At 69.9% G+C, this 115,343-nt stretch carries 85 protein-coding genes (1 of these 85 running past the window's edge); 39 read left to right on the top strand and 46 right to left on the bottom strand.

The features are described from left to right. Positions 1-795, bottom strand: the 5' portion of a protein-coding gene (locus ACIQCZ_RS34520) for a GNAT family N-acetyltransferase (RefSeq protein ID WP_402288556.1). 42 nt of this gene lie to the left of the window's left edge; 795 of the gene's 837 nt are visible here — the first part of the coding sequence; the start codon lies at positions 793-795; its stop codon lies off the left edge, out of view. A 48-nt stretch (positions 796-843) separates the two neighbouring features. After that, complete coding sequence (locus ACIQCZ_RS34515; RefSeq protein ID WP_402288553.1) at positions 844-2,445, bottom strand: AMP-binding protein; 1,602 nt, start codon at positions 2,443-2,445, stop codon at positions 844-846. Positions 2,446-2,733: 288 nt separating this feature from the next. Here ACIQCZ_RS34515 and ACIQCZ_RS34510 point away from each other — a divergent pair, with 288 nt between their 5' ends. Then, positions 2,734-3,861, top strand: coding sequence for an acyl-CoA dehydrogenase family protein (locus tag ACIQCZ_RS34510; RefSeq protein WP_402288551.1), 1,128 nt, complete (start codon positions 2,734-2,736; stop codon positions 3,859-3,861). After that, positions 3,858-4,259, top strand: coding sequence for a RidA family protein (locus ACIQCZ_RS34505; RefSeq protein ID WP_402288549.1), 402 nt, complete (start codon positions 3,858-3,860; stop codon positions 4,257-4,259). Before ACIQCZ_RS34510 ends, ACIQCZ_RS34505 begins: the two co-directional genes overlap by 4 nt. Before the next feature lie 57 nt (positions 4,260-4,316). Here ACIQCZ_RS34505 and ACIQCZ_RS34500 read toward each other — a convergent pair whose 3' ends face one another. Genes ACIQCZ_RS34500 through ACIQCZ_RS34480 form a run of 5 tightly spaced genes read right to left on the bottom strand, consistent with a single transcriptional unit; the run spans position 4,317 to position 9,768 of the window. Next, complete coding sequence (locus ACIQCZ_RS34500; RefSeq protein WP_402288546.1) at positions 4,317-5,450, bottom strand: FAD-dependent monooxygenase; 1,134 nt, start codon at positions 5,448-5,450, stop codon at positions 4,317-4,319. A gap of 42 nt (positions 5,451-5,492) precedes the next feature. Then, on the bottom strand, positions 5,493-6,062 hold the full coding sequence (locus ACIQCZ_RS34495) for a GTP-binding protein (RefSeq protein WP_402288542.1): 570 nt from the start codon (positions 6,060-6,062) through the stop codon (positions 5,493-5,495). Between the two features lie 6 nt (positions 6,063-6,068). Then, a complete protein-coding gene (locus ACIQCZ_RS34490; protein ID WP_402288540.1) occupies positions 6,069-6,473 on the bottom strand; it encodes a DUF742 domain-containing protein in 405 nt (134 codons plus the stop codon). Then, positions 6,470-6,907, bottom strand: coding sequence for a roadblock/LC7 domain-containing protein (locus ACIQCZ_RS34485; protein ID WP_402288537.1), 438 nt, complete (start codon positions 6,905-6,907; stop codon positions 6,470-6,472). Before ACIQCZ_RS34485 ends, ACIQCZ_RS34490 begins: the two co-directional genes overlap by 4 nt. Then, positions 6,904-9,768, bottom strand: coding sequence for a nitrate- and nitrite sensing domain-containing protein (locus ACIQCZ_RS34480; protein WP_402288535.1), 2,865 nt, complete (start codon positions 9,766-9,768; stop codon positions 6,904-6,906). Before ACIQCZ_RS34480 ends, ACIQCZ_RS34485 begins: the two co-directional genes overlap by 4 nt. Positions 9,769-10,176: 408 nt before the next feature. Between ACIQCZ_RS34480 and ACIQCZ_RS34475 the strand changes: the two genes are divergently transcribed. The 6 genes from ACIQCZ_RS34475 to mnhG are packed head-to-tail and all read left to right on the top strand — an operon-like array spanning position 10,177 to position 16,678. Beyond that, the gene (locus ACIQCZ_RS34475; protein ID WP_402288532.1) at positions 10,177-13,104 is read left to right on the top strand and encodes a Na+/H+ antiporter subunit A; all 2,928 of its coding nucleotides are present in this window, start codon (positions 10,177-10,179) and stop codon (positions 13,102-13,104) included. Then, entirely contained in the window at positions 13,101-13,703 is a 603-nt protein-coding gene (locus ACIQCZ_RS34470) for a Na(+)/H(+) antiporter subunit C (RefSeq protein ID WP_402288530.1), read from the top strand. Before ACIQCZ_RS34475 ends, ACIQCZ_RS34470 begins: the two co-directional genes overlap by 4 nt. Further along, a complete protein-coding gene (locus ACIQCZ_RS34465) occupies positions 13,700-15,355 on the top strand; it encodes a Na+/H+ antiporter subunit D (protein ID WP_402288527.1) in 1,656 nt (551 codons plus the stop codon). Before ACIQCZ_RS34470 ends, ACIQCZ_RS34465 begins: the two co-directional genes overlap by 4 nt. Beyond that, a complete protein-coding gene (locus ACIQCZ_RS34460; RefSeq protein WP_376460727.1) occupies positions 15,352-15,978 on the top strand; it encodes a Na+/H+ antiporter subunit E in 627 nt (208 codons plus the stop codon). Before ACIQCZ_RS34465 ends, ACIQCZ_RS34460 begins: the two co-directional genes overlap by 4 nt. Then, positions 15,975-16,328 carry an MrpF/PhaF family protein gene (locus tag ACIQCZ_RS34455; protein ID WP_351075009.1) on the top strand — a complete coding sequence of 118 codons (354 nt, stop codon included), beginning with the start codon at positions 15,975-15,977 and terminating at the stop codon, positions 16,326-16,328. Before ACIQCZ_RS34460 ends, ACIQCZ_RS34455 begins: the two co-directional genes overlap by 4 nt. Then, positions 16,325-16,678 (top strand): monovalent cation/H(+) antiporter subunit G, encoded by a 354-nt coding sequence (gene mnhG, locus ACIQCZ_RS34450; protein WP_376460724.1) that lies wholly within the window; start codon positions 16,325-16,327, stop codon positions 16,676-16,678. The genes ACIQCZ_RS34455 and mnhG overlap by 4 nt, the downstream gene beginning before the upstream one ends. A 100-nt stretch (positions 16,679-16,778) precedes the next feature. Here the strand turns inward: mnhG and ACIQCZ_RS34445 are convergent, their stop codons facing one another. Next, on the bottom strand, positions 16,779-17,105 hold the full coding sequence (locus ACIQCZ_RS34445; RefSeq protein ID WP_402288524.1) for a hypothetical protein: 327 nt from the start codon (positions 17,103-17,105) through the stop codon (positions 16,779-16,781). A gap of 152 nt (positions 17,106-17,257) precedes the next feature. After that, positions 17,258-18,085 carry an NAD(+) diphosphatase gene (nudC, locus tag ACIQCZ_RS34440; protein WP_402288522.1) on the bottom strand — a complete coding sequence of 276 codons (828 nt, stop codon included), beginning with the start codon at positions 18,083-18,085 and terminating at the stop codon, positions 17,258-17,260. Positions 18,086-18,290: 205 nt separating this feature from the next. On the opposite strand from nudC, the gene ACIQCZ_RS34435 reads away from it, so the two are divergent. Next, positions 18,291-18,599, top strand: a complete 309-nt coding sequence (locus ACIQCZ_RS34435; RefSeq protein ID WP_402288519.1) for a hypothetical protein — start codon at positions 18,291-18,293, stop codon at positions 18,597-18,599. A 15-nt stretch (positions 18,600-18,614) separates the two neighbouring features. Here the strand turns inward: ACIQCZ_RS34435 and ACIQCZ_RS34430 are convergent, their stop codons facing one another. Then, positions 18,615-19,442, bottom strand: a complete 828-nt coding sequence (locus ACIQCZ_RS34430; protein ID WP_402288516.1) for an IS5 family transposase — start codon at positions 19,440-19,442, stop codon at positions 18,615-18,617. Between the two features lie 260 nt (positions 19,443-19,702). On the opposite strand from ACIQCZ_RS34430, the gene ACIQCZ_RS34425 reads away from it, so the two are divergent. Together ACIQCZ_RS34425 and ACIQCZ_RS34420 are read left to right on the top strand one after the other, a co-directional pair. Then, positions 19,703-20,272: a TIGR03086 family metal-binding protein gene (locus ACIQCZ_RS34425; protein ID WP_402288513.1), complete on the top strand. Its 570-nt coding sequence runs from the start codon at positions 19,703-19,705 to the stop codon at positions 20,270-20,272. 154 nt (positions 20,273-20,426) lie between these two features. Further along, positions 20,427-21,248, top strand: coding sequence for a hypothetical protein (locus ACIQCZ_RS34420; protein WP_402288511.1), 822 nt, complete (start codon positions 20,427-20,429; stop codon positions 21,246-21,248). A 236-nt stretch (positions 21,249-21,484) separates the two neighbouring features. Here ACIQCZ_RS34420 and ACIQCZ_RS34415 read toward each other — a convergent pair whose 3' ends face one another. After that, positions 21,485-23,188, bottom strand: coding sequence for a TIGR04141 family sporadically distributed protein (locus ACIQCZ_RS34415; protein ID WP_402288509.1), 1,704 nt, complete (start codon positions 23,186-23,188; stop codon positions 21,485-21,487). Between the two features lie 278 nt (positions 23,189-23,466). Here ACIQCZ_RS34415 and ACIQCZ_RS34410 point away from each other — a divergent pair, with 278 nt between their 5' ends. Then, a complete protein-coding gene (locus tag ACIQCZ_RS34410) occupies positions 23,467-25,122 on the top strand; it encodes a class I SAM-dependent DNA methyltransferase (RefSeq protein ID WP_402288507.1) in 1,656 nt (551 codons plus the stop codon). Between the two features lie 57 nt (positions 25,123-25,179). Here ACIQCZ_RS34410 and ACIQCZ_RS34405 read toward each other — a convergent pair whose 3' ends face one another. Genes ACIQCZ_RS34405 through ACIQCZ_RS34395 form a run of 3 tightly spaced genes read right to left on the bottom strand, consistent with a single transcriptional unit; the run spans position 25,180 to position 30,407 of the window. Continuing rightward, positions 25,180-27,315, bottom strand: a complete 2,136-nt coding sequence (locus ACIQCZ_RS34405; RefSeq protein ID WP_402288505.1) for a UvrD-helicase domain-containing protein — start codon at positions 27,313-27,315, stop codon at positions 25,180-25,182. Between the two features lie 12 nt (positions 27,316-27,327). Then, positions 27,328-28,623, bottom strand: coding sequence for an McrC family protein (locus ACIQCZ_RS34400; protein ID WP_402288503.1), 1,296 nt, complete (start codon positions 28,621-28,623; stop codon positions 27,328-27,330). Next, complete coding sequence (locus tag ACIQCZ_RS34395; RefSeq protein ID WP_402288500.1) at positions 28,620-30,407, bottom strand: AAA family ATPase; 1,788 nt, start codon at positions 30,405-30,407, stop codon at positions 28,620-28,622. The genes ACIQCZ_RS34400 and ACIQCZ_RS34395 overlap by 4 nt, the downstream gene beginning before the upstream one ends. 138 nt (positions 30,408-30,545) lie before the next feature. On the opposite strand from ACIQCZ_RS34395, the gene ACIQCZ_RS34390 reads away from it, so the two are divergent. Further along, positions 30,546-31,856, top strand: coding sequence for a hypothetical protein (locus tag ACIQCZ_RS34390; protein ID WP_402288497.1), 1,311 nt, complete (start codon positions 30,546-30,548; stop codon positions 31,854-31,856). A gap of 213 nt (positions 31,857-32,069) precedes the next feature. Here ACIQCZ_RS34390 and ACIQCZ_RS34385 read toward each other — a convergent pair whose 3' ends face one another. Beyond that, positions 32,070-34,181: a reverse transcriptase domain-containing protein gene (locus ACIQCZ_RS34385; RefSeq protein WP_402288495.1), complete on the bottom strand. Its 2,112-nt coding sequence runs from the start codon at positions 34,179-34,181 to the stop codon at positions 32,070-32,072. A 396-nt stretch (positions 34,182-34,577) separates the two neighbouring features. Next, positions 34,578-35,018: an ATP-binding protein gene (locus ACIQCZ_RS34380; protein ID WP_402288492.1), complete on the bottom strand. Its 441-nt coding sequence runs from the start codon at positions 35,016-35,018 to the stop codon at positions 34,578-34,580. A 173-nt stretch (positions 35,019-35,191) separates the two neighbouring features. Between ACIQCZ_RS34380 and ACIQCZ_RS34375 the strand changes: the two genes are divergently transcribed. Next, the gene (locus ACIQCZ_RS34375; RefSeq protein WP_402288491.1) at positions 35,192-36,073 is read left to right on the top strand and encodes a Scr1 family TA system antitoxin-like transcriptional regulator; all 882 of its coding nucleotides are present in this window, start codon (positions 35,192-35,194) and stop codon (positions 36,071-36,073) included. Beyond that, positions 36,070-36,270, top strand: coding sequence for a DUF397 domain-containing protein (locus ACIQCZ_RS34370; protein ID WP_402288488.1), 201 nt, complete (start codon positions 36,070-36,072; stop codon positions 36,268-36,270). Before ACIQCZ_RS34375 ends, ACIQCZ_RS34370 begins: the two co-directional genes overlap by 4 nt. A gap of 173 nt (positions 36,271-36,443) precedes the next feature. Here ACIQCZ_RS34370 and ACIQCZ_RS34365 read toward each other — a convergent pair whose 3' ends face one another. Genes ACIQCZ_RS34365 through ACIQCZ_RS34350 form a run of 4 tightly spaced genes read right to left on the bottom strand, consistent with a single transcriptional unit; the run spans position 36,444 to position 50,250 of the window. Then, the gene (locus tag ACIQCZ_RS34365; protein ID WP_402288485.1) at positions 36,444-36,752 is read right to left on the bottom strand and encodes a hypothetical protein; all 309 of its coding nucleotides are present in this window, start codon (positions 36,750-36,752) and stop codon (positions 36,444-36,446) included. 25 nt (positions 36,753-36,777) lie between these two features. Next, positions 36,778-40,869, bottom strand: a complete 4,092-nt coding sequence (locus ACIQCZ_RS34360) for an Eco57I restriction-modification methylase domain-containing protein (protein ID WP_402288482.1) — start codon at positions 40,867-40,869, stop codon at positions 36,778-36,780. Then, positions 40,869-43,844, bottom strand: coding sequence for a DEAD/DEAH box helicase (locus ACIQCZ_RS34355; RefSeq protein WP_402288479.1), 2,976 nt, complete (start codon positions 43,842-43,844; stop codon positions 40,869-40,871). The genes ACIQCZ_RS34360 and ACIQCZ_RS34355 overlap by 1 nt, the downstream gene beginning before the upstream one ends. Before the next feature lie 43 nt (positions 43,845-43,887). After that, positions 43,888-50,250, bottom strand: coding sequence for a protein kinase (locus ACIQCZ_RS34350; protein WP_402288476.1), 6,363 nt, complete (start codon positions 50,248-50,250; stop codon positions 43,888-43,890). Positions 50,251-50,522: 272 nt separating this feature from the next. Here ACIQCZ_RS34350 and ACIQCZ_RS34345 point away from each other — a divergent pair, with 272 nt between their 5' ends. From ACIQCZ_RS34345 to ACIQCZ_RS34335, 3 genes are read left to right on the top strand one after another with little or no spacing between them, the layout of a single operon-like run. Then, positions 50,523-51,689, top strand: a complete 1,167-nt coding sequence (locus ACIQCZ_RS34345; RefSeq protein WP_402288473.1) for a DUF262 domain-containing protein — start codon at positions 50,523-50,525, stop codon at positions 51,687-51,689. Beyond that, on the top strand, positions 51,690-52,802 hold the full coding sequence (locus ACIQCZ_RS34340; RefSeq protein WP_402288470.1) for a DUF3696 domain-containing protein: 1,113 nt from the start codon (positions 51,690-51,692) through the stop codon (positions 52,800-52,802). Beyond that, the gene (locus ACIQCZ_RS34335) at positions 52,780-53,757 is read left to right on the top strand and encodes a hypothetical protein (RefSeq protein ID WP_402288467.1); all 978 of its coding nucleotides are present in this window, start codon (positions 52,780-52,782) and stop codon (positions 53,755-53,757) included. Before ACIQCZ_RS34340 ends, ACIQCZ_RS34335 begins: the two co-directional genes overlap by 23 nt. Positions 53,758-53,953: 196 nt before the next feature. Here ACIQCZ_RS34335 and ACIQCZ_RS34330 read toward each other — a convergent pair whose 3' ends face one another. Next, a complete protein-coding gene (locus tag ACIQCZ_RS34330; protein WP_376274064.1) occupies positions 53,954-55,483 on the bottom strand; it encodes a helix-turn-helix domain-containing protein in 1,530 nt (509 codons plus the stop codon). Between the two features lie 316 nt (positions 55,484-55,799). After that, the gene (locus ACIQCZ_RS34325) at positions 55,800-56,435 is read right to left on the bottom strand and encodes an RraA family protein (RefSeq protein WP_402288464.1); all 636 of its coding nucleotides are present in this window, start codon (positions 56,433-56,435) and stop codon (positions 55,800-55,802) included. 631 nt (positions 56,436-57,066) lie between these two features. On the opposite strand from ACIQCZ_RS34325, the gene ACIQCZ_RS34320 reads away from it, so the two are divergent. After that, positions 57,067-58,041, top strand: a complete 975-nt coding sequence (locus ACIQCZ_RS34320) for a phosphotransferase family protein (RefSeq protein WP_402288573.1) — start codon at positions 57,067-57,069, stop codon at positions 58,039-58,041. A 339-nt stretch (positions 58,042-58,380) separates the two neighbouring features. Here the strand turns inward: ACIQCZ_RS34320 and ACIQCZ_RS34315 are convergent, their stop codons facing one another. Continuing rightward, the gene (locus ACIQCZ_RS34315; protein ID WP_402288570.1) at positions 58,381-59,847 is read right to left on the bottom strand and encodes an IPT/TIG domain-containing protein; all 1,467 of its coding nucleotides are present in this window, start codon (positions 59,845-59,847) and stop codon (positions 58,381-58,383) included. A 747-nt stretch (positions 59,848-60,594) separates the two neighbouring features. Between ACIQCZ_RS34315 and acnA the strand changes: the two genes are divergently transcribed. The 3 genes from acnA to ACIQCZ_RS34300 all read left to right on the top strand — a co-directional run bounded on the left by acnA (position 60,595) and on the right by ACIQCZ_RS34300 (position 64,621). Beyond that, positions 60,595-63,309, top strand: a complete 2,715-nt coding sequence (acnA, locus tag ACIQCZ_RS34310; protein ID WP_402288461.1) for an aconitate hydratase AcnA — start codon at positions 60,595-60,597, stop codon at positions 63,307-63,309. Between the two features lie 155 nt (positions 63,310-63,464). Then, positions 63,465-63,845, top strand: a complete 381-nt coding sequence (locus tag ACIQCZ_RS34305) for a tetratricopeptide repeat protein (protein WP_402288568.1) — start codon at positions 63,465-63,467, stop codon at positions 63,843-63,845. 131 nt (positions 63,846-63,976) lie between these two features. Continuing rightward, the gene (locus tag ACIQCZ_RS34300) at positions 63,977-64,621 is read left to right on the top strand and encodes a histidine phosphatase family protein (protein ID WP_402288459.1); all 645 of its coding nucleotides are present in this window, start codon (positions 63,977-63,979) and stop codon (positions 64,619-64,621) included. Positions 64,622-64,730: 109 nt separating this feature from the next. On the opposite strand, the gene ACIQCZ_RS34295 is transcribed toward ACIQCZ_RS34300, so the two are convergent. Continuing rightward, positions 64,731-68,576 carry a GH92 family glycosyl hydrolase gene (locus tag ACIQCZ_RS34295; RefSeq protein ID WP_402288457.1) on the bottom strand — a complete coding sequence of 1,282 codons (3,846 nt, stop codon included), beginning with the start codon at positions 68,574-68,576 and terminating at the stop codon, positions 64,731-64,733. Between the two features lie 498 nt (positions 68,577-69,074). On the opposite strand from ACIQCZ_RS34295, the gene ngcE reads away from it, so the two are divergent. The 9 genes from ngcE (at position 69,075) to ACIQCZ_RS34250 (ending at position 81,349) form a co-directional block, all read left to right on the top strand. After that, a complete protein-coding gene (gene ngcE / locus ACIQCZ_RS34290) occupies positions 69,075-70,523 on the top strand; it encodes an N-acetylglucosamine/diacetylchitobiose ABC transporter substrate-binding protein (protein ID WP_351074965.1) in 1,449 nt (482 codons plus the stop codon). Between the two features lie 50 nt (positions 70,524-70,573). Further along, positions 70,574-71,497, top strand: coding sequence for a sugar ABC transporter permease (locus tag ACIQCZ_RS34285; RefSeq protein ID WP_351074964.1), 924 nt, complete (start codon positions 70,574-70,576; stop codon positions 71,495-71,497). Positions 71,498-71,588: 91 nt separating this feature from the next. Continuing rightward, entirely contained in the window at positions 71,589-72,506 is a 918-nt protein-coding gene (locus tag ACIQCZ_RS34280) for a carbohydrate ABC transporter permease (RefSeq protein WP_402288453.1), read from the top strand. Between the two features lie 198 nt (positions 72,507-72,704). Next, positions 72,705-73,904 carry an ROK family protein gene (locus ACIQCZ_RS34275; RefSeq protein WP_402288450.1) on the top strand — a complete coding sequence of 400 codons (1,200 nt, stop codon included), beginning with the start codon at positions 72,705-72,707 and terminating at the stop codon, positions 73,902-73,904. Positions 73,905-74,025: 121 nt separating this feature from the next. After that, positions 74,026-75,123, top strand: coding sequence for a substrate-binding domain-containing protein (locus ACIQCZ_RS34270; RefSeq protein WP_402288447.1), 1,098 nt, complete (start codon positions 74,026-74,028; stop codon positions 75,121-75,123). Between the two features lie 304 nt (positions 75,124-75,427). Further along, positions 75,428-76,222 carry an ATP-binding cassette domain-containing protein gene (locus tag ACIQCZ_RS34265; protein WP_329819577.1) on the top strand — a complete coding sequence of 265 codons (795 nt, stop codon included), beginning with the start codon at positions 75,428-75,430 and terminating at the stop codon, positions 76,220-76,222. After that, positions 76,219-77,529 (top strand): sugar ABC transporter permease, encoded by a 1,311-nt coding sequence (locus ACIQCZ_RS34260; protein ID WP_402288444.1) that lies wholly within the window; start codon positions 76,219-76,221, stop codon positions 77,527-77,529. The genes ACIQCZ_RS34265 and ACIQCZ_RS34260 overlap by 4 nt, the downstream gene beginning before the upstream one ends. Positions 77,530-77,703: 174 nt before the next feature. Continuing rightward, positions 77,704-79,632 (top strand): 1-deoxy-D-xylulose-5-phosphate synthase, encoded by a 1,929-nt coding sequence (gene dxs / locus ACIQCZ_RS34255; RefSeq protein ID WP_402288443.1) that lies wholly within the window; start codon positions 77,704-77,706, stop codon positions 79,630-79,632. A 172-nt stretch (positions 79,633-79,804) separates the two neighbouring features. Further along, the gene (locus tag ACIQCZ_RS34250; RefSeq protein WP_402288441.1) at positions 79,805-81,349 is read left to right on the top strand and encodes an amino acid permease; all 1,545 of its coding nucleotides are present in this window, start codon (positions 79,805-79,807) and stop codon (positions 81,347-81,349) included. Between the two features lie 15 nt (positions 81,350-81,364). Here the strand turns inward: ACIQCZ_RS34250 and ACIQCZ_RS34245 are convergent, their stop codons facing one another. Both ACIQCZ_RS34245 and ACIQCZ_RS34240 read right to left on the bottom strand, forming a co-directional pair. After that, positions 81,365-81,754, bottom strand: coding sequence for an NTP pyrophosphohydrolase (locus ACIQCZ_RS34245; protein WP_402288439.1), 390 nt, complete (start codon positions 81,752-81,754; stop codon positions 81,365-81,367). Positions 81,755-81,791: 37 nt separating this feature from the next. Beyond that, a complete protein-coding gene (locus ACIQCZ_RS34240; protein WP_402288437.1) occupies positions 81,792-82,904 on the bottom strand; it encodes an LCP family protein in 1,113 nt (370 codons plus the stop codon). Between the two features lie 336 nt (positions 82,905-83,240). Between ACIQCZ_RS34240 and ACIQCZ_RS34235 the strand changes: the two genes are divergently transcribed. Beyond that, positions 83,241-84,362 (top strand): hypothetical protein, encoded by a 1,122-nt coding sequence (locus ACIQCZ_RS34235; protein ID WP_402288436.1) that lies wholly within the window; start codon positions 83,241-83,243, stop codon positions 84,360-84,362. Between the two features lie 75 nt (positions 84,363-84,437). On the opposite strand, the gene ACIQCZ_RS34230 is transcribed toward ACIQCZ_RS34235, so the two are convergent. From ACIQCZ_RS34230 to ACIQCZ_RS34190, 9 genes are all read right to left on the bottom strand, one after another. Continuing rightward, positions 84,438-86,444, bottom strand: a complete 2,007-nt coding sequence (locus ACIQCZ_RS34230) for a glycosyltransferase (protein WP_402288434.1) — start codon at positions 86,442-86,444, stop codon at positions 84,438-84,440. Positions 86,445-86,518: 74 nt separating this feature from the next. Next, the gene (locus ACIQCZ_RS34225) at positions 86,519-87,997 is read right to left on the bottom strand and encodes an SDR family NAD(P)-dependent oxidoreductase (RefSeq protein WP_402288432.1); all 1,479 of its coding nucleotides are present in this window, start codon (positions 87,995-87,997) and stop codon (positions 86,519-86,521) included. Between the two features lie 58 nt (positions 87,998-88,055). Next, complete coding sequence (locus ACIQCZ_RS34220; RefSeq protein ID WP_402288429.1) at positions 88,056-90,071, bottom strand: hypothetical protein; 2,016 nt, start codon at positions 90,069-90,071, stop codon at positions 88,056-88,058. A 311-nt stretch (positions 90,072-90,382) separates the two neighbouring features. Continuing rightward, positions 90,383-91,420 carry a signaling protein gene (locus ACIQCZ_RS34215; protein ID WP_402288427.1) on the bottom strand — a complete coding sequence of 346 codons (1,038 nt, stop codon included), beginning with the start codon at positions 91,418-91,420 and terminating at the stop codon, positions 90,383-90,385. A 165-nt stretch (positions 91,421-91,585) separates the two neighbouring features. After that, positions 91,586-93,715, bottom strand: a complete 2,130-nt coding sequence (locus ACIQCZ_RS34210) for a 3-hydroxyacyl-CoA dehydrogenase NAD-binding domain-containing protein (RefSeq protein ID WP_402288424.1) — start codon at positions 93,713-93,715, stop codon at positions 91,586-91,588. Beyond that, on the bottom strand, positions 93,712-94,941 hold the full coding sequence (locus tag ACIQCZ_RS34205; protein ID WP_402288421.1) for a thiolase family protein: 1,230 nt from the start codon (positions 94,939-94,941) through the stop codon (positions 93,712-93,714). Before ACIQCZ_RS34205 ends, ACIQCZ_RS34210 begins: the two co-directional genes overlap by 4 nt. A gap of 460 nt (positions 94,942-95,401) precedes the next feature. After that, positions 95,402-96,676, bottom strand: a complete 1,275-nt coding sequence (locus tag ACIQCZ_RS34200) for an HRDC domain-containing protein (protein ID WP_402288419.1) — start codon at positions 96,674-96,676, stop codon at positions 95,402-95,404. 117 nt (positions 96,677-96,793) lie between these two features. Beyond that, a complete protein-coding gene (locus ACIQCZ_RS34195; RefSeq protein ID WP_024488613.1) occupies positions 96,794-97,456 on the bottom strand; it encodes a response regulator transcription factor in 663 nt (220 codons plus the stop codon). Positions 97,457-97,688: 232 nt separating this feature from the next. Continuing rightward, on the bottom strand, positions 97,689-98,348 hold the full coding sequence (locus tag ACIQCZ_RS34190; RefSeq protein ID WP_402288416.1) for a DUF3000 domain-containing protein: 660 nt from the start codon (positions 98,346-98,348) through the stop codon (positions 97,689-97,691). Between the two features lie 91 nt (positions 98,349-98,439). On the opposite strand from ACIQCZ_RS34190, the gene hemE reads away from it, so the two are divergent. After that, on the top strand, positions 98,440-99,513 hold the full coding sequence (gene hemE / locus ACIQCZ_RS34185; protein ID WP_402288414.1) for a uroporphyrinogen decarboxylase: 1,074 nt from the start codon (positions 98,440-98,442) through the stop codon (positions 99,511-99,513). 72 nt (positions 99,514-99,585) lie between these two features. Here the strand turns inward: hemE and ACIQCZ_RS34180 are convergent, their stop codons facing one another. Beyond that, the gene (locus ACIQCZ_RS34180) at positions 99,586-100,971 is read right to left on the bottom strand and encodes an FAD-dependent oxidoreductase (RefSeq protein WP_402288412.1); all 1,386 of its coding nucleotides are present in this window, start codon (positions 100,969-100,971) and stop codon (positions 99,586-99,588) included. A gap of 37 nt (positions 100,972-101,008) precedes the next feature. Continuing rightward, positions 101,009-101,989 (bottom strand): DUF4349 domain-containing protein, encoded by a 981-nt coding sequence (locus tag ACIQCZ_RS34175; protein ID WP_402288410.1) that lies wholly within the window; start codon positions 101,987-101,989, stop codon positions 101,009-101,011. A 127-nt stretch (positions 101,990-102,116) separates the two neighbouring features. Here ACIQCZ_RS34175 and hemG point away from each other — a divergent pair, with 127 nt between their 5' ends. Both hemG and hemQ read left to right on the top strand, forming a co-directional pair. Further along, complete coding sequence (hemG, locus tag ACIQCZ_RS34170) at positions 102,117-103,604, top strand: protoporphyrinogen oxidase (RefSeq protein ID WP_402288408.1); 1,488 nt, start codon at positions 102,117-102,119, stop codon at positions 103,602-103,604. A 4-nt stretch (positions 103,605-103,608) separates the two neighbouring features. Further along, complete coding sequence (hemQ, locus tag ACIQCZ_RS34165) at positions 103,609-104,322, top strand: hydrogen peroxide-dependent heme synthase (RefSeq protein WP_376212256.1); 714 nt, start codon at positions 103,609-103,611, stop codon at positions 104,320-104,322. Between the two features lie 32 nt (positions 104,323-104,354). On the opposite strand, the gene ACIQCZ_RS34160 is transcribed toward hemQ, so the two are convergent. The 4 genes from ACIQCZ_RS34160 to ACIQCZ_RS34145 all read right to left on the bottom strand — a co-directional run bounded on the left by ACIQCZ_RS34160 (position 104,355) and on the right by ACIQCZ_RS34145 (position 108,258). After that, positions 104,355-104,984 carry a hypothetical protein gene (locus ACIQCZ_RS34160; RefSeq protein ID WP_402288406.1) on the bottom strand — a complete coding sequence of 210 codons (630 nt, stop codon included), beginning with the start codon at positions 104,982-104,984 and terminating at the stop codon, positions 104,355-104,357. A gap of 4 nt (positions 104,985-104,988) precedes the next feature. After that, positions 104,989-106,053: a TIGR04222 domain-containing membrane protein gene (locus ACIQCZ_RS34155; protein WP_402288404.1), complete on the bottom strand. Its 1,065-nt coding sequence runs from the start codon at positions 106,051-106,053 to the stop codon at positions 104,989-104,991. 7 nt (positions 106,054-106,060) lie between these two features. After that, the gene (locus tag ACIQCZ_RS34150; protein ID WP_402288401.1) at positions 106,061-107,371 is read right to left on the bottom strand and encodes a DUF692 family multinuclear iron-containing protein; all 1,311 of its coding nucleotides are present in this window, start codon (positions 107,369-107,371) and stop codon (positions 106,061-106,063) included. Positions 107,372-107,538: 167 nt separating this feature from the next. Beyond that, positions 107,539-108,258: a peptidyl-tRNA hydrolase gene (locus tag ACIQCZ_RS34145; protein ID WP_402288565.1), complete on the bottom strand. Its 720-nt coding sequence runs from the start codon at positions 108,256-108,258 to the stop codon at positions 107,539-107,541. 123 nt (positions 108,259-108,381) lie between these two features. Here ACIQCZ_RS34145 and ACIQCZ_RS34140 point away from each other — a divergent pair, with 123 nt between their 5' ends. From ACIQCZ_RS34140 to ACIQCZ_RS34125, 4 genes are read left to right on the top strand one after another with little or no spacing between them, the layout of a single operon-like run. After that, entirely contained in the window at positions 108,382-109,059 is a 678-nt protein-coding gene (locus tag ACIQCZ_RS34140; RefSeq protein ID WP_402288399.1) for an AIM24 family protein, read from the top strand. A 44-nt stretch (positions 109,060-109,103) separates the two neighbouring features. Continuing rightward, on the top strand, positions 109,104-109,943 hold the full coding sequence (locus ACIQCZ_RS34135) for an ATP-binding cassette domain-containing protein (RefSeq protein ID WP_402288398.1): 840 nt from the start codon (positions 109,104-109,106) through the stop codon (positions 109,941-109,943). Next, the gene (locus tag ACIQCZ_RS34130) at positions 109,940-110,608 is read left to right on the top strand and encodes an ABC transporter (protein ID WP_402288396.1); all 669 of its coding nucleotides are present in this window, start codon (positions 109,940-109,942) and stop codon (positions 110,606-110,608) included. The genes ACIQCZ_RS34135 and ACIQCZ_RS34130 overlap by 4 nt, the downstream gene beginning before the upstream one ends. 14 nt (positions 110,609-110,622) lie before the next feature. Then, positions 110,623-110,826 carry a hypothetical protein gene (locus ACIQCZ_RS34125; RefSeq protein ID WP_402288394.1) on the top strand — a complete coding sequence of 68 codons (204 nt, stop codon included), beginning with the start codon at positions 110,623-110,625 and terminating at the stop codon, positions 110,824-110,826. A 10-nt stretch (positions 110,827-110,836) separates the two neighbouring features. On the opposite strand, the gene ACIQCZ_RS34120 is transcribed toward ACIQCZ_RS34125, so the two are convergent. From ACIQCZ_RS34120 to zapE, 5 genes are all read right to left on the bottom strand, one after another. Next, positions 110,837-111,724, bottom strand: coding sequence for a polysaccharide deacetylase family protein (locus ACIQCZ_RS34120; protein ID WP_402288392.1), 888 nt, complete (start codon positions 111,722-111,724; stop codon positions 110,837-110,839). A 17-nt stretch (positions 111,725-111,741) separates the two neighbouring features. Beyond that, positions 111,742-111,864, bottom strand: a complete 123-nt coding sequence (locus tag ACIQCZ_RS34115) for a hypothetical protein (protein WP_402288389.1) — start codon at positions 111,862-111,864, stop codon at positions 111,742-111,744. A 198-nt stretch (positions 111,865-112,062) separates the two neighbouring features. Continuing rightward, complete coding sequence (locus tag ACIQCZ_RS34110) at positions 112,063-113,442, bottom strand: alkaline phosphatase PhoX (protein ID WP_402288386.1); 1,380 nt, start codon at positions 113,440-113,442, stop codon at positions 112,063-112,065. A gap of 125 nt (positions 113,443-113,567) precedes the next feature. After that, the gene (locus tag ACIQCZ_RS34105) at positions 113,568-113,993 is read right to left on the bottom strand and encodes an OsmC family protein (protein WP_402288384.1); all 426 of its coding nucleotides are present in this window, start codon (positions 113,991-113,993) and stop codon (positions 113,568-113,570) included. A gap of 102 nt (positions 113,994-114,095) precedes the next feature. Further along, positions 114,096-115,235, bottom strand: coding sequence for a cell division protein ZapE (zapE, locus tag ACIQCZ_RS34100; protein ID WP_402288381.1), 1,140 nt, complete (start codon positions 115,233-115,235; stop codon positions 114,096-114,098). Positions 115,236-115,343: the final 108 nt, after the last annotated feature.

The raw sequence follows: 115,343 nt of genomic DNA, 5'->3' as shown, positions 1-115,343 counted from the left end.
CCGGTCCGCGACCGCGCGGAAGCCGATGCGCCGATACACGCCGTTGCTCGTCGGGTTGGCGAGGTCGGTGAAGAGCAGCACCTCCCGCACGCCCGCCTCCCGCGCCGCCCGGCCGACCTCCGCCGTCACGGCGGCCGCGTAACCCCGGCCACGGTGCCCGGCCGGCGTGTAGACCGGCGCGATCCGCACCGTGCCCGCGATGCGCGAGGAGACGCCCGCCATCGACACCGGGACGCCGCCGTCCTCCCAGAGCGTCAGCCCGCCGGACGCCGTCCGCTCGTCCACCAGCCGTTCGGCATGGGGGGCGGGCTGCCCGACCTCATCGGCGAATGCCCGGTGCCAGCGCACCAGCAAGGCCCGGTCGGCGGCGGTGGCGGCCCTGGGCCTCCCCGAGGGCGCGGGGGAGGGCGGGACCAGCGTCCCCAGCCGGTAGAGCCGCTGCTCCTGGTCGACCCGGTGGCCCGGCCAGGTGGCGGCCAGGGCCTCGGCGGCGGCCCGGTCGGCGTTGATCCTGGTCAGGGGGAGCGAGGCGGCAAGTGGGGCGACGGCCTCCGGGGCGACGGCTCCCAGCAGCGGCGGATACGGCGGGGTCTGCACCAGAGTGCCGGCGACCTCGCCGTCCGCACCGCGCCACCAGCCCAGCAGCGGCGCGCGGTCACCGTAGGCGTGCGGGCCGTTGCGCCGCAGGGTCGCGGTGGCGGTCAGCACCAGGGTGTTCTCGGCGGGCCGGGCGGCCGGCGAGGCGCCGGCCGCGTCGAGAAAGACGTCGACGTCATCGGTGAAGGTCCAGGTCATGCCTCATCCTGCCGGGTGCACGGGGAGCGCGGCACGCGCATTTCCGGTTCAGCCGTCCCGCAGCCGGAAACGCTGCAGCTTCCCGGTGGCGGTGCGGGGCAGTGCGGGCAGGAACTCGACGACGCGCGGGCACTTGTGCGGGGCCAGTTCGCTCTTCATGTACACACGCAGCTCGTCGGCCGACAGCTCCGCGCCCTCGCGCAGCACCACGTACGCCACCACGATCCGGCCGCGCAGCTCGTCGGCCCGCCCCACCACCGCGGCCTCGGCCACCGCGGGGTGCCGCAGCAGGGCGTCCTCGACCTCGGGACCCGCGATGTTGTAGCCGGAGGAGATGATCATGTCGTCGGCGCGGGCGACGTAACGGAAGTAGCCGTCCGGGTCGCGAACATACGTGTCACCGGTGATGTTCCAGCCGTGCGCCACGTAGTCCCGCTGGCGTTCGTCGGCGAGATAGCGGCAGCCGACCGGGCCGCGTACGGCGAGGAGCCCGGGCTCTCCGTCCGGCACCTGCCGGCCTTCGCCGTCCACCACCCGTGCCTGCCAGCCGGGCACGGGAACTCCGGTGGTGCCGGGGCGGATCGCGTCGTCGGCGGCGGAGATGAAGATGTGCAGCAGCTCGGTGGCACCGATGCCGTTGATGATGCGCAGACCTGTCCGCTCGTACCAGGACCGCCAGGTGGCGACCGGGAGGTTCTCGCCGGCCGAGACACAGCGCCGCAGCGCGGTCAGATCGTGCTCGTCGACGTGGTCGAGCATCACCCGGTACGCGGTCGGCGCGGTGAACAGCACCGACACCCGGTGGGCGGCGAGCGCGGGCAACAACTGCACCGGGCCGGACTGTTCGAGCAGCAGGGAACTGGCACCGGCCCGCAGCGGGAAGACCACCAGACCGCCGAGCCCGAAGGTGAAGCCGAGCGGCGGACTGCCCGCGAACACGTCGTCGGGCGTCGGGCGCAGGACATGGCGCGAGAAGGTGTCGGCGATGGCGAGCACGTCCCGGTGGAAGTGCATACAGCCCTTGGGCCGCCCGGTGGTGCCCGAGGTGAACGCGATCAGCGCGACATCATCCGCCGCCGTGTCCACCGGACGGTACGGCCCCCGCTCGGCCTCGGCCAGCCGCAGCAGATCGTCCGGGGCGTCACCCCCGTACGCCGTGATCCGCAGCCCCGGCACCTGGGCCTTCACCAGGTCGTCGATCGCCCGGATGTCGCACAGCGCGTGGCTCACCCGGGCGATCGAGCAGATGGTGGTGAGCTCGGCGGACCGCTGCCGGTCCAGCACCGTGACGGCGATCGCGCCCGCCTTCAGCACCGCGAGCCAGCAGGCGGCCAGGTGGGGTGTGGTGGGGCCGCGCAACAGGACGCGGTTGCCGGGGACGACCCCCAGGTCCGACGTGAGGACGTGGGCGATCCGGTCCACCCGGTCCCGCAGCTCCCCGTAGCTCCAGACTCCGCCGTCGGGAGTACGGAAGGCCGGGCGGTCGGGGCCGAGGCGGTCGACCGTACGGTCCAGCAGCTCGACCGCGCAGTTGAGGCGGGCCGGGTAGTTCAGTTCGGGCAGGTCGAAGAGCAGTTCTGGCCACTGGTCCGGAGGTGGCAGGTGCTCCCTGGCGAAGCTGTCGAGGTGCGCTGAGGTCTTCGGTTCCATGAGGATCGCCCCCTTGTCGCCTCCGGAGCGTATCGTTTGGGTGACGGTAGTCAACGGTTCGCGATAAGACCGACCGGCACATGGGGGGTGGAAGAAGGAGCGGGGCTGGGTGCGTGCGGCTGCAAGGCGGAGGAGGGAGGCAACGCGGAGCGTTGTTGACCGACGACAACGCCGCAGATGCGCGTGCCCGGCCCCGTGACGCCGCCCCCCATGTGCCGGTCGGTCCAAGACGAGAAAGACGAGATGCGCCCGCCGGGCGCCTCGGACACCGACAAGAGAGGCGCCGGTATGACGGCATTCTCGCTCGATCCGGCACAAACCGCCTGGTGCGAGGAGCTGAGAGTCCTTGCCGAGCAGCAATTGCGCCCCCTCGCCGAAAAAGGCGACCCCGGCCACGTCAACCGCCCCCTGATCACCGCACTCGGCGAATCGGGCCTCCTCGACCGGATGCTGAACTCCGGCGCCCTCGGCCTCTGTCTGCTCCGCGAGTCCCTGGCCCGCGGCTGCACGGAGGCCGAGACCGCGCTCGCCCTCCAGGGACTCGGCACCCACCCTGTGGTCCGCGCGGGTACCCCGGCCCATCGCGAACGCTGGCTCCCCGAGGTGCGGGCCGGCCGCGCCGTCGCCGCCTTCGCGCTCAGCGAACCGGGCGCGGGCTCCGACGCGGCGGCCCTCGCCCTGAACGCCGAACCCTCCCCTGACGGATGGCGGCTGACCGGCCAGAAATGCTGGATCTCCAACGCGCCGGAGGCCGACTTCTACACCGTCTTCGCCCGTACGACCCGGGGCGCCGGCTCCCGCGGCGTCACCGCGTTCCTGGTCCCCGCCGACCGCCCCGGGCTGACCGGCACCGCCATCGACATGCTCTCGCCGCACCCCATCGGGGCCCTGGAGTTCGACGGTGTCCCGGTCACGCCCGACGATGTGCTCGGCGAACCGGACCGGGGCTTCCGGGTCGCCATGGACACCCTCAATCTCTTCCGTCCCAGCGTCGGCGCCTTCGCCGTCGGCATGGCCCGCGCCGCCCTCGACGCCACCGTGGCGCACACCGCCGGACGCACCGCGTTCGGCGGCCCGCTGAAGGACCTTCAGGCCGTCTCCCACCAGGTCGCCGAGATGGCCACCCGCACCGAGGCCGCCCGGCTGCTGGTGTACGCGTCCGCCGCGGCCTACGACGCGGGCGAGTCCGGCGTACCGTGCCGCGCGGCCATGGCGAAGCTGTACGCCACCGAGACCGCGCAGTACGTCGTCGACACCGCCGTCCAACTGCACGGCGCCCGTGCCCTGCGCCGCGGCCACCTCCTGGAGCACCTCTACCGGGAGGTCCGCGCCCCACGGATCTACGAGGGCGCCAGCGAGGTCCAGCGCACGATCATCGCCAAGGAGCTGTACGCGAACCGGGAGGCGTCCGCATGAGTCCGGTCCACCGGATCAACCCCGCCGAACTCTCACCGCCCACGGGCTTCTCGCACGCCGTCACGGCCACCGGCGGCCAACTGGTCTTCCTGGCCGGGCAGACCGCCCTCGACGCGGACGGCAAGGTCGTCGGCGACGGACTGCCCGAGCAGTTCGCGACGGCGCTCACCAATCTGTTCACCGCCCTGCGCGCGGCGGGCGGCGCCCCGGCGGACCTGGTCCGCGTCACCGTGTACGCCACCGATGTGGCCGACTACCGGGCCCGGGCCGGTGAACTGGGCCGGATCTGGCGGCGGCTGGCGGGCCGCGACTATCCGGCGATGGCGGTCATCGGGGTGGTGAGGCTCTGGGACGAGCAGGCACTGGTCGAGATCGACGGGGTGGCGGTACTGCCGTGAACGCGCCAGACGTGCCGGGCGGGCACACCGTGCCCGGCACGTCCGGCTCCGCGCGGATCAGTACGGCTTCACCAGCACATGCGCCGCGCCCGGAATACCGACCTTCAGCAGTTCGTCCTCCTCGGGCGTGGTTTCGATGCCCGTCTCCTGCTTGAGCACCGCACGCGACATGGCCTGTACCCACATGGCACGGGGGCGGCGGCGGGCCTCCCACGCCTCGAGGGCCTCGGCCACGTCCGCCTCGGCGTCGAGCGACTCGGCGAGCACCAGCGCGTCCTCGACGGCCATCGCCGCCCCCTGCGCGATGTGCGGCGTGGAGGCGTGCGCGGCGTCACCGGCCAGCACGACCCGGCCCACGTGCCACGGCTCCTCGACCGTCACCTGGGAGATCCGCGAGTAGACCACCGCGGCCGGGTCGGTGACGGTGGCGAGTGCCTCGGCGACCGGCCCGGAGAACATCGCCAGCCGCTCCGTGAGCTGCTCGTGGGCCCGCTCCGGGTCCGGCCGGAAGTCCTCCCGCTCCGCGAACACCGCGCCCAGGTACATCAGTTCCTCGGTGATCGGGGTGAGCAACGCCTTGGCTTCCTTGCCCGCCGTGCCCATCACGACTCCCCGCACCCGGGACTGCCGGGGCACCGTCACCCGCCAGTTGGCGAAGCCGGTGTACTCGGGCGTGTAGCGGTCCCCGTACAGGCGGGTGCGCAGCGGCGAACCGATGCCGTCGAAGCCGACCACCAGGTCCCAGCGGCCGGTGGAGCCGTCGGAGAGAGTGACGTCCACCCCCGAGCCGTCGTCGGCCAGCTCGGTGATGGTGGTCCCGAAGCGGATCACGGCCCCGGCGGCGACGGCGGCGTCGTTCAGCAGCCGGGCCAGGGCGGGGCGCGGGATGCCGTTGTTGGAGGGGGCGTCGCCCATGCGGGGCTGCGGTATCTCGGCGAGTGTGGCGCCGGCCGGGTCGGCGATGGTCAGGATCTCCCACTCGAAGCCCGCCTTGAGGCAGTCGTCGAGGACCCCGATCTCCCGCATGACATGGAGGGCGTTGGACGGCTGGATGATGCCGACGCCCAGCGCCTCCAGCTCGTCGCGGAGCTCGGCGACCTCGACGGTGTGGCCGCGCCGGGCCAGCGCGGTGGCGAGCGTGAGCCCGCCGATGCCGCCGCCGTGAACCAGGACGCGCAGAGGTGATGCCATCTCAGATCTCTCCAGAGCGAGAAAGGTAAGGGGTACGAGGGGTCAGCCGGCCGCTACGGGCAGGCTCATCAGATGGTCCACCAGGGCCAGCAGCACGTCCCGGCCGAACGGCCGCTCGCGGACGTCGCCGATCAGCAGCGGCACATGGGGATCGAGGTCGAGAGCGGCCCTGATCTCGTCCGGCGTACGGGTGTTGTGGCCGTGGAAGCAGTTGATCGCGACCACGAACGGGATGTCCCGGCTCTCGTAGAAGTCGATCGAGGCGAAGCTCGTCTCCAGCCTGCGCGTGTCGGCGATCACGACACCGCCGAGCGCCCCGTGGACGAGGTCGTTCCACATGAACCAGAAGCGTTCCTGGCCGGGGGTGCCGAAGAGGTAGACCACCAGCTCGGGACTGACCGTGATCCGGCCGAAGTCCAGCGCTACGGTCGTGGTGTCCTTGCCGCCGACACCGGCCAGGTCGTCGACACCGATGCTGGCCTTGGTCAGGTACTCCTCGGTACGCAGCGGGGCGACCTCGCTGACCGCGCCCACCATGGTGGTCTTGCCGACGCCGAAACCTCCGGCGACGAGGATCTTGACGGCGGCGGGGGCCGCCTGACTGCTTGTCATCTTGGTTCAGAGTCTCCGGAGTCCGTCACGAACGGTGGCCAGCAGGCCCATGTCGACCCCGCCGGCCACCCGCGCCACCGAGAGCGGGGCACGGGCCAGCAGCAGGCCCTGGGCGACGAGGTCGGCCAGCAGGATCTTGGTCACCGACACCGGGAGGCCGAGGCCGCTCGATACCTCGGCGACCGCGGACGGGCGGCGGCAGCGCTCAAGGATCAGCCGGTGCTCGGGCTGGAGCTTCCCCGGCAGGACCGGCGCACCCTGCTCGTCCCGTGGGTCCTGTGTGGTGGTGAGCACGGTGATGAGGGTGAAGTCGTCCCGCTCGGGAGCGGTCCGGCCGCGGGTGATGGTGTACGGGCGCACCATGGTGCCCGCCCCGTCCTCCTCGGCCTCGTCCTCCCAGTACGGGGTCATGCGCGCTGCCCGTCTCCGGGGCCGAAGGCGTCGAACTCGGTGCGGGCCGGGGTGCCGAGCTTCTGGCCGACCTGCTGGACGAGGTTGTGCATGGCGAGCGACATGACCTCGGCGTCCACCTCCTGGGAGGCGACGACGGCCAGGTGGGTACCCTGGCCGGCCGAGATGATGAAGAGCCAGAGGTCCGCCAGCTCGACGATCACCTGGTGTACGCCGCCGCCGTCGAAGAGCTGTCCGACGCCGCGGGCCAGGCTCTGCTGGCCGGTGCAGATGGCGGCCAGCCGCTCGGCGTCCGCACGCTCGATGGTGCGCGAATGGCTCACCACCAGACCGTCGTCGGAGAGCAGGACGGCGTTGCGGGTCTCGGCCACCGAGTCCACCAGGCCGTCGAGCAGCCAGTCGAGATCCTGATGGGTTGCAGTTGTGCGTGTCATGACCGTTCTTCTCTCGTGGGAAGGGGGGTGGCTGGCGGTGCGGGCTGTGTCGGCGCCTCGTCGGTCGCACGGGCTGCGCGGGACCGACGCTGGAACGCCCCGATCGCGGCTCCGGCCCGTCGCGGGGCCGGTCGCAGCAGCGGGTTCTCGTACCGGCTCGGCGGCTTGGGCTCGGCGGACCGGGCGGCCGGGTCGCGCCGCAGTTCGTCTGCCAGGTTGGCCTGCCGTACCCGGCGCGGCAGCGGGGGTTCCGTGCCGGGCGCGGCGGGGGCGGGCCGGTCGGACCGGTTCTGCGTGCGGACGGCGTCCGGCTCCGGCGGGGCCGAGTGGTCGGGTACGGACACCGTCAGCTGCGCGGGGCGGGCGGTGTCCGGTACGGAGTGCCGGGGCCCGGGGTGGTCCGCCTCGACGCCGGAGGGGTACGGCTGCTGCGTGGCCGGATACGGCTCATCGGTCGCCGCGTACGGCGGCTGGTCCACGGGGTACTGGCCGGCGGCCGTCATGTACGGCTGCTCGGTCGGGCCGTACGGGGCCTCGTGCGCGGCGTACGGGCTCGCAGGCGCCCCGTAGGGCTCGTCCCACACCCCCGTCGTGTTCTCCGGTGCCGCGTAGGGCTGTTCCTGGCTGCCCGGGAGCGCGTCCTCGGACTGGCACTCCTGGTGCGCCTGGTACCGCTCTTCCCGCTCCGGCGCCGAGTACGGCTGCTCCGGGGCGGAGTCGGGCGCGCCTGCCGTGTTCAGCGCGGTGACTCCGGCCAGTGCCTGCCCCTGGACGCGGGTGGGCAGTGCACCGTCGTCGTCGGAGGCGGCGGCGGGCGTGGGGGTCGCGGGGGCGGCGGGCACGGCGGGGGCCGGCACACCGACCGGGCCGGTCCCCGGTGCGGAGACGGTGAGCTCGTCGGGGACGAGCACGACCACCCGGGTACCGCCGTACACCGAGGAGCGGAACTCCACCCGCAGGCCGTGCTGGACCGCGAGCCGTGCGATCACATAGAGACCGAGACGGATGTCGTCGGAGTGGGCGAGGATGTCCATCCGGGGCGGCCGGACCATCAGCTCGTTGGCAGCGGCCAGCTGATCCTCCTCCATCCCGAGGCCACGGTCCTCGACCTCGATGATCAGACCGCGGCTCACCCTGGCGGCCCTGACCTCCACCGGGCTCGGTGGCCGGGAGAAGCTCAGCCCGTTCTCGATGAGCTCGGCGAGCACGTGGGAGAGCGGGCCCACGGCACGCTCCGCCAGCCAGGGGTTGCCGTCGAGGTCCAGCGCCACACGCCGGTAGTCCTGTACTTCACCCTGGGCGGAGCGCATCACGTCCAGCAGCGGAACCGGCCTGCGCCAGCGCCGGTGCGGGGAACCGCCCGCGAGAATCACCAGGTTCTCCTCGTACCGCCGCAGTCGGGCGGTGAGGTGGTCGAGGTCGAAGAGGCCGTCCAGCACCTCGGGGTCCTCGTGCTTGCGCTCCAGCTCGTCCAGCTTCTTGAGCTGCTGACCGATCAACTGCTGGGTGCGGCGCGCGATGCGCTGGAGCAGCCGCTCGAAGCCGCGGTGCTGGTCGGCCTGTTTGACGGCCGCCGCCAGTGCACTGGTACGCGCCAGATTCAGCGCGTTGCCGAGCCGGCCCAGCTCGTCGTTCCTGTTGCCCTTGCTGTCGTGCTCGATGGCGCGGGCCTCGGCCTCGACATCGATGCGCTCTCCCCGGCCGAGGCGCTCGACGACATCGGGAAGGGCCTTCTCCAGCTCCTCTGCCCGTTCCTGCAGGCTGCCGATCCGGCGGCGGAGGCTACGGGTGAGGCGCCAGGTGGTCCAGATGACCACGATCACGGCGACCAGGCTGATCACCGTGGTCAGCACCATCTTGAGCAGCAGCGAGTTCACATTGCTCTCGCCCTCCTCGACCACGAGAGCGGTGGTGTGCTCCATGAGCTTTTCCATCTGCGGACCGACCTCGTCCATCGCGCCGCGCCAGGTCTTCTCGTCGGCGTCGACGGCGACGAACCCGCCCTCGGCGTCGGCCGGGTGCAGCACCTCGTTCTCCACCCGCGTCTTGGTCTTCCAGGCCGGACTGCGGGTGATCTTCTCCCACATGGCCTTCTCGCCCGGCGGCAGGAAGGGGACGACCTTGGTGGAGTACTGGAGCGACTGGCCGGAAACAGCCTCTCGAACCTGCTTCAGGTCCTCGGTGCTCAGTTTCCCCTTCGACCAGCCGCGCGCCAGCAGAGCATCCGAACGGGAGATCATCTCCTTGGTCCAGAACAGGTCGGCCAGCGGCTGTGCCAGCGAGGTGACCTCGCCGTCGTAGCCATGGCTGAGCGCCGTGAAGAGCTGGAGGTCGACCGCGATCAGGTCCGTGTAGTAGCGATAAACGACCTGTTGCTGGTCGTTGCCGCCCTCGTTGACGAGGGCGCGCTGGGCGGGCAGCTGATTGATCTCCTTGCGGGCCTCGGCGACTGCGTCACGGACCTCGGCGGGGGCGGCGTCGGCCGCCACGTCGGAGAGCGACTGGAAACTCTCGATCGCCTTGTCGGTCACCCTGCGCTGCTTCTTCAGCGCGTCGGTGGCGCCCTCGTGCCGGGCAAGCGCTTCGGCGCTGAGCCGACGTTCCTCCTGCAGGTTGTAATACACGATGTTGGAGGGCTGACCCGCTTTCCGGCCCAACTCTCCCTGGGCCGCCTGACGCTGGAAGTCCAGCAGGGTCTGACCACTGACGTCGGCCCAGAAGGCGGTCAGTGTGACGCCGGGAACGATGGCCAGTACGAGCAGGGCTGTCCGCAGCGACATGGTGGTCGACTTGGTCCGCCGTGAGGCGCGCGTGCGCAGTGCGTGCTCCTTCAGGATGGTGCCAGCCTCACGACTGGTCAAATCAGGTGAGAACTTTGGCACATTGATATTAGGTGCACTGCAAGAATGGCAAGAAAGTGGGCTCACAAGCGCAGCACCGATCAACTGCATCTCCGCCGCCGAGCACCGGAGGTGACCGGTTCGGGATGGTTCGGGCCGGTTCGAGTAGCAGACCGGTGATCGCGCGGGATGCTTGAGTCGTTCGCAAGGAGCCGCGAACCAGCCGAGAAAGGTCGCCGGCGGGTACCGGCCCGCCCCCGCGCCCTGCGGCGAGCACAAGTGATCCCATCGCCCCGGGCGGAGCGCGGCGTGCCGTAAGGGTGAAGCGCGATCGGGGATATATCTGTATTTAGTGCCCTTTGCCCGTGATGCATCGCCCAGGCCCCGGACGCCCGTCCCGGGCGGGCGCGAGGTCCCCCCCGGGCCCGTATGACCGCGCTCATCGTCTGCCATTTCGTCCTGGCCGCCTGTGCGCGCCCGCTGGTACGGGCTCTGGGCAGGCGCGCCTTCGTCGTGCTCGCGCTGCCACCGGCCGCCGCCACCGCGTGGGCGGCCACCCAGTGGAACACCGCCGCGTCCGGCGGCTCGGTCACCTGGTCGTGGCAGTGGATGCCGGCGTACGACGTCACCGTCGATCTGCGGCTCGACGCGCTCGCCGAGCTGATGGTGCTGCTCGCGGCCGGAATCGGCACGCTGGTCCTGCTCTACTGCGCCTCGTACTTCACCGACCGGACCCCGCAACTGGCCGGCTTCGCCGGGAACCTCCTCGCGTTCGCGGGCGCCATGCTCGCCCTGGTCCTCGCCGACGACCTGATCTCGCTCTATGTGTTCTGGGAGCTGACCACGGTCTTCTCGTACCTGCTGATCGGGTACGACAGCGAGCGGAAGCACAGCCGCCGCTCCGCGCTCCAGGCCCTCACGGTGACCACCCTCGGCGGTCTGGCGATGTTCGTCGGCTTTCTGATCATCGGTCGGTCGGCGGGCACCTACCGGATCTCCGCCATCCTCGCCGACCCGCCCGCGGCGAGCCTCGCCGTCTCCGTCGCGGTGGTGCTGATCCTGTGCGGCGCCCTGTCGAAGTCGGCGATCTGGCCGTTCAGCCTCTGGCTGCCGAACGCCATGGCCGCGCCCACGCCCGTCAGCGCCTATCTGCACGCCGCCGCGATGGTCAAGGCCGGTGTCTATCTGGTCGCCCGGCTCGCCCCGGCCTTCGCCGACGTGCCGGTCTGGCGACCCGTCGTGATCGTCCTCGGCGCCGCCACCATGCTGCTCGGCGGCTGGCGCGCGTTGCGCCTCAACGACCTCAAGCTGGTCCTCGCCTACGGAACCGTCAGTCAGCTCGGCTTCCTCACCCTGCTCGCAGGGGTCGGCAACCGGGACACGGCACTGGCCGCCGCGGTCATGATCCTCTCTCACGCCCTGTTCAAGGCACCGTTGTTCCTCGTCACCGGCATCGTCGACCACGCGGCCGGCACCCGGGACCTGCGCAGACTCTCCGGCGTCGGCCGGGCACTGCCGTACGTCTGCGCGGTCGCGGTGCTCGCCGCGGCGTCCATGGCCGCCCTGCCCCCGCTGCTCGGATTCGCCGCCAAGGAGTCCGCGTTCGAGGCGCTGCTGCAGGGCGACACCGCGGACCGCTGGGCACTGGGCGTCACGGTCGCCGGGTCCGCGCTGACCGTCGCGTACACCGTACGGTTCGTCTGGGGCGCCTTCGCCCGCAAACCCGGGGTCGAGGACACCCCCGTGCACCGGGTCGGCGCGGCGTTCCTCGCGCCGCCCGCCGTGCTCGCGGTCTGCGGGCTGGTGCTCGGACCGGGCGTCGGACGGGTCGACCGGCTGCTCAGCGCGTACGCCGACACGTTTCCCCCGTCCGCGCATCCGTACCACCTGTCGCTCTGGCACGGATTCGGTACCGCCCTGCTGCTCTCGGCCGTCGCCCTGGCGGGTGGTGCGGTGCTCTTCGCCGGGCGCGCCACCGTGACCCGGCTCTCCCGGCGGATCGCGTGGCCGACCGCCGACAGCGTCTTCGGACACCTGCTGCTCGGCCTTGAACGGCTCTCCCTCCAGCTCACCGGGTTCGTCCAGCGCGGCTCGCTCTCCGTCTACCTCGCCACCACCCTCCTCGTCATGCTCGTCGGTCAGCTGACCGTCCTGGGGGTGGACCAGCCCTGGCGCGCCGCCGTCGTCCCGCGAGCCTGGGACGTCCCGCTCCAGGGCGCCGTCGCCGTGCTGACCTGCACGGCCGCCCTGCTCTGTCTCACTGTCAGCCGCCGTATGAAAGCCGTGGTCCTGGCGGGACTGACCGGATACGGGGCCGCGCTGCTCTTCGTCGTCCAGGGCGGCCCGGACCTGGCGCTCACCCAGTTCTGTGTCGAGACCGTGTCGATGATCGTGTTCGTGCTGGTGCTGCGGCGGATGCCGGTGCGCTTCCAGGAGTCGGTCAGCACCCGGCGGCGTGCCCTGCGCATCCCGGTGGCGCTGGCCGCGGCGGCGACGCTCGGCGTGGTGGTGTGGGTCGCGGCGGCCGCCCGTACGGCACCGCCGGCCGGCGCGGCCATGGTCGAGGAGGTCTCCCACCACGGCCTCAAGGACGTGGTGGCGACCATCCTGGTCGATCTGCGCGCCTGGGACACGATGGGGGAGTCCGCCGTGCTCGCCGCCGCCGCGATCGGCGTGACGAGTCTGATCTATCTGCACCGCCGCACCGAGGGGGAGTCGCTGCGGGAGGAGGTCCGGGGACGTACCGCGTGGTCGTTGGCGGGGCCCGAGATGACGGGGCTGCCGCACGGTGACGAAGGGGCGCCGGAGCGCGGCTGGCTCGCGGCAGGCTCCACGCTCGCGCCCGAGCACCGCTCGATCGTCTTCGAGGTCGTGGCCCGGCTGCTGTTCCACCCGGTCCTGGTCCTCTCCGTCTATCTGCTGTTCTGCGCCGAGAACATGCCGGGCGGCGGCTTCGTCGGCGGGCTCGTCGCCGGGCTGGCCCTGATCACCCGCTACCTGGCGGGCGGCCGATTCGAACTCGCCGAGGCCGCACCCCTGCAGCCCGGACTCTTCACCGGACTCGGGCTGTTCATCTCCACCGGCGTCGCCCTGCTCGGCCTCTCCGAGGGAACGGTCCTGCACGCCTGGACCCACCACGGCCGACTGCCGCTGATCGGTGAATACCACCTGGGCACCCCGATCCTCTTCGACTTCGGGGTCTATCTCCTGGTCCTGGGCGTGGTGCTGGACATCGTGCGCGCGCTCGGTGCCAAGATCGACCGGCAGATCGAGCGGGCGGCGTTCGAAAGGGCCGCCGCGACGAGCCCCCGCACCCCACCCGGAGCGGAACCCGGGACGGGAGGCACCCCCGGATGACGGTCAGCGCCTCGCTCCTGGCAACCGCCGCGGTACTGTGCGCGGTCGGCGGCATCCTCATGCTCACCCGGCCCCTCACCCGCATCCTGCTCGGCGCCGTGATCGCGAGCAACGGCATCAACCTGCTCGTCCTCGCCGCGACCGGGTCGGCCGGCCGGGAACCGCTGCTCTACGGCGTTCCGTTGCACCGGGTCACCGACCCCCTGCCCCAGGCCATCGCGCTCACCGCGATCGTCATCACCCTCGCCACCACGGCGTTCCTCCTCGCCATGGCCTACCGCAGTCACCAGCTCACCGGCACCGACGAGGTCCACGACGACGACGAGGACCGCCGCATCGCACTGCGCTCCGAGGTGCTGGGGGAGCGGGACGAACTGCGCGAGCGCTACCGCGCCGCCCCCGACGTCACGGAGGAGGACCGTGCCCGCTACCGCGAGGAGCGCCGCCGCCTGCGGGCCAGGCTGCGCGCCGACCGCGCCCTCCAGGCCCGCGGCAGGTACGCCACCGGGGACCTCTGGCACGACGTACTGGGCGCGGACCTCGAGGACTACGCACAGAAGCAGGCCCATGCCGACGCCGACCCGGGAGCCGCCGGATGAACGCACTCGTCCCCCTGCCGGTACTGCTGCCGCTCTGCGCCACCGGCCTGAGCCTCGCCGTCGGTACCCGGCTCAAGCAGGTCCAGCGCTTCGTCAGCGTCGCCGTGCTCACGGCCGTGCTCGGGCTCTCCCTCACGCTGATGGTCGTCGCCGACACCCGCGGCCCGCTCACCGTCCACCTCGGCGACTTCGCCCCACCGCTCGGCATCACGCTGGTCGCCGACCGGCTGTCCGGGCTGATGCTGTCGGTCTCCTCGGCCGTCACGCTCTGCGTGCTGATCTACTCCCTCGGCCAGGGCATGGCGGACCGGGACGAGGAGACACCCGTGGCGGTCTTCCACCCCGCGTACCTGATCCTGGTCGCCGGGGTCTCCTGCACCTTCCTCTCCGGTGACCTCGTCAACCTCTACGTCGGCTTCGAGATCATGCTGGTCGCCAGCTTCGTCCTGCTCACCCTCGGCGGCACCGGACCCCGCGTCCGCGCGGGCTCCACCTACGTGATCATCTCGTTGTTCTCGTCCATGCTGTTCCTCACCGCCATCGCCATGACGTACGCGGCCACGGGCACCGCCAACTTCGCCCAGCTGGCCGGCCGGCTCGCCGAACTCCCGCTCGGGGTACAGACCCTGATCCAGGCGATACTGCTCACCGTCTTCGCCATCAAGGCCGCCGTCTTCCCGCTCGCCGCCTGGCTCCCCGACTCCTATCCGACCGCGCCCGCCCCCGTCACCGCGGTCTTCGCCGGTCTGCTCACCAAAGTCGGTGTCTACTGCATGCTGCGCACGGAGACCCTGCTCTTCCCGGGAAACCGGCTCGGCGACCTGCTGATGGCCGCCGCGCTCGCCTCGATGGTGATCGGCATCCTCGGAGCCGTCGCCCAGACCGACCTGAAGCGACTGCTCTCCTTCACCCTCATCAGCCACATCGGCTTCATGGTCTTCGGCATCGGCCTCGCCACCCGGGACGCGTACGGGGGCGCGATCGTGTACGTCGCCCACCACATCACCGTCCAGACCACGCTCTTCCTGGTGGCCGGGCTGATCGAGCGCCGGGGCGGCACCACCGAACTCACCCGGATCGGCGGACTGGCCAAGGCCGCCCCGCTGCTCGCCACCCTCTTCTTCGTGCCCGCCATGAATCTGGCCGGTATCCCGCCACTGTCCGGATTCATCGGCAAGCTCGCACTGATGCGGGCCGGTGTCGCCGACGGCGGTGTCTGGGCATGGATCCTCGTCGTCGGATCGGCCGTGACCAGCCTCCTCACCCTGTACGTGACGGCCAAGGTCTGGAACCTGGCGTTCTGGCGGGCCGCGCCCCCTGGGCAGGTCGCGTACGGCACCGTCCTGGAGTCGGACTCCGAGGAGGAGGACAACGATGCCGACGAGGGCCCCGACCACATCCGCGGAAGCGGCGACGAACCGGTCCGCCCCCGCCATCAGCCCGCCGGGCGCGCGGTGGCGGCCACCCTGCACGGGCACGCCGTCACCACCACGACGCAGCTCCCGCGGCTGATGACCGCGGCCACCGCGGCGACCGTCGTGCTCGGACTCGCCTTCACCGTCCTCGGCGGACCGCTGACGTCCTACACCGACCGGGCGGCCGCCGAACTCATCGCACGTACCCCCTATGTCGAGGCGGTGCTCGGCCGGTGAAACGCCGCATCAGACTGTCCTTCCGGAACAAGGACCTGCCGCCCTTCAGCTGTGAGTTCGGCGGTCGGCGGCGACGCGTCCTGGACCTCCCGCTGATCGCCTGGCTCACGTTCATCTGGGTACTGCTCTGGTCCGGCCTCCACTGGGCCAACGTACTGACCGGCGCGGTCGTCGCGGTGGCCGTCTGCCTGGCCTTCCCGCTGCCCCGGGTCGACCTCGGGCTCCGTCTGCACCCCTGGGGCATCCTGCTGCTCGCCGGCTATCTGCTCTACGACATGTACACCTCGGGCGTACGGGTCACGCGGCAGATCTTCGTCGACCATCCGCACCGGGCCGCGGTCATCGCCGTACCGTTGCGCTGCCGTTCCGACCTGATGCTCGCGGCCACCGCCGTCGCCGTGTCGAACGTCCCCGGCGGATCGATCGTCGAGGTGCGCCGCTACACGGCCACCCTCTTCCTGCACGTCCTCGACGCGGACAGACCCGCCGCGCTCGACGCGGCGCGGCGCTCCGTCTGGCGGCTCGAACGGCTGATCGTCCGAGCCTTCGGCACCCCGGACGAGATCGCCCGCGTCGCCGAACCACCTCCACCGGTCGGGCACGAGAGAGGAGAGCGGGCATGAGCGGGCCGGAAACCATCGACCGGGTGCTGCTCACCGCGGCCGTCGTGGTGATCGTCGTCGCCGGAGCGGGGCTTCTCGCCCGGATCTGGTGGGGCCCCTCCATGCTGGACCGGGCCATCTCACTGGACGTGTGCGCCGCCCTCATCATCGCGGGCCTCGGCGCCAAGTCCGCCTTCGCGCGTGACCCGTTCTATTTTCCGATCATGCTGGTGCTGGCCTTCCTCGGGTTCACGGGGTCGGTGGGCATCGCCCGATTCATCGCTGTGCGCGACCGGCCGGCATCGCGGCACGGTACGGAGGCGATCGGGAGGGACGACGGACGCGCCGGCACCGGGGGAGAGGGGCGGTGAAGCTCTGGCTCCAGATCCTCGACACGGCCGGTGCGGTACTGGTCCTCATCGGCGCGGCCATCTGTCTGCTCGGGGTGATCGGGATGCTGAGGCTGCCGGACGTGCTGTCCCGCAGCCATGCCGCCACCAAGCCGCAGACCCTCGGCATGCTCCTCGTGCTCGGCGGGGTGGCCCTGCGGCTGCGCAGCGGCATGGATCTCGCCACCCTCGCGCTGATCGGCTTCTTCCAGATGATGACCGGTCCGGTCGCCGCCCACCTGGTGGCGCGATCCGCCTACCGGACCGGGCAGATCGACCACGGCGAACTGCTCTTCGACGAACTGGACGAGCAACTGACCGAGGAGAACTGAGACCTTTCGCGGCGCCCTGAGACCTTTCGCGCCCTGAGAGGGCGTTGAGTGAGGCTATGCCCGTTTCGTCGTTGTGACGGTGTGTGGGCAGGTCACGCGATCAATCGGCTGTTCTGGGTGTGGGGATTGCGAACAGTCCGGGCTCGGTCTCGACGACGAGGCCGGCGCTGGTCAGACGCTTGAGCTTGTTGCGCATGCCGGAGATGTGCGTGGGCTCGGTGCCGGTGGCCAGGGTGCGGCACAGGTCGCGGCAGCGTTGCGGGGCTGCGGCGTCGATGAGCGCGGCGAGGATGTGCTGGTAGATCGGGTTGTCGGGCAGGCCCGGCATCCGGTCGCCGGTGGGCTCGTCGTCGCCGAGGGACCTCGAACGCCGCGCGGGAGCGGGCGTCGACCAGGACAAAACCGCCCGCGTCTGCACCAATGTCATGATGAACGTCGAACGGGTCGGTCTCGCAGGCCAATCGCAAATTGTGGAAGTATTCCGCCGCCGCCCGTGGATCCGCGGCCCCAACCGCAAACACGCGAGAATCGGTCGTCATTGTTTTGGTCACATTCCCCCCAACAGTGTGGCAAGCTGACTCACTCCACGTCGGCCAGCCACTGGTCGATGAGCACCTTGCCGATCGAGTCGACCCGGTAGGGCCCGCCGACAGCGGAGTCCGTAATTCGCGACCGAAGTTCGGCCGCCGTGAACCAACGTGCCTCCACCACCTCCACGTTGTCCACGTCGATCCGGTCGGAAACGGCCTCGGCGCGGAACCCGATCATCATCCCGGATGGGAACGGCCACGACTGGGATCCCTGATAGGTGATCGTCCCCACCGCGACACCGGCCTCTTCGGCGACCTCGCGGCGCACCGTGTCCTCGAGGCTCTCCCCGATCTCGGCGAACCCAGCCAGCGTGCTGAAGCGGTCCGGACCGGATCCCGCGTGCCGGCCGAGCAGGCAGCGCCGAGGCGTGCCGGGTAGTTCGACCAGCACAATCACGGCCGGTTCGATCCGCGGGAAGAGCAGCTTTCCGCAGTCCTGACAGGTCCGCAGGTGGCCACCGTTGCTGGGGACGGCCGGACCGCCGCACGCGCCGCAGAACCGCTGATTTCGGTTCCAGTGCAGGATTCCACGGGCATACGCGAGCAGGCCCGCCTCGTCCGGCGTGATGGTGGGAACCATGGCTCGCACCTCCAGCACCGTGTCCGCGGTGGCCAGTTCGACGGCGTTGGACCGGTCGACGCGGGACACGTCGGCCGCGAACACCGCGGCCTCTCCGTCCAGGCCGAGCAACACCTGGTCGTCGGCGGCGTCGAGGATGCCCCGCGCCTCGGCCAGCGGCAGCCGGATGGGCCTGTCGTCGCGGACCAGACAGTGGTCCCGCCACAAGGGAATCACCTGGGTACTGGGGCTCGTCAACAGCCCGGCGACCCACTCCGAGTCGGTACGCCGGCCGCCAACCCGGTCGAGCCCCAAGCCGCTGTAATACAAGGTTCCCCCTAGCCCGTCCTGTCCTGCGCAGATTCCACGATAGTAGGCGTCCACCAACTGGGGTATCGAGCTCGGTCTCGACGACGAGGCCGGCGCTGGTCAGACGCTTGAGCTTGTTGCGCATGCCGGAGATGTGCGTGGGCTCGGTGCCGGTGGCCAGGGTGCGGCACGGGTCGCGGCAGCGTTGCGGGGCTGCGGCGTCGATGAGCGCGGTGAGGATGTGCTGGTAGATCGGGTTGTCGGGCAGGCCCGGCATCCGGTCGCCGGTGGGCTCGTCGTCGCCGAGGGACAGGATGACTTTGCGGGCGACCGCCAGGTCGGCGCGTTCCGCGTCGAGTTCGGCCAGGCGGGCGGTGAGCTGGCTGACCTCGGCGGACAGCTGCTCGGTGATGTCGCCGATCGCCTGTTCCCGGTCGGAGATCCTCTCCAGTGCGGTGCGTGACATCGGCGGGTCCTCCTACGCTCCGCGCCAGGTCGGCGTCGACTCCTTGGTCAGCCTGCGGGACATGTTCGTCGTTATCGCCCAGTACACGCGGGACTCGGCGTTGGCCGGCAGTGCCTCGTAGTCGCGGACCAGGCGACGGTGCAACATCAGGATGCCGTTGACCTGCTCGGATACCCAGCGTTTAGCCTGCGGGACGAACCCGACGTCGTCGGGGCTGCGTTTGACGATCTCCACCTTGATGCCCAGGTCGGCGCCGTGATCGACCACGCTGGACTTGAAGCCCTGGTCGACCAGGGCGGTCTGCACGGTCCCGGCCTGCGCGACCTTGTCCAGCAGCTGCTTGCCGATGGCGTTGTCGTGGACGCAGGCCGCCACCACGACGACCGCGATGATCAGCCCTATGACATCCACGGCCAGGCCACGCTTCCGACCTGAAACCTTCTTATTCGCATCCTTGCCTGTCGTGGCGGCCGGGACGTGCACCGCCGCGTGGTTGCTCTGGGTGTCCATCGACACCAGCGACGGATCCTCGGCGCGGCCCGCCGCGGCCCGGACCTGGGCACGCAGGATGTCATGGATCGCCTGGTCGGTGCCGTCCTTGCGCCAGGTCTGGAAGTAGTAGTACGTCGCAGAGCTCGGCGGCAGGTCGTGAGGCAGATAGGCCCACTGACACCCGGTCCGGTTCTGGTAGAAGATCGCGTTCACGATCTCCCGGTACTCGTAGCTGCCGGAATGCCCCGAGCTCGACGGATGCGCGGCCTTCCAGGCCAGCAGGATCGGCTCGATCAGCGACCACTGCGCGTCGGACACGTCACTCGGATACGCCTTGCGCTCACTCACCGCGCCAGCGCACCACCGAGGACGCCTCAACCGCCACCGGTTCCCGAAGACCCCACACGAACGTGCAACGACGAAACGGACATAGCCTCACTCAACGCCCTCTGAGACCTTTCGTGGCCGGCCGCCAAGGCCTTTCGTTCGGAGCAGGCCTGATCACCGCTCCTGGTCAAGGATCTTCCGGCCGACGGAACCACGACGACGAGGCCGTGGTGTCGCGTTTCTTCAAGACCGCATCCCTGAGCGGCGTCCAGACTCCGTCCATGAGTGAAGTCGACCTTCTTTCGGGTGTGCTGTCCAGGACCGGAGACATCATCGAGGGAGTCGGGGCGGACCAGCTGAGCCTTCCGACGCCGTGCGACGACTACGACGTCGAGGCGCTGATCCAACACATCGTCGGATGGCTGCTCGTGTTCGAGGCCGGCGCCCAGGGCCGGTCCCACGACGCCGACGCGGCGAACCACCGATGCGGCGCCGACCCCGCCCGCGAGTTCCGTACCGCAGCGGCCGGTGTCGTCGCCGGATGGGAGACGTACGGCTTCGACCGCCGGGTCACGGCCTTGGGCGGCAGCATGCCGGGCGAAACCGTGTTCAACATGACCGTCATGGAGTACCTGACCCACGGCTGGGACCTGGCGGTCGCCACCGGGCAGCCGATCCCCTACACCGATCAGGAAGCGGCAGAAGTCCTGGCCCGCGCGGAGGCCACACTGCAGCCGCAGTACCGGGGCGAGAACATGCCGTTCGGCCCGGCCCATCCCGTCGGCGAGGACGCCTCGGCCGTCGACCGGCTCGTGGCATTCCTCGGACGCCGGCCGTTCCCGGCGCCGTAGCCACTGCCCCGCCGGGACGTGCCGGTGACACCGCGCGCCGAAGCGGCACAAGCCCGCCGCCCCCGCCCCGTCCCGCTGCTCGGTGTTCCGCGACACCACCGCCCCGCCCGGTTTCTCCCACGTGTCGGTGGCACCCCGGACTAGCCTCCGCATCATGCTCCGTATCACCGACACCCGCACCGGCCACCTCGTGGAGATCCCCGCGGCACCGCGCCGCCTCCTGCGCAGCTGCGTCCATCTGCCGGCCGCCGTCGGTACCGGGATCGGCCCGGTGCACCTGCGGGTCCCGCTGATCGGTGACGTACTGGCGCGCACCGCGGAGCTGAACGGTCTGCAGGTCGTCACGGTCCTCACCACACCGGAACTGACGCATGATCAGAAACTGGCGCTCGAACGTGTGATGACGGTGCTCGGCATCCATCCGCCGGTGGTCGTCGGAGCCCATCGTCCCGACGCGGCACTCGGCGGCCCCGCCGACGTGCACGTGGCAGCCCGGGGCGCAGACACCGGCGACGCCACGGGCGGGGTCCGGATGGAGGTGGGGGAGGTCGGCACGGCCCTCCCGGAGGAGGGCGCCCCCGACCCCGGCCACCTCCTCGCCCCGGACCTCCCGGACGCGTCCGCGCCGGAGGCCGCCGATCCACTGGCGGTACGTCTGCTGTTGCTCGGCCGCCCCTACGACGCCCCGCTGACGGTCACCGGCGAAGCGCTGGCCGACGCCCGGCAGACCCTGCGACGGTGGCGCCGACAGGTGGCGGACTGGGCACAGGAGCCGTCCAGGCCGATCCCCGCCGAACTGCTGCGGGAGTCGCACGCGGCGCTCGCCGACGACCTCGGTGTCGCCGCCGTCCTGGATCTGCTGGCCGATGTGGCGGAACGGTCCGAGGTGCCGGCCGGCGCCAGGTTCGAGACCTTCGCCCATCTCGACCGCGTCCTCGGCCTGGACCTCGCCCGCGACGTCGGCCACCAGCGTTGACCGGAACACCCCACACCGCGGTGAACGGACGCGACTCCCGCCCGCGTGTGCGCGCTGCCCGGCAACGGGGACGGCGTGCAGAAGCCCTACCCGGGTGAGGATCAGCCGGGGAGGCCGACCGGGCTTGCGGGCCAGCAGGTTGGCCGCGGCCTCGAGGACGACTGAGGGCGGCGAACGTGCCGCCGGTCTCTCCGGACGCCACGGCTGTCATCTCGACGAACCGACGCCTGGGACGCTCAGCAGGGGATCCCCGCACCGATCCCCACATGACACGAAGACAGGGGAAGCGCGTCAGCGTCGCGTTCCGGGATTCCGATGACCTCGACAGCCACCCCTCGTGCTGCCAGGGCCTTCGCGGTCTGGGCCAGAGTGATCTGGGAGAAGCCGAAGACGGACTCCGGGGTCAGACTCTCGCGGTTCTTGAGCAGCATGGCAAGGACGATCCGCCTGGGCGTGAAATCGTCGGGAAGCGCGTACGTGCCTCCGCTGAGCCGGGTGACCTTCGCAGTGAAGTCCGCTCGGACCCGGGCGGACTCCTGGAGGAGTTCCACCGCCACCCTGGCCTGGCTGAACAGGTGGCTCAGCGGACCGGAACCGCCAGCGCGTTTGACGAGGACCAGGGTGCCGTCGGGCATGAGCAGGTCGCAGATCTCGACCTGATCCCTGGGCCGGAGGGGATTGGTGACGTTCTTGGTGTCGAGACAGAGCCAGCCCGGCCGCTCATCGGCCACCCTGTTGTTGTACGCGTTCTCGGACTCACCGTCGAGCCAGGCGGGCAGCGAGACGGAGGGAGTGGGAGGGAACAGGGCCGCCACCGTGGCCCGGCTCTCCGCCACATATACGGCCCCGCCTTCGTACCACTCGCCCTCCAGGAGGAAGAACCGCCTGGAGCCCAGCGAGGAGCCGACCTCCAGCCAGGCCAGTGCGCTGGTGATGGCGAGTGTGTCGACGGTGGCTGCCCGGCGGTCCCTGGCAAGGGTCACCGTCCCCTCGCGCAGCACCTTGAGGCGTCGTCCGGGCGGCGCGAGCCGGGCCCGCATGAGTACGTAGCCGAGGTCGAAGTCGTCGGAGCGCCGGGCGTCGGTGCTGTTGATCCGGGTCATGTACGCGGTGGCCTCCGTGTACGCCGCATGGTGATCGGAGGGGACGATGGAGGAGATCCGTCCGTCGGCGGGCCGGCCGAGACGGTCGTCCAGCTCCCGCTCAAGGGCGTCGAGGACCGTCGGATCTGTGACCGGGACGATGTGGTCGACGAACTCCAGTTCCTGGTGCGGGATGTCCTCGCGGCAGATCCTGGCGATGGTCCGTAAGTCGGAGAGCAGAGCCTCCGGTTCGATCCCCAGCGCGATCCTCAGTCCGCATCCGCCCTGGGCGCTGACCGCCCTTCCACGCGTGTACCGCGAGCGGGTGAGCGGCAGGTCGTCGAGGTATCCGCCCAGGCTGCGAACGACACGCGAGTGGTCACGGATGCCGAGCATCGGGACCGGGGCACCACTCGGAACCAGGGAGATGTCGGTGCGTGCCTGTCCGAGGGACCTTGAGACCGCCCCGCGGATCATGTTCGGATCCATCTGCCGGATGGCGAAGGAGAGGCCGAAGCGCTTGTCCTTGAGGTGGTCGGGGATCAGCCGGTACCCCTGGTCGCAGCCTATGGCGTACACCGTGCCATCGACAGCGAGCAGAAGGACGGCGGCGGTGCGGCGGACGCTCTCGGTAACCGTGACACCGGTGGTGCGTGCCATGGGGTCGCACCACGGGGCCTCGGTGAGTTCCATTCCGCAGGTGATGTACACGGCCGGAACTCCGAGTGCTTCGGGGAAGTGCAGATTGGCGCCGAGCCTGTCCAGAAGCTCCGGGTCAAGGACGTCCAACATGACCTCAGGGGTGGGTGCGACACCAGTCAGCCGGTAGACGGTGCGTACCGCGGTGTTCGATGCCAAGGCGAGCCTCCGGGGAACAGCGAGGGAGAAGTCTGGAGCGAGGGCGGGATGCACCGGAGTGCTTCGCCTCGTGGCCGGACGGGACGAGGGCAGGTGCAGCAGGCAGGTTCAGGTAGTCCCACGTCGCGGGACACGACACGACGAGAGCGGCTGCGCCGAGGGCGCCCCACACCTGCCAGAACGGATCAGGTACACGGAAGATATTGACACTGGTCTGTGCGCACTGTCAACAGAGTTCATTCTAGATAGGGTCGTGATGATCCGTGTACGCTGGACGCATGACGGATAACGCGGCTTCACCGGCCGGCCCCCTTGTCACTGGCGCCGAGATCGCTCGGCTGGCCGGCGTCACCCGGGCTGCTGTCTCCAACTGGCGTCGGCGCTATGACGACTTCCCGGCGCCGGCGGGAGGTGCCGCGAACAGTCCGCTCTTCGCGCTCGCCGAGGTTCAGGGTTGGCTGGACAAGCAGCGCAAGGGTCAGGAAATGTCACCTGAGGTCGAGTTGTGGCAGGCCCTGCGAGCCGCTTACGGGGAGCAGATGGTTGCGGGCCTGGCCGAGGTGGCGGCGGCGCTGGCCGGAAAGCCTGCGCCGGAGCTGCCGGACGACATCGCTCCTCGAGTACGGAAGCTCGCTCGTACTGCAACACCCGCCGACCTCGTGCACGGGCTGACCGAACGGTTCATGGACTCCGCTCGGCGGGCGGGATCGGATCAGGTGACTCCCGAGCGCGTGGTGCGTGCCGTGTGCCACTTCGCTCCCGAACTTCCTTCAGGGGCCACGGTCTTCGACCCCGCCTGTGGGATCGGGGTGCTGCTCCTGTCCGTCGCCTCCCAGCCGGGCATGCGTTGTCGCGGTCAGGAGGTGGACGCCGACAGCGCCCGTTTCGCACAGCTCCGTGCCGACCTCCTGGGGCGATCAGGAGTCCGCATCGTGGCGGGGGATTCCCTGCGCGCGGACGAATGGGCGGATCTCAAGGCGGACCTCGTCGTCTGCGACCCGCCGGCCGGTGTGACCGAGTGGGGGCGGGAGGAGCTGCTGCTCGACTCGCGCTGGGAGCTCGGTACCCCGTCAAAGGCCGAGGGCGAGCTTGCCTGGCTCCAGCACGCGTATGCGCACGCCGAGCCCGGCGGCCAGGTCCTCATGGTCATGCCTGCCTCGGTCGCCTACCGCAAGGCGGGCCGCCGTATCCGGGCAGAACTCGTACGCCGGGGCATCCTGCGTCAAGTGGTCGCCCTGCCGCCGGGGACGGCGACATCTCACTCCCTGCCCGTCCACCTGTGGTGTCTGCAGCGCCCGGAGAACCCAGGGAGCGCGGACGCGAACCGTACCGTGCGCATGGTCGACCTGACCGGCAACAGCCCCGACGACGGTCTGGACCCACGCTCCGACCAGGTCGCCGACGTGCCGCTGATCAAACTCCTCGACGACACCGTCGATCTGACCCCCGGCAGTCACCTCCGCTCCCGGCACCGCGACTATCGCGGTGAGTACACGGCCCTGCGCCAGGAGATGGAGGACCGGATCCGCCGACTCGCCGCCCTTCTGCCCGAGCTGACGGCCGGGGGCGGACCGGGCTCACTGGACGGCGCGACGACCAGCGTCGCGGATCTCGCCCGCGCCGGACTCGTCGCGTACGAGGACTCGGAGCCGGTCTCGGCCAGCGAGCAACTCGACACCGACTATCTCCAGGGTTTCCTGCGGAGCTCCGTCAACACCCGGCGGTCCACGAGCGCCAGCGGGACCTACCGCCTCGACACCCGGGGGTCACGCATCCCCCGCATGGGCATCGACGAGCAGCGTCGCTACGGATCCGCCTTCCGGGCCCTGTCCGAGTTCGAGGAGGGCATGCGCAGGATCGACGAGCTGAGCAGGCAGCTTGCCGAAGTCGCCCGTGACGGCCTTGCCACGGGCGCCCTGACACCGGAGGAATGAGTTCGGTGCGGGAAACCCCGCCGAGGGGTAGCCCGCACCGGTCCGCGCCCGGGCCGGTCAGGCCGGGCGCGGCAGGAACGGGCTAGGGGTTCCGCTCCATGTCACGCTCAGTGACTCGCGCGCACGAGTACAGGCGACGAAGAGCAGGCAGCGTTCCCGGAGCAGGTCGGCGTCGTGCTGGAGAGGGTCCGCCTCACGTGGGGTGACCTCGCGGGCGAACGGTACGGCGCCTTCATTGACGCCGAGGACGGACACCGCGCGGAACTCCAGCCCCTTCATCGCGTGCATGGTCGCCAGCCGTACGCCCGGCGACCCCGGTGCGGACTGCTTCTTGACCCGCAGAACCGGGATACCGGAGGCCTTGAGCTTGTCCTCGGCCGCGTCCAGGGCGAGATTGAAGCGTGCGCACACACCGATCTCGTGCGGCGCAAGACCATCGGCGAGCAGCGCCTGAACGCGCTCCACCAGGGCATCGGTCTCCTCCTGCCGGGTTCCGTACCCCTGGATGTGGGGGCGGCGTCCATGGAGCAGGGAACGGTAGCCGGCCAACGAGTCCGTTCCCTCGCCCTCCAGCGCGTCGACGGTGACAGGCGCGAGGAGCCGCGCCGACCAGGTGAGAATCTCCTCGGTGGACCGGTAGTTGACGCGCAGCCGGAAGCTGCGGCCGGCTGTGGCAATACCAAGAGAGCCGAGCGACACCCGGGAGTCGTAGATCCGCTGGTGCGGGTCGCCGGTGATGAACAGGTCATCAGGCCCGGGAGCCACGGCGGCACGCAGCACACGCCACTGCGCGGGGTGCAGGTCCTGTGCCTCGTCGACGACGACATGAGCGTATGGAGCCGGCTCGCCGATCAGGAATTCCGCCGCTCGGATGCAGACCCGCAGGTGTGTGGTCTCGCCCCGTTCACGGAGGAACTGCTCGAACCGTTCGACGCCGCTCCACACTTCTCGGCGGCGCGCGGGACCCATGCCGGTGCCGCGGCCGCGGCGGCTCGCGGCGAGGTAGGAGTCGAGATCGCGTAGGTCCTGACCGAGTACGACATGCCGGTACTCCTGGGCCAGGAACTGGGCGGTGAACGGCAGATCAAGCTGTTTGACGGTCTTCTCCCACAACTGCCGCTGCTCTCTGTCCCCGATCGGCTGCGGCATCGCCCCGGACTTCGCGCGCACGACTCCGTTGGCGTAGGCGTCGACAGTCGTCACATCGACCCGGGCCAACAGCCCCTCGTCCTCGTCGAGGAGAAGGCCGAGCATCTCGCGCAGCCCGGCGGCGAGCGCGTTCGTGTACGTGGTCAGCAGGACCCGGCCGTCCTCGCTGCGCCCCAGCAGATGCTTGACCCGGTGCAGGGCGGCGACCGTCTTGCCCGTGCCCGGCCCGCCCGTGACCTGGACCGGACCCCCGTACGAGGTGCGGTAGGCGGCGCGTCGCTGGGAGGGGTGGAGAAAGACCCGCCAGGCTGCGAACGGCTTCTGCAACACCTCCTCCAGCTCCTGGGGCCCGGTGACCAGCCGGATGCGCGTCGCGGTGTTGGCGATCACCGTGGCGAGGTCCTCGACCGGCTCGGCGGGTGCGTCGGCGGGCCGGCGGACGGCGACGACGTCGCGGTAGACGTCTTCCGGGCTGAAGTCCTCGGCAAGGTACTGCAGCACCTCCAGCTGGTCCTCCGGCAGAAGCGTGGAGAACGCTTCCAGCTGGGCCTTGTCGACCATGGAACGCGCGGCGCGCAGCACCTGGTCGTCGAGGCCGAGTTCGCGCAGAGCGCCGTCGGAAACCTCTGCGAACAGCAGCCTGGGGGCGTCCGCCGCAGCCGTCTCGTACAGCGGCGTCAGCTCGTCCAGGGCGACGGCGTCGCGCACTTCCAGGGCCCTGGTCGCCGTGTTCGCGCTGTACAGACGCTTCGCGGCCCACGTATAGGCGTCGTCGTGCGGCAGGACGTTGACCAGCAGGAACACATCACTGCCGTCGTCGGGCGCGAGAACGACGCCCCGCCAGAAGTCGGTGATGCGGATGGTTCGCATCCTCGGGTCACGGGCGTTGTTCACCGACTCCAGATGCAGGCCCTTGTCCGCGTTGAGTTCGGCGGCGGTGAGGGCATGGAATTTGCCCATGGCCTTGCGTACACCGGCTCGCACCGGCTTCTCCAGCATGTCGTAGCCGTCCCAGAAGCTCTGGGCGAAGGCAAGCCGGGGCATGATGTCCCTTTCCTACAGCGTGACGGTGTCCGAGGATTGAGGAAGTGGTGCTGCCGAGGCCGAGGCCAGCTTTCCGGCAAGCTCCCGGATCCTCGACAGGAGTTGTTCCGGCGTACGGGAGAGGTCGAGGGTGTGCTGGTACAGACGCACTCCTCGACGCTCCGGTCCGGCAGCCGTTCCGTGCACCTCGTGGAAGCGCTCGGGTTGCCGTCCGGCCGCGTACACGAGGTGAGCCTCACGCAGACCGAGCACCGTGGCGTACGCGAGCGCCTGGTACAGGTCGGCGTTGAGGAGCCCGTCGGCCTTCTCGATCTTGTACTTGGCGTCGACCACGGCGACCGGAGTGCGACCGTCCCCGGTGCGGACGACGAGGTCGGGACGCATCCGCACCAGACCGGCGGTGTCGAGGTGGTGGGGGTCCTGGAGCCGCGCGGTCAGGCCGTGCTCACGAAGAGCCTCGCGCAGCGCGACCGTGACGAAGTCCTCGAACAGCTTGTTCATGTCGAACAGGAAGCCGTCCACGGCAAGAGGTTCGGCCTGGGCCGGCCGGTGCTCCGGCGAGGCACCGCGCAGGACGGCCTCGGCGAGTCGCAGCGCGGGCTGATAGCGGGAGTTGAGACGCGACGGCTGCCAGCGCGGCAGTTCCTGCCCTCGTATCAGAGGCTGGGCATCGGCGAGACGCAGGCGCTGATGAGTGAGGCGCCGACGAACCGGCCCGGGAACTCCGGGCAGCCGCAACAGCCGCTCGACGGCGGCGCGCAGTATCCGGTTCTCGGCGGTGTCGGCCGTGAACGCGTCGTACACGATCTCCACGGGCGGCGTCCGGCCGAAGTGCCGCCTGATCTGCTCGGCCTCGCGCAGCCGCCCGCGCACGACCAGCGCAGACTCCTCGACCTCGCGGTAGCCCTGGAGAACCCCCTTTCGCAGAGCCGCGTCGACCTGTCGTTCCACGGCGTGCGCGAGCGCGGGGACGATGTCGTCGTGAGCGCCGGTATCGACGGTGCCCTCCCGGCTGTCGCGCCAGGCACGCGCCGGGTCGAGGCTGAAGCCGAGGAGGAAGAACAGCCGGCTCACAGGGGTCTTGGGCATGATCCGGACGACAGGACCGCCGGGAGTGCGCACGGCGCCGACCCGGCTGCCAGCCCGCAGCAGCCAGTGCCCCTCCCGGCGGGGATCCGGGGTCGCGCTCTGCAGGATCCCGGAGGTCATGAGGGCGCGGCCAGCCTCGGCGGCGAGCGGGACGGAGAGCGCGGGCCCGTACTCGCGCAACGTCACATCCGGCACGGACGCGGACGCGGACGCGGTCACGGGTGCTGCTCGCGCAGCGAGTCCAGGCCGTAGCGGGCGGCGACGTCGAGCCCCTCGCCGTAGTGGTGTTCCTCCAGCAGCGGGAGGATCTTCGTGCGCCAGGTGCGGTCGAGCCCGCCCTTGCGGTACACGCCCGGTTTCATCAAGTACGAGGGCCCTATGGCGAAGTCCGGGTCGTCGATACGGGCATTGAGCGTGTCGAGAAGACGAGCGGGTTCCCCGTCCTTGCCCTCGCTCTCCAGCCACCGCGCGAGCAGTCCGGCAGTCGGCTCGGTACGGGGGGACAGCTCCACGAACGCGAAGCGACGCCGCATCGCCGCGTCCACCAAGGCGATCGAGCGGTCGGCGGTGTTCATGGTGCCGATCACGAACAGGTTGGGAGGCAGCGCGAAATCGTCCCCGGAGTAGGTGAGACGGACGGACCGCTGCCGGTACTCCAGCAGGAAGTACAGCTCACCGAAGACCTTCGCGAGATTGGCCCGGTTGATCTCGTCGATGATGAGGAAGTGCGGGACGTTGCGATTTCCCTCGCGGGAGGCGAGATCGGCGAGTTCCCGGAGTGGCCCGGCCGTCAGCCGGAAGGCGACCTCCCGGGTCTCGTCGTCCTCCACGGGCCGGAACCCCTCGAAGAAGTCCTCGTAGGCGTACGACGGGTGGAACTGCACGATCTTGACCTGCTCGGGACCGCCGCCGAAGTGCTCGGCCAGCTTCATCGCCAGATAGGTCTTGCCCGTGCCGGGCGGACCGTAGAAGACCAACTGCCGCTCGTCGATGAGCAGTTCACGTACATCATCGAGCCATTCCTTCTCGTGGACGAGGAGGTCGGCGGCGAGCGCGTCGGTGATGTCCGGCAGGAAGTCGGACGCGGCGGGGTCGGTGGGTGCGACAGGACCGGCCGGTGCGGCGAGCCCGTCCAGTGCCTCCAGGACACCGGTCAGGTCGACTACGTCATGCTGCACGGACAGCTTCTGCTGCACCTCCTCCGGCAGTTCCTCGTAGGGGTGGCTACCGGGCTGCCAGGAGACGGACCGCCGCAGATTGGACAGGCCGCCGGGGGACGCGGTCTGCGCGGCCTCCCCGGTGATCCGGCCGAGGTGAAGCCGGCCGTCGCCTATGGTGACCACCGTGTCGCCGACGCGCATCTGCGTCAGGAATCCGTGCAACTCGTCGACGAGACCGCGCTTCTGGTTGTACGAGGCCGCTCCTTCGTACCCGCCCTCGACGAAGCGGCGAAGCGCGCTCTTGGTCGGATCGGCCTCCTCCAGGGGCGGCAGATGCGCACCGGCGAGCGAGACGAACCCCTCCTTCAGCCACAACTGCCGCACCAGGTTGTGCCCCGAGACGTTGTTGCCGCGCACCAGCCACGCCTTGCGCGGAGCGCGCCAGGCGGTGGACAGGTAGTCGGCGAGCGGGTGGCCCTCGGCGGTCCGCCAGGACTCCGGCCCGGAAGCGTCGTAGCCGTACACCAGCGCGGCGGCAGCGGAGGAGGAGTTGCACGGGATGTCACGCGTGGCCACCCAGCGCGGCAGCGTCCCGGACCGGTCGGGGTCCGCCAGGACGTCGACCAACGAGCCGCTCACCCGCAGCTCCGCACGGACCCGGCGTCCGTGGTTGTTGAGACTCGGCGATGCTTCCGCCGCCACGAACGATCCCTCGTGCAGGAGGAACCTGTGGGTGCCGTTCCCGCCGAACTCGGTGAGCAGATGCCCGTGCGCCTCTCCACCGTCCTGGGGGAGCTTGATGCGGAAGTCGGGCGCGCCGGGGAGACGGTCGGGCTGAGGCATGGGTGACCTTCCGTGGGGCGCGAGCCTGGGCGAACGCCGAGCAGCCTACCTGTTGACGCTGTCAATTGATTCAAATTCTTCAGGTAAATGGATCATTCCAGTCAGCCGTAGGCTGCTGTGGGAAGCAAGGGGGAGACGATGATTGACTACCGCAAGGCGACCGTTCCGGTGTGGACGCTTGTGACCGGTGACGTCCGGGTGCCTGCATTGGCCGGAGACGGGCCGATGACGGCTGAGCGCCTGGGTGAACTGCGCAGCGTGCTGGCCGTCCTGGCCGACGAGCCGATCGCCACACTTGAGGTGCATCCGCTGCCCGACGAGCTCGACCGTAGCCGAGGCATCCCGCTCGATGCCGTGAGTCCCCTGGCACAGCACTTGTCGCAGCTCGTCACGCAATCAGCGCGGAGTTCCTCCACGACGGCCAGGGCGACCGCCGCCGGCGAAAACCTGTATCGCATGGTCGTTCCGGCGAAGGTCGCCGCCCAGTTCGGTCAGGGCATCGTTCGCCCTATGGCGTCGAAGGCGGTGGCCGGTGGCATCCGCGGCCCACTCGTGAACCCGATGGGCCGCATCGCTGCCGGCGCGACGTTCATGCCGGCCGGAAAGGCGGCAGCAGCAGGCGCAGCCGGTGGGGCCGGTGCAACAGCCGGCGTCGCGGCCACTGGCAGCGCGGCGCTTACCTTGGCCGCGCCGCTCGTGCTCATGGCCGTAGCGGTGGGGGTGAGTGCGCATGCCGACCACAAGCGCCAGCAGGCCATCGAGCACATCACAGAGCTGCTGGAGCAACTGCACGAAGAGAAGCTCGATGATGAGCACAGCGAACTGGACGGCTGCCGCGATGCCATCGACAAAGCCACCGCTATTCTGCTCGACCAGGGCAAGCTCGGTGTCTCGCTGGGACTGGACTCGGCGGTGCATGCCATCAACACGGCGCTGGGCGCCGCTGACCGCCGCCTTGCCCGGTGGCAGAGCGCACTCGACAAGCTGCCCGACGGCCAGGCCGTCGAGATCGGCATGCTGACCAAGCTGTTCCCCGGCGTCGACGACCAAGGCGGCAGGTTCCGCGCCCACCTCGAACTCGCTGCCCTGGCCATTGCGCTGAAGCAGCGGGTCATCGTCCTGCAAGCCGTCGAGCATGCCCAGAGCGACCCTGACAACCTGTTCGGGAGCTTCACCCGCGCACTCAAGCGTGACCACCAGCGCCTCGACGAACTGGAGTCGGGCATCGCTGGTGTCCTGCTACGCCTGTCGGCGCTGGAGCTGGCACGCCCGAACGGTTTGCGGCCCGTCTTCACGCCTGGTGAAGTCGATCGCCTGATGCGCGCGACACACCGGATTCACCAGCTGGGTGACGGCGTCATGGTCAACAGACGCACTGCAGACGTGGCGATTGAGATCGCCCGCAACAGGGATGGCTCGGTGGTCGTGTTCCCCGCGCTGCCCGCTTAGGGGGCAGGTGGGCAGCTTCCGCCCCTGCATCCCGATGATCAGGTCGCGTTGCTTGTCGCGGCTGACCGGGGCACACCGGCTGACGAGCCGCTCCTCTCCACGCTGGTCGACAACTCCGTAGCCGCCTTGCACCGGCTCTGTCGCCAGGTGCGCCTCGGCCTCGGCACAAACCGGTGCTGCGAGGACCGGTCGAGTCCAGGACTGGCACCCTGATCACTTTTTGGGCTTCTGGAGCTTGGTAGCAGGGAGGCGCTTTTTGCCCATCTCGATGATCAGGCCCGCTGCCTTGAACGTGAGGTTGAGGGCGACGCTCTCGGGAACCTGCTGGTTGAGGCCGAGGTGTCCGGTTATGTAGTCACCCATCTGGACATCTGGGTCCAGCCGCTTGAGGACCATGTAGGCGATGGACTCGGCCTCGACCTCGTTGCGGGCATGAGCTGTGACGCGTTCCTTGTCCGAGAGGGGCCGCAACTGCCGGTCTGGCCAGGTTTCCCCGGGGCCTGCGCCGAGGTGCCCGCAGAACAAGTGGCCGAGCTCGTGGGCAAGCGTGGCGTACTGGTCCAACAGAGGCAGGTTCCGGTTGACCTCGATCTCGAACAACGTCAGGTATGTCTCCGGCCGGTCCCCGGGCCTGCTGCCAGAACGCTCGACGGAAGCGCCGGACCTGTTGGGGTACGTACGCCCGTAGGAAGAGGCCCCGTCATTGACCAGGGTGAGCCGGATTCCCAGGGGTGCGAGGTTCGTCGTGGTGTGGTGCCAGACCTCGACGAGTTCCTTCTCGCCGGCTCGGGAGGACACCGACGCAGGGGCGGTGATTGCCTTGGGCAAAGGCCGAGCCCCGGGCAGGGCTTCGGTGTCCCCGACGTCGTACACGAGCATGTAGGGCCCACGCGGCTGAAAGATCAGCAGCGGCTGGGCACCGGGCTTGAGCACGCGCCGGTACTTCGACATCCACTCCGAGGAGGAAAGCACGTAGCGAGCGCCGGGCTTCTGGATGTGGACCACCATCGCGTTGAACGGGGCATACCGCTTGAAACGGCCTACGAACTCGAGCATCTGCAAGTAGTCCGAGGACGAGCGATAGCGCTGGGCGCCGCGTACGAGGTCGTCGATCGAGGCCTTGGCCAGGTCTGCCTGCGAGACCTCGACCTCCTCGTTCCAGAACAGATCGAGTCCGTGCTCCGCGATCACCGGTTCTTCGTACTCAAGGGGAATCTCGCGCAGCCGCTTCCAGTCTGCGAGTTGCTTCCCGGCCCAGCCGGGGTCGACCATGTGCGCGAACGACAGCAGCCCGGTCACGTGGGCGTCCAGCTCGGCCAGACCCTTGAACTCCTGGTGACGGCGGTGCTGCTCGATACCGAACGACGCAGCACCTCGCACATGCTTGGTGATGCGGCGCTTGTACTCGCGCGTCAGGCGAGGGGTGGGGCCGTCGACGAGGATGCCCAGCACGCTGCGGCGTGCACCGGGACGCGCCACGTAGGTCTTCTTCGTGTTGAGTTTCATGCCCAGCGGGGCCAATGCCTTCTTCACACCGACCACGAGACGGTCGACCTTCTCGTGGCGAACGAGTCGACGACTGGAGAAGTACATGTCGTCGCTGTAGCGCGTGTAGCGCAAACCCAAGGACTCTGCCAGGTGGGTGACCACAGCGTCGACGTCGCGCATGACGAGGTTCGACAGGTATCCGCTTGTAGGAGCGCCCTGTGGCAGGAACCCCTCGCGGGTGTGCTTGTAGAGCAAGTCGGGCCGGCTGACGGAGAAGGTCTGTCCGGTGGCCTCCAGGTACACGCTGCGACGCCCGGAGCCGCGGTTCGGCCAGGTCTGGTTCGGCCCGGGCGGAGACACGGTGACCAGCCGGGCGGTGGTGTACGTGCTCAGCGTGCGGCCGATACGACGCAGGCCGATCTCCCGGCGACCGTTGACGTCTTCTACAAGATCGATCCGGTACTCGCGCTCCGTCGGGTGAGCCCAGGCGTCCTTCAGCGCGGCGTGGACGTGCCGTTCCCGGATGCTCCCGAAGAAGTCGGCGATGTCCAGGCGGATCACGGTGTGGGCTCGTAGATGGATGGCGGCGCAGTCCACGACCGAGCGGCCACCTCGGTAGGCGAACGCTGCCGGGTGGGGCTGGAATCTGACTGGAAGAGTCTCCAGACGGGCCAGGATTCCCTGCTGTATCTCGGACAACCGCGGGACCGGGGCATGCAAGGTCCGCAACCCGTCGCTGTGTTTGGGGATCCGGTGCTCGGTGTACGGGAAGATCGAGCCGCTGACCACCGCCTCGAGGAACTGCGCAGGGGTGAGGTCTACGAAGTTGTCTGCCATCGTCACCGAACCGCCTCGTTCCTCACCTGTGAGACGCAGCCGGCGAGCCTCACCTTGAGTGGTTCCACCGCCCCGCCACGGGCGGGCCGCTGTATCCCTCCGCCACCCTGTGCAAGCACAGGGCCCGATCCCCAGCACCCGATGTGATCAGCACCGAGGTGCCCCGGACCGGAGGGCCCATCGCAAGGGATGGGTTCCTGAGACCCGCCGACTGCGTTGAGTCGGATCGTAGCCTCCCTGTGAGTCGAACTCACCATGCGGGGGCACCTGATGACACACCGAAGCACGGTGCTCCTCACAGCGTCCGGCAGCACGATGACAGCCGCAGCGTTGACCTGCTCGTGACTGTCCTGAACGTCGAGGGGGGCGGCGTGTACGGTGACGAACACCTGCTGGTCAAGGAGTCGACAGCTCGGCCCGGACGGTCTTGCCGCCGGGTGGGTGGGGGACGCAGTTCCAGTGGTCGGCGAGGGCGGCGACGAGTAGCAGGCCGCGGCCGCTGGAGTGCAGCGCCTCGGGTTCGGTGTCCGCCGGAGGGCGCTGCGGGTACACCTCCCCACGGGCGTCGGTGACTTCGACGCGAAGGCGGCCGGCCGCCGGGTCGAAGACGAGCGTGAGCCGGAAACAGCGACCGGGCACGAGGCCGTGGAGTACGGCGTTGGCGGCAAGCTCCGCGACCACGAGTTCGGCACGCTCCGTGAGGTCCTGCGGGGCGCCCCAGGTCCGCAGCTCGGTCACGGCGAGCAGCCTGGCCAGCCGGGCGCCGCGCCGCGTGGACGACAGAAGCTGCGTGAAGGTGTGCTGCGATGCGACCAGTTGGGGAGTGGATTGGTTCATGGCGCCATCGTGGCGACTGGATATGGCCGGATGCGAGCGCCGCACCCCGTACGGAGAGTCAGCGTGCGGGCACACGGAGTGGACAGTACGCGAGGTTGGCCGTCACGCTGAGTGGTGAACGCGGGCGGCGGTGAGGAGCCGCCGCGGGTGCGGTACGGAGAAAGGAGCGGCGGATGGACATCGTCGAAGGGAAGGCGGCCGGGGGCGCCGAAGCCCGGACGGCCCAGGCGGGGGAGGGGGAACGGGAACCCCATCCGTCGGACAGTCTGCGCACGTTCGGCGCGGTCGTCCAGGCCCTGCGCGAACACGCCGGGCTCAGCCGGGCCGAGCTCGGCGACCTCGTCCAGTACTCCAAACACACCGTGGAGTCCGTCGAGTTGGGCCGCCGCATGCCGGACGAGGAGTTCGTCGAGCGCGCGGGGGGGGCGCTCGGCAACACGGGTGCCCTGCGGAAAGCGGCCTGCCACCTCAGCCGCGGCGAGGTCGGCCTTGCGGCATGGTTCAGGCGTTGGGCGCGGCTGGAGCGGAAGGCGGTGAGCCTGTGCACATACGAGTGCCGGCTGGTGCCGGGGCTGTTGCAGTCGGAGGCGTATGCGCGGGCGGTGTTCGATGGCACTATCCCGCTGCGGACCGACGACGAACTGGAGGACCAGCTCACCGCGCGAATGGAACGGCAGCGGATGATGCGGGAGCGGCCCACGGTGCCGTTCAGCTTCATCGTAGAAGAGCACGTGTTCCGGCGGCGGTTCGGGGATGCGGAGGCGATGCGCGGGCTGGTGGATCACGTGTTGGAGCGGAGCGCTCCGCGCAATGTGACGCTTCAGGTGGTGCCATTGGAGGCGGGGTTGCATACGTGCCTCGACGGGCCGGTGCGACTCCTGGAGACCCCTGCGGGTCAGCGGCTCGGCTATTCGGAGGGCCAGCAGAACGGTCGGCTGATCTCGGACCGGAAAGAGGTGAGCCTGCTCTGCCAACGCTATGAAACACTGCGCTCGCAGGCCCTGAGTCCAAAGGAATCCCGGGACCTGCTGGAGCGACTGCGAGGAGAGCTATGAGTAGCGGTACGACGGAACTCGCCTGGTTCAAGTCCAGCTACAGCGGCAGCCAGGGCGACGACTGCGTGGAGATCGCAGTCGCCGAAACGGCTGTTTACGTACGGGACTCCAAGGACCTGGCCCGCCCGGCCTTCGCCGTGGGGCGCGCGGAGTGGGCGCCCTTCGTGAGGTTCGTGTCGGGCGCTTCGGAGGTGTAGCCGAGAGCGGCACGATTGATGAAGCGGTCGCCGAGGTCGGGTTCCGGCCTCGGCGCCGTCTTCTTGGGTATGGCCTTCTTGGTTGCGGCTTTCTTGGACGTGGCCTTCTTCGGAGTGGGTTTCGCAACCGCCTTCTTCTTCGCGGTGTTCTTGGCAGCCGTCGTGTCGCGTGCCTAGAACTTCGCCCGCAGCAAGGCCAGTTGCTCGCGCTCCTGAACGGTCTGGTCGGCGGGCAGGGCGTTGACGAGAGCCCTGGCCCGGTCGAGCTCGTAACGTGCCAGGGCCCAACGCTTGGCGTTGATCGCCATTCGAGTCACCCCGAGGCACTGCTGCAATGCCTTGACCTTCCCCGCCTGCCGCCGAGGCATCGAGGACTCGGCCCCGCTGCTCCGGCGCTGCCCGGCGGCACGCGTCCCCCAGTCCGCGCCCGAGGTCAGGACGACGGACGTGCGCGGGTTGCTGGTCTGGCTTCGGCGTACCACGGGGTGCTCGGCTCCTTGAGTGTGATCAGGTGTGGCGGGGGCCGTGGCCGGGGGGCGGGGTGAGGGTGGAACGGTAGGTGCTGGACTCGCCCTCGGTGAGCGGGGTTTCCAGGGTGAGGCCGGCGGCGGCCATGCGGTCGTACTCAGCGAGGATCAAGTTCTTGGTGCGGTACTCGCCGTGCGCCTTGATGTCGTTGTCGCGGGTGACGTTGAAGGTGTCCAGGATGTACGCGGTGTCGTCGCGGGTGATGCCGTAGAGGTGGAAGAAGAGGGCGTCCAGCTCGGCGCGGATGACGGCGCGGCGGTCGGTGTCCCAGAGGAAGGGGGCGCCGGTGTCGCCGAGGTCGCGGGCGAAGGGGGTCATGTCGTACGAGGTGTACGTGAGTTCGAGGAGGCGGGGGGCGATGAAGAGGGCGTGGGGGGCGAGCGTGCCGGGGGTCGGGACTGGCAGCTGGTGCACGTAGCCGAAGGTCAGATGGGTGCCGCCGATCTTCTGGCGGACGGCGTAGTCGCAGGCCATGGAGGAGAACACTGCGCTGAGGAGTGGCGCGTGCGCGATGGCGGCGGGGAATGCCAGAGGGAAGGGGTGCCCGAAGCCGTGGGCGGGGGCGATGGAACAGATCATTGTGCGCTCGTCGCTGGCGCGGCAGATGTCGCGCCAGCCCATCACCCACTCCCGGTCCCACCCCTTCGCCGCCAAGCGGCTGCGGACACCCGGTGCCTTGATCTCCCGGCCGGACTTGTCGAACTCGCCAGTGGGGGTGTCCTGTTCGGAGACCCAGTAGCGGGGCAGCGGGACGGCCGCTGGGTCCTGGTGTTGCTCCACGGTGAAGCGCGGGAGGGTGCCGACGGCAAGCTGCTTCTCGGTTGCGTTCTCGTACGTTGAGAAGCGGTGGTCGTAGTGGTGAAGCATCTTTGCCTCGTACAGCGGGAGCATGTGCGATCCAGCCTTGATGAAGGTGCTGCCTTCTAGGCGCCAGCCGTCGGCGATGAGGTCTTCGAGGGTGCGGAACTTGTCCGAGTCCGTGTTCATCATGATCATCAGCTGGAACTTCACGTCCCACGGATTGCCGTCCGTCGCGCCTTCCTTGAGTAGTACCGGGACGCGTCGGTAGATGCCAAGTGTGATCTCCATGTCGCGGCGGGAGCGGAAGACCGGGCAGGTTCCGGTGTTCGGGTTGAGGACCTGGATGTCGCGGCCGGTCAGGGTATAGGCGCGGTCCGCGATGTGCTCGACCTGGCGGACCCGGAATGCGATAGAGATCGGGGCTTCGGCGGAGCCGGAGCCAGCCATGCAGAGCAGTGCGAAGTTCACGCTGTGATGGACACCGGGGAAAACCTTCTCCTCGTTCTCGAAGCCATACAGCGCGACCAGATGGCCCTTGGTGACCAGGTCCTTGAAGAAGTACTGGTTGAACGAGTCCGTGGCGATGCCCGAGGGCACAATCTGACCGCTACGCCCTTGAGCGGCCATGACGGTGCGAGCGTGTTCCGTGAAGAGTGAGTACGTGTTGAGTCGTCCAAAGGCTGTCAGCCGGAACCGCCCAGAGGCGTGCGCGAAGTGCTTGAACCCGTCGTTCTTGCGCTGTTCCTCCTTGAAACGCGCGTACAACTCGGGGTCTTCTGTGGCCAACAGGTTGATCTTCTTGTTGCGGGCTGTCATGTTCGCTGCTTCAGCGATGTCCACTCGCTTTGCGGCGAAGAACTCGCGTGCGTCTACCTGAACTTGATCCCACGGCGGGTTCCCCACCACCGCGTCGAACCCGCCAACCCACCCCGTCCCCGCCTGCACGCCCGCCCCCGACTCCGGGACGGCGAACACCTCCGGGAACTCCAGGTGCCAGTGGAAGAACCGGTACTGGTCCCGCAGCCGCAGGATCTCCTCGTGCGTCGCGTCCGGCACCGACGACTGGTCCCGGCCGCGCAGAGCCCGGAACACCTGGTCGGTCGGGGCCTCCGGCGCCCCCGCGTGCTTGGGCCAGACGAACGCGGCGCACCAGGCATCGGCGGCGTGGAGGTCCTGGACGTACGCCGACGACTCCACGTACACCCGGTACGCGGCCTCCTGGGCGTGCACGTCCTCCAGCGAATCGGTGGGGGCGGTGGTGATCCGGGAGAGTTCGACGGCGTACCGCTCGTTGCCCGGCAGGGGCTCCGTGTCGAACAGAAGCTCGTCCTGGCCGCCGCGCTGGGCCTTGTTGCGCTTGACCAGGCCGGACGCGTGCTTCTTGTCGTCGCCCTCGATCGGCTTGAAGGCGTCGTCGGGGACGCCGTCCCCCAGCAGCTTCGGCGTCGCGCCGATCAGCCCGTTGCCGTGCTTGATGTGGGCGTCGAGGAAGCCGAGCGCCTTGCCCGGTTCCATGGCCTCCAGCCACAGGGAGACCTTCGCCAGCTCCACGGCCATCGGATTGAGGTCGACACCGTAGACGCAGCGCGCGACGACCTCGTGCAGGGCGTGGCGCATGGCGTCGACCGTCGGCTCCGGGTTGCGCTCACGCACGGACGCCACGCGCTTGGCGATGCGGCGGGCCGAGGCGACGAGGAAGTGGCCGGAGCCGCAGGCCGGGTCGCAGACCGACAGGGACAAGAGCTCGGCGACGATGTCGTCGGCCGGTTCGGGACGGCCGGCCTCGGAGGCCCGCTGCTCGCCCCGCTTGACGGCGTCGTCAAGCACCGGGTCGAGCGTCGTGTCGAGCAGGCACTCGATGAGCGAGGACGGAGTGTAGTAACTGCCGGTCGTCTTACGGCTGTTGCCCGCCACTTCCACCAGCTCGAAGGAGCGGTCCGTCGCGGAGTGCTTCGGCTCCAGTTCCAGCAGGGACTCGTAGACCGAACCGAGTTCCTCGGCGTCCAGGTGGCGGTAGTCGACGGAGCGCCAGCGGCGCGCGCCCGGGTCGCGGACCTGGGCGAGGTGGCGGACGGCGGCGAGCAGGGACTCGTTGGACAGCTTCAGGCCGTCCAGCGGCGCGTCGGCCTCGATGGAGGAGAACAGGCCGCCGAGGCCGGGCAGGGCCAGTTCGGGCCGGCCGCCCTCCGTGCCAAGAGCGGCGAGGACGATGCGCAGGGCCTCGTACTGATCACCGTGGGCGGTGCCCTGACGGCGGCGGGCGCGTTCACGCAGCCGGGCGGAGGAGAAGTACCGTTCGTACGCCTCCCGTTGACGCTTGTCGGCGTCCGGGTCGAGCAGGGCGTCGCGGTCCTCGGCGACGAAGACGAACAGCAGGCGGTAGACCAGGCGCAGCAGGGCGTCCCGGAGGGCCTTCGGGTCGGTGTTCTCCCGGAGCTTTCCATTGTCAGGGTGGCGCAGGAAGCCGGTGCCGAGGGCGGTGAGGGCGTTCTGCACGCCCAGGCGCAGCTGGTCCAGGGCGCGGGCGCCGGAGGTGACGGCCTCGGCGCGCCACGTCTCCAGCCAGCACCCCGAAGCCGCGGCCCCCTCCGCCACCGCGAGCCGCGACGCGTGCAGCAGGCTGTACAGCAGCATGAACTCGCTGAACAGCTCGCCGTCGAAGAGAGCTTCCAGGTCGAAATCGACGTAGGCCGCGGTCGAGAAGGACGACGAGTCGCGCAGCAGACGCAGCCGGCGGCCGTTGGTGAGGACGGCCCACTGGTGGGCCTCGGTGCGGTTGAGGCAGTCCTGGAGCATCGACTGGGGCGGGACCAGGCCGGGGGCCGGGCGCTTGTCGAGGTCCTGGTTCCAGGGGACCTGGTGGATGAGGGCCGGGCCGTGGCGGTGGGAGACCGGGAAGCGCTTCTCCGGGTCGGAATCCGCCGGAATCCCCGCCGCGCCGACCTCCGTCAGCGCGCCGAAGTCCAGCTTGCGGAAGAGCTGGGCGAGCCAGTCCGTGCCCGCGCGGCCCGTCGGGTCGGCGGCGGGTGCGCCGGTCGTCGGGTCCGAGGGGAGCGCGGTGCGCAGGTCGCGCCAGAGAGGCTTGAGGTACTCCCAGGCGCGCTCGGCCTCGTCGCGTACGGGCACCGAGGCGGGCAGCCCGTAGTCGGCGGGCTTGGTGCCCGGCAGGTTCCGGGCCTCGGCGATGCGCAGCAGCATGTCGGTGGGGAGCAGGCCGCCGACCGTGGTGACGGCGGTGAAGGCCAGGGCGGTGCGGGTGGCGGCGGACATCAGGCTTCGGCTCCGGACACGGTAGAGACGGGCGCGGCGGGGACGGTGGCGGGCTGCTGCGGCAGGTAGACGTAGACACCGAGGACGTCGGCGGGCTCCTGCGGGACGACCTTCAGGCCGCGGACGATCTCCTCGTTCGCCTTGCGGACCCGGCGGTGCGAGGCGTCGAGCTCGGCGGCCAGACGGGTGCCGTACTCGGTGAGGTGCGCGGCCAGGTCCGGCAGACCGTTCAGGTCCTTCGCGATCTGGTTGCGGACCAACTGCTCGTGGGTGTTGGCGGTGGCGCGGGCCGCGAGGAGGGCGGCGGTCGCGTCGTCGTCCAGCCAGCGGGCGCGCGACGGCATTCCCTCGTACGCGAGCAGCCGGGCGTCCTCGGCGACCAGCTGCCGCTCGCCGGTCCGGGACGGCAGCGTGAGGTGGAAGCGGTAACGGACCAGCAGGAGCGTGGTCCGGATGGTCACCGCGTCCGTGGTGACCACACCGCAGCGGCGGGCCGGGCGGGGGCCGGGGGTGTTCGCGTCGAGCGCCGAGTCCAGGACGTACGAGGCGATGGCGCCGATCGCCGGGTCGGTGCGGACCAGGGCGGCCTCGCCGCGACCGATCGCGGGCGTGGTGCGGAAGGGGATCTGGCGGTCCTCCTCGACGAGCCGTCCGCCGAGCGTGGCGGCGAGCGCGTCGCGCAGGCCGGCCGGGGCGCCGCCGGGCTGGGCCGTGAAGTCGCCGGTACCGTCACGCGGGTCACGGACCAGCAGGTCCAGGTCGCGCAGCGCCTCCAGGGCGAAACCGCGGACCTCCTCGGCGCCGCCGAGCGCGGCCCGTACGGCGGCGACCTCGCGCGCCACCTCCTCCGGGTGGATCGCACGCTGGGCGTACTTGGAGCGGGACGTCTTCTCGCGTTCGGCGGCCGAGTTCCACTCGCGCTCGATGCGGTCGAACGACTCCTGGTGGGTGTCCAGCTCGAACAGGCTCTCCTGACTGCCCTGCCGCCCGTGCAGCAGCAGCCACTCCACCACCGCGTCGGTGACGCCGGAGGCGGTCTCGTCGGGGACAGAGACGGAGATGCCCAGGTCCTTCATGATCTGCCGGTGCTTCATGAACAGCACCTCCAGGACCTTGCCGTCGATGCCGTTGTCCTCGCCGAACATGGTGATGACACGGACCTGGTCGCGCTTCTGCCCGTAGCGGTCGACACGGCCCTCGCGCTGGTCGTGGCGGGTGGGGTTCCAGGCCAGGTCGTAGTGGACGACGGCGTCGAAGTGGTGCTGGAGGTTGACGCCTTCGGAGAGGCAGTCGGTGGCGATCAGGACGCGGCGGACCGCCGGGTCCCCGGCTTCCCCGGACGCCTCGGCGGTCTCGGTGGCGAGCTGTTCGATGCGCTCCAGGCGCTGCTGCGGGGAGAGGGTGCCGGTCACCGCGGCGATCCTCGTCTTCTTGCCGAGCTTGCCCTCCAGCTGGGTGGCGAGGTACTCGGCGGTGGGGATGTAGCGGCAGAAGACGATCGGGTGGTAGCCGTCGGCGATCAGACCCTTGAGGTGCCGGGTGAGCGTCTTCAGCTTCGCGTCCTCGGCCGGGCCGACGAGCGCGGCGGCCCGCTGGGAGAGTTCGAGCAGCCGGGCACCCGCCTCCTCCGACTCGGCGGCGCCGGGCGCGACGTCCATGCCTTCGAGCCGGTCGTTGTCGGCGGAATCGGCGGCGACCGGGGAACCCAGGGCGTCCGCCTCCTGCGCGGTGCGGGCGGTGGCCGACTCGGAGCGGGTTTTCAGGGTCTGCGCGGCGGCCGCGGGCGAGGACACCATCGAGCGCAGCAACGCGATCACCGACCACCAGGCGATCCGCGCCTCACGACGGCCCTGCTCCCCGGCGGCCGCGACGCGGTCGCGTGCGTACGCGATGGCGTCGTCGAGCAGCGCCCGGTAGGCGGGTGTGAGCTTGTACGGCTCGTCCTTCGTCCAACGATCGGACGGGAAGGCGGTCCGTTCGGCCAGGGAGTCGTCGGCGAGACCGTCCTCCTTGGTGAGGTAGTCGCGGACATCGGCGCGCTTGCGGGCCACGAAATGCTCGGCGAGCCTCGCTCGTCCCGCGGGCGACTCCAGGTCCAGCGTGGCGAGTTCGGGCCGCACCAGGCCGAGCAGATTGCGGAACGCGGACTCCTTGCCGGAGTGCGGAGTCGCGGTCAGCAGCAGCAGATGCCGGTCCGCGTCGGCGGAGACCTTGCGCAGCAGCTCGTAGCGGAGTTGGTTCGAATTGGATGCGGCGCCCTGCGTCGCGTCGTCGGCGGCCACGCAGGAGTGGGCCTCGTCGACGATCACCAGATCGGGGCAGTGCCGTACGAAGTCCTGACGGTGCCGGGTCGACTTGATGAAGTCCGTCGAGATGATCGTGTACGGGTGCTTGTCGAACAGGGACTGGCCAAGCTCCAGGCCGCGCTCCAGGCGTGACACCGTGGAAGCCAGGACCAGTTCGGCGTCGATGGCGAACTTCTCCCGCAGCTCGGACTGCCACTGCTCGGCCAGCGCCGGGGAGCACAACACCGTCAGCCGGGTCGCCTCGCCCTGCGCGAGCAGCTCCTTGGCGATCAGACCGGCCTCGACCGTCTTGCCGATGCCGACGTCGTCCGAGATCAGCAGCCGCACGGTGCGCTGCCGCAGTGCCATCAGCAGCGGGACCAGCTGGTAGGCCCTGGGCTCCACGGCGATCGAAGCCAGCGAACGGAACGGGCCCGCGCCCGAACGGAAGCCGATGCGCAGCGCCGTCCGCAGCAGACTGGCGGACCGCTGGTCACCCAGGTCGGCCGGGCTCGGTGGAGCGAATTCGGCGGGACGCACTTCTTCGAAGGTGGGGAAAACGGCCGCGATGTCGTCCTCGCTCCCACCCAGGGGGCGCAGCACCAGCATGTCGGGGGCGCTCTCGGGCAGCACCACCCATTCCCGGCCACGGGCGGCGACCAGGGAGCCGGCTGTGTACGTGAGGCTCATGAGGTTTCTCAGTTCCTTGGATCGAGAAGAGGCGGGGCGGCGGTCAACGCAGGTGGAGGTATGAGGCGTTGCGCTCGGTGATGGCGTCCCAGTCCGCGTCCGTCGGGAAGCGCACGACGTCCCAGCCGGCTTCCTCCAGGCGGTAGCCGGCCTCGATGTCACGGGTCGAGTCTGCCGCCTGGCCGGGGGCGTCGACGAACACGGCGAGGTTGGCACCGTCCAGGCGGAAGACGAGGTCGGGACAGGCCGCCGCCTCCGGGACGAGGACCTTGACCTCGTCCGGCAGCCGGAAGCCCTTCGCCTTGAGCCAGCCGAGCAGGTCGCCGCTCGCGACGAGGGCCCCCAGATCCGTCTCCAGCGGGGTCGGTGCGGGCGTCGCGGCCCTGTCGGGTGTGTCACCGGTGACATCGACGACCGGGGCCAGCCTGCGGAAGCGTTCGCTGCGGGACTCGCCCCGGTCCTCCCGTTCGGTACGGGAGGCGGCCAGCCGCACGAGCAACGGCCGGGCGCTGTGCCGGCTCAGGTCGCGGTGGTGTGTCTGGTTGCCGTAGGTCAGCAGGCAGGCGTAGCAGCCACGGGCGCACTTCTCGCCCTCCGCCGGACCGCCCTCGTCCTCGCCCGTCTCCGGGTCGAAGTGGCAGATCTCCAGGGCGGTCCGGGCGGCCTTGGCGAGGGCACCCTTGTCGTGCTGGATCCGCCGCAGCACGCCGGCGCCGCCCTCGGCCGCCTCCGTGAACAGGATGTGACGCCGCGGTCCGTCGTCCGGCGGCAGCAGCTCCGCAGTCAGCTCGGAGTCCTCCAGCTCGAACGCGGCCTCGATACCCCGCTCCAGCGCGTACAGGAACGACAGGGCCACCGGTTCGTGCTGCGGCTCGTCCAAGGTCACCACGAGGATGTTGCGACGGTCCTCCACATAGGGCAGGACACGCTTCTTACGGCGCTTCTCGTTGCCGTCCTCGTCGACCACCGGCATACCGGTGCCCTCGATGGCGTCCGCGGCGGCCCGGTCGTTGAGCCAGCGGCCGTCGCCGAGATCGAGCCAGTAGCCGTCCGGCTCGCCCTCCTTGTCGCGGACGCGGCCGAGGTTGGTGATGCGGACGGTCGCCGAGTCGCCGTAGTCCAGGTCGAGGACCGGCGCCCCGTCGCTGTCGGTGACGTGCGAGGTGAGGCGTCCCTTGCGGGCGCCGTGCTCCTGGAACGCGTACGAGGTCTCCAGGCGGAAACCGGCCCGGCGGCGCTCCTCCTCGTCGGAGGAGATCCGCTCGCGCGGGGTGGTGTACACGGTGTGCAGGTGAAGCAGGCCGGTGCGCTTGTTCCGCAGGTCCTCGCCGCACATGTCGCACCGGTCCGTGCCGGGCTTGACGGCGTAGTGGTAACCGCAGCCGTCGCAGCGCCGCGCCTCCGCCGTCGCCAGGTCGCCCGAGGCGTCCGGCGGCAGCTGCACCCGGGTGACCTGGTAGCGGGCGCCCTCGTGGTAGATGAGCGCGCCGGGGCCGAACTCCCGGATCGCGAGGAACCGGGGACGCTGGAGGTAGTCGCCGTCGGCGTTGCGGCGGTTGCCGGAACGCGGGATGTACGCGGCCAGGGGAAGGCGCGGGAAGCTGTAGCCGGGCAGGAACCCCTCGGATGCCAGGTAGCGGTACGGATTGAAGTCGCTCATCACCGACTTGCTGTCGGACGAGCGGTTCAGCAGCAGATTCGTCTGGGTCTCGGCCTCGCGGCGCCGGGTTCGTGCCCGGCCCTGCTCGCCCTGCGAAAGCGTGTGGTCGACGACCCGCTTGTTCTGCTCGTACTGATCGACGACGGAAGCCCGGAACAGATCGCGCCACCGCTCGAAGGACTCGTCGAACCAGTGCGGCGCCCGGTCGATCCGGTCCTCGATCCACTCGTCGTACCACCAGGTGGTGGCCGCGAAGTCGGCGATCAGCGGGGCGAGGACGGTACGGGCGGCGGCGACCGCGCGTCGGCGCGCGCCCTCGTCCAGGGACAGGTCGCGGATGTGGGGGAGGAGCGGCAGCGGCATCCGCGGGTCGGGGCGGTCGCTGGCGTCCGGGTCGTAGGCGACGTCTACGACATCCGGAATCGCGATGCCCAGCTTCATCCCGGTCTCCGCCAGCCAGATGCCCTGGAGGTGGGAACGGACCAGATCCTCGTTGGCGAGGTCCAGGCGAGGCGGCGCCACCTGCCCGGACACCATGTCCTGGGAACGGCGGAAGTAGTACTGGTCGTGGCTGTTGCCCGTGGCACAGTACGTGGTCACCAGCGCGGGCTGACCGGAACGGCCGGCCCGGCCCGAACGCTGCGCGTAGTTCGCCGGGGTCGGCGGCACATTGCGCATCAGCACGGCGTTGAGCGAGGAGATGTCCACGCCCAGTTCCATCGTCGGCGAGCAGTACAACAGGGGCAGTTCGGCCTTACGGAACTGCTCCTCGCGCTCCAGCCGTTCCTCCGGGGTGACCTGCGCGGTGTGCTCCCGGGCGAACATGCCGGCCAGCTCGGCTGCCGCCGTCCGGTACAGGTCGCGGAAGAACGGGTTGACGCGCGGACCCTCACCGCTGCTGTACGTGCGCGCCAGCGGATCGACCGCACCCCGCTCACCGTCCCCGGCCCGCCAGACCAAGGCGGCGGCCGACACCCGGTATCCGGTGCGCTTCTCGGCCGTCCGACGGCGGAAGGCGGGACCGGAGTGCTCGGGGGCCGCCTCCACCTCGCGCACCAGCTCGGCCTCCAGCAGAACCTTCAGCAGGTCCTCGATGACGCGCTGGACATCGTCCAGCGACGCACGCAGCTCGGGCATGTTCCGCCGGAGGTACTTGCCGAACTTGCCGCGGGCCGACAGGAACAGCGCGGAGCGCTCCATGCCAGGCCTCGAACCGTACGGGTAGGCGGTGCCGACGGCGGGCTTGTCGCTCTCGCTCAGGACCCATGGCCCGACGAGGCGTTCCTCGCTCGCCCGCTGCAGGGTGTCGAAGTCGTCGCGGAAGTACTGGACATCGATGGCGAGGGCCCGCCGCATGTGGTCGAGCAGCGTGCCGGCCACCTCCTCGCGCAGGGCTGGGTCGGCATCGCGCAGCGCGGCGTGCGCGGACTGCCAGCGGTCCGGCCGGGCGGCGATCCAGTCCAGGTCCTCGTAGCCGATCCGCAGCAGCCCCGTCTGTTCGAGGTTCGGCATCGTGATGCGCCAGCCGCGCTCCAGGTCCCGGTAGAGCCGGTACCCCACGACGTCGCGGAAGGCCTTCGTCGCACGACGCTCCATCGAGGGAGCAAGCGACGCACCCCCGGCGTACTCACGAGGAGACAACCCCATCACCTCGGTCACCGCCTCGGCGAGGTCGTCGTGGCGCAGCCCCTCCTCGCCGGCCCGCACCGCGGCCTGGTAGAGGGCGCCGCGCAACTGGGTCACCTGCGCGAAGTCGTTGAAGTGGCCGGCCTGGAGCGAGGCGTCCTGCCGGTTGTCGACGAAGGTGAGGAGTTTGCGCGCATCCTTGCCGAGGCTCTCCTCGGGCACCGCTCGCAGGGACTTCACGATCGACGCGGAGATCAGGGAGGTGGCCGAGGAGCGTCCCTCCTGGTCCAGGGTGGCCAGCTTGGCGAAGTCCCGGCCGCGGGTCTGCTCGTAGGAGACCTGACAGTGCACGCAGAACAGGAACGGTGCCGGGACGAACGCCGCCACCAGCCCCTCGCCCGACTCGTCCGCCTCGCGCCCGAAGGCGTCCACGACGACGCGCTTGGGCACCCGGGGCCGGTAGGACTTCTTGACGACGGTCATGCCCTGCGCGTCCGGCTCCAGCCACGACTCCGGCAACCGCCTGTCGTCCACGGCCCTCTGCGGATCGGCCGGCCACTCGTAGTCCTCCCCGGGCATGCCCAGGTACAGGTAGCCCTCGCCGTCGCGGCCCCCGGAGGCGGAAGTGTTCCGACGCGGCTCGTACCGGAACGCGCCGCTCTCCCCGGAACGCCAGACGGTCAGGTACTCCTGGCCGCACTCACGGCAGAACGCCAGCGGGAACAGCGGCTTGCCGTCGCTGTCCGGCTGCTCCAGCTGATAGGTGCGGGTGAGCGGCCGGGTGAGCGGATCTTCCAGTGTCGTGTAGACGGTGTCGCCCTTGGAGAGGAACTGGTGCAGCCGGAAGGCGAACATCGGCCGCTCCGTCACCGGATGCTTCGCCTGCGCACCCGCCTCCAGCGTGGTACGGATCGCCTCGCGCACGCTCTCCTCGGCCACCCCGGACTCCGCGGCCAGCTCGGCCGCCGCATCCTCCACGGTGCCCGGTGCACGGCGGCGGAGCCGCCCCGATCCTTCCTCGCGCTCCAGACCGAATCGGGACTCCACCCAGCGGGCCAGCGAGTCCTTCGTCAGCGCCTCGTACGAGCGGGGTGCCGCAGGCACCCGCAGCCGCTCGGCGGGCACGGCCACCGCGGCCTCCTCGGTCGCCCGGACGAGGGTCTCGCCGATGACCCGCTTCGGCAGCACCGTCGTACCGAACAGCCGGCCGGCGACCTTGGCCACTTCGCGCCGCTGGTCCTCCCAGGAGCCCTCGGTGGACATGGTCGCCGAGGTGCCGATGCACTGCAGGGTCGCCGAGGCCCGGCAGGCCTCACGGACCCGACGGATCAGGAACGCCACGTCCGCGCCCTGCCTGCCCCGGTAGGTGTGCAGCTCGTCGAAGACGAGGAACTGCAGACCGTCGGCCATACGGATCAGGCTGGACCGGTCGTCAGGCCGGGTCAGCATCAGCTCCAGCATCACGTAGTTCGTCAGCAGGATGTCCGGAGGGTTCTTGCGCAGCTCCCGACGCTGTTCCTCGGACTCCTGGCCGGTGTAGCGGGCGAAGGTGACCGGCTCGCGACCTGTGCCAAAACCGTGGCGCAGGTACTTCTCCAGCTCCTTCAGCTGGGAGTTGGCCAGGGCGTTCATCGGGTACACGACGATCGCGCGCACCCGGCCCCCCGCGCCTGCGCCGGCCGCCTCGCGTTCCTTCAGGACGTGGTGCACGATCGGGACGATGTACGACAGGGACTTGCCCGATCCGGTGCCTGTGGTCAGTACATAGGAGTCGCCCGCCTGCGCGGCCTCGATCGCCTGACGCTGGTGGAGATGGAAGGTGAGTGGACGGCCGTCCGGGCGCGGCGAGGTCTCCTTTTTGTCCGCCTGGAAGATCTCCGCGCACCTGGGGTGCAGCACGCCGTCCCGCACGAGGTCGGTGACCTGGCCGCCGTCGGCGAAGAACGGGTTCAGCGAAATCCACGGGTCGGGCCACTGCGACTTCGCCGCCAGGTCGTCCTTGACGAAGCCTTCGATCCGGGCGTCCCGGATCACCGTCGCGCTTCTGGTGAACTCCTCGTACTCGCTGATCAGATCGGCATGGATACCGAAGACGTCCATCGTCTCGGGCAGGCGCGGCTCCCTGCGCGGTACGGGTGCGGGCGCGGCCGGGGTGCGCTGGGGGAGCAGGGTACGCAGCCGCGCCACCGGGTCCATCACCTGCCAGTGCGGAGCAAGCAGGGCGGCGGTGTCGTCCGGTGCGAGCGCGAGCGGGACCAGCGCGTCACGGACCAGGGCGGCGTTCTCGGGCCGAAGCTCTGCGTCCTTCTCCAGGAGACGGTCCACGAGCCGGACCAGCCCGGCGGGCAGGTCCGGGCGTACCAGGGTCAGCAGCGGCGGCCGCTCGTGCTGGTGCTGCTGGGAGAGCTCGAACGGGGTTCTGGCGGAGAACGGCGGCTGCCCGATCAGCAGCTCGTACAGGATGCAGCCGAGCGCGTAGAGGTCGGCGAGGGCGGAGACGCGTTCGGCGCGGAACTGCTCGGGTGCCATGTAGCGGGCCGTGCCGACACTGACGCCCGTGCTGGTCAGCCGTGTCTGGTCGGGATCGTCGACGATCGAGCCCATGCCGAAATCGAGGATCTTGACGGTGCCGTCGCGGGTCAGCATCACGTTGGCGGGCTTCAGGTCGCGGTGGACGACCCCGGCCGTGTGCGCGGCGGCGAGACCGGCGGCGATCTGCGCCCCGACTGCGGCGGCCCAGGAGACCGGGAGCTGAGGCTCTTCGTCGATGAGGTCAGCGAGCGGATGACCGTCCAGCAGTTCCATGGCGAGGTAGGGCAGACCGGTGCCTCCCAGAGTCTCGTCGACGCCGCCGTCGATCAGCCGGGTGAGGTTCGGGTGGCCCTGGGAGAGCATGCGCATGATCCGCACTTCCCGGCGGAAGCGGTCGATCTCCTTGTTGGATCCCGAGGCGTCGACGGCGATCCCGGTCCGGCCGCGCAGCACGGTCTTGATCGCGACCTCCCTGTGCGGGGAGTCCGGGGCGGCCTGAAGGTCCTCGGCCCGGTGTACTTCCCCCATGTTCCCGCGCCCCACGATTCCCGTGATCCGGAATCGTGCGTCGACCGTCCCCAGGCTCATGGCCCTCCCCGTCCCGCCCGTCGCGTACATCCCGCAGGGAGTGTACACCTTCGTCGCATCAAGGGGGTTGCACAGTCGCGTTGACGTTGTTAACTAACTCTGATCATGCGGTTCATGGACACGGCTTCGGCGACATGGCGGGATCAGGCAGGTGGCACTGCAGGAGGTGGTCGGTGAGCGCGAGTGAGACCGACCAGGCGGGCCGTACAACCCAGCCCTCCCTGGGCAGGGAAGGCCCCTGGTAGCGCCGACTGCCCGGCTACGATCGTCCCATGACGACGTCGGACACCCCCCAGCCACCAAAGATCACGGAGGAGCACTTCCTCGACGCGGGCACCGGAGTCGAGGCGGAGACGGAAACCGAGGACACGCCACCGGAGATCGAGCGACCGTGGAATCCGGAGCAGATTCGGGTCAACACGAAGCAGTTCTCGTTGCGCAACGTCTTGGACATGATCGAGGACGAGTCGCTGGAACTGGCTCCGGACTTCCAGCGCGGCCAGGTGTGGAAGCCCGTGCAGAAGTCGAGGCTCATCGAGTCCGTACTCCTGCAGATTCCCCTCCCCGCCTTCTACTTCGCCGAGGACACCGACGGGCTCATGCGCGTGGTCGACGGCCTCCAGCGCCTATCGACCATCCGTGACTTCGTGCGAGGGGGAGAGAAGGGGGGATTCGCGCTGAAGGGCCTGGAGTATCTGAAGGGTGCGGTGGAAGGGAAGCGCTTCGAGGACCTCCCCGCCCCATGGAGGCGGCGCATCTACAACACTCAGATCGTTACCAACGTCATCGACCCGACGACTCCGTCGGATGTCATGTACGACATCTTCAAGCGCATCAACACGGGTGGCACGCCCCTGAACGCACAAGAGATCCGGCACTGCATGAGCAAGGACCGCAGCCGGGACCTCCTGCAGCAGATGACCTCCACGGCAGAGTTCAACGCGGCGACCAACGACATGGGCGGCCACATCCGGATGAACGACCGGGAGATGGCCCTGCGCTTCGCCGCGTTCTGGCTGATGGGCACGGACGGGTACGCGAAGTACGCGGCGATGGACCCGTTCCTCCAGCGCACCACCATCATGCTGGACAACGAGAAGGAGGTGACCAAGGCCAGGAGCGCGGATCTCATGGCCGCTTTCCGTAAGGCCATGGTGAATGCCCGTCTGGTCTTCGGCGACCAGGCGTTCCGTAAGTGGCCGCTGGGCATGTCCGGCCGGAACCCGATCAACCGGGCGCTTTTCGAGACCTGGTCGATCACCCTCGCCGAGTACGAGGCCGCGGACCTTGAACGGCGCCGCGAGGCGATTGTCGCCTCCGCACGCGAGCTGATGACAGCCGACTACCGCTACCTGGAGGCCATCACCTCCTCCACGGGCGACGTCCGCCGGGTGATGTACCGGTTCGAGGCCACTGCCCGGATCGCGGAGGGCCGGTAAATGATCACCAACCTCCGAGTCCGGTATTTCAAACGCTTCGCCGACGAGTCCTTCGGCCTGCGTCCCCTCACCGTACTCACCGGACTCAACGGCACCGGTAAGAGCACCACCATCCAGAGCCTGCTGCTGGCCCGGCAACTCGTGGACGCACCGGCCGGCCAGGTGGTGCAGCTCAATGGCCCCTACGGACTCGCCCTGGGCGAGGCACACGAGGTCCTCCACCCGGACGCCCCCGACTCCACCATCGAGATCGAGATCGCCGACGACGGCGCCGAGGCGCCGAGCGTGCACCGTTTCACGGTCCCTGACGAGCAGGCGCTCTACCTGCGGGTCGCCGACGAGGGCGGACTGCCACCGGCAGGACTGTGCGGCATGGGAAGCGCGTTCACCTATTTGTGCGCCGAGCGTCTCGGGCCCCGTGACCAGCTGGGTGTCTCCGCCGAGCATCCCGATCTCCTCGGTGTTGGCGTGCAAGGGGAATACACCGCGCAAGTGCTCGCCCTGCATGAGACCCGGGCGGTGTCCGAGCCGCTGCTCCACCCGTCGACCTGGAGTACGCACAACGTCACCACCCTGCGCACACAGGTGGAGACCTGGGCCTCCGACATCATCCGCCCCATCAAGATCACCGCACAGTGGCCGCCCGGGATCACGGCAAGCACCATCCGCTTCCAGGAGCCGGGCCTGCTGAGCGAGCCGATCCGACCGGCCAATATGGGCTTCGGCTTCTCCTACGCCCTGCCTGTGATCGTCGCGGGCCTTCTCACCGGTCCCGGGGACCTGTTGATCGTCGAGAACCCGGAGGCGCACCTCCACCCCGGCGGCCAGTCCAAGCTGGGCCGCTTCCTCGCCCGAGTCGCCGGGACCGGTGCTCAGGTGATCGTGGAGACACATAGTGACCACGTCCTCAACGGTGCCCGGCTGGCCGTGGCGGAGGAGGAGAGCCTGCGGCCCGAGGACGCGGTCGTGCACTACTTCGGCGAGGAGGAAGCCGGTTCCGTGCCCATCGAGTTCACCGCCAAGGGCGAACTGAGCGAGTGGCCGCGGGGTTTCTTCGACCAGATCGAGCAGGACCTGGGGAGGTTGGCACGTGCCAGGCGCAGGGGGCGGTGAGCCGTACCGGATCGTCGTGGACGAGTCGTCCTTCGACTTCCGGGGGCTGACGGAGAAGCGGTTGACGGACCTGCTGGACGATTTCAGCGACACGCTGGAGGAGTTGTCCGAAGAGCAGGCGGTTGCCGTCTCGCCGTTCTGGTGGGATGTGGAGTGCGCGGACGACCGGGTGGTCTACGACGTCCTCTACGAGGGGGAGGCGCCGCGGGCAGGGCGGGACGCACGGCTGAGGATGGTCCGCCTCATGGACCGCTGCCCCACCTGGGACACTGACCTCCCCGGCCTGCCCGACGGCGTCGAAGTGGCGGGTACCGGCCGGGACCTCGCCTTGTCCCTCTGTTACGCCTGGTGGCAGACGCGGCAGAAGCGCCATGTCGCATGTTTGGTCTTCCCCACCGAAGACCGTCGCGGCTGGCTTCCGGTCTCCGTCATCGGCGGGGCCACGGATGAGCCGATGGCCGAGGAGGTATTCCATCTCGCCGAAGCCCCCGCGCTCTCCGAGTTCTGGCGTTCCCTCTTCGAGCGGGAGAACATCACGGAGCAGAACTTCTTCGACCACGCCCGCCGGAGCTTTCCGGGGCTGGTCTTCGCCGACTCCCTCTCCTTCCGCAAGTTCGACGGTACCTACGCGGAGATGCGTGACTGGGTCGCACGGCTTCTGAGCGTGGTGCACGACCACTTCGCCGACGCCATGGCCCTGCACTCGGGGCAGCCGCACCAAGTGCAGGCGGAGCTGGGCCGCTTCGGCCTTGACCTGTCGCCCGAGAGCCCCAACACCCGCTCCAAGCCCGCGATCATGAAGCAGCGGGATGTCGACCATGAGGGCGAGACCTACCAATGCGAGTGGCACGGCAAGAAAGAACGGCACCGCAACCGCGTCCACTTCAGTCTGCCTGAGCCCCGCCTAGGCGGTCGCATACTCATCGGTATCTTCGTGGATCACCTGGACACCTGAGTGCGGGTGCGGGAAGTCGTGGATCGACCCGTACCCCGCGTACGGCGACCCGGCTCCTCGTCGAGACGTACTTTCTGTCATTGAACGTGAGCAGGCACAAAGTTCCAGGTGTCCCACGGGTGCCGTCGCACCTCCCTTCCTGCTTGCATTTCAGCAGGTCGAATAAAGGTGCGACGGCACTACAGTGCTGGACCCCTCAGATGTCCCGGAAGATCTCGATCTGCGCGCCCACCGAGTTGAGGCGCTCCGCGAGCTCCTCGTAACCCCGGTTGATGACGTACACGTTGCGCAGTACGGACGTGCCCTCCGCCGCCATCATGGCGAGCAGCACCACCACCGCGGGCCGCAGTGCGGGCGGGCACATCATCTCGGCGGCGCGCCACCGGGTCGGGCCCTCGACCAGCACCCGGTGCGGGTCCAGGAGTTGCAGCCTGCCGCCCAGGCGGTTCAGGTCGGTGAGGTAGATGGCCCGGTTGTCGTAGACCCAGTCGTGGATGAGGGTCTGACCTTGGGCGGAGGCGGCGATGGCCGCGAAGAAGGGCACATTGTCGATGTTGAGCCCGGGGAACGGCATGGGGTGGATCTTGTCGATCGGCGCCTCCAGTTTGGAGGGCCGGACCGTGAGGTCGACCAGCCGGGTACGGCCGTTGTCGGCGGTGTACTCCGTCGTGCGGTCGCAGTCGACGCCCATTTCCTCCAGCACCGCGAGCTCGATCTCCAGGAACTCGATCGGTACCCGGCGGATCGTCAGCTCGGACTCCGTCACCACGGCGGCGGCGAGGAGGCTCATCGCCTCGACCGGGTCCTCGGAGGGGGAGTAGTCGACGTCCACGTCTATGTGCGGGGAGCCGTGCACGGTCAGAGTGGTGGTGCCGATGCCGTCGACGCGTATGCCCAGCGCCTCCAGGAAGAAGCACAGGTCCTGGACCATGTAGTTGGAGGATGCGTTGCGGATGACGGTCGTGCCGTCGTGCCGGGCGGCGGCCAGCAGCGCGTTCTCGGTCACGGTGTCCCCGCGCTCGGTCAGCACGATGGGACGGTCGGGCGTGACCGAGTGGTCTATCCGGGCGTGGTAGAGCCCCTCGGTCGCGGCGATCTCCAGGCCGAACCGGCGCAGCGCGATCATGTGCGGCTCGATGGTCCGCGTACCGAGGTCGCAGCCGCCCGCGTACGGGAGCTTGAACGAGTCCATCCGGTGCAGCAGCGGGCCCAGGAACATGATGATGGAACGGGTCCGGCGGGCGGCGTCCGCGTCGATGGCGGACAGGTCGAGCCGGGCGGGCGGGACGATCTCCAGATCGGTACCGTCGTTGATCCACCGGGTCCGCACGCCGATGGAGTTCAGCACCTCCAGCAGGCGGTAGACCTCCTCGATACGGGCCACCCGACGCAGCACCGTACGGCCCTTGTTGAGCAGTGTGGCGCAGAGCAGGGCCACGCACGCGTTCTTGCTCGTCTTGACGTCGATGGAGCCCGAGAGACGGCGACCGCCGACCACTCGCAGGTGCATGGGCCCGGCGTAACCGAGCGACACGATCTCGCTGTCGAGTGCCTCACCGATGCGCGCGATCATCTCAAGGCTGATGTTCTGGTTACCGCGCTCGATGCGGTTCACGGCGCTCTGGCTGGTGGCGAGCGCCTCGGCGAGCTGACTCTGTGTCCAGCCCCGGTGCTGACGGGCGTCACGTATGAGCTTGCCGATGCGTACGAGGTAATCGTCTGACATGGCGAAAGGCTATCTCAGATATGAGATGAGACCTGTGGTGGGGTGTGGCATTCGGGTGACGGCAGGGCGTGGAGGCGCGGAAGCTGTGCGGCCGGTCGCGTGTGAAGGGTGCCATGAACGGCGCATCGTGCGTTCCATGGTTCACCCGGACCGGCGTGACCGCGAACGGTGTACATCCATCCGGGGAACGGGGAACGGGGAACGGGGAACAGGGAACGGGGAACGGGGGGACTGGGCCGACGCTGCGCTCCGGCCCGATCCACGCTGTTCCCGGCGGCCTTGTCCTGGCCCCAGGTCCGCTGCCCCGGTCCTCGACTCAGTCCTCGACGGCGCCTTCGAATCCGCCTTCCGCCAGGATCCTGTCGATGCGGGCGCGATGCGCCTTCTCCCAGTGGTCGAGGGATTCGCCCGCTTCCTTGGCCAACTTCTGCCGGGCATCGAGGAGTACCTGCGCCCGGCGGGCACGGGGAGTGACCACGATGCCCTCCTCGTCGGCCACCACGATGTCGCCGGCGTGGATGTCCACGCCGCCGCACCGGACCGGACCGTTGAGCGGTCCGACGGCCTTCTTGGCTCCGGGGATGGGGACGACCCCCCTGGCGAAGACGGGAAAGCCCATGCCGCGCACCTCGGCGAGGTCACGGATCACCCCGTCGGTCACGAACGCCACGATTCCCCGCCGTTGCGCGACGGCGCAGACGTTTCCGCCGGCGAGCGCGTAGTCCACGTCGCCCGCTTCGACGACGACGACCGAGCCGGGTTCCGCGCGGTGGATGGCCGCGTGAAGCATCAGGTTGTCGCCCGGGGGGCACCGCACGGTGAACGCCGGGCCGGCGACGCGCGGCATCGAGGGCCACAGGGGGCGGATGCCGAGGTCCATGACCTGTTCCCGCCCGAGGAGATCGGCGAGGGTGGTCGGGGAGATGTCCTTGAACTCGGTGACGTCGTTCATGTTCCTCCTTCGTCCGGGCACCCGTTCCGCCCCGGAGGCCGATACGCCCGTCGGGGCACCAGGCGTGCGGCGTGCGGCGTGCGGCGGCGAGACTACCGAACGGCAGAGCGGGTCCGGGCCGCGGCGGCGAGCACCGGGCGAGGCCGACCGGCTGGCGGGGCATCGGCGGGACGGGCGCCGCGACAGCGGGACGCCGAAGTGCGGGGGCACCCCGGGGAGCGGTCCGGCGACGACCACCTCCGTGGTGCCGACGGCCAAGGTTCCCGGAGCCGGAAGGGCGCGATGCCCGTTCTGCGGGCGCGGGCGCGGGCGCGGGCGGTGGCGGTGGCGGGCGTCGCGGGACCACGAGACGTCGACCGCCACACGTGGCCGGGCACTGTCGTTCCTCGGTGCGGGGAGCTCGCGTATCCATCGGTACGGGGAACTCGCGTATCCCACCGTCGCCGGTTCTCCACAGAGCCCGGTTCGGCGGCCGCCGCCGGTGATCCAGGTCGGCAGCGGGACGTCCCGGGGAACCGGAGTCAGCGGGCGCTCGGATCCGGAACAAACCATTCGCCCTCACGTCGACGCTCCCGTAAGGTGCGCGGGTTGTCCTGGCGGAGAGGCGGTTCGGAACGTGACACCCAGGTCGGTGACGCGGGAGCAGTTGGCGGGTGCGGCGCAGGCCGCGCTGGGCGGCGGGCGGCGGCTGGAGACGGCCGAGCCGGTCGCGGGCGGCAGCAAGAAAGGCGTGTACCGCCTGGTGATGGACGACGCGACGACGGCGATCGCCTACCTGTGGGACGACGCCGAGAATTACTGGCCGGCGGCCGAGGGCGACGACGACCTCACCGACCCGTTCTCGCCCGGCCTCGGGCTCGATCTTTTCCAGGCCGCGCACGCGCGGCTGGACGCGCTGGGCGTCCGCGTCCCGGCGATCCGTCTTGTCGACCGCGACGGCGCCCACTGCCCGGCCGACCTCGCGATCGTCGAGGACCTCCAGGGGGAGAGCCTGGAGGAGTTGCTCGCGCGCGACCGGCGCGCCGCTGCTTCGGTCATGGCCCGGCTCGCGGAGTCGCTGGAGGCGATGCGGGGCCACCGGGCACCGGCGTACGGCAAGGTGGCTGTGGTCGACGGCGGAGGAACGTCGCGCGGTACGTCGTGCGAGGGGGTGGTGCTCGACCGCGCGCTGCGGGACCTCGCCGAGGCGGCCTCGCGCGATCTGCGCATCGCAGACGCCCGCGACCGGCTGGAGGAACGGCTGCTGAGCCTGGCGGCGGCGGTGCGGCCGCGCGCGGAGTACACGGTCGTGCACGGCGAACTCGGGCCCGACCATGTGCTGGTGGACGCGGACGGGAATCCGGTGGTGATCGACATCGAGGGGGGGATGTACTTCGACGTCGAGTGGGAGCACGTGTTTCTGCGGATCCGCCTGCACGATGCCTACCGGCCGCTGGAGGTGGCCGGGTTGGACGAGCACCGGCTCGCGCTCTACATGCTCGCACAGCGACTCTCGCTGACGGCAGGCCCGCTGCGGCTGCTCGACGGGGACTTCCCCGACCGGGCCTTCATGGCGGGGATCGCTGAGTACAACCTGAAGCAGGCGCTGGAACTGGTCCGCGCCTGATCTCCCGGGTGCCTCAACGGGTGCTCGGCCCGACCGAGGCGCATGCCGCGGGCCTGCGCGCCCCGGTGACCCGGTGGAGTGCGGTCGGTCCGGCGGGGATCACCGCGGCCGACCGCAGCGCCGTCCGCGGCGACCCCTACGGCGGACTCCGCCGAGCATCCTGCGGCGGGTTCCGCCGGGCTCGACAGCTGCCCGGCCGTGCCGCACAGCTCCGTGGCCTGCTCGCCGCGGGGCGAACGGTCCTGCGGCGATCCCGCGTCCGGGCACGGTTCGACCCCGTCGGCGGCCAGGGCCCGGGGCTGCTCGAAGGGCCGCCCCGGGAACGGGGACGTGCGGACGCTACCGTCCGGTGTAGGTGAACTCGTCGGCCGGGCTGGTGGGAGAGGTGGCCTTGCCGACCGTCACGGTGACGTTGACCGTCTGACGGTCGTCGAGCTGACCGGGCGCGGTTGCGGTGATCTGGCCGGTGGAGACGAATTTGACGGAATCGGCCGCCTTGTCCTTGAAGTGCACGGTGGCGCCATCGGCGAAGCCCGAGCCGCTGATGGTGACCGGGGTGCCGACCTTTCCGCTGGTCGGGCTGACCGCACTGACCACCACCGGTGCGGGTCCGCCGTAGGCGAACTGCCCCATCGCGACGGCCGGGGAGGTGCCGAGGGTGTTGGTGACGCGGACGTGGACGACGCCGGTTCCGTCGGGGACCTGAGCGGTGATCCTGATGCCGGAGGGGTCGATGTCGCGCTTGGTGCAGGCGAAGTGTCCGAAGTCGACCACGCTGTCCGGACTGAAACCGTTGCCGTTGATGGTCACCGTGGAGCCTGGTGCGCCGAAGGTGGGGCTCACGTCGGTCACCACCGGCCCGGAAGGGACGGCAGGCGCCCCCACCAGGTCCAGGTAGGTGGAGTTGGCGTGCTGGAAGGCGATCTGGCCGAGGAAGTCCTGGGTGGTCTTGTTGACCAGGTTCTTGGCAAAGCTCGTGTATCCGGTGTTCATCAGGCAGAGCGTGCCGGGCTGGACGTAGACGTTGCCCTTGGTGCGCTCGGAGATCGCCCCGATGAGCAGCTTCACTTCTTCGGTCGCCTGCGGTCCCGGGCTCGGGTACCAGTCTGCGGTGGTGTCGAGATCGACCCACGCGTGCGGTACCAGGTCGTAGGCGTTGTTCTGGCGCTCGTCGATGACCCACGGCACGGAGTCGAAGTAGTCGACGAAGCTCTGCACGCCGGCGGTGGGAGCCGCATAGGTGATCACCGCGAACTTCGGCTGTTTCGGCCAGGTCTGTGCCTGCAGGTACGGCGCGAGCATGGTGGCGATGCAACCGCCCAGGCTGTGACCGGTCAGATAGACGGTCGGCTGCGGCGAGGAGGGCGCCGACTTGAGCGCGACGGCGAGCGCCTGAGCGAGCGTGACGTTCGGGGAGGGGGAGGCGATCGAGCGGGCGTTGACAACCCGTTTGAACGCATCCATCGCCCCCTTGGAAACGGCGACGGGCTTCGGTGATCCGCTTTCGGGGAACGGGACGACTGTGCCGACCTCGAGGTCCTCGAGGATGTCGGTCAGATCGGCGTCCGTTCCGCGAGCGACCACGGCGAACTCGTTCGAGTCGTTGGTGCTCTGCGCGATGTAGGCCATATTGGCGTTGGCCTCGCTCAGGGCGAGCCACACCAGCTTCCACGCGCCCTGCGTCGCAAGGCTGGGATCGTTCAGCTGCGCGTCGATGCCGGTGATGATTCGCTCGGTCTGATGCTCCAGGGTTTCCCCGGACGGACGCGGGGTGGCCCCGGTGGCTGCAAGGGCAGCCAGGGTCATGGTCACCTGGGCGATTGTCGGATCGGGCGCCATCGTCGTTCCTGCTCCTCGGATGTTTTGCCGGTGCGGAGGCGGGACGCCTCTCGGCAGCATCAGGGCAGATCTGTGCCGAACCGGCCGTCGGATTGGATCGCACACCATCAGACCTCCCCTCTGCGTCGTCCGGTGCTTTTCCCGCCTTCCGGTCGACCAGGTTCACCTCGTTGGCCGTTCGGCATACCCAGGACTCGAAGCCGACGTGCTGCCCGGTCGTGGCCACCCGGTAGCAACCTGCCAAGTGACGCTCACCACGTGACCACCGAAACGGCCGCACCGGAGCCACGTAAGCGGGCCGTCCCGCAGCGGACGGCGCTGTCACCGGCGTGCGGCCTCCACGTACGACAGCTCCACGTACGGCGCTGCGAGATCCGCCCCGGCGGGAGCAGCCACCCCGCACCCCCAGCACGTTCTGCCCGTGCGGCCGGGTTCACCGGGACAGGAGGCGGAACGACTGGGTTCGCTGAATGAACGCCTTGATCGGATGAGAGCGGTCACCCCGCCCGCACATGACCGTGCGGCGGTGATGTACTAGAGTTATCTCGACATCGAGATATATGCCGAAGGCGCACCGCAGTCCGCCACTCGGTAAGGGTTGCCTAACTAAGCCTTACCTTAGCGGATGGTCGAGGGGCCGTAGGCGGCACCACGCGGCGCCCGCCGTAATGAGGCGCGGCGCGGAGTACGCGCACATTGATGAAGGAGACTGTCGTGTCGGCGAACAGCTTCGACGCCCGCAGCACGCTGCGCGTGGGCGACGAGTCGTACGAGATCTTCAGGCTGGACAAGGTCGAGGGCTCCGCGCGCCTCCCTTACAGCCTGAAGGTGCTGCTGGAGAACCTGCTCCGCACCGAGGACGGCGCGAACATCACCGCCGACCACATCCGGGCGCTCGGCGGCTGGGACTCCCAGGCGCAGCCCAGCCAGGAGATCCAGTTCACCCCGGCCCGTGTGATCATGCAGGACTTCACCGGTGTGCCGTGCGTCGTGGACCTCGCCACCATGCGTGAGGCCGTCAAGGAACTGGGCGGCGACCCGGCCAAGATCAACCCGCTCGCCCCGGCCGAGCTGGTCATCGACCACTCCGTCATCGCCGACAAGTTCGGCACCAACGACGCGTTCGCGCAGAACGTCGAGCTGGAGTACGGCCGCAACAAGGAGCGCTACCAGTTCCTGCGCTGGGGCCAGACCGCCTTCGACGAGTTCAAGGTCGTCCCCCCGGGCACCGGCATCGTCCACCAGGTCAACATCGAGCACCTGGCCCGTACGGTCATGGTCCGGGGTGGCCAGGCGTACCCCGACACCCTCGTCGGCACCGACTCGCACACCACCATGGTCAACGGCCTCGGCGTGCTGGGCTGGGGCGTCGGTGGCATCGAGGCCGAGGCCGCGATGCTCGGCCAGCCGGTCTCCATGCTCATCCCGCGCGTCGTCGGCTTCAAGCTGACCGGTGAGCTTCCGGCCGGCACGACCGCCACCGACCTCGTGCTGACCATCACCGAGATGCTCCGCAAGCACGGTGTCGTCGGCAAGTTCGTCGAGTTCTACGGTGAGGGCGTCGCCGCCACCTCCCTCGCGAACCGCGCCACCATCGGCAACATGTCGCCGGAGTTCGGCTCCACCGCGGCGATCTTCCCGATCGACGGCGAGACCCTGAACTACCTGAAGCTGACCGGCCGCAGCGAGCAGCAGGTCGCGCTCGTCGAGGCGTACGCCAAGGAGCAGGGCCTCTGGCTGGACCCGGCCGCCGAGCCGGACTTCTCCGAGAAGCTGGAGCTGGACCTGTCGACGGTCGTTCCGTCGATCGCCGGCCCGAAGCGCCCGCAGGACCGCATCGTCCTCGCGAACGCCAAGCAGCAGTTCGCCCAGGACGTGCGCAACTACGTCTCCGACGACGAGGAGTCGGGCAAGGAGTCCTTCCCGGCCTCCGACGCCCCCGCCTCCACCAACGGTGTCCCGTCGCGTCCGACCACGGTCACGGCCCCCGACGGCACGTCGTACGAGATCGACCACGGCGCCGTCACCGTCGCCGCGATCACCTCCTGCACCAACACCTCGAACCCGTACGTCATGGTCGCCGCGGCGCTCGTGGCGAAGAAGGCGGTCGAGAAGGGCCTGACCCGCAAGCCGTGGGTCAAGACCACCCTCGCCCCGGGCTCGAAGGTCGTCACCGACTACTTCGACAAGGCGGGCCTGACCCCGTACCTCGACAAGGTCGGCTTCAACCTCGTCGGCTACGGCTGCACCACCTGCATCGGCAACTCCGGCCCGCTGCCGGAGGAGGTCTCCAAGGCGGTCAACGAGCACGACCTGGCCGTGACCTCGGTGCTCTCCGGCAACCGTAACTTCGAGGGCCGGATCAACCCCGACGTCAAGATGAACTACCTGGCGTCCCCGCCGCTGGTCGTCGCGTACGCCATCGCCGGTTCGATGAAGGTGGACATCACCAAGGACGCCCTGGGCATTGACCAGGACGGCAAGCCGGTCTACCTCACCGACATCTGGCCGTCCGAGGCCGAGGTGAACGACGTCGTCGCCAACGCCATCGGCGAGGACATGTTCAACAAGTCCTACCAGGACGTCTTCGCGGGCGACGCCCAGTGGCAGGCCCTGGCCATCCCGACCGGCAACACCTTCGAGTGGGACCCGCAGTCCACCTACGTGCGCAAGCCCCCGTACTTCGAGGGCATGACGATGGAGACGACCCCGGTCGAGGACATCACCGGCGCCCGGGTGCTCGCCAAGCTCGGCGACTCGGTCACCACCGACCACATCTCCCCGGCCGGTGCGATCAAGGCCGACACCCCGGCCGGCAAGTACCTCACGGAGCACGGCGTCGAGCGCCGCGACTTCAACTCCTACGGCTCGCGCCGCGGCAACCACGAGGTCATGATTCGCGGCACCTTCGCGAACATCCGCCTGCGCAACCAGATCGCCCCGGGCACCGAGGGTGGCTTCACCCGCGACTTCACCCAGGACGGCGCGCCGGTGTCGTTCATCTACGACGCCTCGCAGAACTACCAGGCCGCGGGCACCCCGCTGGTCATCCTGGCGGGCAAGGAGTACGGCTCCGGCTCGTCCCGCGACTGGGCCGCCAAGGGCACCGCGCTCCTCGGCGTCAAGGCCGTCATCGCCGAGTCCTACGAGCGCATCCACCGCTCGAACCTCATCGGCATGGGCGTCCTCCCGCTCCAGTTCCCGGAGGGCGCGACCGCCGAGTCCCTCGGCCTGACCGGCGAGGAGACCTTCTCCTTCACCGGCGTGACCGAGCTGAACAACGGCACCACGCCGCGCACGGTCAAGGTCTCCACCGACACCGGTGTGGAGTTCGACGCGGTCGTCCGCATCGACACCCCCGGTGAGGCGGACTACTACCGCAACGGCGGCATCATGCAGTACGTGCTCCGCAACCTGATCCGCAAGTAGGCGATCCGGCAGGGCAGTGGGCCGCACCTCTTCGCAGGACGAAGGGGTGCGGCCCTTTCCCGTGCCGGCTCACCGTTCCGCGGCCACCGTCAGGGCGACTTGAGCTTGACGGGCGAGGTGTAGCCGACGACGTACGACGCCAGGAGGCGCCGGCCATCCAGCGGGAGCCGCGCGACGAGCGAGGCCAGGCCAACACCTGGGACACCCTCGGCTACGCCTACCACCAACTCGGCGAACACGCGAAGGCCATCGACTGCCACCAGCACAGCCTGGACCTCAACCGTGCACTGGAGCAGTGCTACAACGAGGCCTCGACGCCGGTCCACCTGGGCCAGACCTACCGTGCGACGGAATCCGTCGAACCGGCCAGGGGCGCCTTGCGCGAGGCCCTCGGCATCTACCTCGACCTCCGTGTTCTCAATCCGGAAGTGGAGCGGGCCCGTGTACTCCTGCGCGAACTCGACGGTCCCCCGGTTCCTGGTGGCCCGGACACCCCTTGGCCTCGCTGTTCGGTTGCGATGACGCGGTGTCGTTGATCGGGACATCGGCCTGCCGTACCCGGGAAACGAGGCATCGGCCGCCGCGTCCCGGGCGCGTGGAATGCGATCGTGGACCAGGGGGTTTGCCGGTTACGCAGTACGAACAGCACAGAGAGCGGATGGCACCCATGGGCGAGTTGATCCTGATCAGGCACGGCGAGACCGAGTGGTCGCGGTCCGGGCAGCACACGAGCCACACCGATCTGCCCCTCACTCCCCTCGGTGAACGCCAGGCCCGCGCGCTGGCTCCGCTGCTCGCCGACCGGCGGATCGCGCTCACCCTGGTCAGCCCCGCCGCACGCGCCCGGCGCACCGCGGAGCTCGCCGGGCTCGCCGCACCCCGTGTCACCCCCGAACTGCGCGAATGGGACTACGGCGGCTACGAAGGGGTGACCACCGACGAGATCCGCCGCACCCGCCCCGACTGGAATCTGTGGACCGACGGGGTCGCCCCCGGTCCCGAGGCGCACCCCGGGGAGACACCCGCCGAGGTCGGTGCCCGGGCCGACCGGGTGCTGGCCGAAGTCGCCAAGACGCCGGAACGCGCCACGGAGGGGGACATCGCGCTCGTCGCCCACTCCCACTTCCTGCGCGTACTCACCGCCCGTTACCTCGGCCTGACCCCGGCCGAGGGCACGCTCTTCCAGCTCGCCACGGGAGCGGTCTCGCGGCTCGGCACGGAGCACGGCAATCCGGTGATCACGGCGTGGAATGTGACATTGCCCGAGAGTCTGTTCCCCCGGGCCGTTCCGGACAACCCGGGGCGGGACTGACCGAACGGGGGCCCGTCCGCTCCAGACCCCGCCGGCCGCCCGGCATGCGGACGGCCGGCGCCTCGGAGCGAGACACCGGCCGCCCGCGCACCCCCGAGCGGGCGGAGGATCAGGAGAGCAACTCCACCTCCGCCAGGCTCCCTTCACCCGCGAACACCAGGCGGTAGTGCGCGTACGAGCCCGGAGCGCGCACCGAGAACACCCTCGTCTGCCGGTCCCAGGCGAACGACTGGCCCGACCGCTTGTCGAGGTCCTTCCACGTCGTGCCGTCCGACGAGCCCTGCAGGACCCAGCCCGTCGGGGCACGGTCCGCCGCGCTCGATGTCAGCGTGTACTGGGCCGCGTTCGTGGCGGAGGGCACCGGCAGGTCCACCGAGGCGACCGTGGCAGAGGTGGCCGAGGTGTTGTCGAACAGGGCGCCCGCGCCCTTCAGCACGTCCGCCTTCGGCGTCGCCACGCTGTCGTCCGTGGTGATCGAGACCGGCGCGGCGTCCTTGCCGGTGCCCCACGACGAAGGCTTCGCACCCATGTCGAAGTCCAGCACACCGCCCTTGGCCAGCAGCTCGTGCGGCAGCGAAGTCGAGGTCCACTTCTTGCCATTGACCCTCAGGCCCTGCACATAGATGTTCTTCGCGCTGTTCTTCGGCGCCCTGACGACCAGATCGCGGCCGTTCTCCAGATGGACCGTGGCCTTCGTGAACAGCGGCGAGCCGATCGCGTACTCGCCGCTGCCCATCACGAGCGGATAGAAGCCGAGCGAGGAGAAGAGGTACCAGGCCGACTGCTCGCCGTTGTCCTCGTCACCGTGGTAACCCTGCCCGATCTCGCTGCCCGTGTAGAGCCGGCCCAGTACCTCACGGACCTTCTCCTGGGCCTTCCAGGGCTGCGAGGCCGCGTCGTACATGTAGGCGACATGGTGTGCGACCTGGTTGCTGTGGCCGTACTGCCCCATCCGTACGTCACGCGCCTCCGTCATCTCGTGGATGACACCGCCGTACGAGCCGACGAACTCGGGGCCCGCCGTCTCCGGAGTGGCGAAGTAGGTGTCGAGCTTCTTCGCCAGGCCGGCGCGCCCGCCGTAGAGATTCGCCAGGCCCCGGCTGTCCTGCGGGGCCGTGAAGGCGTAGCCCCAGCCGTTCGTCTCCGTGTAGTCGTAGCCCCAGACCCGAGGGTCGTACCGGTCCGCGGGGAGCCGCCAGTCGCCCTTGGCGTCCTTGCCCTGGAAGAAGCCCACCTTGCTGTCGAAGAGACCGACGTAGTTGCGGGCGCGGTTCAGGAAGTACTCGGACTCCTCCTTGTACCGCTCCTTCTTCGTCTTCCTGTAGAGCGCCCGGCCCATCTGCGCGATGCCGTAGTCGTTGAGGTAGCCCTCCAGCGACCAGGACAGGCCCTCGTGCGTGGAGGTGTCGGCGTAACCGACGAACGGGGACTTCTGCATGCCCTTGCGGCCGACGCCCGAGGACGGCGGGACGACGGTGGCGTTCTTCAGCGCCGCGTCGTAGGCCGCCTCGGCGTCGAACTTCACGCCCTTGACGTAGGCGTCCGCGAAGGCGACGTCCGAGGAGGTGCCGGTCATCAGGTCGGAGTAACCGGGGGACGACCAGCGGGAGATCCAGCCGCCGTCCTTGTACTGCTGGACGAAGCCGTCCACCATCTCGCCGGCCCTGTCCGGCGTGAGGAGGGAGTACGCGGGCCACGTCGTGCGGTAGGTGTCCCAGAAACCGTTGTTGACGTACACCTTGCCGTCGACGATCTTCGCGCCCGTGTGGGTCGGGGTGTCGGAGCCGACCTGCGGGGAGAAGGGGCTGGCGTACTTGTCCTTGCCGTCGACCGTCTCGAAGCCCGAGTTCGGGTACAGGTAGAGCCGGTACAGGCTGGAGTAGAGCGTGGTCAGCTGGTCGGTCGTGGCCCCCTCGACCTCCACCTTGCCCAGGATGTCGTCCCAGGCCCGCTGCGCCCGGTCCTCGACCCGTCCGAAGGAGCGGGAGGCGGGGATCTCGGCGGCGAGGTTCCGCTTCGCCTGGTCGACGCTGATCAGCGAGGTCGCCAGGCGCAGCTCGACCGTGCGGTCCTTGCCGGCGTCGAAGCGGAGGTAGCCCGTGACGTCGTCGCCCCCGCCGCCGGACAGCTTGCCGCTCGCGGTGACCGGCGCGTCGAAGACGCCGTAGACGAAGAGCCGGGTGGCGCCGGTCGAGCCGCCGCTCTTCACATCGGAGTAGCCGGTGAAGGAACTGGTCCTCGGGTCCAGGGTGAGCCCGCCGTCGTTGGAGACGTTGTCGAAGACGACGCTCGCGTCGGCACCGGGGTAGGTGAACCGCATCCGGGCCGCGTGGTCGGACGGTGTCATCTCCGCCTTGAGGCCGTTGTCGAATGTCACACCGTAGTAGTGCGGCTTCGCCGTCTCGTTCTCGTGGTGGAACGGCAGGGCACGCGCCTTGCGGGAGGCGTCCGGGGTGCCGGGGGCCACCGACGGCATCAGCTGGAAGGTCTGCCGGTCGCCCATCCAGGGGCTCGGCTCATGGCTGGCGCTGAAGGCCTGGAGGGTGGGCAGGTTGTCGTCGTTGTTGCCGCGCGCGTAGTCGTACAGCCAACTGGTCGATCCCGCGTTGGTGACCGGGGTCCAGAAGTTGAAGCCGTTCGGGAGCGCGGTGGCGGGGAAGTTGTTGCCGCGCGAGAAAGAACCGCTGGAGTTGGTGCCGCGGACCGTCGACGCGTAGTCGGAGAGGTGCGCCCGGCGCTTCTCGGGCGCCTTCGGGGCGATCTTGATGTCGTCGATCCAGCCCTGGAACTTCGACGGGCCCTCGGGGGAGTCGTACGCCACCAGGATCCGGTCCACAGTCCTGCCCGCGGCGACCGTTCCGATCGCCGAGTCGACCTTGTTCCACTGGTTGACGTAGAGCCGCTTGGCATCGGCCTGACCCTGCGGGGTCAGCAGGCCGCCGTTGCTGTCGGTGGCCCGCAGATCGCTCAGGTACGTGCCGTCCGTGAACGCCAGGTCCACCGAGACGTGCGTGGCCGGGTAGGAGAGGTCCGTCTCGCCCATCTGGGGATAGATCAGATAGGAGAGTGAGGTGTCACGGGTGACAGCTGTGTTCACATCGAAGATCTTGTTGTACGAGTAGGCCCGGCCGTCCGCCTTGTGCGTGCCGGCGTACCGCAGGGCCTTCCTGCCGGTGAAGCCCGCACCCGACTTGGCGGTGGGGGAGCCGGACGGGCCGCGGTCGACCTGGCTGCGCATCGATTCCGGCGCCGGGGCCGAGGTGCCGCCGTCGGAGAACTGGACGTCGGCGAGCTGGGTGGCGTCCAAGGCGCCGTTGTTCTTCGTGATCTGCAGCCGGAAGTGCTGGTAGGCGGCGTCCGATGTGAAATCGTACGACTTCGTCTGGAACCGCTCGGTGAAGCTCTGGCCGGTCCGGGAGTCGAGGTCCTTCCAGTCCTTGCCGTCCGTGGAGCCCTGCAGGGTCCAGTCCTTCGGGTCGCGTTCGTCGTGATCGTTGGCCGAGGTCAGCGCGTAGGTCACGACCTTGACCGGTTCGACGAGATCGAACTCGACCCAGCCGGTGGGCGCGAAAGTCAGCCACTTGGTGCCGGACTCCCCGTCGACCAGGTTCTCCTTCACCTCCCCGCCGCCGGTGTTCTCGCCACTGGCACGGACGTCTGTCACCTTGTCGGTGACATTGCCCGGTATTCCAGTGGAGAATCCGCCGTCGACACCCGATGACCGCTTCTTTCCGTCAGGGCCTTCTTCGACGGTGTTGCGCCAGTCCGGTTGCTTTTCGTCCGCTTCGAATGACGAGCTGAATGTCCGTTCACCCGAGGTGCTTTGGCGCTTTTCGCCTGTCCCGGCCGACTGAGCGGCGGCCGCGGTGGGGGCTGTCACGACCAGAACGAGTGAAGCCGCGACCAGTGCGGCCGTACGGCTTTGTCTCCTGCGTGAACCATGTCGGGGCTGCATGCGGAGCCATTCCTCCCGAGGAAGTGCGCTTGGACAACGTTGTCAGGGAGATGCGCAAGGTCCAGTAGGGAGCCAAGTGGCGTGATGTGTCAAGGGTGTTGAGTGCGAACCGCCAGTCGAATCGACCGTAATGCGGAAATCGTTACACCCGGACGGAGGCGCACGGGGTCCAGGTATCCGCGAGGTCTCAACTCGGGAAAGACTGCTGCTCAACCTTGCATTCGATCTTGCTCAGTCGGGCGCAAGTGGACTATACCTGTCGGCGTCTGCACAGCCGTTTCCGGCGCCGCGGACAAGGGGGACACGGGGGAACGGTCGCGGGGCACGACAAGTGCATCCGCTGCCCGATCTCCCGAAACCCCCGCTGCACATGGCTAGCCTGAAATCAGCACCACCCAAGCGCAACTGACCGCGGTGGCGGGGCCCTTCGCCTGAGGCGAATATCGACGGGCGACCGGTACACACCGCCTGAGTCCTGGAGAAGGCGAGGACTTGAGCATGGGATCCACCTCCGCCCACAAGAATGAGGGCCTCGGCCGTCGCGATGTGATCAAGCGATCTGCCGCGCTCGGCCTGCTCACCGTTCCTACGATGGGTTTCCTGTCGTCGTGTGCGAGCAGCGACAGCGGCAGTGACAAGAAGGTCGAGAAGGGCAAGGTCAGCAAGACGAACCCGCTCGGCGTCAACGAGACGGCCCCCCTTGAGGTGGTCATCTTCGACGGCGGCTTCGGCCAGCAGTACGCGATCGACGCGGAGAAGAAGTACAACGCGGCGTTCCCGAAGGCCCCGAAGGTCAAGCACGTCGCGACCCAGAAGATCCAGTCGCAGCTGCAGCCGCGCTTCAACGGCGGCACCCCGCCGGACCTGATCGACAACTCCGGTGCCGAGCAGATGGACATGGGTGTCCTGGTCGGCAAGAAGCAGCTGGCGGACCTGACGCCGCTGATGGACGCCCCGTCCATCGACGACCCGACCAAGAAGGTCCGCGACACACTGCGCCCGGGTGTCCTGGAGATGGGCCAGTTCGACGGCGACCCGGTCTGGATCATGTACTACGCGTACACCGTGTACGGCGTCTGGTACTCGCAGACCGCGCTCGACAACCTCGACGCGCAGTACCCCGAGAACTGGGACGACATGCTCGCCCTCTGCGCGAAGGCGAAGAAGAAGGGCATCGCCGGCTGGACGTACGCCGGTAAGTACCCGTACTACCTGCCGTTCTCGCTCTACCCGTTCATCGCCAAGATCGGTGGCCGGGAGGTTCTCGACAAGATCGACAACCTGGAGCCGAACGCCTGGAAGGACCCCGCGGTCAAGGCGGCGTTCGAGGCGTACTACGAGCTGTACCAGAAGGGGTACATCCTCAAGGGCACCCCCGGCCTGACCCACATCCAGTCGCAGACCGAGTGGACCAAGGGCAAGGCGCTCTTCATCCCGAACGGTTCGTGGGTGGAGAACGAGGCGGCGCCGACCACGCCCAAGGACTTCAAGATGATGGTCGCGCCGCCGTCCAGCCTGGACTCGTCCGACAAGATGCCGTTCGGCACCATCTGGGCCTCCGGCGGCGAGCCCTTCGTCGTCCCGGCCAACGCGAAGAACCCCGAGGGCGGCATGGAGCAGCTGCGCATCATGCTCTCCGAGGAGTCCTCCAAGAACTTCACCAAGCAGGTCAAGTCACTCAGCGCGTTCAACGGCGGCACCGACGGTCTGACCCTGTCGACCGCCATGCAGTCCGGCGTCGACTCGCTGAAGAAGGCCGGCGACAACGTGGTGAACCCGCGTCTGCAGGACTGGTACGTGAAGCTCCAGAAGGAGCAGATCGGTGTCGCCGGTATCGGCGAGATGATGGCCGGCCGCGCGACCCCTGCGGAAGCCATCAAGAAGATCCAGGCCTTCGCCGACGCGGCGGCCAAGGACCAGTCCATCAAGCACTACAAGCACCAGTGAGCAACCGTCACCAGCGGCGGCACCCGCGGAAAGATCGGGGTCGGTAAACGATGCAGCACGGCAAGTACCGTTTCATCGTGGGATTCTTGGTAGTCCCACTGGCGTTGTACGCGGTCTTCGTCATCTGGCCGTTCATCCAGTCCATCTACTACTCGTTCACGGACTGGACCGGCCTGAGCCCGGACTTCAAGATGGTCGGGTTCGACAACTACACGAGGATGCTGAAGGACGACATCTTCTGGAAGTCCTTGCAGCACAGCGTGTTGCTCGTGCTGCTGCTGCCGCTGGTGACGCTGGGCCTGGCGCTGTTCTTCGCCTTCATGCTCAATGTCGGAGGCCGGCGGCGCAAGAACGCCGCGGTCTCCGGTGTGCGCGGGTCGAGTTTCTACAAGATCGCCTACTTCTTTCCGCAGGTGCTGTCGATCGTCATTGTCGCCCTGCTGTTCCAGTTCGGGTTCAACCCCACCAGCGGGGTGCTGAATTCGACTCTGAAGGCGATCGGTCTGGGCTCCATCCAGCCGGACTGGCTGGGCGATCCGAACCTCGCGCTCATCTGCGTCATGTCGGTCCTGGTCTGGTCGACGGTCGGGTTCTTCGTCGTCCTCTTCTCCGCCGGCATGGCGTCCATCCCGAAGGACTTCTACGAGGCGGCGCTCCTCGACGGCGCCAACCGCTTCACCACGTTCTTCCGGATCACCCTCCCGCTGCTCTGGGACACGGTGCAGTCGGGCTGGGTCTACATGGGGATCCTGGCCCTCGGCGTGGAGGCGTTCACCGCCGTACAGGTCATGACCGTGGGCCCCGGCGGCCCCGACTACTCGACCACGGTTCTGCCGCTGTACGTGTACCAGACGGCCTTCCGCGACGGGCAGGCCGGATACGCGACGACGATCGGTGTCGGACTGCTCATCGTCACCATGGCCTTCGCCGCCATCGTGATGCGACTGGGCCGGCGCGAGCGGCTGGAGTTCTGATGCCGCGACCGACGGGAGACGGCGCCCGGACCCCCAGCAGGCACCACAGGTCGGCCTCCGCGTCCGGCTCGACAGTACGAGGTGAGTACACGTGAAGACCACTGACACCGCTCCCCCCGCTCCGGCGGCGGACCCGGCCCCCGTGTCCAAGGCGCCCGCCGCCGTCGGCAAGGAGAAGAGCAGCGAGGGCCAGGTCCTCAATGTCTTCTCGCACGGTGTGCTGATCATCTGGGCGATCCTGGTCGTCATGCCGCTGCTGTGGGCGGTCATGTCGTCGTTCAAGTCCGACGACTCGATCCTGTCGACGCCGTTGGCGCTCCCCGACAAGCTGCACTTCGACAACTGGTCGCGCGCCTGGAGCCAGGCGCACATGAGCGACTACTTCTTCAACACCATCGTGGTGGTGGGCTGTTCGCTCGTCGGGACTCTGCTGCTCGGGTCGATGGCGGCGTACGTACTGGCGCGGTTCGACTTCCCCGGGAACCGCTTCCTCTACTACCTGTTCATCGGTGGGATGAGCTTCCCGATCATCCTGGCGCTGGTCCCGCTGTTCTTCGTCATGAACAACATGGCCCTGCTGAACACGCGACACGGACTGATCATGGTCTACATCGCGTACTCGCTGCCGTTCACCGTCTTCTTCCTCACCTCGTTCTTCCGGACGCTGCCGACCTCGGTGGCGGAGGCGGCGATGCTCGACGGGGCCTCCCACAGCCGGACGTTCTTCCAGGTGATGCTGCCGATGGCGAAGCCCGGCCTGATCAGCGTCGGTATCTTCAACTTCCTCGGGCAGTGGAACCAGTACATGCTGCCGACCGTGCTGAACACCGATCCGGACCACCGGGTGCTCTCCCAGGGGCTGGTCGAACTGGCCAACAGCCAGGGATACAAGGGTGACTGGTCCGGTCTCTTCGCCGGTCTGGTGATGGCGATGCTGCCGGTCCTCGCGGCCTACATCGTCTTCCAGCGGCAGGTCGTGGCGGGCCTCACCGCGGGTGCCGTGAAGTAGCGCCCGTCACCTCCGTAGGCATCCGAACCGCCCGCCGGCCACGCGCCGACGGGCGGTTCGTCATGTGCGGAAGACCGCCCAGGTGAGGGCACGGTGCTCATCCGAGGCTTCGCATGCTCAAGGTCTTGACGGGGAGTACCCCAAAACGGTCAGCTTAGAGTTCACATGTTAGAGAAAACGGTAGGAGTGAGAGCGTCGATGGAGACTCCGGGGTCGCAGACATCTCTGCATCGCGCCAACCTTGAGCGGGTCGTGCGCGCGGTGCGCATGGCCGGTTCGCTCACCCAGGCGGAGATCGCACGGAGCACCGGCCTGTCAGCGGCCACCGTCTCCAACATCGTTCGCGAACTGAAGGACGGCGGCACGGTCGAGGTGACCCCCACCTCGGCCGGCGGCCGCCGGGCCCGCAGCGTCTCGCTCAGCGGCGACGCCGGCATCGTGGTCGGGGTCGACTTCGGTCATACGCATCTGAGGGTGGCGGTCGGCAATCTCGCCCACCAGGTGCTCGCCGAGGAGTCCGAGCCGCTGGATGTCGACGCCTCGTCGGCCGAGGGGTTCGGCCGGGCCGAGCGGCTGGTCAAGCGGCTCATCGAGACGACCGGGATCAGCCCGGAGAAGGTGATCGGGGTGGGCCTCGGCGTTCCCGGCCCGATCGACGTCGAGTCCGGCACGCTGGGCTCCACGTCGATCCTGCCGGGCTGGACGGGCATCAACCCCAGCGAGGAGCTCGCGGGCCGGCTCGGAGTGCCGGTGTACGTCGACAACGACGCCAACCTCGGGGCGCTCGGCGAACTGGTGTGGGGGAGCGGCCGGGGGGTCAGGGACCTCGCCTACATCAAGGTCGCCAGCGGGGTCGGGGCCGGTCTGGTGATCGACGGGCACATCTACCGGGGGCCGGGCGGCACGGCCGGCGAGATCGGGCACATCACGCTCGACGAATCGGGCCCGGTGTGCCGCTGCGGCAACCGGGGATGCCTGGAGACCTTCACGGCCGCGCGCTACGTGCTGCCGCTGCTCCAGCCCAGTCACGGGCCCGGCCTCACCATGGAACGGGTGGTCCAGCTGGCCCGTGAGGGCGATCCGGGCTGCCGTCGGGTGGTCGGGGACGTCGGACGGCACATCGGCAGCGGGGTGGCCAATCTCTGCAATCTGCTCAACCCCAGCCGGGTGGTGCTCGGCGGTTCGCTCGCCGAGGCGGGCGAGTTGGTGCTCGCGCCCATCCGTGACTCGGTCTCCCGCTACGCCATTCCGAGCGCCGCCCGGCAGCTCTCGGTGCTGCCCGGAGCGCTCGGCGGCCGGGCCGAGGTGCTGGGTGCGCTGGCGCTGGTGCTGAGCGAGATGGGGGATTCGACCCTTTTGGAAAGCACCCTGTCGACGGCCACCCCTGCCTTCACTTAGATAACGGATGGCACCGTTGTCATCTCGTTAAGGATTTACTCCTTGACGCTGCCGTCGCAGCCGAGTTGACTTCCAGCCACCTCGGCCGCGACGTCGCGGCCTCGTCAGGGAGGCAACCCGCATGAACGCAACGACGCGACGCATCGTCATAGGCACGGCCGCAGTCTCCATGGCCGTCTCCCTCGCCGCCTGTGGCAAGGCCGGTGACGACAAGGACTCCGGCAGCGGCGGCGACAGCAAGACCATCGGTCTGCTCCTGCCGGAGAACAAGACCACGCGTTACGAGACGTTCGACCGCCCCATCATGGAGGCGAAGATCACGGCGCTGTGCTCCGACTGCAAAGTCAAGTACAACAACGCCGCGCAGGACAGCGAGACCCAGAAGAAGCAGTTCGACGCGCTCGTCACGCAGGGCGTGAAGGTCATCATCCTGGACACCGTCGACTACAAGGCCGCGAAGTCCTGGGTCCAGCAGGCCGCGAAGAAGGGCGTCAAGGTCGTCGCGTACGACCGTCTCGCCGAGGGCCCGATCTCCGCCTATGTGTCGTACGACAACGAGAAGATCGGCCAGCTCCAGGGCGAGGCGCTGGTCAAGGCGATGGGCGCCAAGGCCAAGGACAGCAACGTTGTCATGATCAACGGCTCGCCGACCGACCCGAACGCCCCCTTCTTCAAGAGGGGCGCGCACAGCGTCCTCGACAAGCAGGTCAAGAAGGTCGTCTACGAGCAGGACATCCCGGACTGGTCGGCGGACGAGGCCAACAAGAAGATGGGAGCGGCCATCGACTCCCTGGGCAAGGACGGCTTCCAGGGTGTCTACTCCGCCAACGACGGCATGGCCGGCGGGATCATCACGGCCCTGAAGAAGCAGGGTGTGAAGGTTCCGGTCGGCGGTCAGGACTCCGAGCTCGCCGGTCTGCAGCGCATCCTCACGGGCGAGCAGGCCTTCTCGATCTACAAGCAGATCAAGCCGGAGGCCGAGACCACCGCCGAGATCGCCGTCCGGCTGCTCAAGGGCGAGAAGATCGACGACCTGGCCCCGGTCAAGGTCGACAGCCTCTCGGGCGAGTTCAAGGGCACCCCGTCCAAGCTGTACGACGCCTCGGTCGTGACCAAGGAGAACATCGCCTCCACGATCGTCGCCGACAAGGTCTACAAGATCGAGGAGATCTGCACCGCCCAGTACAAGGCGGCCTGCGACGCTGCCGGCGTCAAGTAGTCACCCGCCGGCAGACGTCACCCCGGTCCGGTCCGGCGCCCGCCCCGTCACATGCCCCGCAGCAGGGGCGGGCGCCGGACTTCCCACCGGTTCCGGTCACCGCACGCGGCTGCCCTCGGGGGCGCCCCGCGAGGCCCCGGCCGGCACGGAACTCCTTACCGGGCGCGGTCTCGGCGCGTGGTCGTCCCCCGGCGACGACGTTCCGAGGCGGCCCCGGAGACGTTCCGTTCTTCCCGGCGGCCCGGTGACCGGCACCGCCCCTGTGCTCAGCAGCACCATCCCCGCCGGTCAGGCGGCGAAGGAGATGATTCACGTGTCCGCTACGCCCGTGCTGGCGTTGCGCGGAATCTCCAAGCGGTTCGGCGCCGTCCAGGCGCTCACCGATGTGGACCTGGAGATTCGCTCCGGCGAAGTGGTCGCCCTGGTCGGCGACAACGGCGCCGGCAAGTCGACCCTCGTCAAGACCATTTCGGGTGTCCACCCGATCGACGAAGGCGCCATCGAGTGGGAGGGCGAACCGGTCCGCATCAACCGGCCGAACGACGCCCAGGAACTCGGAGTCGCCACCGTCTACCAGGACTTGGCGCTCTGCGACAACCTCGATGTGGTCGCCAACCTCTTCCTCGGCAGCGAACTGCGCAAGGCCTCCGTCCTCGACGAGATCGGGATGGAGAAGCGCGCCAAGGAACTGCTCGACACGCTGTCCATCCGGATTCCCAGCGTCCGTATCCCGGTCGCCTCGCTCTCCGGCGGCCAGCGCCAGGTCGTGGCCATCGCCCGCGCCCTGATCGGTGACCCCAAGGTCGTCATCCTCGACGAGCCGACCGCAGCCCTCGGCGTCGAGCAGACCGCCCAGGTCCTCGACCTCGTCGAGCGGCTGCGCGAGCGCGGCCACGGCGTCATCCTCATCAGCCACAACATGGCCGACGTGCGCGCCGTCGCCGACAAGGTGGCGGTGCTGCGGCTGGGCCGCAACAACGGAGTCTTCGACATGGCGACCACGTCCCACGAGGAGATCATCTCCGCGATCACCGGTGCCACGGACAACGCCGTCACGCGCCGCCAGGCCCGCACAGCCACGAAGGAGGACGCGAAGTGAGCGACCTCGCCAAGACCCCCGAAACCGCCGATCACAAGCCCGCGGCGACACCCGCGGCCGAGCCGTCGGCGGCCCCAGCCCCCGCGGTGGACCCGCGCCTGCTCGTCCGCGAGGAGGGCTTCAAGGGCTACTGGTCCGAGTTCACCCGCAAGGTGCGCGGCGGCGAGCTCGGCTCACTGCCGGTCCTGGTCGGCCTGATCGTCATCGCGATCGTCTTCCAGTTCCAGAACAGCAACTTCCTCTCCGCCAGCTCCATCGCCAACGTCGCCGTCTACAGCTCCGGCCTCGGCATCATGGCGGTCGGCATCGTCTTCGTGCTGCTGCTCGGCGAGATCGACCTGTCCGTCGGCTCGGTCGCCGGTGTCGGCGCGGCCGTCTGGGCCGTGCTCAACGTCAACCACGGCTGGAACGACTGGTCGGCGGTGCTCGTCGCGGTGCTCTCCGGGCTGGTGCTCGGCGCACTGCACGGCTTCTTCTTCGCCAAGATCGGGGTGCCGGCCTTCGTCGTCACCCTGGCCGGTTTCCTCGGCTGGAGCGGTCTGCAGGAGTGGATGATGGGCGGTGAGGGCTCGATCAACACACCGTCCGGCAGCATCGTCGAGAACCTCACCAACTACTTCTTCGAGGACAAGGCCGTCGCGTACGGCGTCGCTCTGGTCGCCGTCCTCGCCTACGCCGCCTCGCTCCTGATGGACAGTCGGCGCCGCGGGGCCGCGGGCCTGCCGGCGCGTCCCACCACCGAGGTCCTGCTCCGCACGGGCATCGTCGCGATCCTGTGCTTCGCCGTCGCGTACGTCCTGAACGAGCCCTCCGGCGCCCGCGGCCTGCCGCTGGCCCTGGTGCTCTTCCTCGCCGTGCTGGTCGTGGCGGACTTCGTGGCCCGCCGGACCACCTTCGGCCGCCAGGTCTTCGCGGTGGGCGGCAACCCGGAGGCCGCGCGCCGCGCCGGTATCGATGTGGACCGGATCCGGATCACCGTCTTCGCGCTCTCCGGAATGCTGGGCGCCTTCGGCGGACTCTTCATCGCCAGCCTCTCCGGCGGCGCCACCAAGAGCGTCGGCGGCGGAAACACACTGATGCTGGTCATCGCGGCCGCCGTCATCGGCGGTACCAGCCTCTTCGGCGGCCGGGGCAAGGTCTGGTCCGCGCTGCTCGGCATGATCGTGATCCAGTCGATCCAGCAGGGCCTGAACATGATCGGCATGGCCAACGCCATCCAGTACATGATCACCGGCGCGGTGCTGCTGGCCGCCGTGGTCATCGACTCGGTCTCCCGTCGCACCCAGAAGACCGCGGGCCGCGCGTAACCACCACGCCGCACGGTCCTGTGCCCGGCGCCCCGAACCGGGCGCCGGGCACTTCCGGGTGCCGGGCCACGGGGTGGGACAGCACACTCCATGCCCGATGCCCGGGAGGACGAGCGGAACATTAGACTCATCGGATCGGCATGCTCGACCAGCTCAAGACGCAAGGAGGCACGGGTGGCTCTGCTGACCCGCATCGGTGGACCGCGTGACCTGGACCGGCTCGCTCCCGAGCAGCTGGACCAGCTCGCCGAAGAGATCCGGACCTTCCTCGTCGACGCCGTATCGAAGACCGGCGGCCACCTCGGCCCCAACCTGGGTGTGGTCGAGCTGACCATCGCCCTGCACCGGGTCTTCGACTCGCCGAAGGACAAGGTGCTGTTCGACACCGGTCACCAGAGCTATGTGCACAAGCTCCTCACCGGCCGCCAGGACTTCTCCAGGCTCAAGAGCAAGGGCGGCCTCTCCGGCTATCCCTCCCGCGCGGAGTCCGAGCACGACATCATCGAGAACTCGCACGCCTCCACCGTGCTCGGCTGGGCCGACGGCCTGGCCAAGGCCAACGAGGTGCTGGGCAAGGACGACCACGTCGTCGCGGTCATCGGTGACGGCGCGCTCACGGGCGGCATGGCCTGGGAGGCGCTGAACAACATCGCCGCCGCCAAGGACCGCCCGCTCGTCATCGTCGTCAACGACAACGAGCGCTCCTACGCACCCACCATCGGCGGCCTCGCGAACCACCTCGCGACACTGCGCACCACCGACGGCTACGAACGCTTCCTGGCCCGCGGCAAGGATCTCCTGGAGCGCACCCCCGTCGTCGGCAGGCCGCTGTACGACACGCTGCACGGCGCCAAGAAGGGGCTGAAGGACTTCATCGCCCCGCAGGGCATGTTCGAGGACCTCGGCCTGAAGTACGTCGGCCCCATCGACGGCCACGACATCGAGGCCCTGGAGTCCGCGCTCCAGCGCGCCAAGCGTTTCGGCGGGCCCGTCATCGTGCACTGCCTCACGGAGAAGGGCCGCGGCTACACCCCCGCGCTGCTCGACGAGGCCGACCGCTTCCACGCCGTCGGCAAGATCCACCCCGACACCGGCCTCCCGGTCGCCACCTCGGGCCTCGACTGGACCTCCGTCTTCGGCGAGGAGATGGTCAAGCTCGGCAAGGAACGGAAGGACATCGTCGCGATCACCGCGGCCATGCTCCAGCCGGTCGGTCTGACCAGGTTCGAGAAGGAGTTCCCGGACCGGATCTACGACGTCGGCATCGCCGAACAGCACGGCGCGGTCTCCGCGGCGGGCCTGGCCACCGGCGGACTGCACCCCGTCTTCGCGGTGTACGCCACCTTCCTCAACCGCGCGTTCGACCAGGTCCTGATGGACGTCGCGCTGCACAAGTGCGGTGTGACCTTCGTCCTGGACCGGGCCGGTGTCACCGGCACCGACGGCGCCTCGCACAACGGCATGTGGGACATGTCGATCCTGCAGTGCGTGCCGACGCTCCGGATCGCCGCACCGCGCGACGCCGACCAGGTCCGCGCCCAGCTGCGCGAGGCCGTCGAGGTCGACGACGCACCGACCGTGGTGCGCTTCTCCAAGGGCGCGGTCGGCCCTGCCGTCAAGGCCGTCGGCCGGGTCGGCGGGATGGACGTCCTGCGTGAGCCCGGCACCGCCCAGCCGGACGTCCTGCTGGTCTCCGTCGGGGCGCTGGCCCCGATGTGCCTGGAGATCGCCGATCTGCTGGATGCCCAGGGCATCTCGACGACGGTCGTCGACCCGCGCTGGGTCAAGCCGGTCGACGAGGCCATGGCCCCGCTCGCCGAGCAGCACCGGGTCGTCGTCACGGTCGAGGACAACAGCAGGGCCGGGGGCGTGGGCTCCGCCGTCTCCCAGGCGCTGCGCGACGCCGGGGTCGACGTACCGCTGCGTGATTTCGGCATCCCGCCGCGCTTCCTCGACCACGCCTCCCGCAAGGAGGTCCTGGCCGAGATCGGGCTGACCGCACCGGACATCGCCCGCCAGGTCACCGGCCTCGTCGCCAAGCTGGACGGCCGCTACGAGACGGGCGCGGACAGTGAGGCCGTGATCGAACCCGTCCGCGACTGACCCGCGGAGCACGGGTCCGTACGAGCGAACGGCGTTACGGCCGATGGGCCGGTCGGCCACCCTGTAAGGGTGGTCCGACCGGCCCGTTCGTGTGAAATCTCCCGATAGCGGCCCTTCGCCGCCGGGGCGGTCCCAATCATGGCGTTCACGACGAGTGCGTGGAGGTACGCCGGTGACTGCCCAGCAGGACACACCACCCAGCAGGGACGGACTGTTCCGGACCAAGACGGTCGAGCAGTCCATCCGTGACACCGAGGAGCCGGAGCACGCACTCAGGAAGTCCCTCTCCGCGCTGGACCTCACGGTCTTCGGAGTGGGCGTCATCATCGGCACCGGCATCTTCGTGCTCACCGGCAAGGTGGCCAAGGAGACGGCGGGGCCCGCCACCGCCCTCGCCTTCGTGGTCGCCGGCATCGTCTGCGCCCTGGCCGCGCTCTGTTACGCCGAGTTCGCCTCCACCGTCCCCGTCGCCGGCTCCGCCTACACCTTCTCGTACGCCTCGCTCGGCGAACTCGTCGCCTGGATCATCGGCTGGGACCTGGTGCTGGAGTTCGCGCTCGGCACGGCGGTGGTGGCGGTCGGCTGGTCCGGCTACGTCCGCTCACTGATGGACAACTTCGGCTGGACCATGCCCGAAGTGCTCTCCGGAACGGATGTGGCGAAAGGATTCGGCTTCGACATCCTGGCCTTCGCGCTGGTGCTCGTGCTGACCGTCGTGCTGGTGCTCGGCATGAAGCTCTCCGCCCGGGTCACGACGATCGTGGTCGCCATCAAGATCGCCGTGGTCCTGATCGTCATCGTCGCCGGACTGTTCTTCGTCAAGGCCGCGAACTACTCGCCCTTCATCCCCGAGGCACAGCCGCAGCCCTCCGGTTCCGGCCTGACCGCGCCGCTGATCCAGCTGATGTTCGGCTACGCCCCGACGAACTTCGGCGTCATGGGCATCTTCACCGCCGCCTCCATCGTCTTCTTCGCCTTCATCGGCTTCGACGTGGTGGCCACCGCCGCCGAGGAGACGAAGGTTCCGCAACGTGACATGCCACGTGGCATCCTCGCCTCGCTCTTCATCTGCACCGTGCTCTACGTGGCCGTTTCGCTGGTGGTCACGGGCATGCAGCACTACAGCGATCTGTCGGTCGAGGCTCCGCTGGCCGATGCCTTCAAGGCCGTCGGCCACCCCGTCTACGCCGGGTTCATCAGCTTCGGAGCCGCCATCGGCCTCACCACGGTCTGTCTGATCCTGCTGCTGGGCCAGACCCGGGTGTTCTTCGCGATGAGCCGCGACGGGCTGCTCCCGAGGTTCTTCTCCGTGACCCACCCGCGCTTCCGCACCCCGTACCGCCCGACGATCCTGCTCGGCGTGGTCATCGCGATCGTCGCGGGCTTCACGAGCATCAACGAACTGGCGACGCTCGTGAACATCGGCACGCTCTTCGCCTTCGTCGTCGTCGCCCTGGGCGTGATCGTGCTGCGCCGGACCCGCCCCGATCTGCACCGCGCGTTCCGCACCCCGTGGGTGCCGCTGCTCCCGATCCTCTCGGTGGCGGCCTCGGTCTGGCTGATGCTGAACCTGCCGGCCGAGACCTGGCTGCGGTTCGCCCTCTGGATGCTCATCGGCGTGATCATCTACTTCGCGTACGGGCGTGGACACAGCCGGATCAACGTCCCGCTCGGCGGGGGCCAGGACCTCCCGCCCGGATCACGCGGGGCGGCCTGATCCGGACGGAGGACCTCAGGGGGTGCGCGACGGCCGCACCGTACGGGGCCCCACGCACCGCGCCCCGTACTCCATCACCCGCCGCCGCAGCTCGCGGTCGGCGGTGACGACGACACAGGCGCGTTCCCCGCGGGCCCCGGTCAGCTCCACGATCAGGTCGTCGCCGCTCCCGGATGCCGATTCCACCCGCACCCCGGGCACCGATCCGATGCCGCGAGCCGCGCCCTCGACGACCAGCACCAGCTCGACGGGTCCGGGGCACCCCGGCAGACCGGCCGCGGCGAACGGGACCAGGGAGTCCCGCAGCCGTTCGGCCGCCCCACGCCGGTCCCGCCACCAGCCGTCGGGGACGGACCCGACCACGTTGGCCGCGTCCACGATCACCAGGGTCCGTTCGGTCGGCATGCCGCAAGCGTGTCACGGGCCGGCCGCCGACGCCCCGTCAGCCGCCGGTGGCGGGGGACTTCTTCGCCGACTCCGGGATCGTGGCGTCGTCGCGGATGGCCTTCCACAACTCACCGGCCTGGGGCTGGGCCGCCACCACCCGGTTCGGGTCCTGCTTGTCGTACGCCACCGGAAGCATGATCGTTTCCATGGTGTTCGGGTTCACGCCGTTCATCGACCGGCCGAAATCCGCGAGGGACGTCAACGAGGCGAGCCCGGAGTCGGTGGTCAGCGACTTGGTGGCGGAGTTGGCGATCTTGTACGACTTGGTCGGACTGCCCAGCAGGTCCTGTGACTTGACCTCGCTCAGCAGGGCGAGCAGGAACTGCTGCTGCAGACCGATCCGGCCGAGGTCGCTGCCGTCCCCGATGCCGTGCCGGGTCCGGACGTACGCCAGTGACTGGGTGCCGTCGAGCTTGTGCGTCCCCTTGGTGAGGTGGAGACCGGAGGACTTGTCGTCGATGTCCTGCGGTACGTCGACGGTGACGCCGCCTATCGCGTCGACCAGATCCTTGAACCCGGCGAAGTTGATCTCCAGGTAGTGGTCGATCCGGACCTTGGACATCTTCTCGACGGTCTTGACCACACAGGCCGGGCCGACCTGGGAGTAGACGGAGTTGAACATCACGCGGTTCGCCGACGGCACCGTCGAGCCGTCGGCCTTCGTGCACTCGGGCCGGGTCACCAGGGTGTCACGGGGTATGGACACGGCGACGGCCTGGGTGCGGCCCTCGGGTATGTGCACCACCATCGCGGTGTCGGACCGGGCGCCGCTGACGTCGCCGCCGCCGCCCAGCTCCTTGTTCTCGGCGCCGGCCCGCGAGTCCGAGCCGAGAACCAGCAGGTTCTGACCGCTGGTCGGCAGCTTCTCGGGCCGGTCGTCGCCGAGCGCCTTGTCGATGTCGACGCCCTTGATGTTCCCGTCGAGGCGGCTGTACAGCCAGTAGAGGGTGCCGCCGGCGGCGAGCACCAGGACGAGCAGGCTGATCAGCACAATGCGGCCGGTACGGCGCCGGGGGCGTCCGCTCCCGGCGTCCTTGCTGCGCCCCTTCTTACGGGAATCGGCCCGCCGTGACGGGTGCGGGCCGGGGGGAACGACGTCATGGCTCATCCTGCGAGTCCCTTGATCTCGTGGCCGCGGAAGGGCCGATGGGGCTGGGGACTCGGGTGGGGCCGGTCCACGCATGTGGGGGGCTGAGCGTGCACTATAGACAGGTTTTCGAATCCTGTGTAATCCTTCGCACGATCTTCAACTCCGGAATCGAATTGTTATTCCTTCTGTGACAGGGCGGTTGTCCGGCGGGCTCCCACCGATGCCGGGGGAGCGCTGGTTCCCGGGGCGAACCAGGAATCTATGATGGGTGGGTTCGGCCCCTTGCGTGCCGGAGAGCCGAAACGGCCTCCGATGCCGGGGCCGAGGAACCATGGGGAAGGACGACTTCACGTCATGCCGGTCAGATCCAGGCGCGCTGCCCGGGGAAGGGCCCCGATTCCGGGCGCCGACGCCCACGACGCAGGCAGGGAGCGAGCGGCGCGGGCGACTGCCGACGGCCGCTGGCTCGTGCTCGGCAAGGACGGCAGGCTCACCGCCTACGCGCTCTGCGACGAGGGAATGCTCCGCTGGACGGAGGTCCGTCCCGGCGGCCCCGACTGGGAGGGACCGGACCTCTTCCCGGCGGCCGGCCTGACCCGGCTGTCGGTGGCTCAGGGCCCCAACGGTTTCGTGTACTTCACCGGACGTCGCACGGTGCGCAAGGACGCGGGACCCGTCGTCGACCTCGTGCACGCCACCCAGTTCCAGTCCGGACGCCCCGTCACCGCGTGGCACTCCCTCGGCAATCCGCACAAGGACCGCGAGAAGGCGGCCCGGCTCGGGGCGCCGACGGCCGTCGTCAACGCCGAAGGGCTGCTGCACGTCTTCGTCCGCAACGCCGACGGCAGGCTCGCGCTGCGGCGTGAGAAGCCGGGTGGCAAATGGGAGGGCTGGCAGGACCTCAAGGGCGGGCGGCTCCGGGACGGGGCGGCCGTGGCCGCCACCGCCTCCGGACGCGTCGAGGCGCTCGTCCCGGGAGAGGGGCGGGCGATGCGCTGGAGCCAGAACGAGTCCGGCGGCGCCTTCACGCAGGACCAGGACATACCGTTCGCCCAGGTCCCGGGCACTGCCTCGGCCCTGGAGACCGCACCGGACAGGGTGACGTACTACTGGGCCGACGAGGCCACCGGCGGAGTCGTCGCGCACCGCCCCGGCACCTGGGCGATCCCGCTCAACAGCTCCGCCGCGAACGGCCCCGTGGCGGCGCTGCGCGCCATGCTGGACGGCTACGACTGCACCGTACTGGCCCATCGCGACCCCGAGGGCCAGATCATGCTCACCGCCTGCGGTACGGAGAATGAGGGGGCGGGCGTGTGGTGGTCGCCGACGGGCGAGCGCTGTACGGGCGGACCGGCGCTCGCGTACGACGCGTACGGCCGCGTGGTGCTCGCGCTGATCGGTGAGGACGGCGCTCTGCACATCGCCCGGCAGAACCGTGAGCCGGGCCTGGCGCTGGAACGTTCGGTGCGGGTCTGAGTCGCGAGGACCGCACGGACCGGGGGCACCCACCGCGGTGGGTGCCCCGTTCACGTCCACGGGCGGATTCATGGCTCAGGAGGCGGACTTCAGCCCGAGCGACAGGTAATTGCTGTCGGTGTAGTACGGGTTGAAGGTCACCGAGCGTCCCTCCGCGGTGGTGACGGTCCTCTTCGGATAGACGTGGATGTGCTTGCGCTGCATGATCTCGTCGCCGAACCGCCCCAGCCGCAGCCGGTGCGCTTCGCCCGTCACCGTCAGATTTCCCGGAATGCTCAGCGACAGGTCCCAGATGGTGTCGACGTCGATCATCCGGTCCGCGTACTGATGGAGATCGAGGGTGAAGACGGCCCCGCCGTCCGAGAACGCGCACGGGACGGTGAAGCAGGAGTCCGCGTTCTTCCGGCTCTGCGCGATCACCTGCGCGCCGTGACCGGCGAGGTCGACCTGCGGACCGCCGGGCACCGAGGGGACGCCCAGCACGTAGCACCGGACGCTGAGATGCGAGCCGCTCGTCTCCACCGACAGCACCTCCGCATGAGCGGGGAACTCGCGCGAGACGATCTGGAGGAAGCCCCCGTCCTCGGAACGCCTGAACGTGCGGAACCGCACCGGGCCGGCCTGGGCCGGGGAGGAGATCAGCGCATTCGCCGACTGCTGGAGCTCGTCGACCTTCACCCGGCGCATGACACCGTCGTCCTCGCGGCGCAGCAGCACGTTCCACGTCCCGGAGGCCAGCCGCAGCTGCGCCGGTACGCAGGCGTACAGGCGCCCGTCGGTCGTCTGCTCGGCCTGCGCCGCCAGCAGCGCCTGCCGCCCGTCCGCCGCGTTGACGCACAGCACGGTGAACCGGCTGCCCGGCGCCCGCGCCGGATCGACCGCGAACTCCAGGTCCCCCGCGGGGGTGGCCCGGCACAGTGCCTCGGGCCGGTAGGCGCGCGCCGTGAGCAGACGCGAAAGGTACGACTCGTACGCCTGCGCCTGCGACTCGTTGCTGTAGTGCCGGGACTTCTCCACTGCGTTCGAGCCCAGCCGCACGCGCAGTTCGGCGTCGCTCAGCAGCCGGTCCAAGTTCTCGGCGAACGCGTCCACATCGCCCACGGGCGAGAGCACGCCGTCCACTCCGTCGGAGATGATCTCGGACGGGCCGTGCGGGCCGGCCGTGCTGAGTACCGGCACACCGCAGGTCATGGCCTCCACGATGGTCAGGCCGAACGTCTCGTCCGTCGAGGTCGAGGTGTGCAGCGCCGCCTTGGCCAGCTCCTCACGCAGCTGCCTCGTGTGCCCCATGAGGAGGATGCGCTCGTTCGCCCCGAGATCGTCGATGAGCTTGCGCAGTTTCCCCTTCTCGTCGCCGCTCCCGTAGATCCGCAGGGTCCAGTCCGGGTGCTTCCCGCCGAGCTGCGCGAAGGCGTTCACGAGCAGGTCGAACCGCTTCCAGTCGACCAGTCGGCCCGACGCCGTGACGATGCGCGAGCCGTGCACGTCGGCCCTCAGGAAGGTGCCGGGGACGGCGTTGGGAATGGCCTGGAAAGCCGTCCCGACCGCGCCGTACGCGTCCCGATGCGTCTGGGCGTCCTTCGCCGTCACGGTGACGAAGCCGTCCAGCCGCGGAATCGCGGCGTCCAGCATCTTCCGCGAGGCCGCGGTCTGGTGGTGGTAGTGCGTGTGCGCCTGACCCAGCGCGATGTACTGCCCGGTCCCCAGAGCGGTCAGCAGGGACACCGTGTTGGGGGCGGTGGCGATGACGACGTCGGCGTCGCAGCTCTGGAGATAGGCGGCGGCCCGTTCGTCCATCAGCCGGCTGTAGCGGTTCTTGTCGTCGGCCTTGAAACCCGTGCAGTGCTGGGACGCCGTCGAGTGCAGCGGGTTCTCCAGGTCCGGCGAGCCGCCGCGGGTGTCCACGAGCGTGCGCAGGGTGACGCCCGGCCCGAAGCGGAGCGGCGGGACGTCGTGGTACTGGAACAGGCTCACCAGCTCGACCTCGTGCTGCCGGGCCGCGAGCGCGTTGGCCAGCGTCTGGGTGGCGACGGACGTACCGGCCTGTCCGTAGGCGCTGTACATCAGAAAAGCGATCTTCACGCGGGTCCTCCTGGATCCGTGGCCGTGGCGGCTTCAGCTCCGAATTCCGTGGGCGCCGGTCTCCGGTACGAGGTTCAGACGGGTCGGCTTCCGGAGTCGTCGAGCACCTGCGACAGGGCGGACTCGAATGCCGAGCCGGGCGTCGGGGCCGGGCCCGGCCGGCGCACGTCGATCACCTGGCCGGTCATGTCGGAGAGCAGGACGTCGAGCGAGCTGCGGGCGACCTCCCGCGAGGCGGGCGACGAACCGGTGGGCTCCCGCCCGGGTGCCTCGGTCCGTGCCGGATTCATGCAGTTGACCCGGATGCCGTCCTCGGCCCACTCCTCCGACAGCGCCTGGGTGAGGTTCACCATCGCCGCCTCGACCGAGGAACAGATGCTGTACTCGGCGCGCCCGCGGGTGTAGCTGCCCGAGGTGAAGAGCAGCAGCCGGCCCGCGGTCTCGGCGAGGTACTTGTACGCGGTGCGTGCGATGTTCACCGGGGCGAGGTAGTCGACCCGGAGCGCCTCGCGGATCGTGGCGCCGTCGGTCTCGTCGAGCCGGCCGATCGGGAGGACGCCCGCGGTGCTGACGACGTGGTCGATCCGGCCGGTCTCCGCGTACGCCCTGGCGAAGGCCGCCTCCACCTCCTGCGGGTTCTCCGCGTGGATGCCGGTGGCGGAGCGGCCGAGGGCGTACACCCGGGCCCCGTACTCCTCGGCCATGCGCGCGATGTCGGCGCCGATCCCGTACGCGTCGCCGAACACCAGGAGGGTCCGCCCGGCCAGCCGCTCCCGGTAGGACGTCCCGGAGCCGTGCGCCGGAGCGGTCGTCGAGGCCAGCTGGAACAGCTTGTCGGCGATGAAGACGTCGACGGGCTGGGTGACCTTCATGTTGTGCTCGTCGCCCATGACCACGTGCACGGGTACGTCGGGCAGGTACTTCACGACGACCGAGCAGTCGTCGGTGGCCCGGAACAGCGGGTCGGCCGCCGCGAGCCCGTACGCCCGGCGGATCGTGGAGAGCCGGAAGCCCTGGGGTGTCTGGCCGCGGCGGAGCCGTCCGCGGTCGGGCACCTCGGTGATGAACTCGCCGTCGTCGCCGTGCGTCCGGGTCACGATCACGGTGTCGGAGGAGGGGATCGCCACATCGACGGCCCGGTGGCGCTCCAGCGCCCGTACGCACTCCTCGACCACGCGTTGCGACAGCAGCGGACGCACCGCGTCGTGGAACAGCAGGTTGCAGTCCTCGTCACCGTCGAGCCCGGCGGCCACCGCCTCGATCGCGAGGTGTGTGGTCCCGCTCCGGGTACTGCCGCCCGCGAGCACCCGGGACACTTTGCGCAGACCGGCCTTCGCGATGATCTTCTCGGCGTCGGCGACATGGTCCGGCGTCATCAGGACCACCACCTCGTCGATGTCCGGGGCGTTCTCGAAGACGTGCAGGGTGTGTTCGAGCATCGACTTCCCGGCGATCTTCAGCAGCTGCTTCGGGGTGGCGAGCCCGATGCGCTGCCCGGTGCCACCGGCGAGGACGACGGCGACGGTACGGCGACGGGAGGCACGGATGGTCAAGGTCTGCTGCTTCCTGTGGGCGGGGCGGGGCGGGGTGACGGGCGTGCGGCGGCGGATCTCAGACCGGCTGGTGCGGCTGGGGCTCGGGGAATCCCGGCTGCTCCGGGTACTCGATGGGGAAGTCCCGCAGGCCGCGCAGATAGAGATCCTTCGCGGCGTCGGCGAAGCGCACGGTCGACGGCGGATTGTCCGGCCCGAGCAGATAGTCCTTGAGCTGTTCCCGGTACGGGGCCATGACGTCCTGGTCCAGGGAGAACATCGCGGAGAGCGCCGTCTCCAGGCCGTTGCACTCGGAGTCGAGCAGGTACGAGGCGTACGCCGTGCGCTGCTCGTTGCGGAACTCCGCGTCCGGCAGCCCCTCCAGGTTGAAGATGGCGTACGGCTTGCGGGTGGCCACGAAGTCCGAGACCACGCTCGACATGTCGCCGATCAACAGGTCCGAGTGGTTGAAGCAGTCGTACAGCGTGGGCACCCTGTCCGTCACGACGTGGTGCGCGTCGACGGGCAGCGAGTCCCAGTAGAGGGTGCCCGCCTGGTCGCGGAACTTGCGGATCCGGGTGGTCCGCTCCTCCTCGGTCAGGTCCGGGTACTTCGAGCGGACGCCACGCTCCTGGAGTGCGGCGAGCCGCTTGTCGATACGGGCCAGCCGACGGGCCGCGGTCTTCGAGTCCAGGATCTTCCGGCCGAACCGGCGGGCGTTGTCGTCCTGGAGCAGCGCGATGATGCGCCGGTGCGCGGCCGCGGCGGCGGGGGAGCGGGTGCCGGTCAGCGGGTGCGGTTTGTAGATGATGCGCAGCTGCCGCTCGTGCGCGAGCAGGGTCCGGATGAGGTGCTCGCCCGCCGGGATGACCGAGGTGTAGCAGGCGTCGTCGGTCCAGCCCTCCCAGGTGGGGGCGTAGATGACGGTCGGGATCTCCTGGCCGACGGAGCCGGTCCAGCGGTGCAGGGGCATCAGCTGGGGCCGGCCGACCTCGACGATCTGGTGGGCGGTGACCGCGTGCTTGATGCGCTCGTAGCGGTCCCGCCCGGCCCGTCCGGCCACCCAGATCTCGTCGAAGACCTTGCTGACGCGGTTGCTGCTGGCGAGCTTGTCGCTGTCGCCGTGACCGATGAAGACGTGCTTGACCTCGTGCCGTTGGAGCATGTGCACGTTCTTGCCGGCGTTGCCGGGGTAGAGCGTCACCCGTAGTTCGGGCATCTCCACACGGGCGAGGTACTCGGCCTTCGGGACGCAGACGACCGGTACGGAGGTGGCGTCCAGGTACCTCAGGGTGGCCCGTTCGCGCAGCACGATGATGGGACGCAGATCCAGCGACTCCAGCGACTCCAGCCACATGTTCACCTGGTACATGAAGTCCCTGGAGACGGCGGCGAAGGTGAAGTAGAGAGCGACCTGCGGCCGGTACTGCCGCAGCTGCCAGTTCAGCTCGTCGATGGCGTCGTCGGCCGTGGGCAGGACGAGCGCGTTCCGTGCCCCGGGCACCAGGACCAGGAAGGCGACGAACGCGAACCAGACCGAGGCGATCGCGCCGTATGTCACGTACTCCCACCGGTCGGTGGCGATCGTGCCGATCGCGCCGCCGACCAGGGGGATGTCCAGGTGCAGCATCTTGCGGACGTGCTTGTTCATCAGGAACGGGTGCGGCAGCCGACGGATCCCCAGTGCGTCCAGGTCGAGTCCGCGCGTGGTGAAGGGCAGCGCGGCTCGTTCGGACTTGACCCGCTTGAGCAGGGCGCCGTAGGCGAGCTGCAGCACGAAGAGCAGCAGCAGCCCCACGGACGTCATCTGGACGACGAACGAGTCGAGGTTGTTGATGGAGCCGCAGAGCGCCAGCAGCAGGAACTGCCGTATCAGGAACCGGATGGTGAGGCCGAAGCGCGAGTCCCGGAGCCGGTCGAGGGTCGAGGACTCGGAGGTGTGCAGGAGCAGGTCGGCCGCGTAGCTGACCGCCGCGGCACAGGCGAAGACGGGCAAGGAGGCCATCACCACCGCCGCCAGCATGGCGACGAAGCTGAGCACCAGGGCTGCGGTGATCAGAAAACCCAACGCGGCCTGACGTCGTGCTTTGCCCATGAGCGGCCGACTCCTCCTTCTGTGCATGGGTGCGGCGCATGGCTGCGTCGCCAGTGCGGACAGGGTCTGCCGCACGTCACAGTGGGGGCCGAACCGCAATCGAACATGGGTGCGGACGGTGCGTAAGGAACTTGTGAAGCATCCGACCGAACTTTAGACACTGCTGACGCTTTTGGTGAACTTCCATTGGCCGAAAAGTCGAACATTCGATGTCTGGATACCGAACAGTTATGAACGGAGGGAGTGCACTGTGATCTCCGTTACACTCGCTCGCGTGTTCGGCTGCCGCGTTTGTCGATCATGGCTCGCGGTCACGGCTGACACGAGTAGACCGTCAGGTTCCGTCGCTCCGGAGTCTTGACCGAGAAGCCCACACAGAGCCGGGGCTCAGGGCCCGGCCGTACGGCGATCCCCTCCGGTTCGCGGAAGTCCAGCCCAGGTGCGACGGTCACCTTGCGGCGCCCGGCCGCCCGCCCGCTGCGTACGTCGAGCGCCGAAACGTAGGTGTTGCCCCCGGAGGAGGGCGGATTGTCGCCCGCCGCGTCCGTGTAGGGCTTCCCGGTCAGCTGGTAGATGTGATCCCCGTACAGGGCGCAGCCCTGGAACGTCTCGCCGTCCCGCAGCGCGATGTCCCTCACGCGGTGCAGCGGCGCGTACCGCCCGGCGAGGAAGTCCTCCACACGGTGGACCGCGTAGTGATGGGTCCGGCCGATCCAGTGGCTGACCAGAAGGCGGCGGCCCGTCGGATCCAGGGTCGGATGGACCTTGTGGCTGCTCGGCAGCGGGCGATGGTGCCGTATCCGGGGCGACGCGCTGTCGAGCACCGCACCGTCGTGGAACGGGACCCGGGCGACGGCGCGCCCGTACCCGGTCCGCCCGTCCACGTCGGACTCCACCCACAGAGCCACGTTCCCGTCCGAGTGCTCCACCCCGAACGAGATCCCGTGACCGAAGCCGCGCAGATACATGTGCCCGGTCTCCTCCCCCGACGGGGAGAGCGCCGTCACGCACATGTCGCCCGCCAGCCGCCGGGCCCGGCCGCCGAGAGGCCGCTCCTCGTCGGGAAGCCGGACGGAGGCGGGCACGACCTGGAGCGCGTACACCTCGCCGGCCGCACTGCCGTACGAGATCGACTGCGGGCCCGAGACATGGTGCAGCGGGCTCGGCGGGAGCAGTTCCGACGCCGTGCCGATGTCGAACAGTCCGACGGATCCGGCGGGTGGCAGTCCGTCGCCCGCACCGTCACCCGAAGCTCCGCCCAGCAGGACGCCGCCGGCCGCCGCCACCGCGGTCCCGCCGCCCGCCAGGAGCAGCGCTCTGCGACTGATGCGGCTTCCGGTGCCCGCCATGCCTGATCGTGACCCGTCTCTGCTCGGGGAGGGGACGTCGTCCGCCCCTGGGGTGAGGTCGGACATTCTGTCATCGCCCCCGTCGGGCCCGGACGACCCGGGCAACACGGACGGAGGGTACGTCCCGTCCACCGGGCCGTACCCTCCGTCGTCGAGCTCGCCGTGTTACGCGGGAACGCTCGCCACGCCCTGCGCCAGGAACTTCTTGCCGTTCACCCGCTCCGAGACGCCCTCACGGTCCAGGTACGGCGTGATGCCGCCCAGGTGGAAGGGCCAGCCCGCGCCGGTGATCAGGCAGAGGTCGATGTCCTGGGCCTCGGCGACGACGCCCTCGTCCAGCATCAGACCGATCTCCTGCGCCACCGCGTCCAGGACGCGGTCGCGGACCTGCTCCTCGGACAGGACGGCGTCGCCCTGCTTGAGGAGAGCGGCGACCTCCGGGTCCAGCTCCGGCTTCCCGGAGCCGTACACGTAGAAGCCGCGCTTGCCCGCCTTGACGACCGCCGCGAGGTTCTCGGAGACGGTGAAACGCTCCGGGAAGGCGCGGTTCAGGGTCTCGGAGACATGCAGGCCGATGGCCGGGCCGACCAGCTCCAGCAGCACCAGCGGGGACATGGGCAGGCCGAGGGGCTCGATGGCCCTCTCCGCCGTCTCGACCGGGGTGCCCTCGTCGATGACGTTCTGGATCTCGCCCATGAAGCGGGTGAGGATGCGGTTGACGACGAACGCCGGGGCGTCCTTCACCAGCACCGCGGTCTTCTTCAGCTTCCGCGCCACGCCGAACGCCGTGGCCAGCGAGGCGTCGTCGGTCTTCTCGCCGCGGACGATCTCCAGCAGCGGGAGGATCGCGACCGGGTTGAAGAAGTGGAAGCCGACGACCCGCTCCGGGTGCTGCAGCTTCGACGCCATCTCGGTGACCGAGAGGGACGAGGTGTTGGTGGCGAGGATCGCGTGCGCCGGGGCGACCGCCTCGACCTCCGCGAACACCTGCTGCTTGACGCCGATCTCCTCGAAGACGGCCTCGATGATGAAGTCGGCGTCGGAGAAGCCCTCCGCCTTGTCCAGCACACCGGAGACCAGGGCCTTCAGGCGGTTGGCCTTGTCCTGGTTGACGCGGCCCTTGCCGAGCAGCTTCTCGATCTCGGCGTGGACATAGCCCACACCCTTGTCGACGCGCTCCTGGTCGATGTCGGTCAGCACGACCGGCACCTCCAGGCGGCGCAGGAACAGCAGCGCCAGCTGCGAGGCCATCAGACCGGCACCGACGACGCCGACCTTGGTGACCGGGCGGGCCAGGTTCTTGTCCGGGGCACCGGCCGGGCGCTTGGCGCGCTTCTGGACCAGGTTGAAGGAGTAGATCCCCGAACGCAGCTCGCCACCCATGATCAGGTCGGCCAGGGCCCGGTCCTCGGCGTCGAAGCCGGCGCCCAGGTCGCCGTCCTTCGCCGCGGCGATGATCTCCAGCGCGCGGTACGCGGCCGGGGCGGCGCCGTGCACCTTGGAGTCGGCGATGGCCTTGCCCCGCGCGACGGCCTGGTCCCAGGCGTCACCGCGGTCGACCTCGGGGCGCTCCACCCTGACCGTGCCGTTCAGCACGTCCGCGGTCCAGATCAGCGACTGCTCCAGGAAGTCCGCACCGTCGAAGAGGGCGTCGGCGATCCCGAGCTCGAAGACCTGCTTGCCCTTGAGCTGACGGTTCTGGTTCAGCGAGTTCTCGATGATGACGGAGACCGCGCGGTCGGCACCGATCAGGTTCGGCAGCAGCGCGCAGCCGCCCCAGCCGGGAACCAGACCGAGGAAGACCTCGGGCAGCGAGAAGGCGGGCAGCGCCTTGGAGACGGTGCGGTAGGTGCAGTGCAGACCGACCTCGACACCGCCGCCCATCGCCGCACCGTTGTAGTACGCGAACGTCGGGACCGCGAGGCCGGAGAGCCGGCGGAAGACGTCGTGGCCGCCCTTGCCGATGGCCAGCGCGTCGTCGTGGTTCTTCAGCAGCTCGACGCCCTTGAGGTCGGCGCCGACGGCGAAGATGAACGGCTTGCCGGTGATCCCGACACCGGTGATCGCACCGTCGGCCGCCTCCTTCTCGACCTGGTCGACGGCGGCGTTCAGGTTCGCCAGCGACTGCGGTCCGAAGGTGGTCGGCTTGGTGTGGTCCAGGCCGTTGTCCAGCGTGATGAGGGCGAAGCGGCCCGCACCGGCCGGCAGGTCGAGGTGGCGTACGTGTGCCTGCGTGACGACCTCGCCGGGGAACAGCTCGGCCGCACCCTTCAGAAGCTCGGTGGTGGAGCTCACTTGCTGCCTCCGTCTGCGGTCTCGAAGTGCGGGTTCTCCCAGATGACCGTGGCGCCCATGCCGAAGCCGACGCACATGGTGGTCAGGCCGTAGCGGACCTCCGGCTGCTCCTCGAACTGGCGGGCCAGCTGCGTCATCAGACGCACACCCGAGGAGGCCAGCGGGTGACCGTAGGCGATGGCGCCGCCGTACTGGTTGACGCGCGCGTCGTCGTCGGCGATGCCGTAGTGGTCGAGGAAGGCGAGCACCTGGACGGCGAACGCCTCGTTGATCTCGAACAGGCCGATGTCGTCGATGGTCAGCCCCGCCTTGGCGAGGGCCTTCTCGGTCGACGGGATCGGACCGTAGCCCATGACCTCCGGCTCGACACCCGCGAAGGCGTAGCTGACGAGGCGCATCTTGACCGGGAGGCCCAGCTCGCGGGCGACGTCCTCGGCGGCGAGCAGCGAGGCGGTGGCGCCGTCGTTGAGGCCCGCGGCGTTTCCGGCGGTGACCCGGCCGTGGGCGCGGAACGGGGTCTTCAGACCCGCGAGGGACTCCAGGGTCGTGCCCGGACGCATCGGCTCGTCGGCGGTGACCAGACCCCAGCCCGTCTCGCCGGCCTCGGCGTTCGTGCGGCGGACGGAGATCGGCACCAGATCCTGCTGGATCTTGCCGTCGGCGTACGCCTTGGCGGCCTTCTCCTGGGAGCGGACCGCGTACTCGTCGGCGCGGAGCTTGGTGATCTGCGGGTAGCGGTCGTGCAGGTTCTCCGCGGTCATGCCCATGAACAGGGCGGACTCGTCGACCAGCTTCTCCGACACGAACCGCGGGTTCGGGTCCACGCCCTCACCCATGGGGTGGCGGCCCATGTGCTCGACACCACCGGCGACGACGACGTCGTACGCGCCGAAGGCGATGGAGCCGGCCGTCGAGGTGACGGCGGTCAGGGCGCCCGCACACATGCGGTCGATGGAGTAACCGGGGACGGACTGCGGCAGGCCGGCCAGGATTCCGGCGGTGCGGCCCAGCGTCAGACCCTGGTCACCGATCTGCGTGGTCGCAGCGATGGCGACCTCGTCGATCCGCGCGGGGTCCAGGTCCGGGTTGCGGCGCAGCAGCTCCCGGATGGCCTTCACGACGAGATCGTCGGCGCGGGTCTCGTGGTAAATGCCCTTCGGGCCCGCTTTGCCGAACGGGGTGCGGACGCCGTCGACGAAGACGACGTCCCGGATGGTACGAGGCACGGTGGCTCTCCTCCAGGGTGCGGGATGGCACTGCTGCGGGGCACGCCCACCGGCGCGCCACCCCCTCATGCTACTTGCGGGTAACCACGCTGCCCACCCCTTGCGGCGGGAGCGGCGAAGGTCACATGCGAACGGGGCGGGTGCGGCGGCCGTTTCGCCCCAAAAGCCGGACGGGCCGCAGACGCCGCGCATGCCGGACGGGGCGCGGACGGGCTGCGGGTCCGGTCGTCGGCGGTGCCGTGAGCGGCAGTGTCGACGGTGCCGTGAACGGCAATCGCCGGACAGGGCGGAAGAAGAGCCCGTCCGGCGATCAAGGACGCGGTGCGGCCGGGGCCGCGCAACCTGGCGTGAATACGACCCTCGTCGGCGAGCTCGAAGAGGGTTGGGGCGTGGGCTGGGTGCCCTGATCCCCGCCGCTCCCCAGGAGAAGCAGGTGCCGTCCACGGGGGCGGGTTCAGCGTCAGGCCGCCGACGTCAGCGCGCGGTACAGGAGCGGGGCCACGTGTTCGATCTGCCAGCGTCGCGCCCCGTACCCGGTGAGCGCCGTCTCGATGGCGTCCGGGGTCGGGTTCCTGGGCGGCTCCCAGCAGACCCGGCGCACCGTGTCCGGGGTGATGAGGTTCTCCTGCGGCATGTGCAGTCGCTCGGCGAGCTCCGACACGGCGGTGCGGGCGGCCGAGAGCCGGGCCGCGGCCGCCGGGTCCTTGTCGGCCCAGGCGCGGGGCGGCGGCGGACCGGCGACGGTCTGGCCGGGCTGGGGGAGTTCCGAGTCCGGCAGCGCCTTGGCCCGGTCGACGGCCGCCTGCCACTGCTCCAGCTGCCGCCGCCCCATGCGGTGGCCGAATCCGGGCAGGGCGGTGAGCGCGTGGACGTTCGGCGGAAGCGCGAGCGCGGCCTCGACGATCGCGGCATCGCCCAGGACCTTGCCGGGGGAGACGTCCCGGCGCCGCGCGATCTCGTCGCGGGCGGTCCACAGCTCCCGTACCACCGCCATCTGACGGCGGCGGCGGACCTTGTGCATGCCGGAGGTGCGGCGCCACGGGTCCTTGCGCGGGGGAGCGGGCGGTGCCGAGGCGATCGCGTCGAACTCCTCCCGCGCCCACTCCAGCTTGCCCTGCCGGTCGAGCTCGTCCTCCAGGGCGTTGCGCAGATCGATCAGCAGCTCGACATCGAGCGCCGCGTAACGCAGCCACGGGTCGGGCAGCGGGCGGGTGGACCAGTCGACGGCGGAATGGCCCTTCTCCAGGGAGTAGCCGAGCACGTTCTCGACCATGGCCCCGAGGCCCACGCGCGGGAAGCCGGCGAGGCGCCCGGCCAGCTCCGTGTCGAAGAGTCCGCTGGGGGTCATCCCTATCTCGCGCAGACAGGGCAGGTCCTGGGTGGCGGCGTGCAGGATCCACTCGCTGCCGTGCAGGACCTCTCCGAGCCCCGACAGGTCGGGGCAGCCGACCGGGTCGATCAGTGCGCTGCCCGCGCCGTCGCGGCGCAGCTGCACGAGGTAGGCACGCTGGCCGTAGCGGTAGCCGGAGGCGCGCTCCGCGTCGACGGCCACCGGTCCGGAGCCCGCGGCGAAGGCCGCGATCACCCGGGCGAGGGCGTCGTCGGAGGCCACCACCGGGGGAATGCCCTCGCGCGGTTCGAGCAAGGGGATCGGCGCCGGGGCGACGTCGTCCGGGGGAGCGCCCCCGGTGGTTCGCAGTGAAGTGTCTGCTGCGGTCTCTTGGGCGTCGGTCACGTGTCAAGGGTATCCGTGTAAGTGCGGCGCCCGTCGACGGAACGTTCCGTCGACGGGCGCCGATGCATGTAAACCAGCCGGTCCGTGAGGCCGCGCGGACCTGCCTGGGAGCGAGGGTCAGTGGATGATGCCCGTTCGCAGGGCGACGGCGACCATTCCGGCACGGTCTCCGGTGCCGAGCTTGCGGGCGATTCGGGCGAGGTGGCTCTTGACGGTCAGGGCGGACAGGCCCATGGAGACGCCGATGGCCTTGTTCGACTGGCCCTCGGCGACCAGCCGGAGGACCTCGACCTCGCGGCCGGACAGTTCGCGATAACCGCCCGGGTGGCTCGGGGTGCCGGGGGGCCGGCGGTGCATACGGGCGGCATTGGCGCCGATGGGGGCGACGCCGGGACGGGTGGGGTGGCCGATGTTGGTTCGGGTGCCGGTGACGACGTAGCCCTTCACGCCGCCCGCGAGGGCGTTGCGTACGGCGCCGATGTCGTCGGCGGCGGAAAGGGCGAGGCCGTTCGGCCAGCCGGCGGCTCGGGTCTCGGACAAGAGGGTCAGCCCGGAACCGTCGGGCAGGTGGACGTCGGCTACGCAGATGTCGCGTGGATTGCCGACGCGGGGACGGGCCTCCGCGATGGACGACGCCTCGATGACGTCACGTACTCCGAGTGCCCACAGATGGCGGGTGACGGTGGAACGGACGCGCGGGTCGGCCACGACGACCATGGCCGTCGGCTTGTTCGGGCGGTAGGCGACCAGGCTTGCGGGCTGCTCTAGGAGAACGGACACCAGGCCTCCTGGGGAGTGGCGGGACGGGCCGGCTCGGGGATGAAGCCGGGGCGAACCGTGCTTGAAGGGTCATTGACCTCTTCGGCAGCAGACCCGTCCTCCTTTAGGGGAAGATCACGATTTGCTGAGTAATAATTAGGGCAAATCGGACATGCGATCGATTGTACGAAAAAAATGCCGGTAGCGCCGCGTTTTAAGTCACGCAGTGTTACCGGCCTTCGGGGGTGAGACTTCAGGAGACCTGGGGGCCGCGCCGCTGGGGGAGCGTCACCACCGCCGCGTCGGCGGGACCCGACGGAGGCAGCCCGGCGATCTGGCACAGCAGATCGCCCCATGCCATCAGATGCGCCGCCGCGTCCGGCACCCCGCCGCGGCCCTCGCGCGGTGTCCATGACGCCCGGATCTCGATCTGCGTCGCCGGACGCCTCGTGGCCAGCGTGCCGAAGTAGTGCGACCCCGCCCGCGTCACCGTGCCGCCGGCCTCCCCGTACGACAGGCCGCGAGCCTCCAGCGCGCCGGTCAGCCACGACCAGCACACCTCCGGCAGCAGGGGATCGGAAGCCATCTCCGGCTCCAGCTCGGCCCGTACGAGAGTCACCAGGCGGAAGGTTCCCTGCCAGGCCTCGTGCCCGGCCGGGTCATGGAGCAGCACGAGACGGCCGTCCGCGAGATCGTCCTCGCCCTCCACGACCGCGGCCTCCAGGGCGTACGCGTACGGAGCGAGCCGCTTGGGCGGCTGTGTCGACTCCACCTCCAGCTCCGGGCGGAGCCGCGCCGAGTGCAACGCGTCCACCGCCGACCGGAAAGCGGGCGGGACGGAACCACCCTCCGCGCTGTCCTTGCTGTCAGCGCCATCGGATTGATCGGAGAACTGTCCCTGAGCCGGAGCCATGCGGGGAAGAGTAGGCGGAACCGGAGCCTCGCGCAGGGAGGGACACCCGGGCGGGCCCGGCGGCTTGCGGCTTCGTGCGAAGATTCTGGGTGTGAGTGCCAACGATCGCCCCATGGGCCAGCAGACGAAGACATCCGCCACCCATGAGTCGGCGTTCCTGAAGGCTTGCCGCCGCGAGCCGGTGCCGCACACGCCGGTCTGGTTCATGCGCCAGGCCGGACGTTCGCTTCCGGAGTACCTCAAGGTTCGCGAGGGCATCCCGATGCTCGACTCCTGCATGATGCCGGAGCTCGTCGCGGAGATCACGATGCAGCCCGTGCGCCGCCACAAGGTCGACGCCGCGATCTACTTCAGCGACATCGTCGTACCGCTCAAGGCCATCGGTATCGACCTCGACATCAAGCCCGGCGTCGGTCCGGTCATCGCCGACCCGATCCGCACCCGCGCCGATCTGGCCCGGCTGCGCGACCTCACCCCCGAGGACGTCGGCTACGTCACCGAGGCCGTCGGCCTGCTCACCGCGGAACTGGGCGCCACCCCCCTGATCGGCTTCGCGGGCGCGCCCTTCACCCTCGCGAGCTACCTCGTGGAGGGCGGCCCGTCGCGCAACCACGAGCACACCAAGGCCCTGATGTACGGCGACCCGCAGCTCTGGGCGGATCTCCTCGACCGGCTCGCCGAGATCACCGGCGCCTTCCTCAAGGTGCAGATCGAGGCGGGCGTCTCGGCCGTCCAGCTCTTCGACTCCTGGGTGGGCGCGCTGTCCCCCGCCGACTACCGGCGTTCGGTGCTGCCCGCCTCGGCGAAGGTCTTCGAGGCCGTCGCCGCGTACGAGGTCCCGCGCATCCACTTCGGTGTCGGCACCGGTGAACTCCTCGGGCCGATGGGCGAGGCCGGCGCGGACGTCGTCGGCGTCGACTGGCGGGTCCCGCTGGACGAGGCCGCGCGCCGGGTCGGTCCCGGCAAGGCGCTCCAGGGCAACCTCGACCCCGCCGTGCTGTTCGCACCGACGGCCACGGTGGAGGAGAAGGCGCAGGAGGTGCTGGACGCGGCCGCCGGCCTGGAGGGGCACGTCTTCAACCTGGGCCACGGCGTGATGCCGTCGATGGACCCGGACGCCCTGACGCGGCTCGTGGAGTACGTGCACGAGCGCACCGCGCACTGAGCGACGCGGGGCGGGCACCGCGACTCAGAGCCTGTCGGGTGACCGCCCGGCCGGAGGTCACCCGACAGGCTCTCAGGCCGTGCCCGCCCTGCGCACCGCTGTGACCGCCTTGCGGGCCGCCACCAGGATCGGGTCCCAGACCGGGGAGAACGGCGGGGCATAGCCCAGATCCAGGGCGGTCATCCGGTCCACCGTCATCCCGGCGGTGAGCGCCACGGCCGCGATGTCCACGCGCTTGGCCGCCCCTTCCCGGCCCACGATCTGCACACCCAGCAGCCGCCCCGTGCGGTACTCGGCGAGCATCTTCACCGTCATGGGCCGCGCCCCCGGGTAGTAGCCCGCCCGGCCCGTCGACTCGATGGTCGCCGTGACGAAGCGCAGCCCCACCGCGCGGGCGTCCTTCTCGCGCAGCCCGGTGCGGGCGATCTCCAGATCGCACACCTTGCTCACCGCGGTGCCCACCACACCGGGGAACGTCCCGTACCCGCCGCCCACGTTGGCCCCGATGATCTGGCCGTGCTTGTTGGCGTGGGTGCCGAGCGCGATATGACGGGTGCGGCCCGCCACCAGGTCGAGAACCTCGACGCAGTCGCCGCCCGCCCAGATGTTGTCGTGCCCGACCACCCGCATCGACAGATCGGTGAGCAGACCGCCGTGCGGGCCCAGCGGGAGGCCGACGGCGCGCGCCAGCGTCGTCTCCGGTTCCACGCCGATGCCGAGCACCACCACGTCCGCCGGGCAGGAACCGTCGCCGGTGACGACCGCGTCGACCCGGCCGTCCGGTCCGGTGCGGATCGCGGTGACCTCGGCCCCGTTGACCGTGGTGATGCCCAGGCCGTCCATCGCCTCGTGGACCAGCCGCCCCATGTCGGGGTCGAGCGTGGCCATCGGCTGCTCGCCGCGGTTGAGCACGGTCACCTCGAAGCCGCGCTTCAGCATCGCCTCCGCCATCTCGACGCCGATGTAGCCCGCTCCGACGACGACCGCTCGTCTGCGTCCCGGTGCCAGGTCCAGCGAATCCAGCAGCGCCTGCCCGTCGTCCAACGTCTGCACTCCGTGCACCCCGGGCGCGTCCATGCCGGGCAGCGCCGGACGCACCGGCCGGGCGCCGGTCGCAATCACCAGCTTGTCGAAGGCCGTCCAGTACGTCTCGCCGGTCTCCAGGTCCAGCGCCCGGACCCGGTGTCCGGCGACATCGATCTCCGTGACCTCGGTGCGCATCCGCAGGTCGATGTCGCGGGCCCGGTGCTCCTGCGGTGTACGGGCGATGAGGTCGTCCCGCTCCGCGACATCGCCGCCGACCCAGTACGGGATGCCGCAGGCGGAGTACGAGGTGAAGTGGCCGCGCTCGAAGACGACGACGGCCAGTTCGTCGGGGCCCTTGAGCCTGCGGGCCTGGGACGCGGCGGACATGCCCGCCGCGTCACCGCCGATGACCACCAGTCGCTCCGCCGTCATACCTGGTCCCTTCGACATCGAGTCCGAAGGGACCACGCTACGACGCCGGGGGCGCGGACGTCGGCTCGGTCGGCTCGGCCGCACGCGGCGCACGGTGTGCGGCCGACCGGTTCCGCAGCAGCCGCCACAGCAGCAGGAGAACGGCGACCGCCGCCAGGAACGGGGCCGCGGCACCGACCGCCATCGCGAGCCACCGCAGCATGGTGACGAACGCGTGCCAGCCGCCGCCGAGCGCGTCCAGGAAGCCGGGGTCGTCGTCACTGTCCTTCGTCGCCGTCTCCGGCTCGGACAGGTCGAGGGTGATCGTGGCCAGCGTGGTGCGGTCCTTCAACGACGCCTGCTGGGCGAGCAACGACTCCAAGGACGCCTGACGGCTGCTCAGTTCCCCTTCCAGCGCGACCACGTCGGTGAGCTTCTCGGCCCGGTCCATCAGCTTGCGCACCCGTGCCACGCTCGCCCGCTGGGTGGCGATCCGGCTCTCCACGTCGACCACCTCGTCGGTGACGTCCTTCGCGGACGACTTGCGCGAGAGCAGCTTCCCGGTACCCGCGAGATCCCGCAGGACCGCGTCGTACTCGCCCTGCGGGACACGCAGCACGATATGTGACATTTCATGCGTGTCGTCGACCCGCTCGGTCTCCTCGCCCGCCACCAGACCGCCCGCGCTCTCCGCGACCGAGCGGGCGGCCGCCGCGGCCCTCGGCACGCTCTTCACCTCCACCGAGAGCGAGGCGGTACGGATGACATGGGTGCCGACGGGCAGGGCATCGGACTTCTTCCGCTGCGCGGGCGAACCGCCCGCCTCCTGCGGGCCCTGTGCCGCCTTTCCGTCCGCGGTGTCCGCGGCGCTGCGCTCGCCCGCGGAGACCGCCCTCTTGCTGTCGCCGGAACCCGAATCGCTCGCGCCGCCCCCGGCGCCGCAGCCGCTGAGAGCGAGGAGCCCGGCCAGGAGCCCGGCGGCCAGGACCGTGCGTGAACGACGGACGGATGAACGGCCGGAATGCCGGTCTGTCTGCATAACTGCTCTCCCGGGACGGGTGGTTGATGATGCCGGTTCGACGTGCGGGGCAGGGGTGCGGGTTGCCCGATACCGGTTTCGAAGCGGTCACGTTCAGGACTCGGATGAGGTTTGAGAGAGTGGGGGCATGCAGCGTTCACACAACCGCGCGGACACAGGTACGGGTCATGTCGTCGTCATCGGCGGCGGCATCGCCGGGCTCGCCGCCGCCCACCGGCTCCTCGGGGCCGGGCTGCGGGTCACCCTCCTGGAGGCCACCGGCCGGCTCGGCGGCAAGCTCATGACCGGTGAGATCGCGGGGACCCGGGTCGACCTGGGTGCCGAGTCGATGCTCGCCCGGCGCCCGGAAGCGGTCGCCCTGGCGCGCGCCGTCGGGCTCGGCGACCGCCTCCGGCCACCCGCCACCGCCACCGCATCGGTCTGGACGCGCGACGCCCTGCGGCCCATGCCCAAGGGCCATGTGATGGGCGTACCGAGCGACCCGGCGGCGCTCGGCGCGGTGCTCTCCCCGGAGGGCCTCGCCCGCATCGCGCAGGAGCGCGACCTCACCCCGACCCCCGTCGGCGACGATGTCGCGGTCGGTGCGTACGTCGCCGACCGGCTGGGCCGCGAGGTCGTCGACCGGCTCGTGGAGCCGCTGCTCGGCGGGGTGTACGCGGGCGACGCCTACCGGATCTCGATGCGCGCCGCCGTGCCCCAGCTCTTCGAGGTGGCACGGGAGGGCGGTTCACTGCTCGACGGTGTCCGGCGCGTCCAGGAACGGGCCGCCGCCCGGCAGCAGACCGGACCGGTGTTCCAGGGCATCGACGGCGGCATCGGCACCCTGCCGTCCGCGGTCGCCGACGCCGTGCGCGCGGCGGGCGGGGAGATCCTGACCGCCACCCCCGTCCTCGGCCTGACCCGTACCGCCGACGGCTGGGACGTCCGCACGGACGCCCGGGTGATCACCGCCGACGGCATCGTGCTGGCCGCGCCCGCATGGTCCGCCTCCACCCTGCTCGCCGCCGAGTCCCCGGCCGCCTCCGCCGAGCTCGCCGGTGTCGAGTACGCGTCGATGGCCCTCGTCACCATGGCGTTCCGCCGCTCCGACGTAGCCGCCACCGACGCACTCCACGGGCGCTCCGGCTTCCTCGTGCCCCCGGTGGACGGTCGCACCATCAAGGCCTCCACCTTCTCCACCCACAAGTGGAACTGGGTCGCCGACGGCGCGCCCGACCTGTTCGTCCTGCGCACCTCCGTCGGCCGGTACGGCGAGGAGGACCACCTGCACCGTGAGGACGGCGAACTGGTCGATGTGTCGCTGCGCGACCTCGCTGCGGCGACCGGACTGACCGCGAAGCCCGTGGACACCGAGGTCACCCGGTGGATAGGCGGACTGCCCCAGTACCCCGTGGGCCACCTCTCCCGGGTCGCCCGGATCCGCGACGAGGTCGCCAAGCTGCCCGCGCTGCGGGTCTGCGGAGCGGTCTACGACGGCGTCGGCATCCCGGCGTGCATCGCCAGCGCCCACCGTGCCGCCGACGAGATCGTCCGCGACATCTCGGGCGGTCCCGGGGAAGAGATCATCGCCACGTCGACCCTGGTTCAGGGCACTCGGAGCGAGGCGGGACAATAGCCGTATGAGTGCGCCCGAGAAGATCCCCAACGCCGGCAAGAAGGCCAAGGACCTCAACGAGGTCATCCGCTACACGCTGTGGTCCGTCTTCAAGCTCCGCGACGTCCTGCCCGCGGACCGTGCCGGTTACGCGGAAGAGGTCCAGGAGCTGTTCGACCAGCTCGCCGCGAAGGACATCACCGTCCGAGGCACCTACGACGTCTCCGGCCTGCGTGCCGACGCCGACGTCATGATCTGGTGGCACGCCGAGACCGCTGACGAGCTGCAGGAGGCGTACAACCTCTTCCGGCGCACCAAGCTGGGCCTGGCGCTGGAGCCGGTCTGGTCGAACATGGCGCTGCACCGCCCCGCCGAGTTCAACAAGTCGCACATCCCGGCGTTCCTGGCCGACGAGACGCCGCGCAACTACATCAGCGTCTACCCCTTCGTGCGTTCCTACGACTGGTACCTGCTGCCCGACGAGGACCGCCGCCGCATGCTCGCGGACCACGGCAAGATGGCCCGCGGCTACCCCGACGTCCGGGCCAACACCGTCGCCTCCTTCTCGCTCGGCGACTACGAGTGGATCCTCGCCTTCGAGGCCGACGAGCTGTACCGGATCGTCGACCTGATGCGCCACCTGCGGGCCTCCGAGGCCCGGATGCACGTCCGTGAGGAGGTTCCGTTCTACACGGGACGCAGGAAGTCGGTCGCAGACCTGGTGGCCGGGCTCGCGTAGCGAGCGGGCTCCGACCACCCCAGCCCGGAAGATCAGACGGCGGGCGCCGGCGCGTTCCGCGCTGCCCGTCGTTCCAGCGACACCGGGTTCGGATCCGGGTTCGCCGCAGGCACCGGCCTGCGGCGACCCCGGAACCCACGGACAAGCACGCGGAGTACGGCTCCGCTTCGCCGGCTTCCCGGACGGCCGGGCGATGCCCGGCCGGAGGGACGCCTGGCGCCGAGCGCGGCACGCAGTGCCGGATCGTGCACGGCGCGGACGCCCCGTAGGGCCATCGCCGCCAGGACGTCGTGGCCGGCGTCCGACACCGAGGTCTCGTTCGTGGCCAGCAGCCGTCGGCCGGCGGGCAAGGCCCAGGAGCTGTACGGATGGACCTCCATCCGGGCGATGGCCAGACATCCCGGGGTCGGCGCGAGCGGCAGCCCGAACCGGACGGGCATGGATACCACCCGGCCGCCGGAGCACTCCTCCTGACCGGGCATCAGCAGTGCGGCAGCGCCCATCGCGACCACCAGCAGAGCCGCTCTTTGCACCGCGCGGACCGCGGCCGCGACATCGGTCCCGACGCCGCCGGGGACGGCCGGCCCCGTGGCGACGAGCCGGTCGGCCTGTTCATCATGCGGACGGTGCGGCGCCGCGGGCGAAGGCGCGGGGCACCGCATGCGCTCAGGAACCGCTGCCGCAGCTGGAACCCCCGCCACCGCAGCTGGAACCGCCACCGCAGCTGGAACCGCTGCTGCCGGAACAACCGGAGCCGCTCGATCCGCCGCAGCCGGACCCCGAGGCGCAGCTCGCCCCCGAACCGCACCCGCCACCACTCCCGCCGCCGCTGCCTCCGTCGCCGGAACTCCCGCAGCTGCCGTTGCCGAGGCTGGTACCGGCGCACCAGACCACCGGTGCGGCGAACAGCATCGAGGAGTCCGACGACGCGTGCGAGCCCGAACCCGGGCCCGTGAGCCGAGACCGTCCGGCCGGGCGCATCCCGGCCGCCGCGATCAGCTGTGTCCGCAGTACGGGATCGGGGAGGGCGCGCAGTCCGAGTGTGGCCACCAGGTGGGCCGGCTGCGGGTTGTACGCGTGGGCGGCGCGGTACACCCCGGCCGCCCGCCGCCCCGGTCCGGTGACGCGCCCCCGGGCGACGGCCGCGCAGGCGAAGCCGATCGGGAAGCCGATGATCAGGGCCGGGAGAACCTTGAAGGCGAAGGGTACGGAGAAATCGACCTCGGGCGAGTCGTCGGCCATGAACTGCACGGCCGTCACCACGACGGTGAGCGGGATGGCCAGCAGACAGACCAGGCCCTGTACGACGCCCCAGCGGCGCCACACGCGGGTCGTGGTGGGCGAAGCCAGCAGCCCGCGGGCCGCGAGGCCGTCGCCGATCTCCTGCACCGCGGGGTGCCGCATCACCGCGTCGCGCAGGGTGTGCAGGGCGCCGCTGGGAGCGGTGGCATGCGTCTGGAGCACCGCGCGCTCGACCGGGTCACGGGCGTCCACCTGCTGGACGGCGACGATGCCGGGGCCGCCGACGGTGAGCCGTCCGTCCGTGTGCATCGCGGTGAGCGTGGTGTCCACGACCCTGCCCGGCCCCCCGTTCAGGAAGGCGACTTCGAGGAGATCGTGGACGGAGCCGCCGGACCCGCCGCGGGCACGGACGAGTCCCACGACCAGGAGGACGCAGGAGACGGCTACGGCGAGGTCCACCAGCAGCGCGAGCGTGTTCGTGCCGGTCATCCCCTGGTCACCTTCCGACCAGGGCCGCGCGGGCCGCACGTACCAGCCGGGTGGTGCGGCGCGGCGGTCGCGCGCCGGCCCGGTCCTGCCACCAGTACGTCAGCCGGCGCCGTGCCGCGTCGTCGGCGGGCCGGCCGGCGATCAGCAGATCCTCGGCGAAGTCCAGTGCGTCGCGCCGGTATCCGGCGGACATGGGACGGGTCCTGGCGTACGCGAGGAACGCGTCCCGGTACCCGGTGCCCAGGATCTCCGGCAGTTCGGGGGCCACCTTGGCGACCACCCCGGCCCGCTTGGCGGCCAGGGCACGGCTCTGGATCCCGAGACGGTGGTGGTCGAAGCCGTGCGGGGCGGGCGTGCCCGCGACGAGGGCGGAGAGCAGAGCGGTCTGGGCGACCGCGACCCGGTCGCGCGCCGAGTCGGGGTGCGAGGACTCCTCGGCGCCCGGGGCGGGCCGGCTCGCGCCCCCTCCGGCGGACGGGGCCGGGATGCTGCGGGCGGCCGCCCGGTCCAGCGTGGCGCGGATCGTGGTGAGTTCGTCCGCCAGCTCCGCGGCGGGCGGGAAGTCGTCGTCCCGCTCCAGCAGCACACCGGGCGGGTCGACCCGGGAGCGGAGTTCGGCGAGGACGTCGAGGACGGGCCGGGTGACCGGGTGGGCGTGGGTGTCGTGCCAGACGCCGTCCTTCTCGACGCCCCCCGCCACATGCACGTACGCGATGGCCTCCACCGGCAGTTCGTCGAGCGCGGTGGCCGGGTCCTCCCCGCGGTTGACGTGGTTGGTGTGCAGATTGGCGACGTCGATCAGCAGCCGGACGCCGGTGCGCTCGACCAGTTCCGCCAGGAACTGCCCCTCCGTCAGCTCCTCGTCGGGCCAGGAGATCAGCGCCGCGATGTTCTCCAGTGCCAGCGGTACCGGCAGCGCGTCCTGCGCGATCCGTACGTTCTCGCACAGCACGTCCAGTGCGTCCCAGGTCCGGGGGACGGGCAGCAGATGGCCCGCTTCCAGTCCCGGTGAAGCGGTGCGCGGCCCCCCGGCCCGTACGAACGCGATGTGCTCGGTGACCAGCGGAGTGCCGAGCAGTTCGGCGCGGGCCGCGAGATCCGCGAGCCGGCCGGCGTCGGGGCGCTCGGCCCCGCCGAGCCCCAGCGCGACGCCGTGCGGGACGACGGTGACACCGCGCTCCCTGAGCCGTACCAGGGAGTCGGGCAGATGACCGGTGCAGATGTTCTCCGCGACCGTCTCCACCCAGTCGATCCCCGGCAGTGCCTCGATCACGTCCGCGATCTCCGGCCGCCAGCCGATACCGATTCCCAGCTTCATGCCGTCCCCCTCCTCCACTCGATGCAGGGCTGATGGCCCCGGCGAGCAGTGGTCAATCCGAACAGGGGGACGTTCAGAGCTTCATTTGAGGTTCCGTGCCCGGGGCGACCGGGGCACGGAACGGCGGAGGGGCGGGAGGGCGACCGGACCCGTCCTCCCCTCCCCGCTCACCCCCGCAGCGCGGGATGGTCGGCGACCACCGTGCACGACCCGGGCGCGATCTCGGTGAATCCGGCGTCGCGCACGACCGGGAGCCCGCTCATCGTGAGCTCCCGCCAGCGGCCCGCCCCGGGGGTGGCGACGGACAGCGGGAAGCCCGCCTCGCGCCACGCCTTGCGCTCCGTCTCCGACAGCTCCCACCAGGCGAGCTGTGCGCCGTGCCCGGCCTGTGCCATCGCCTTGCCGGCGGACATCTCCAGCTCCGGATTGAGCCAGAGCACCGGGCCCGCGAGGTCGGGAGCGGCCGGTGGCTCGGGGTCGTCCAGATCCGTCCCCGACACCTGGAGCTTCGCCAGTTCCTTCGGCCAGCCGTCGAGGGGCACCGGCGGGAAGACCCGGACCTCGGCGCTCTCGCCCGTGACCGTGAGGCCGGGCAGCGCGGACGCCCTGCGCCACTCCGCGCCGCGCGCCCGACGCACCACCTTGCGGATCCGGGCGTCCTGCCAGTCCCGCATCGCCCGCGCCCACTCGCCCTCGCCGGCCGACCGCTCGTCGGAGAGCATCACGAGCACCGCGCGGGCGGCGGTCCGCAGCGCGTCGTTGCGCGCCGGGGGAGTCGTCTTCTCGATGTGCACGACCAGCGGCAGCACGTACTGCGGGGCCTCGTCGCGGCTCGTCCGCCCGGACCTGAACGGGCTGTCCGCCACAGCGGTGCCGGACTCCGGCAGGGACGTGGCGGGGGATTCGGAGGGGAGTGCGGGGGTGTTGTTGTCGCTCACCCGGTCCAGTCTGCCAGCCGCCGAGGAAACGCTTCTTGGCGGAATGAATCGCTCCGGGTGAGGATGCAGCGCATGAAGAGCGATCTCTTTTCCAGCGAGAACCTGGCGCAGCAGGCGACAGCCCCCGGGATGACCCTGCAGAACGCCAAATCCATCAAGTACGCCGTCAACGGTGAGATGCACGCCCGCCAGGGATCGATGATCGCGTTCCGCGGTGATCTGCAGTTCGAGCGCAAGGGGCAGGGCATCGGCGGGCTGCTCAAGCGCGCCGTCACCGGTGAGGGGCTGCCGCTGATGGCGGTCCGCGGCCAGGGCGAGGCATGGTTCGCGCACGAGGCCGCGAACTGTTTCATCGTGGAGATGGAACAGGGCGACGTCCTCACCATCAACGGCCGGAACGTGCTCTGCTTCGACGCCACGCTCTCCTACGAGATCAAGACCGTGAAGGGCGCCGGAATGACCGGCGGCGGCATCTTCAACAGCGTCTTCACCGGGTACGGCAAGCTCGGGTTGATGTGTGAGGGCCACCCCATCGTGATACCCGTCACGCCCCAGCAGCCGGTGTGCGTCGACACGGACGCGGTGGTCGGCTGGAGCGCCAGTCTGACCACGTCGCTGCACCGCTCGCAGAGCTTCGGCTCGATGATGCGCGGCGGATCGGGAGAGGCCGTCCAGCTGCGGCTGGACGGTGAGGGCTTCGTGATCGTACGGCCCAGCGAGCTCAAGCAGGAGAAGGCATCAGCGAACTGAGACTGAGTGGGGTCGGCCGCCGGTACGGCCGGGGCGGGCCATGGGTGCTGCGCGGGGTCGACCTCGACCTGCCGCCGCACGGCCTGGTCCGGATCGAGGGCGCCAACGGCACCGGCAAGTCCACGCTGTTACGGCTGCTCGCCGGGATCGACACCCCGACGGAGGGGCGGATCTCCGGCCGCAGACCCCGGACCGCGTACGTCCCCGAACGATTCCCGGCCGCAATGCCGTTCACCGCGGCCGGGTACCTCGTGCACCTCGGCCGGATCCATGGCCTGCGGACTGCGCAGGCGGCGGCGCGGGCGCAGTCGTGGCTCGTCCGCTTCGGAGCGGCCGACCACGCCCGCACACCTCTCGCGGAACTCTCCAAGGGCACCAGCCAGAAGGTCGCCGTCGCCCAGGCGTTCCTCGCCGAACCGGAGCTGCTGGTCCTGGACGAGGCATGGACCGGCCTGGACGCCGAGGCACGTGACGAACTGGACCGGGCGGTGGCCGAACGGGTCGCGGCGGGCTCCACCGTCGTCTTCGTCGACCACGATCCGCGTCGGCTCGCCGGGGCGGTCGACACCGTGTTCCGGGTCGAGGCGCACGGGCTCTTCGCCGTCCCCGTCGTACCGGCCGCGGAGCAGGGCCCGCGCGTACGGATCGACGTGACGGGCCCCCGGGATGCCGCACTCCCCACGGACCTGCCGGGCGCACCCGAGCGCACGCCCATGTCCGACGGGGGCGTACGTCTCACCGTCGCGGCGACGCACTCCGACGCGCTGCTGCTCGCCCTGCTCACCGCGCGCCCGCCCTGGCACGTCCGGCGACTGACGTCCGCCCCGGATCCTGCTGCCACCACCCCCGAGCCGGGTGGCCGTCCGACCCGAGAGGCACCATGACCGCGCTCCTCCGCTACCAGGCGGACCTGCTCGTCCGCTCCCAGCGCTGGCTCGCGCCCGTACTGCTGTACGCGGCCTTCCTCGGAATCGGCGTGCAGTCGGGGCAGCCGGTTCTCGACTCGCTCGGGTACGCCGCCGCGGGGCTCCTGCCTGTCACCGCCTGGCTCGTCCAGCTCTGCGCCGGTCAGGAGCCGCCCGCCGCCCGGACCGTCGCCGCGGCGGCGGTGGGGGCGGCGCGGGTCCATCTGGCGGCGCTGCTCGCGGCGCTCGGGTGCGCCGGGCTGCTGGGCGCGGCCGGCACCCTGCTCGTCGTGCTGATCAGCAAGCCGGCCAGCACCGACAACGCCGTCCGGGTGCCGCCACCGGCCGCCGGGCTCGCCGGTCTGCTCGCCGCCGCCTGCTGCGTGCTGCTGGGGGCAGTGGTCGGCGCGCTCTGCACCCGGCCGGTGCTGAACCGGCGCGGGTGGTCCGTCCTCGCCACCGTGACCGCCGCCCTGCTGGCCCTGGTGACCAGCGGTTCGCCGGCGCATCACGCCGTGACGGAGCTGGTCACCGGCTCGCGGACCGGCACGGTGCACCTGCCGGTCCTGCCGCTGCTCGCGGCCACCGCCCTCGCGGCGGCGGCGGTCGCGTTCACCTGCAGACTCACTTCGCTGCGCGGCTGAGTAGGCTCCTGCGCATGGACGAGCGCAAGGACGAGTCGTACTGCGGGGCGCCCGCCGCCGCCCCCGCATCCGCCGGGGCGGAGCCCGCCGCGGGACCTCCGTACGCCGAGTGCGTCCTGTGCCGCAAGCCGACCGAGTACCCCGAGTCCGTCAAGGGCATCACGCTCTGCCCGGTCTGTGAATGGCAGGAGGCCCAGCGCTCGGCGTGCTCGGGCTGACGACGCCCGGTCAGCCGCGCATCAGGTCGGAGACCTTCACGAAGCGGTACCCGCGCCTGCGCAGCTCCGGGACCACCTGACCCACCGCCCGGTCCGTGACCGGCGCCGCGCTGCGGGTGCAGTGCATGACGACCAGGGAGCCGGGACGCACCCCGTCCAGCACCTGCTGCGCCACCGCGTCCGCGTTCGTCGCGAACGCGTCGCCGCTGACCACGTCCCACTGCACCGCCGTGACCCGCTCGGGCGCGAGCGCGCGCCGCACCGCGTCGTCGTAGCAGCCGCCGGGGAAGCGGAAGTACGGCACCACATTGCGCACACCGGCCTTCCGGAACGCGGCGAAGGCCCGTTCCACATCACCGCGCATGTCGCCCTTCGCCACGGTCGGCAGCCCGTAGCAGGGGGACGCGAAGGCGTAGTGGCTGTACGAGTGGTTGGCGACCTCGAAGAGCGGATCGGCGCCGATGGACCGGGCCTGTGCCGGGTACTCATCGGCCCACCGCCCCGTCATGAACACCGTCGCGGGCACCTTCAACCGGCGCAGCAGCGCGATCAGTTCGGGGTTGTCGAAGTGCTCACCCGCAGCCGCGCGTCGGCCCTCGTCGGCCGTCATGTCGGCGTCGAAGGTCAGCGCCACCACTTTCTCGCCCGTCCGTGCCCCGTGTGCGAAGACCGGCGTCAGTCCGTCCGGGGCCGGGGCCAGTGTGGGCGGCTGCTCGGTCGTGGTGGGGGTCGCGCCCACGGACGACGATGCCGAGGGGGCACGGACGGCAGTGGGGGTCCGCCCTCCGGCCGAGGGGTGGTCGCCGGAGGACGTTCCGCCGCTCCCACAGCCGGCGAGACTGCCGAGCACCGTACCCAGAACAGTCAGAGCCGTAAATTTTCGTGCAGAGTTGATCACTCACGGAAAGTATCGGACTATCCGATGAAGGGATGTGTGCGGCGCTCCTGCGCATCGAAGTCGCTCCCGGATTCACTCGGGCCGTCCAGCAGATGCTCCGCGGTGAAGCCGAGGAGTCGTCGCGCGGCCGTGGTGTCCACCGGCGAGGTACGTCCGGGCAGCGGGCGCGGCAGCCGGGCGGTCGGGTGACAGCGGGCCGTAATACCGGGCCACTGCCGCCGAACGGCCTCATCTGCGCACGGCGGACGGGGCGTTCACCAACTGATGGGAGATCTCGCCCCGGGCGGCGCGCGGGGGGCGGGCGACAACGGCCCGCCCCCCACGCGCGCGTCAGCGCGTCAGCGCCACGGCCCCGTCACCGCGAACGTCGTCCCCGGCGTGTAGCAGTTGACGAACATCGTCCCGCCGTCCGGAGCGAACGTGACCCCGGCGAACTCGCCCCACGCGGGCTCCTGGGGCGTCCCGATGTTCTGGCGGCCCCGCGCCATCGCGTACACCTCGCCGCCCCGCGTCAGACCGAACACGTGCTGGGCGCCGTCGCCGTCCTCGCACACCATCAGCCCGCCGTCGGAGGCCAGACAGATGTTGTCCGGGGATTCGCCGGGCAGTTGGACGTCCGTTCCCGGACCGAAGACGATCACCAGCGTGAGGCGGCGCCGCTTCGGCTCGTACCGCCACACCTGGCCGTAGTGGTCGGCCGCCGAACCCTGCGAGCTGTGCGCGAAGCTGGAGACGAAGTAGACCGCGGACCCGCCCCAGTAACAGCCCTCCAGCTTCTGCGCGTGCGTGATGCCCTTCGGGCCGAAGTCCTGGAACCGGATCGGGGTCACGGCCGCCTGCGGATCCGGTACGGGCACCCACTCGACGCCCTCGAAGCTCGCGCCGGTCTCCTGGACCACGGAGAGGTCGGGGACGCCCGGCACCCGCATCGCCTCCAGATGACCGCCCGCCCGCAGCGAGCCCGTCCCGCCGAGCGGCTTGTTCGGCAGGAAGCGGTAGAAGAGCCCGAACGGCTTGTCGAACGCGTCCTCCGTCTCGTACACGATCCCGCTCTTCGGGTCGATCGCGATCGCCTCGTGCTGGAAGCGGCCCATCGCGGTGAGCGGCACGGCGCCGGTACGGCGCGGATCGGCGCCGTCCACCTCGAAGACGAAGCCGTGGTCCTTGGTGTAGCCGTTGGTACCGGCCCGGTCCTCGGTCTCCTCGCAGGTCAGCCAGGTGTTCCAAGGGGTGCGGCCGCCCGCGCAGTTCACCGCGGTACCGGCGATGGCGACGCGTTCGCCCAGGACGTTGTTGCGGCCGTCCAGTTCCAGGGCGGTGCAGCCGCCCTTGCCCATCGGGTCGTAGGTGAGGCCCTCGACGGCCGGGACCGGGATCCTGGCGGTGACGCGGTTCTCGTGGTTGCGCACCAGACGGACGTGACCGTGCCGGCCCGCGAAGGCGGCCATCCCGTCGTGGTTGCTGGGAACCTGGCCCTCGCCGGAGCGCAGTGGGTCGCCCTCCCGGGAAAGGACCCGGTAGCGGAAGCCCTTCGGGAGGTCGAGGAGCCCGTCGGGGTCGGGCACCAGCGGGCCGTAGCCGCTGTGTCCCCGGGCGGCGGCGGTACCCGCGAAGAGTTCGGAGAACGCCCCGGCGAAGGCGATCGAGGCAACGGCCGCGCCGCTGCCGGCCAGGACCTGTCGTCGTGTCGCGAGGTGTCGTGCTGCTGTTGATGACATGAGGCAACTCCCTGCTGGCGGACAGGAGAAGTGACCCGCATGTGTGTACCACGCGTATCGTCGCGCGGAAACCATGCGGGTCACCGTGCCTCGTGCGTGTCACGGCCCCACGGGGGCCCGTGGGGTCAGGCCAGGGACGCGGCGAGCGTGATCGTCGTACCCGTCAGTGCCTGGCTGACCGGGCAGTTCGCCTTGGCGTCCTCGGCGGCCTTGACGAAGCCCGCCTCGTCGAGTCCCGGCACCTCGCCCTGGACGGTGAGGTGAATACCGGTGATGCCGGTACCGGGCTGGAAGGTGACCTCGGCCCGGGTGTTCAGCCGGGTCGGCGGGGTACCGGCCGTGGCCAGACCGTTGGACAGCGCCATCGAGAAGCAGCTGGAGTGGGCCGCCGCGATGAGCTCCTCGGGGCTCGTCCTGCCGTTCGCCTTCTCCGCGCGCGAGGGCCAGGAGACCTCGTAATCGCCGATGCCCGAGGAGTCGAAGGTGACGACGCCCTTGCCCTGGATCAGGTTGCCTTCCCAGACCGTGTGCGCCTGACGCGTGGTAGCCATGCTGGATCCCTTCAAACGGTGTGCGCGGTTGCTACGGGAGGAACGAGGCGCCCCGCAGGACACCTCGGGTGGTACGCCCCCGAAGGGTGCTGTGCCCCGAACCTACTGCGCCACCAGGCCCTTCGCGTCGCGCGCCAGAGCCGTCAGCCGGGAGATCGCCCGGAAATACTTCTTCCGGTACCCGCCGTTCAGCATCTCCTCGCTGAACAGCCTGTCGAACGGGACCCCGGAGGCGAGCACCGGGACCTCACGGTCGTACAGCCGGTCGGCGAGGACGACGAGCCGCAGCGCGGTCGACTGGTCCGGCACCGGCTGGACCTCGGTCAGGCAGACCGCCCGCAGGCCGTCCGTCAGCGCCCCGTAGCGGCTCGGATGGACCCGGGCGAGATGGTCGAGGAGCGAGGGGAAGTCGTCCAGGCTGGCGCCCTCGGTGGCGTACGCGGCCCGGGTGACCTGTTCGTCGGAGTACGGCGCGGGGGCCTCGGGCAGCCCGCGGTGGCGGTAGTCCTCGCCGTCGATCCGCAGCGGACGGAAGTGCGCGGACAGCCCCTGGATCTCCCGCAGGAAGTCGGCGGCGGCGAACCGGCCCTCGCCGAGCTTGCCGGGCAGCGTGTTGGAGGTGGCGGCGAGCGCGACCCCCGCCTCGACGAGCCTGCTGAGCAGCGACGACACCAGGACGGTGTCGCCCGGGTCGTCCAGCTCGAATTCGTCGATGCACAGCAGCCGGTGCCCGCTCAGCGTCCGCACGGTCTGCTGGAAGCCCAGCGCGCCGACCAGGTTCGTCAGCTCGACGAACGTGCCGAACGCCTTCAGCGAGGGCGCGGCGGGCGTGGCGTGCCAGAGGGAGGCCAGCAGATGGGTCTTGCCGACGCCGTAGCCGCCGTCGAGATAGACCCCGAGGGGGGACGCGGGCGCCGACGGCTTCCTGCTGAACCGCCCACCCGTAGCCCGCCACCACCCCTCCGAGGACGCGCTTCGCGCTCTCTTGTTCTTGCCGGAGCCGGTGGCATGCGCGCCGCCGAGCCCGGCCGCGAAGCCGCTCAGGACCTCGACCGCCTCGGTCTGGCTCGGCCGGCCCGGGTCCGGGACATACGTATCGAAACGCACGGAGTCGAAACGCGGCGGCGGCACCATCTCGGCGACCAGTCGGTCGGCGGGAACGTGCGGTTCGAGCGCGCACAGGGACAGCGGGGCCGTTTCGGCTATGGGGCTCTGCCCCGGCACGGCGGTGGAGGACGACACAGCCGTCAAGCTTAGACCGACCGGCACATGGGGGGCGGCGTCGCGGGGCTGGGCACGCGCATCTGCGGCGTTGTCGTCGGTCGACAACTCCCCCATAGCCCGAAAGGC

The sequence above is a fragment of the Streptomyces sp. NPDC093149 genome (assembly GCF_044754145.1).
Classification (GTDB): Bacteria; Actinomycetota; Actinomycetes; order Streptomycetales; family Streptomycetaceae; genus Streptomyces.
Note: the sequence above shows the minus strand (reverse complement) of the source record. Positions and strands in the feature narration are given on the sequence as shown.

What these genes read in the sequence shown, in the direction of transcription:
- ACIQCZ_RS34455 (WP_351075009.1), top strand. Translation starts at nt 15,975, where the DNA reads ATGAGCGGGCCGGAAACCATCGACCGGGTGCTGCTCACCGCGGCCGTC.
- ACIQCZ_RS34485 (WP_402288537.1), bottom strand. Translation starts at nt 6,907, where the DNA reads ATGACACGCACAACTGCAACCCATCAGGATCTCGACTGGCTGCTCGAC.
- ACIQCZ_RS34155 (WP_402288404.1), bottom strand. Translation starts at nt 106,053, where the DNA reads ATGACCGGCACGAACACGCTCGCGCTGCTGGTGGACCTCGCCGTAGCC.
- ACIQCZ_RS34180 (WP_402288412.1), bottom strand. Translation starts at nt 100,971, where the DNA reads ATGACGGCGGAGCGACTGGTGGTCATCGGCGGTGACGCGGCGGGCATG.
- ACIQCZ_RS34470 (WP_402288530.1), top strand. Translation starts at nt 13,101, where the DNA reads ATGACGGTCAGCGCCTCGCTCCTGGCAACCGCCGCGGTACTGTGCGCG.
- ACIQCZ_RS34105 (WP_402288384.1), bottom strand. Translation starts at nt 113,993, where the DNA reads ATGGCTACCACGCGTCAGGCGCACACGGTCTGGGAAGGCAACCTGATC.
- ACIQCZ_RS34160 (WP_402288406.1), bottom strand. Translation starts at nt 104,984, where the DNA reads ATGCGGTGCCCCGCGCCTTCGCCCGCGGCGCCGCACCGTCCGCATGAT.
- ACIQCZ_RS34510 (WP_402288551.1), top strand. Translation starts at nt 2,734, where the DNA reads ATGACGGCATTCTCGCTCGATCCGGCACAAACCGCCTGGTGCGAGGAG.
- ACIQCZ_RS34125 (WP_402288394.1), top strand. Translation starts at nt 110,623, where the DNA reads ATGGACGAGCGCAAGGACGAGTCGTACTGCGGGGCGCCCGCCGCCGCC.
- ACIQCZ_RS34265 (WP_329819577.1), top strand. Translation starts at nt 75,428, where the DNA reads ATGATTCACGTGTCCGCTACGCCCGTGCTGGCGTTGCGCGGAATCTCC.
- ACIQCZ_RS34490 (WP_402288540.1), bottom strand. Translation starts at nt 6,473, where the DNA reads ATGACCCCGTACTGGGAGGACGAGGCCGAGGAGGACGGGGCGGGCACC.
- ACIQCZ_RS34420 (WP_402288511.1), top strand. Translation starts at nt 20,427, where the DNA reads ATGCTCCGTATCACCGACACCCGCACCGGCCACCTCGTGGAGATCCCC.
- ACIQCZ_RS34425 (WP_402288513.1), top strand. Translation starts at nt 19,703, where the DNA reads ATGAGTGAAGTCGACCTTCTTTCGGGTGTGCTGTCCAGGACCGGAGAC.
- ACIQCZ_RS34235 (WP_402288436.1), top strand. Translation starts at nt 83,241, where the DNA reads ATGCCGGTCAGATCCAGGCGCGCTGCCCGGGGAAGGGCCCCGATTCCG.
- ACIQCZ_RS34150 (WP_402288401.1), bottom strand. Translation starts at nt 107,371, where the DNA reads ATGAAGCTGGGAATCGGTATCGGCTGGCGGCCGGAGATCGCGGACGTG.
- ACIQCZ_RS34500 (WP_402288546.1), bottom strand. Translation starts at nt 5,450, where the DNA reads ATGGCATCACCTCTGCGCGTCCTGGTTCACGGCGGCGGCATCGGCGGG.
- ACIQCZ_RS34215 (WP_402288427.1), bottom strand. Translation starts at nt 91,420, where the DNA reads ATGGCGGGCACCGGAAGCCGCATCAGTCGCAGAGCGCTGCTCCTGGCG.
- ACIQCZ_RS34220 (WP_402288429.1), bottom strand. Translation starts at nt 90,071, where the DNA reads ATGGGCAAAGCACGACGTCAGGCCGCGTTGGGTTTTCTGATCACCGCA.
- ACIQCZ_RS34390 (WP_402288497.1), top strand. Translation starts at nt 30,546, where the DNA reads ATGATTGACTACCGCAAGGCGACCGTTCCGGTGTGGACGCTTGTGACC.
- ACIQCZ_RS34355 (WP_402288479.1), bottom strand. Translation starts at nt 43,844, where the DNA reads ATGAGCCTCACGTACACAGCCGGCTCCCTGGTCGCCGCCCGTGGCCGG.
- ACIQCZ_RS34295 (WP_402288457.1), bottom strand. Translation starts at nt 68,576, where the DNA reads ATGCAGCCCCGACATGGTTCACGCAGGAGACAAAGCCGTACGGCCGCA.
- ACIQCZ_RS34325 (WP_402288464.1), bottom strand. Translation starts at nt 56,435, where the DNA reads ATGAACGACGTCACCGAGTTCAAGGACATCTCCCCGACCACCCTCGCC.
- ACIQCZ_RS34405 (WP_402288505.1), bottom strand. Translation starts at nt 27,315, where the DNA reads ATGCCCCGGCTTGCCTTCGCCCAGAGCTTCTGGGACGGCTACGACATG.
- ACIQCZ_RS34270 (WP_402288447.1), top strand. Translation starts at nt 74,026, where the DNA reads ATGAACGCAACGACGCGACGCATCGTCATAGGCACGGCCGCAGTCTCC.
- ACIQCZ_RS34340 (WP_402288470.1), top strand. Translation starts at nt 51,690, where the DNA reads ATGATCACCAACCTCCGAGTCCGGTATTTCAAACGCTTCGCCGACGAG.
- ACIQCZ_RS34375 (WP_402288491.1), top strand. Translation starts at nt 35,192, where the DNA reads ATGGACATCGTCGAAGGGAAGGCGGCCGGGGGCGCCGAAGCCCGGACG.
- ACIQCZ_RS34240 (WP_402288437.1), bottom strand. Translation starts at nt 82,904, where the DNA reads ATGAGCCATGACGTCGTTCCCCCCGGCCCGCACCCGTCACGGCGGGCC.
- ACIQCZ_RS34140 (WP_402288399.1), top strand. Translation starts at nt 108,382, where the DNA reads ATGAAGAGCGATCTCTTTTCCAGCGAGAACCTGGCGCAGCAGGCGACA.
- ngcE (WP_351074965.1), top strand. Translation starts at nt 69,075, where the DNA reads ATGGGATCCACCTCCGCCCACAAGAATGAGGGCCTCGGCCGTCGCGAT.
- ACIQCZ_RS34360 (WP_402288482.1), bottom strand. Translation starts at nt 40,869, where the DNA reads ATGTCCGCCGCCACCCGCACCGCCCTGGCCTTCACCGCCGTCACCACG.
- ACIQCZ_RS34275 (WP_402288450.1), top strand. Translation starts at nt 72,705, where the DNA reads ATGGAGACTCCGGGGTCGCAGACATCTCTGCATCGCGCCAACCTTGAG.
- ACIQCZ_RS34370 (WP_402288488.1), top strand. Translation starts at nt 36,070, where the DNA reads ATGAGTAGCGGTACGACGGAACTCGCCTGGTTCAAGTCCAGCTACAGC.
- ACIQCZ_RS34380 (WP_402288492.1), bottom strand. Translation starts at nt 35,018, where the DNA reads ATGAACCAATCCACTCCCCAACTGGTCGCATCGCAGCACACCTTCACG.
- ACIQCZ_RS34445 (WP_402288524.1), bottom strand. Translation starts at nt 17,105, where the DNA reads ATGACATTGGTGCAGACGCGGGCGGTTTTGTCCTGGTCGACGCCCGCT.
- ACIQCZ_RS34385 (WP_402288495.1), bottom strand. Translation starts at nt 34,181, where the DNA reads ATGGCAGACAACTTCGTAGACCTCACCCCTGCGCAGTTCCTCGAGGCG.
- ACIQCZ_RS34395 (WP_402288500.1), bottom strand. Translation starts at nt 30,407, where the DNA reads ATGCCTCAGCCCGACCGTCTCCCCGGCGCGCCCGACTTCCGCATCAAG.
- hemG (WP_402288408.1), top strand. Translation starts at nt 102,117, where the DNA reads ATGCAGCGTTCACACAACCGCGCGGACACAGGTACGGGTCATGTCGTC.
- ACIQCZ_RS34110 (WP_402288386.1), bottom strand. Translation starts at nt 113,442, where the DNA reads ATGTCATCAACAGCAGCACGACACCTCGCGACACGACGACAGGTCCTG.
- ACIQCZ_RS34410 (WP_402288507.1), top strand. Translation starts at nt 23,467, where the DNA reads ATGACGGATAACGCGGCTTCACCGGCCGGCCCCCTTGTCACTGGCGCC.
- ACIQCZ_RS34300 (WP_402288459.1), top strand. Translation starts at nt 63,977, where the DNA reads ATGGGCGAGTTGATCCTGATCAGGCACGGCGAGACCGAGTGGTCGCGG.
- ACIQCZ_RS34465 (WP_402288527.1), top strand. Translation starts at nt 13,700, where the DNA reads ATGAACGCACTCGTCCCCCTGCCGGTACTGCTGCCGCTCTGCGCCACC.
- ACIQCZ_RS34175 (WP_402288410.1), bottom strand. Translation starts at nt 101,989, where the DNA reads ATGCAGACAGACCGGCATTCCGGCCGTTCATCCGTCCGTCGTTCACGC.
- ACIQCZ_RS34515 (WP_402288553.1), bottom strand. Translation starts at nt 2,445, where the DNA reads ATGGAACCGAAGACCTCAGCGCACCTCGACAGCTTCGCCAGGGAGCAC.
- ACIQCZ_RS34330 (WP_376274064.1), bottom strand. Translation starts at nt 55,483, where the DNA reads ATGTCAGACGATTACCTCGTACGCATCGGCAAGCTCATACGTGACGCC.
- ACIQCZ_RS34130 (WP_402288396.1), top strand. Translation starts at nt 109,940, where the DNA reads ATGACCGCGCTCCTCCGCTACCAGGCGGACCTGCTCGTCCGCTCCCAG.
- ACIQCZ_RS34345 (WP_402288473.1), top strand. Translation starts at nt 50,523, where the DNA reads ATGACGACGTCGGACACCCCCCAGCCACCAAAGATCACGGAGGAGCAC.
- ACIQCZ_RS34190 (WP_402288416.1), bottom strand. Translation starts at nt 98,348, where the DNA reads ATGGCTCCGGCTCAGGGACAGTTCTCCGATCAATCCGATGGCGCTGAC.
- ACIQCZ_RS34475 (WP_402288532.1), top strand. Translation starts at nt 10,177, where the DNA reads ATGACCGCGCTCATCGTCTGCCATTTCGTCCTGGCCGCCTGTGCGCGC.
- ACIQCZ_RS34505 (WP_402288549.1), top strand. Translation starts at nt 3,858, where the DNA reads ATGAGTCCGGTCCACCGGATCAACCCCGCCGAACTCTCACCGCCCACG.
- ACIQCZ_RS34350 (WP_402288476.1), bottom strand. Translation starts at nt 50,250, where the DNA reads ATGAGCCTGGGGACGGTCGACGCACGATTCCGGATCACGGGAATCGTG.
- ACIQCZ_RS34245 (WP_402288439.1), bottom strand. Translation starts at nt 81,754, where the DNA reads ATGCCGACCGAACGGACCCTGGTGATCGTGGACGCGGCCAACGTGGTC.
- ACIQCZ_RS34315 (WP_402288570.1), bottom strand. Translation starts at nt 59,847, where the DNA reads ATGACCCTGGCTGCCCTTGCAGCCACCGGGGCCACCCCGCGTCCGTCC.
- ACIQCZ_RS34495 (WP_402288542.1), bottom strand. Translation starts at nt 6,062, where the DNA reads ATGACAAGCAGTCAGGCGGCCCCCGCCGCCGTCAAGATCCTCGTCGCC.
- hemQ (WP_376212256.1), top strand. Translation starts at nt 103,609, where the DNA reads ATGAGTGCGCCCGAGAAGATCCCCAACGCCGGCAAGAAGGCCAAGGAC.
- ACIQCZ_RS34285 (WP_351074964.1), top strand. Translation starts at nt 70,574, where the DNA reads ATGCAGCACGGCAAGTACCGTTTCATCGTGGGATTCTTGGTAGTCCCA.